Origin of the sequence: Pseudomonas sp. NFIX10 (assembly GCF_900111955.1) — a bacterium.
GTDB lineage: Bacteria > Pseudomonadota > Gammaproteobacteria > Pseudomonadales > Pseudomonadaceae > Aquipseudomonas > Aquipseudomonas fluorescens_AA.
On the sequence record NZ_FOKH01000008.1, the window covers coordinates 1 to 115343 of the forward strand.

Below are 115343 nucleotides of genomic sequence, written 5' to 3' on the forward strand. Positions count from 1 at the left end.
GAGCGACCTCACCTGTCTTTGAAATACAAAACGCCCGATGCGGTGCATCGGGCGTTAGGGTGAAACAGGTGTAAACCTATTTCAGGACTAGACAGGTGGTTCTGTGTTTGGCGTCGGTGCTGTTTTTGCGGTTGTGCGCAATGGTCGATTTGTCGCGAATGTGTTTCGTGATGATGCGCGGTATGCCCGTTGGTCTCCTTGTGGGGGCAGGGCGCTGTGCGACCGGACAAGCCGCCTCTATATATAGAAGCGCTGGCGCAGAGCCTTGGACTGAATCGACTGTATTTGCAATCCGGCTGGGGCATGACCGTTTGCCCCAGCCTAAATCCGGCGCCTGTTTCCAGCGCGTTTTCAGTAGGGTGACTTCTTGAGTTTGACCTACTAGAATGCATGCCCTTGATTCTGGGGTCGGAAACGCCCGGCCAACGTCTGTGCAACGAGGAATATCCATGCAAGTTTCTGTTGAAAATACTTCTGCTCTTGAGCGCCGCATGAGCATCACCGTGCCGGCTGAGCGCATCGAGACTCAGGTCAACAAGCGTCTGCAGCAGACTGCCCAAAAGGCCAAAATCCCAGGTTTCCGCCCAGGCAAAGTGCCAATGAGCGTGATCCGTCAGCGTTACGAAGCTGATGCGCGTCAGGAAGCCGTGGGCGACGTGATCCAGTCTTCGTTCTACGAAGCGGTCGTCGAGCAGAAGTTGAACCCCGCCGGCGCGCCGTCCGTCGAGCCTAAAGTGCTGGAAAAAGGCAAGGACCTGGAGTTCGTCGCCACGTTCGAAGTGTTCCCGGAGTTCACGGTTGCCGGTTTCGAATCCATCGCTGTCGAGCGCCTGAGCGCTGACGTGTCGGATGCCGACCTGGACAAGATGCTGGACATCCTGCGCAAGCAGAACACCCGTTTCGAAGTGACCGAGCGTGCGGCCCAGAACGAAGACCAACTGAACATCGATTTCGTCGGCAAGGTCGACGGTGAAGCGTTCGCTGGTGGTTCCGCCAAGGCCACCCAGCTGGTGCTGGGCTCCGGTCGCATGATTCCTGGTTTCGAAGACGGCCTGGTTGGCGCCAAGGCCGGTGAAGAGCGCGTTCTGAACGTGACCTTCCCCGAGGATTACCAGAACCTGGACCTGGCTGGCAAAGCCGCCGAGTTCACCGTGACCGTCAACAGCGTTTCCGAGCCGAAGCTGCCTGAGCTGAACGAAGAATTCTTCGCCCAGTTCGGCATCAAGGAAACCGGTCTGGAAGGTTTCCGCGCCGAAGTTCGCAAGAACATGGAGCGCGAGCTGCGCCAGGCCATCAAGTCCAAGGTCAAGAACCAGGTCATGGACGGTCTGCTGGCCTCCAACCCGATCGAAGTGCCAAAGGCCCTGCTGGACAACGAAGTGAACCGTCTGCGGGTGCAGGCTGTTCAACAGTTCGGCGGCAACATCAAGCCGGACCAACTGCCAGCAGAACTGTTCGAAGAGCAAGCCAAGCGCCGCGTCGTGCTGGGCCTGATCGTTGCCGAAGTGGTCAAGCAGTTCGAGCTCAAGCCTGACGAAGCCCGCGTTCGTGAGCTGATCCAGGAAATGGCCTCGGCCTATCAAGAGCCTGAGCAAGTCGTGTCCTGGTACTACAAGAACGACCAGCAGCTGAACGAAGTCCGTTCGGTTGTGCTGGAAGAACAAGTTGTGGATACTGTTCTGCAGAAAGCTAGCGTGACCGATAAAGCGGTCTCTTACGAAGAAGCGGTCAAGCCGGTGGAAGCTCCACAAGCCGATTGATGGTTCTGCGGTAAGAAATAAACACCCATAAGCCAGCCTTCGTGCTGGCTTATGCGTATTCAAGACATAACTATTTGGGAGTGACTGCGAGACATGTCCCGCAATTCTTTTTATCAGCAGAGCTCTGACATCCAGGCCGCAGGCGGCCTGGTCCCGATGGTTATCGAGCAGTCCGCCCGCGGCGAACGTGCCTATGACATCTACTCGCGTCTGCTCAAGGAACGCGTCATCTTCCTGATCGGCCCCGTTGAAGACTACATGGCCAACCTGGTCGCGGCGCAGCTGTTGTTCCTTGAAGCGGAAAACCCGGACAAGGATATCCATCTGTACATCAACTCACCTGGCGGTTCGGTGACTGCGGGCATGTCGATCTACGACACCATGCAGTTCATCAAGCCTGACGTCTCCACCATCTGCATCGGTCAGGCCTGCAGCATGGGTGCCTTCCTGCTCGCCGGTGGCGCAGCGGGCAAGCGTCACTGCCTGCCTAACTCGCGGATGATGATTCACCAGCCATTGGGTGGCTTCCAGGGCCAGGCGTCGGATATCGACATCCATGCCAAGGAAATCCTCCACATTCGTTCGCGCCTGAACTCGTTGCTGGCCCATCACACCGGCCAGAGCCTCGAAACCATTGAGCGCGACACCGAGCGTGACAACTTCATGAGCGCCGAGCGTGCAGCCGAATACGGCCTGATCGACTCTGTGATCAACAAGCGTCAAATGCCTGCCTAAGCCGCTCAAAATGCAGGTGGTTGGGATGACCGGCCGCCTGCGGGCTTGAAAAAGCCCGCAATTGCCTTCATCTTGTGTTGCAAGCCTATCGGATTTGGATCGATCGAATGACTGACACCCGCAACGGCGAGGACAACGGCAAACTGCTTTATTGCTCCTTCTGTGGCAAAAGCCAGCATGAAGTGCGCAAATTGATTGCCGGCCCCTCGGTCTTCATTTGCGACGAGTGCGTCGACCTGTGCAATGACATCATCCGCGAGGAGGTGCAGGAAGCCCAGGCCGAGAGCAGCGCGCATAAATTGCCTTCGCCTAAAGAAATCAGCGGCATCCTTGATCAGTATGTGATTGGTCAGGAACGTGCGAAAAAGGTACTGGCCGTAGCGGTATACAACCACTACAAGCGCCTGAACCAGCGTGACAAAAAGAATGACGAGGTCGAACTCGGCAAGAGCAACATCCTGCTGATCGGCCCGACAGGCTCGGGTAAGACCCTGCTTGCCGAAACCCTGGCTCGTTTGCTGAACGTTCCGTTCACCATCGCCGACGCAACCACCCTCACCGAGGCGGGTTATGTGGGTGAAGACGTCGAGAACATCATTCAGAAGTTGTTGCAGAAGTGCGACTACGATGTGGAAAAAGCCCAGATGGGTATTGTCTACATCGATGAAATCGACAAGATTTCCCGCAAGTCCGACAACCCGTCCATCACCCGGGATGTTTCCGGTGAAGGCGTGCAGCAGGCCTTGCTCAAGTTGATCGAAGGCACGGTCGCTTCCGTTCCACCCCAAGGTGGTCGCAAGCATCCGCAGCAGGAATTCCTGCAGGTCGACACCCGTAACATCCTGTTCATCTGCGGTGGTGCGTTCTCCGGCCTGGAAAAGGTTATTCAAAACCGTTCCACCCGTGGTGGCATCGGTTTCAACGCCGAAGTACGCAGCAAGGAAGAGGGCAAGAAGGTCGGTGAGTCCCTGCGTGAAGTCGAACCTGACGATTTGGTCAAGTTCGGTCTGATCCCGGAATTCGTCGGTCGTCTGCCAGTCCTGGCGACGTTGGATGAGTTGGATGAAGCGGCGTTGATGCAGATTCTGACCGAGCCGAAAAACGCCCTGACCAAGCAGTATGCCAAGCTGTTCGAAATGGAAGGTGTAGACCTGGAATTCCGTTCCGACGCGCTGAAATCGGTCGCCAAACGTGCCCTGGAGCGTAAGACCGGTGCCCGTGGGTTGCGCTCGATTCTCGAAGGCGTATTGCTCGACACGATGTATGAGATTCCCTCGCAGTCCGAGGTGAGTAAAGTCGTGATCGACGAAAGCGTTATAGAAGGCAAGTCCAAACCATTGTATATCTACGAAAACAATGAGAAGACTGCCAAGGCCGCACCGGACGCGTAAGCGTTCCGCTGCCGGAACAAAGAAGGGGCCTTCGGGCCCCTTTGCTTTTAGCGCGTTTTAGACGTGTCTTAACGCTTGTTTTTTTTCAAGGCTGCCCCCATCTTGGTTTCAAGCTTACTTCCATCTGTTTCCGGCCCTAGGGCCGCCGTAGAGGCGAAATCATGAAGACAACCATCGAATTGCCTCTCCTGCCATTGCGCGATGTCGTGGTGTATCCGCACATGGTTATCCCGCTGTTCGTGGGGCGCGAGAAGTCCATCGAAGCCCTCGAGGCTGCGATGACGGGTGACAAGCAGATTCTTCTGCTGGCTCAGAGGAATCCAGCCGACGATGATCCCGGCGAAGACGCACTGTATCGCGTAGGTACGATTGCAACGGTTCTGCAATTGCTCAAGTTGCCCGACGGTACCGTCAAGGTCCTGGTCGAAGGCGAGCAGCGCGGGACTGTCGAGCGTTTCAGCGAAGTGGACGGTCATTGCCGTGCCGAGGTGTCGCTGATCGAAGAAGTCGATGCGCCCGAGCGTGAATCAGAGGTGTTTGTCCGCAGCCTGTTGTCACAGTTCGAACAATACGTGCAACTGGGCAAGAAGGTGCCTGCAGAGGTCCTGTCGTCGCTCAACAGCATCGACGAGTCGGGGCGGCTGGTCGATACGATGGCGGCCCACATGGCCCTCAAGATCGAGCAGAAGCAGGAAATTCTCGAGATCATCGACCTGTCGGCCCGTGTCGAGCACGTGCTGGCATTGCTCGACGGCGAGATCGATCTGTTGCAGGTCGAGAAACGCATTCGCGGTCGCGTCAAGAAGCAGATGGAGCGCAGCCAGCGCGAGTACTACCTGAACGAGCAGATGAAGGCCATTCAGAAAGAGCTGGGCGATGGCGACGAAGGTCACAACGAAATCGAAGAGCTGAAAAAGCGCATCGATGCCGCCGGCTTGCCCAAGGATGCCTTGGCCAAGGCTCAGGCTGAGTTGAACAAGCTCAAGCAAATGTCGCCGATGTCTGCCGAAGCCACCGTGGTGCGCTCCTACATCGACTGGCTGGTCCAAGTGCCGTGGAAAGCCCAGAGCAAGGTGCGTCTGGACCTGGCGCGCGCTGAAGACATCCTCGACGCCGACCATTACGGTCTGGAAGAGGTCAAGGAGCGCATCCTTGAGTATCTCGCCGTACAGAAGCGCGTGAAAAAGATTCGCGGCCCGGTCCTGTGCCTGGTCGGCCCTCCCGGGGTCGGTAAAACCTCCCTCGCGGAGTCGATTGCCCACGCGACCAACCGCAAATTCGTACGCATGGCCCTGGGTGGCGTGCGTGACGAGGCGGAAATTCGTGGTCATCGCCGGACCTACATCGGTTCGATGCCAGGAAGATTGATTCAAAAAATGACAAAGGTCGGCGTGCGCAATCCGCTGTTCCTTTTGGACGAAATCGACAAGATGGGCAGCGACATGCGCGGCGATCCCGCCTCCGCGTTGCTCGAAGTGCTCGATCCTGAGCAGAATCACAACTTCAACGATCACTACCTCGAGGTCGACTACGACCTGTCGGACGTGATGTTCCTCTGCACCTCCAACTCCATGAACATTCCGCCGGCATTGCTGGACCGGATGGAGGTGATCCGTCTACCGGGCTACACCGAGGACGAGAAGATCAACATCGCCGTGAAGTACCTTTCGCCCAAGCAGATCCAGGCCAATGGCCTGAAAAAAGGCGAGCTGGAATTCGACGAGGAAGCGATTCGCGACATCATCCGCTACTACACCCGCGAAGCCGGCGTGCGCGGCCTGGAACGGCAGATTGCCAAGGTCTGCCGCAAGGCGGTCAAGGAACATGCGCTGGAAAAACGTTTCGCGGTCAAGGTCACTGCGGACCTGCTGGAGCATTTCCTGGGTGTGCGCAAGTTCCGCTACGGCCTGGCAGAGCAGCAGGACCAGATCGGCCAGGTGACTGGCCTGGCGTGGACTCAGGTCGGTGGCGAGTTGCTGACCATCGAAGCGGCCGTGGTACCGGGCAAGGGGCAGCTGATCAAGACCGGTTCCCTGGGCGACGTGATGGTCGAGTCGATCACCGCGGCGCTGACGGTGGTGCGCAGTCGTGCCCGGAGCCTGGGCATTCCCCTGGACTTCCATGAGAAGCGCGACACGCACATCCACATGCCTGAAGGGGCTACGCCCAAGGACGGCCCAAGCGCCGGCGTAGGCATGTGCACGGCCCTGGTCTCGGCATTGACCGGCATCCCGGTGCGCGCCGACGTCGCCATGACGGGTGAAATCACGCTGCGCGGCCAGGTCCTGGCGATTGGCGGCCTGAAGGAAAAACTGCTGGCGGCACACCGTGGCGGGATCAAGATCGTGATCATTCCCGAAGAGAATGTCCGCGATCTGAAGGAAATTCCTGACAACATTAAGCAAGATCTTCAGATCAAACCGGTTAAATGGATTGACGAGGTCCTGCAAATTGCGCTGCAATACGCGCCGGAGCCCTTGCCGGATGTGGCTCCAGAGATTGTCGCGAAGGAAGAAAAGCGGGAGTCTGACTCTAAGGAAAGAATTAGCACGCATTAACACGCATTTGCCTGGGGGGCCTTCCTTGACAGTTTTTTAGAGCCCTTGTTATAAAGCGGCTCTTAAGTGTCTGCAGGCCATTTAGCACTCGTTTTTGCTTTCACCAAAAAAAACTTAGAATCATCTCAAATAGATATAAGGGGACTTAGAGTGAACAAGTCGGAACTGATTGATGCTATCGCTGCATCCGCTGATATCCCGAAAGCTGCTGCTGGCCGTGCGCTGGACGCTGTAATCGAATCCGTCACTGGCGCTCTCAAGGCTGGCGACTCCGTTGTTCTGGTTGGTTTCGGCACCTTCTCCGTGACTGATCGCCCAGCTCGTACCGGTCGCAACCCGCAGACCGGCAAGACGCTGGAGATTCCTGCTGCCAAGAAGCCAGGTTTCAAAGCTGGTAAGGCACTGAAAGAAGCCGTTAACTAAGGTTTCGTTGAGTTTATCCGGGTCGGGGTCATGCCTGGCTTGGCAGCGGAGCGGTAATGCGACCGGTTGCTACCGGTTTGTGACGCCAGGGTTTGCAGGTTCGAACCCGGTCCGCTCCGCCAGTTACGAGAAGGCGCATCCTCGGATGCGCCTTTCTTCTATCCGGATTCTACCCACGCTCCACGGTTGCCTAAATTTGAAGTTCAACCGTTTCTGGGGGACGCATGCTGCAGAATATCAGGGACAATTCACAAGGCTGGATTGCCAAGACCATCATCGGGGTCATCGTCGCATTGATGGCGTTGACCGGTTTCGATGCCATTTTCAAAGCCACCACCAATAGTAACGACGCGGCCAAGGTCAACGGCGAAACTATCAGCCAGAACGAGCTGAGCCAGGCGGTCGACATGCAACGTCGCCAGCTCATGCAACAGCTGGGCAAGGATTTCGATGCCTCCCTGCTGGACGAAAAAATGCTGCGCGATTCGGCGCTCAAGGGCCTGATCGACCGTAAGTTGTTGCTGCAAGGCGCTCACGATGCGAAATTCGCTTTCTCGGAAGCTGCGCTCGATCAAGTCATCCTGCAAACGCCTGAGTTCCAGGTCGATGGCAAATTCAGCCCCGAGCGTTTCGATCAGGTGATCCGCCAGTTGGGTTACAGCCGTATGCAGTTCCGCCAGATGCTGGCCCAGGAAATGCTGATCGGTCAGTTGCGCGCCGGCCTGGCGGGCAGCGGTTTTGTCACTGATGCCCAAGTGTTGGCCTTCGCCCGCCTGGAAAAGCAGACCCGTGATTTCGCCACCTTGAACATCAAGGCCGATCCGGCGTCGGTGAAGCTGACCGATGATGAGGTCAAGGCTTACTACGACCAACACGCCAAGGAATTCATGACGCCTGACCAGGTGGTCATCGATTACCTCGAGCTGAAGAAAGCCTCTTTCTTCGATCAGGTCAGCGTCAAGGACGAAGACCTGCAAGCGGCCTATCAGAAAGAAATCGCCAACCTGTCCGAACAGCGTCGCGCTGCGCACATCCTGATCGAAGTGAACGACAAGGTGACCGAAGCCCAGGCCAAGGCGAAGATCGAAGAGATCCAGGCTCGCCTGGCCAAAGGCGAATCGTTTGAAGCCCTGGCGAAGGAGTTTTCCCAGGATCCGGGGTCGGCGAGCAACGGCGGCGATCTCGGCTATGCCGGCCCAGGCGTCTACGATCCGGAATTCGAAAAGGCCTTGTACGCCTTGAGCAAGGACCAGGTCTCGGCACCGGTCCGCACCGATTTCGGTCTGCACCTGATCAAGCTGCTGGGTGTCGAAGCGCCCGAAGTGCCGACCTTCGCCAGTCTCAAGGACAAACTGACCCGCGAGCTGAAGACTCAGCAGGTGGAGCAGCGTTTCGTGGAGGCGACCAAGCAACTGGAGGATGCCTCGTTCGAAGCGTCCGACCTGGCGCAGCCGGCTCAGGACTTGAAGCTGACCGTCCACACATCGGCCCCGTTCGGTCGTGAAGGCGGTGAAGGGATTGCGGCCAATCGCGCCGTGGTCACTGCGGCGTTCAGCCCGGAAGTGCTGGATGAAGGTGCCAACAGCACCGCCATCGAGCTGGACCCGGAAACCGTCGTGGTACTGCGTGCCAAGGAGCACCGCAAGCCAGAGCAACTGTCGCTGGACAAGGTGGCCGGGCCCATTCGTGCTCAACTGGCCAAGGAACACGCCAGCGCAGCGGCCAAGACCCGCGCCGACGAGCTGATCGCCAGCCTGCGCGACGGCAAGACGGCACTGGACAAACCGGTTGACGGCCAGGGCTGGAAAGCCATCGAGGCGGCCACCCGCAACCAGGAAGGCATCGACCCGGCGGTGCTGCAAGCACTGTTCCGCATGCCCAAGCCTGAGTCCAAGGACAAGCCGACGTTCAGCAGCGTGACCTTGCCTGACGGCAGCCTGGTGGTCGTGCGTCTGAACGGCGTGAACGAAGCCGCGGCACCGACTGACGAAGAGAAAGCGGAATATCGTCGCTACCTTGCGTCCCGTGTGGGTCAGCAGGACTTCGCGGCCTATCGCAAGCAGTTGGAGAGTCAGGCGGATATCAAGCGTTTCTAATCGCTTGATGCTTCTCCAAACCTGGCTGTGATGCTGCTCACTTGAAAAAACGGCGCTTCTTCAGAAATGGAAGCGCCGTTTTTTTTGGGATTTTTCCGGGGCAGGTGAGGGATATCCCTTTCTTCGGTAAGGCTCAAGTGAACGGTATCAGGCCAAAATGCCAGGTTTTTTTGTATCTGCTTGTTGCCCAAAAGTGCGTGTTCGTCGATCTGCCGGCTTGGCGTCTTTTTCCTGCAAACAACCGCCAGTAAACTTGTAACCCCATTGAAACAAGATTAGCCACGCTGCCAGGTCGCGTTCTGTTGCACAATACGCCCCGGACCGTTTTTCTCAGGATGTTCAATGTTCAAATCATTTCACATGCGCACCGTCGGGCTTGCATTGGTGCTGGCCGCCGCAGCCGGTTGCTCGTCGAAGAAAGCCGCCATCTACGAGCACGAGAACTTCGATGATTCCGGCACGTTCTCACGCACTTATCCAGTGAGCGACACGGTGACCTGCGAGGCCGGGCGCCGGGCGTTGCTCAGCCAGGGCTACATCATTACCAGCAGCGATCCGAAGCTCGTCAGTGGCCACAAGAGTTTCCAGCAGACCGGCGAGACCCACATGGAGATCAGTTTCAACCTGGTCTGTGCCGAGGACGGCGGTGCCGGACACCGTGCGACCATGTTCGCCAACGCCTTGCAGGACCGTTATGCCCTGAAGAAAACCAACAACTCCGCCAGCCTGGGTGTGGGCGTGCTGGGTTCGGTGTCGATGCCGATCGGCTCTTCGGACGATTCGATGGTCAAGGTCGCCAGCGAAACCGTGTCGGCTGCCAAGTTCTATGAGCGTTTCTTTGCCTTGGTGGAGCTGTTCCTGCCCCCCGAAGCGAAGAAAGCTGCCGAGAAGGCTGAGAATACCGATAAGCCAAAAACTGAGCTGGGTGTCCCGGAACCCAAGGCTGAACCGGCCGCCTTGATGCCGGCTCCGGCTCCAGTTGCAGCGCCTGCGTCGGCACCTGCAACCACGCCGGTAAACGAGGCCGCGCCGGCCCCCGTCGAAACCGCCCCTGCGGTGTCGGAGCCCGTCGCACCGCCGAGCGAGCCAGCGCCGATTGCGCCTGAGTCGTTCGAGTCTGCGCCGACGACGGAAACCGTGACACCGCCGCCACCACCGTCCAGTTCATTGCCGGCCCCGAGCGAGCCGATCCAGCCGCTTCCGGCTTCCTGAGATCCCGTGGCAGGGCGTTACGCCCTGTCACACTTCACGCGGTAATTTCCCGACCCTGTGCTACGTTTAATTCATGAAGCCTTTGCTTCATGTTTTGTTCATAAAGCAGCTTTATGCTGATGCCAGCGCCATCAGGCATTGGATTCAATGACAGGGGAAGGACACGTAATGGACGATTATCAGGAAGAGCTGCTGGAATACCAGGCCTATGAACTGGACCCGCTGGAACCCTCCGAAGATGCAACGGAGTTGTAAGAGAGCAAGCTAGCGCTTGAAGCTCAACGCCCTCTGTGACTACGACGAAATTCCCCAGGCGTCTGGTCGTTCCAGCGCTTGAAGGCTCGTTGAAAGGCCTCGGCTGAAGCAAACCCCAACAAGTAGGCGATTTCGCCGAACGCCAGTTCGGTATCGCGTATGTAGGTCATGGCCAGGTCGCGGCGGGTGTCGTTGAGGATGGCGCGAAATTGCGTGCCTTCCTCGGTCAGCTTGCGACGCAGGGTCCAGGTCGGCAGTTTCAGGCGGGCCGCCACTTCTTCCAGATCGGGTTCCCGGCCCCCGCTGAGCAACGGTCCCAGCAGTTGAATGATGCGCTCACGCAGGCTGCGGGTGCGGGTCAATTGGTCCAATTCCCGTTCACACAATTGGACCATATGGTGCCAGGTGCTGGGGCAATGCTGTGGGTTGCGCTGGGCGAGGCTGTCCAGGCCCAGTCGCAGTTGATTCTGTTCGGCGCCAAACTGGATCGGGCAGTCACCGAGCGTGCGGTAAGCCTCCAGGTACGCCGGTTCCTCGAATTCGATGTCGATGCGTTCGGGCCGCAGCGCGATGCCGCTGACGCTGGACAGTTGGGCCAGCCAGCCGGCGATGATCGAATCCACCACGAAGCGGTTGTAGGCGTTATACGGGCTGATGGAATAGAACCGTAGCCAGGCGCCGCGGGCATCCTCATGAAAACTCGATTGGCCGCGATAGTTGGAGCCATACAGCGGCTCGAAGCGGATCATGCAGCGGGCCGCCTCGCGCACGGTCGGCGCCTGGGCAGCGGTAATGCCCGCCAGCCCGGCCTGGCTCAAGCGCCCGAGCTGGCCCATGCGCAGGCCCAGGGCCGGGTCCTGGGTCTGTTGAATCGCGGCGTGGCCCAGGCGCATGTAGCGTGGGATCGACAGGCGTGCGCCGGGCTCGGCCAGGCGCGCGGCATCGAGGCCGTACTGCTCCAGCAAGGGCTTGGGGTCTTGGCCATGGCTGGCAATTGCGTCAGCCAGGCTGTGGACGAAGCCTACTGACAGGTCCCCCAGGCGCATCGGCTGCGGTTTCATGGTCACAACCACAGGTTGAGCAGGCGCGCGCCACGGGCTTCGCCATCGGGGAAGTGCTGGCCGTCGTGGCTGATGAAACTCTGGCCGGCGCTGCCGCTGTCCCAGAACTGGCCACGCAGGAATACGCTGACACCGCCCCGGGCCTGGCTAATGGGCAATTGGCCGGTCAGTGTCAGGCGATGCCAGGCTTGCCCCTCGCTCACTTCACCGGGCTTGAGGCTCACTTCGCTCGGTGTGGACAGGCCTTTATACCCGCTCCAGGGCTTGTCCCAGGCGCCGCGACCAATGACGAAGGCGGGCACCGCGATCAGTTGCGCGCCCTGTTCGTTGAGCTGCCGGTAGTGGAGCGGGTACCAGCTGTCGCTGCCGATCAGCACGCCCAGGCGCCCGGCGGGGGTGTCTATGACGAGGGGAGAGACCGGATGGTCGGCGCCCAGCACATCCCGCTGTTCGAATACCGGATGTCGTTGGCGTTGTGGCTGGCCGATCGGCCGGCCATCGCTGCTGAACACCAGGCTGCTGTTGTACAACGCGCCGCGGCCAATCTTCAGTTCGCCGTTGCTGACGCTGGGCTCGGGTAGCACGATGGAGCCGGCCACCAGGGTAATGCCGAACTCCTTGGCCAGCCCGCCGAACAGCGCTTGATAGTCGCGGGCCATGTTATTGGCCTTCATGCGCAGGTAGGCATCCTCCAGGCGGTTATCGCCTTGAGCGCTGACCAGCGCCTGGATAAACGCCAGCGGATTGCTGATCGCCAGCCAGTGCATGGCTTCCTTCAGGGTGGTGGCCTGGTACAACTCGTCTTTTTCGCCACCAACCATCAGCCAGGTGCCGATGTGCTCGGGCAGGACCACCACGGTCTTGGCGTTGAGAAAACCCTGGTCGCGAGCCGCTTGCAGGTAGGCCGCCAGTTTGCGGTGCAGGCGCTCGGGGCTCTGGTAGTCGGTGGGGAACAGTTCGGGCTGGATGCCCAGGAGGTTGCCGCGGTCGGCGGGCGTGCCCTGGTCGACCGCCAGGTTGATACGCAGGTCTGACAGGTAATGACCCGCCGGACGATCGGTCGTCCACAGTGCGTAGGTGACCAGGACGGCAATCAAGGCCAGTGAAAACAGCAGGTACAGAAATTTGCGCATGGGGGAACAGTCAGCGGCCGTGTGCAGGTTCGTGATTTTTCATCAGGAGCTACGGGGCAGGGTACGGGAAAACAAGGGATTAGCGAAGGGCGGGCGCTGATTTGTACGCACGGCAAGAACATGCAGAAGGCGTCCAAGGAATCACCTGAACGGCATTGATGAAGTGCTGGGGTGATCTTCGATCCCCCGACAGCTGATCGGCGCTCTGCGCATTTGGATCATTAAATTGTCAGTTACGGTCATTGAGCGCCCGCATCCGGACTCCTACGCTGTGGGTCATGACAGACGCAAGCCGCAGAGCCTGCGCTTTTTTCCGTGATCGCCCGTTGTGGAGTTACCGATGACCGCCTCCCATTACCCGCATCTGCTGGCCCCGCTGGATCTGGGTTTTACCACGTTGCGCAACCGTACCCTGATGGGCTCGATGCACACCGGCCTGGAAGAGAAACCCGGCGGCTTCGAACGCATGGCGGCGTATTTTGCCGAGCGCGCCCGGGGTGGCGTGGGCCTGATGGTCACCGGTGGGATCGGGCCGAACGACGAGGGCGGGGTCTACTCCGGCGCGGCCAAGCTGACCACGGAAGAAGAGGCGCTCAAGCACCGGATCGTGACCCGGGCCGTGCACGAGGCCGGTGGCAAGATCTGCATGCAGATTCTTCACGCCGGGCGCTATGCCTACAGCCCCAAGCAAGTGGCACCGAGCGCGATCCAGGCGCCGATCAACCCGTTCAAGCCCAAGGAACTGGACGAGGAGGGTATCGAGAAGCAGATCAGCGATTTCGTCACCTGTTCGGTCTTGGCCCAGAAGGCCGAATACGATGGCGTCGAGATCATGGGCTCGGAAGGTTATTTCATTAACCAGTTCCTGGCGGCCCACACCAACCACCGTACCGACCGTTGGGGTGGCAGCTATGAAAACCGCATGCGCCTGCCGGTGGAAATCGTCCGTCGGGTGCGCGAAGCGGTGGGCCCGAATTTCATCATCATTTTTCGCCTGTCGATGCTCGACCTGGTGGACGGCGGCAGCACCTGGGACGAAATCGTCCAGTTGGCCAAGGCCATCGAGCAGGCCGGCGCGACAATCATCAACACCGGTATCGGTTGGCACGAAGCACGAATTCCCACCATCGCCACCAAGGTTCCGCGAGCGGCGTTCAGCAAGGTCACGGCCAAGCTGCGCGGTTCGGTGAGCATCCCGCTGATCACCACCAACCGCATCAACACCCCGGAGGTGGCCGAGCGGATCCTGGCCGAAGGCGATGCCGACATGGTCTCCATGGCGCGGCCGTTCCTGGCCGATCCGGAGTTCGTCAACAAGGCCGCTGCCGGTCGCAGCGATGAAATCAACACCTGCATCGGCTGCAACCAGGCGTGCCTGGACCACACCTTTGGCGGCAAGCTCACCACTTGCCTGGTCAACCCACGGGCCTGCCATGAAACCGAGCTGAACTACCTGCCGGTGACCCAGGTGAAGAAAATCGCCGTGGTCGGTGCCGGTCCCGCCGGGTTGTCCGCGGCCACGGTGGCGGCCGAGCGTGGGCACCAGGTGACGCTGTTCGATTCGGCCAGTGAAATCGGTGGTCAGTTCAACATTGCCAAGCGCGTGCCGGGCAAGGAAGAGTTCTTCGAAACCCTGCGCTACTTCAAGCGCAAATTGCAGACCAGCCATGTCGAGCTGTGCCTCGACACCCGGGTGGATGTGGCGCAATTGGTGGCGGGCGGTTACGACGAGATCATCCTCGCCACCGGCATCGCCCCACGCGTGCCGGCGATTCCCGGGGTGGAGCATGCCAAGGTCTTGAGCTACCTGGACGTGATCCTCGAACGCAAGCCGGTGGGCCGCAGCGTCGCAGTGATCGGTGCCGGCGGTATTGGCTTCGACGTGTCGGAGTTCCTGGTTCACCAGGGCGTCGCCACCAGCCAGGACCGCGAGGCGTTCTGGAAGGAGTGGGGCATCGACACCCACCTCGAGGCCCGCGGCGGCGTGGCCGGGATCAAGGCTGAACCCCATGCACCGGCGCGCCAGGTGTTCCTGCTGCAACGCAAGACCTCGAAGGTCGGTGACGGTTTGGGCAAGACCACCGGCTGGATTCATCGCACGGGCCTGAAGAACAAGCAGGTGCAGATGCTCAACGGCGTCGAATACCTGAAGATCGACGATGACGGGCTGCACATTCGCATCGGCGAAACCGGCGAGCCGCAAGTGCTGGCCGTGGATAACATCGTGATCTGCGCCGGCCAGGATCCGCTGCGTGAGTTGCAGGAAGGCCTGGAAGCGGCGGGGCAGACCGTTCACCTCATTGGCGGTGCCGACGTGGCGGCGGAGCTGGATGCCAAGCGAGCGATCAACCAGGGGTCGCGGTTGGCGGCGCAGTTGTAAGGCTCAATCCCAGGAAAACCCTTGTGGGAGCGAGCTTGCTCGTGATTGCGGTGAGTCAGTTGCATGGATGTTGGCTGATCTGTCGCTATCGCGAGCAAGCTCGCTCCCACAGTGGGGAGGGGTGAACCTGAAGTCCCCCGCCAGCTGTTAAGATACCGGCCCGTTTTCCACCCGATCTGCCGCCATGCTGCTTCCCGCCCTCGACTGGCACCCCCAACCCCGACTCGAACCCCTTCACCTGGACTGGCTCGCCCGTGCCGGTGTCGAAGTGGCGGTGTTGCGCCTGGACCGGATCGATCCGCTGATCAGCGGCAACAAGTGGTTCAAGCTGGTCCCGCATCTGCGCGCCGCCCATGAGGTCGGTGCCGAGGGGGTCATGAGCCTGGGCGGTGCCTATTCCAACCATTTGCATGCGCTGGCGGCGGCCGGCAAGCGCTTCGGCTTTCCCACGGCCGGGCTGTTGCGCGGTCATCCCCAGGACACACCGACGGTGCGCGACCTGAAAGCGTTTGGCATGGACCTGCACTGGTTGGGGTATGGCGGATACCGGGAGCGGCACGCCGCGGATTTCTGGGAACCGTGGCAGATTCGCTATCCACATTTGCATCCGGTGCCCGAGGGCGGTTCGGGATTGCCTGGGGCGCAAGGTTGCATGACGTGGGTGGCCAGTGTCCGTGAACAATTGGTGGCGCTGGGCTGGGCGGATTATCACGGCTGGTGGTTGGCTTGCGGTACTGGAACATCGCTGGCCGGACTGGTGCTGGCCGAAGCGGGCGAGCGCCCGGTCTACGGCGTACTGGCCGTGCCCCCGGACCATGGCGTGGCCCGGCAGGTCGAGCGCATCGTGGGGGAAGCGGGGCTTTCCAGCCCGCGTCATGAGTTGTTCGACGGCAGCCGTGGCGGGTTCGCCCGGGTCGATGCCGAGCTCACGGCCTTCATCGAAACCACGACGGCCATCGAACTGGAGCCGTTGTACACCGGCAAGGCCTTGATGGTGCTCAAGGCGCGGGTCGAGGCGGGAGGCTTTGCCCCCGGCACGCGCCTGGTCTTTGTCCACACCGGCGGTTTGCAAGGCCGCCGAGGGTTCGATTGACGGGCGATCAGCCGCGTTTGGGCATCATCCGCAGCAGCGTGTTGTCCCGTACCACATAGTGGTGATACAGCCCCGCCAAGGCATGCAGGCCAATCAACCAATAGCCGATGGTGCCGCCCAGCACGTGCCAGCCCTCCAGTTGCTTGGCGAACGCCTTGTCTTGATTGATGAGCAACGGCAGATCGAAACCGTAGAACATCACCTGGTGCCCTTCGGAACTGGTGATCAGCCAGCCCAGCAGCGGCATGGCGATCATGAACAGGTACAGCGCCCAGTGCATCAGGCGGGCGAGGACGGTTTGCCAGGCAGGCGATGCCGGGAAAATCGCCGGTGCCTTGCCCATGCTGCGGGCGAACAGGCGCAGCCAGACCAGCACGAATACCGTCAGGCCGAGCATGAAATGCGCTTCCTTGATCAGTGTCCGGCCGCCGCTGCCCTTGGGAAAAATTCCCCGCAACTCAATGCAGGCATAAACCACGGCCAGCAGGACCAGCATCAGCCAATGCAAGGTTACCGTGACGGTACTGTAGCGGCTTTCCGAGTTTTTCCAGGGCATTGCGGTATCTCCAACAATCAGGGTCGAGCGCCGTCTAGCGCGGCGTGTCTTTACTGTAAGCCCGTTTCGCTGGGTTTGCATGAACCAGATCAGGGTTGCTGGCAAGAAGCCAAAAGGCAGGATCAGGGTGTGAAGTCTGGCGGGTTCAGCAGCCAGTCCAACAGCAGCCCGGCATCGTGATTGCCACGGGACGGTTTCGGTGGGGCGGCGGCGTGTCCTGCGCCGGTATCGACAGCCCCTGGGCACAGCACCGGTCGGTCGGGGTCGCCATCGAGAAAGCTCACCAGCACTTCGCTGCCGGCCATCAGGGGAGGGCTGTCGCCCAGCGTCAGTCGCGACACGGGCAGCGTGATGCCTTCCTGGTCCGGCGCCCAGAGGCTGACACTCACTTGGCCGTGTTCATCGAACGGGGCCGGCTGGCCGGTGCGGCCGAGCACGTGGGCCAGGTGATACCCGGGAATGCACGGTTTGGGATGCTTGAGGGCCGGCCTGAACACGGTGGACCAGGGAATGGCGGTGAAGCGGTTGCGGTAGTCACGGGCCGACGGTGTGCTGGGCAGGTCCGGTTCAAGGATCGAAAACTGCCGCCCGCGATGCTGGACCTCGGTGATCAGCCATTGATCGTTGAAGGTGGAAACCGGGTGTTCGCAGATCTGCACGATGTCGCCGCTGTGCAGGGCCGGTTGATCACTGTGGCCATGGATTTCCCGTTGCCGACAGCGCAACCGTTCCAGATGGCGGCGTCCGGCCTGGTAGCGGTGAGTCAGGGCCGGGTTGCCGTGCATGGCCTCATGGTCGATCTGCTCGAGGGGGTGATTCGCCGCCTGGGCCTCGGTTTCGGTCACCGCCCGGTCACGGAACCCGACAGGCACGCCAGGCACCATCGCGTGATGGCGCAAATACAAGCGCTTGATGGCCGGTATCGAGTTGTCGTTCGGGCGCAGGGGCAGCTCGACGGGGCGCGCGGGAAAACTCTTCGGGTCTTCGGCAAACACCAGGACGTGGCCCTGGGGAGTGTGTTCGAAGTGGTAATGAATGCCTTCTTCCTCACACAGCCGTTGCAGGAGGGCCAGGTCGCTTTCGTCGTACTGGATGCAGAATGGGCGACACGGATACTGCCCATGGGGCAGCTCGAAACGGTAACTGTCAGCGGGCAGAGCGTTGTCTTGCAGCAGGCGTTGCAGCAGTTGCACCACGGTGAGCCGATGGAAGACCCGGCGCCGCGGGCCTTGTTCCAATCGCAGCAGGTAGGGCACCAACGTCAAGCGGTAGCCGATGCGCTGCGGTGCCGAGGCACTCAGGCTGACGCTGTGGACAACCCCATGGATGCCCGACTCGCCGTCCAAGCGCAGGAATGCCGGGTGCCCCAATATCAGGTCGGGGTTTATCGGTGGGGCCAGGCCGATCAGTTCGAGGTCAAAGCGGTACGGCTGGTTGAGGGCTTCGCGGCCATTGAAGCGCAAGACTTGCAGCTGCAAGTCGTTTTGCGTGAGCGTCAGGCTGAAGGGACTTTCCGTGTCGTTGCGCATCGCGCCTCCTACTGGCAGGAACAGAGGCCCAGAGGGTACGAAACCATGGGGGGGAACGGTGCTTGCGAGCCGCTATTTCAGAAAAGCCCTACAACACACTGTGAAAATGTCGATCCGGCGGCATGAATTTTTGGTCGATCAGCCGGTTTAGGCCGTATAAACTTGCGCCACAGCGCCGGCCGGCAGATGTCTCGGCGCGTCAGACAAGAGAGTGAGTAATGGGCGCACAGTGGAAGGTTAAACACAAAGAAGCGGCTGCCAACGCCAAGGGCAAGATCTTCGGCAAACTGGTGAAGGAAATCACCATTGCCGCGCGCAACGGTGCCGATACCGCGACCAACGCGCACTTGCGCCTGGTGGTCGAGCAGGCGAAGAAGGCCTCGATGCCCCGCGAGACCCTGGAACGCGCGATCAAGAAAGGTTCTGGCCAGCTCGGTGAAACCGTGCAATACCATCGCGTCACCTACGAAGGGTTCGCGCCGCACCAGGTGCCGCTGATCGTTGAATGCGTGACCGATAACATCAACCGTACCGTCGCTGAAATTCGCGTCGCGTTCCGCAAGGGCCAACTGGGCGCCTCGGGCTCGGTGGCGTGGGACTTCAACCATGTCGGCATGATCGAAGCCGCGCCGGACAGCCCGGACGCCGATCCGGAAATGGCCGCCATCGAGGCCGGTGCCCAGGATTTCGAGCCGGGCGAAGATGGGGCGACGTTGTTCCTCACCGATCCTGCCGACCTCGATGCCGTGCAGAAGGCTTTGCCGGAGCAGGGTTTCACCGTGTTGTCGGCCAAGCTGGGCTACCAGCCGAAAAACCCGGTCAGCGGCTTGACCGACGAGCAGATGGCTGAAGTCGAAGCCTTCCTCGAAGGCCTCGACAACCATGATGACGTGCAGGACATGTTTGTCGGGTTGGCGGGTTAAGCATTACCCCCCTGTAGCGAGGGGATTTATCCTTGGGTGCGGTTCACTCTGTGGGAGCAAGGCTTGCCCGCGATGTGCAGATCTCGTTTTTTTCAGAGACCGCGTCGTCTTCATCGCGGGCAAGCCTTGCTCCCACAGATGAATCCCCTCGTCACAATAAGTAGTGTGTTTGTTAGTTTGGGATGTTGGTTTAGTCGATGTGTTTGAACTCGCTGAGCAACCTTTCAATCTCGTCAAAACCCGGCCGTGCCAGCACCTCCGGCTGACAGCAGCGCGCCTCCAAATCTAGCAGCCATGCAAGATCCTGCGCACTGGGCGTCGGTTCGATCCGCGCCAGCAATTCCCCCAGCAAAATCCCGAAGGCCCGTACCTCGATGCGTTGCAGTGCGCGAGTTTGCACGGTGTCTGCAGTGGCGTGGAACGACGCCGCGCCAAAGTCTCCCAACAGGCAATCGCCCTGGTCGTTGCACAGGATATTGTGCCCGTACAGATCCCCATGGGTGATGCCCTGACGGTGCAGGTGCGCCGCCACCGAGGCGATGCCGTGGGCGATGCGCAAGGCCACCGGGGCGCTCAGGCGCAGTTCATCGGCGTACACGTCGCGGGTGCATGACGCCAGGCTCGGCAGCCCGGCGAGGTTGCGATAGCGGGGCTCGATCAGTGCCATGACCAGCCCGGCCTGTTGCTCGGGGTGCCCGGCGACCTGGCCCAACACGTCAATCAGGTTCGGGTGTCGACCGGCCGTGATGCAGGCATGCATTTCATGCAGGGGTGAGCCGTCGCTGGTCATCTGGCCTTTGTACAGCTTCACCGCGACGTTTCGCGCCACCTGGCCGGGCGCCTGCCAGAGCGCTTGATGAATCACTCCGGAGGCGCCTTCACCCAGTGGTCGTTGCAGTGTCAGTTGCGACCAGTCGATGGGCGTCGTGGTGTTCAAGGCTGCGGCACCGGCCTGGGTTTCCAGTGGGTTGCCGGCGTAGGCCAGCCAACTGAGGCTCGGCAGCTCCAGCAACCATTGCGGCAGTTCGGTCAGTTGGTTGGCGGCGATGCGCAGCAGTTCCAGGCGATGACATTGGCCCAGGCTCGCCGGTAACTGCTGCAAACGGTTGCCGGCCAGCATCAGTTTTTGCAGGTGCGGGCGTTGACCCAGCTCATCCGGCAAGTGGCTGACGTCGTTGTCGGTCAGAATCAGCCAGCGTAGCCGTGGTGGCAGCGCGGCGCCCGTGACGCGAGTGATGCGGTTGGCCTTGAAACCGACCATGGTCAATGCGCTGCAACGGCCCAGGCATTCGGGCAGTTCAGTGAAGCGGTTGTCGGAACAGAACAGCACGCGCAGGCGAGTCAGCCGATGCAGGTCGTCGGGCAGCGTGCCCAACTGATTGCCGCTGAGGTTGAGGATCTCGAGGGAATCGGCCAGCTCGAAGATTTCCCGGGGAAACTCCGTCAAGCCGCAGGCCAGGTCCAGCCGGGTGATGCCCGAGAGCTGGCCGGCGCGTAGTTGGGCGAGGGTGTGCATGGTAGGGTTCGCTGTCGATCAAGGGGGGCTGGCGCCCGTAGCCAGACAGTTAACCAATAATCAGCTCAGTACAACACCCTGTGGCGAGGGGATTTATCTGTGGGAGCAAGGCTTGCCCGCGATGAAGACGACGCGGTCTTTGAGAAAACGAGGCGCCTGCATCGGGCAAGCCTTGCTCCCACAGCAGTTTTTCCACAAAAGTGCTGCTCCGCTGGCCGCCGTCAATCGGGCTAGCGCTCGATGCTGCGGTTCCAACGGGCGTTCCAGGCCGGGCGTTGTTCGTTGACCTGGTCCCAATCCACGGCAATCGCTGTTTCCAGGTATTGCTTCATCGCCTCCACCTGACCACGGGTCTTGTCGGTGGTCGGGGTGTTGGGGTTGGAAGGGATCTGGTCGCCTTCTTCCAGGGCAATGGCCTGGGCTTGCGGGGTCAGCAGGAAAGCGGCGAGCTTTTGCGCCAGTTCCGGCTGGGTGTTTTGCGCGATGGTGCATTCGGCGACGTTGAGGACCACGGCGCCTTCCTTCGGCTGGGCATATTCGACGGGCATGCCCTTGAGTTTCAGCGCGGTCACCTGGGTCGGTGTCAGCGGGAACAGCGCGGCTTCGTCGGTCTGTAGCATTTCGGATATCTTCGCCGAGCTCGGGATGTACTCCAGCACGTTGCGCCCCACCGTGTTCGGCCACGCCTTGAAACCTGGCTCGACGTCGGTTTCGCTGCCGCCCTGGATCCGGTTGAACATCAAAAAGCCGTGCAGGCCGAAGGTGGACGAGGCCATCGACTGGAACACCACTTTGTCCTTGAAGCGCGGATCGGCCAAGTCCATCCATGAAGTGGGCGTACTCCAGCCTTTTTCCTTGAACAGCCGGGTGTTGTAGGCCAGCCCCGTCACCCCGAGGCTGACGGCCACGGCCTGATCCTTGATACGCCCCTTGGCCGGGATCTGCGCCAGGGTCGGGCTGTCCTCGAGCTTGTCGCACAGCCCCATGGCGATGGCGCGGTACATGATGCCGTCATCGAGGAACATCACGTGCATCTGCGGGTTGCCTTTGCTGGCCTGGACTTTCGCCAGGATGTCGGCGGAGGTACCGGGCACGATGACCACTTTGACATTGTTGGCTTTCTCGAACGCCGGCAAGACTTTGTCGGCGTAGAGCCGCTCCATGGTGCCGCCGTTCATGCCCAGGTAAAGCGTCGGCTCGGCCAACGCCTGGGTGACCGGGAGCAGGGCGCCCAGGCAAGCGGAACCCAGCGAACAGAAACCGAACAGTGCACTGCGTTTGACGTTATTCATTGGCGCGACCTTCCTCTATCAAGCAACGGAGATGGAGTGAAACCGGGTGATGGAAAACGCATCCAGCGGCGTGGTCGAAGCCCCGCTGCAGATGATCTCGGTGAGTGCCTGGCCCACCGCCGGGCCGATCTGGAAGCCCGCGCCGGCAAAGCCGAACGCGTGCAATAGACCGGGCTGGGTGCTGCTGTGGCCGATCACCGGTTGGCGATCGGGCAGGTAACCTTCGGTGCCGCTCCAGGTACGAATCGCCTGGGCGCCTTCCAGAAACGGGTAGAGCTCGACGGCCTGGCGCAGGATTGCCAGCACGGCGTTCTGGCCGGGCCGGGCGCGAGCGGCATCCAGGGCAAAACCTTGGCCGCCTCCCAGCACGCAATTGCCGCGCGAGACCTGGCGGGCGTAAATACCGCCGCCCTCGACGCCGGTGCTGGCGTCCATGACCAGGGGCAAGGGTTCGGTGACCAGCATCGCCGGATGCCCGGCGTGCATCGGCACCGCTTCGCCGAATTGCGCGGCGAACTGGCTGGCCCAGGCTCCGGCGCAGTTCAGCAGCCAGGGCGCGTGGAACGTCAGGCCCGTTGCGGTGTGTACGACAAAGCGTTGGCCATCGTGCGCCACGGTGCTGACGGTGCATTGTTCATGGACTTGCGCACCCTGCCGGCGAGCGGCCTGGGCGAAGGCGGGGGATACCAGGCGCGGATTGGCATGGCCGTCATCCGGGCACAGAGACGCCCCCACCGCGACGGCGCCGACCCACGGAAAACGCGCGCGCAGGGCCGTGCGATCGAGCAATTGCAGATCCAGGCCGAAGCCTTGGCTGGCGACGGCGTAGTCGTGCAGCGCTTGCAGGTCTCCAGCGCTGCGGGCCAGCTTCAGATGACCGCTGCGCCGGTACTCGCCGTCGATGCCGATCAACTGGGGCAACTGGCGCCAGATTTCATGGGCCCGTTGCGACAGGGGCAGTTGCGACAGCGGTCGGCCCTGGCGGCGCACACCGCCGTAGTTCACGCCGCTGGAATGCGAGCCGCAGAAGTCGCGTTCCAGCAACGCCACCCGGCGTCCGGCCTGGCTCAGGAACAACGCGGCCGAGGCGCCGACGATACCGCCACCAATGATCACTGCATCCACTTCGATCATGGCTCGACCTCCAGGCCGAACGGCACGGGCTTAATCGGTGCCTGGGCCCGCAAGCGGCCGAGGCTGGCGACGGCGCGGCCACTTTCGCAGGCAATGATTTCCGCGGCAGCGGCGCCGCACATCCGCCCCTGGCAGCGACCCATGCCGACCCGGCAATGGGCCTTGACCCGGTTGATCTCCCAATGGCCTTCGCCCACCACCCGGCGGATATCGCCAGCGCTGACTTCTTCGCAGCGGCAGATCATCAGGTGATCGGCAGCGTCGGCGGCCCAGTGTTCAGGAAAGGCAAAGGCGCGCTCCAGGCCTTCCCGGAATCGGCCGATGCGCTCAAGGGCTTCTTCCAGTTGCGTGCAACGCTGCGGGTCGGTCGAGTAGCCGAGGTCTTCGAGCAAGGCCAGGGCCGCCCGTTCACCGGCCATTTCCGCCGCGTCGGCGCCCATGATCCCGGCACCGTCACCGGCCAGGTAAATCCCCGGCACGCTGCTGCGCCCGGCGTGGTCTCGTTGGGGCAGCCAGGCGCGGTTGAGAGCGTTCCAGGTAAACGCGCAACCCAGCAGGTCGGCCAGTTGGGTTTCGCTGCGCAAGCCATGGGCGAAGGCCACTGCGTCACAATCGAGGGTGTGCTCGCCGCTTGCGTTGCGCCATTGCAGCGACTGCACTCGCCGTTCTCCGTCGAGACGCGTCAGGCTTGCGCCTTGATGCACGGCGATGCCGCGGGTGGCCAGCCAGGCGCGGTAGTACAGGCCTTTGGCGAGGGTGGCTGGTTGGACCAGCAGGCCGGGCAGGGCGCGGACTTGGGCGCTGAAGGGCGAACTGTCGAGCACGGCGACCACATTGGCGCCGGCCCGGGCGTATTGATAGGCCACCAGATACAACAAGGGACCGCTGCCCGCGAACACGACCCGTTCGCCGATGGCGCAGCCCTGGAACTTCAGGGCAATCTGCGCCGCGCCCAGGCTGTAGACCCCGGGCAGGGTCCACCCCGGCACGGGCAGGATCCGGTCGGTGGCGCCGGTTGCGACGATCACGCTGGCGTACTCGAGGCGGTCGGCGCGGCCTTCATGCAGGGTATCGAGCAGGCCGGCCTCGGCGTTCCACACCAAGGTGTCGGGGCGGTAATCGAGTTGTTCGCGCAATGCGTCGAGCGTCTGGTGGATGGCGTTGGCCTTGTGCGCTTCGAAGCCATAGAGCTTGCCAGGCGAGCGCTTGAAATTGGCCGGTTGGCGCCGATAGATCTGTCCGCCACCGCGAGCGGCTTCGTCCAGCAGGACCGGGTACAGGCCATGGGCGACCAGGGTCTGCGCGGCGCGGATACCGGCCGGGCCGGCGCCGATGATGGCGATCGGTTTCATCGCCACCTCACGGGCAGGGCCGGGGGATTTGTGGGGGTGTCGGAGCCGTCATCGCGAGCAAGCTCGCTCCCACAATAGATCGGTTGTGGCGTCTGGTTTTGTGCACGCCACGGTCCCCCTGTGGGAGCGGGCTTGCTCGCGATGACGGCGGCACATCCAACGACGGTTTCGGCAGATAGACCGCTTTCGCGAGCAAGCCCGCTCCCACATTTGATTTGGGGTGATGCTTTATCTTGTGCACGCCACAAATCCCCTGTGGGAGCGAGCTTGCTCGCGATGAGGCCATGCCTGTCGACAATGTTCATACCTGGCGCCCCGGTTCGCGGCTGATGTGCTGCCCGGCTTCCAGCAGGGTCGAGCAGGCGCGGACGCGGCGGCCGTCGCCCAGGCGCACCCAGCAGTCCTGGCAGGCGCCCATCAGGCAGAAGCCGGCCCGAGGCTCGGCGCTGAAGTCACTGCCGCGCAGGTGTTCGCCGCAGGTCAGCACGGCGGTCAGCAGCGTGTCCCCCAGCAACCCGGTGACGGGCTGGCCGTCGAGGATGAAGTCCAGGGCCGGGCGGTCGCCTTCGGCCAGTCGTTTCAGCAGTGCCATGACACCCTCATTGTTTGCCTACCAGGACCCGATCCAGGCCATAGACCCGGTCGAGCAGAATCATGGTCAGCGCGGTGAGCCCGATGACCAGCGCCGACACCGCCGCCATCATCGGATCGATGGATTCGGTGGCGTACACGTACATGCGCACCGGCAAGGTTTGCGTGGCCGGCGAGGTGACGAAGATCGACAGCGTGACCTCATCGAAACTGTTGATGAACGCCAGCAGCCAGCCCCCGGCGACCCCCGGCAGGATCATTGGTAAGGTGATTTGCCGGAACAGCGTGAAGCGCCCGGCCCCCAACGATTGCGCGGCCTGTTCGGCGCTGCGGTCCAGGCCGATGGCCGAGGCCAGCACCAGGCGCAGCACATACGGCGTGATCACCAGCACATGGGCGAAGATCAACCAGGCGAAACTGCCGTTCACGCCCATCAGCGCAAACAGACGTAGCAAGGCGACCCCCAGCACCAAGTGCGGAATGATGATCGGCGACAGGAACAGGCCGTTGAAGAAATCCCGGCCCGGGAACTCGAGCCGGGTGATCGCCAGGGCCGCCGGCACCGCAATCAACGTCGCCAGGGAGGCCGCGCAGAACGCCAGGACCAGGCTGTTGTAGAACGCGTCGACAAAATCCGCGCGCTCGAACACCGCGCGAAACCAGCGCAGGGAAAACTCGGTGGTCGGCAGGCTCAGGGTATTTTCCGGGGTGAAGGCGACGAGGCAGACCACCACCAGCGGCGCGAGCATGAAGACCACCACCAAGGCGTGGAACAGCAGCGCGAAAGGACCGTTTCTGGACATGACGAATTATCCCAATGACTTCTTGTAGCGGCCTTCGATCATCCGGTTCCACGACAGCATGATCAGCAGGTTGAGCAGCAGCAGCGCGACGGCGATGGCCGCGCCCATCGGCCAGTTCAGCTCCGACAGGTACTGGTCGTAGATCAACGTGGCGACCATCTTCAAGCGCCGTCCGCCGAGCAGGCCGGGAATCGCGAAGGAGCTGGCGGCGAGGCCGAACACAATGAGGGTGCCGGACAGCACGCCGGGCATGATTTGCGGCAGCACTACTTTGCGGATCACCGTGAACGGGCTCGCCCCCAGGGACAGCGCGGCCTGTTCGGCGGCCGGGTCGAGTTTCTGCAACGAGGTCCAGACTGGAATGATCATGAACGGCAACATCACGTGGACCAGGGCGATGACCACGGCGAACGGTGTATAGAGCAGCTTCACCGGCGCACCGCCGAAGGCTTGCAGGGCCTGGTTGACCAGGCCGTCGGCGCCGAGCAACAGGCTCCAGCCGAAGGCCCGCACCACCACCGAAATCAGCAGCGGCGTGAGAATCAGGATCAGGAAAGTCGAGCGCCACGGCGCGCCCATGCGGCTGAGGATGTACGCCTCAGGCACGCCGATCAGCACGCACAAAACAGTGGTCAGGGCGCTGATCCAGAATGTGCGCAAAAAGATCTCGTAGAAGTACGGATCACCCAGCAGGCTGGTGTAGTGCGCGAGGGTGTAGGCGTCGCCGTCGATGCCCGAGCTGTAGTCGAAGACGTTGAACGACAGGACCACGGTCAAGCCCAAGGGAATCACCAGCAAGCCCAGGTACAAGGCCAGGGCCGGCGCGGACATCAGGTAGCCTTGCCGACCACGGCGCATCGCATCGATCAGCTTCATGCCGGTACCTCGTCCACGCTCAGCACCCGCAGCAGTGCCGGATCCCAGTCCAGGCCCACCGCCGTGCCTTCGGCCAAGGGCGCCGAGCCGTCGTTGCGGCGCACCACGCAGAGTTCACCCAGGCCGGTGGACACGCCGTACAGCCATTGGCTGCCCAGGAAGAAACGGCTGACGAGGGTGCCTTGCAGTCGCCCTGAACCGGCTTCGCACAGGTCGATTTTTTCCGGGCGCAGGCTCAGGGTCAGCTCGCCATCGGCCTGGCCGCAGGCTTGAACGACGCCCGCACTGTCCCGCATGCCGGGCAGCAGGTTGGCTTTGCCGACGAAGCTGGAAATGAACTCGGTGCGCGGGTGCTCGTAAAGGGTGTACGGCGCGTCGATCTGGGTGATGCGCCCGGCCTGCATCACCACGACCCGGTCACTGATCGACAGGGCTTCGGACTGGTCGTGGGTCACCATCAGTGTGGTGATTCCGACTTCGCGCTGGATGCGGCGAATTTCGTATTGCATCTCTTCGCGCAAGTTGGCGTCGAGGTTGGACAGCGGCTCGTCGAGCAACAGCACCGGCGGTTCGATCACCAAAGCCCGGGCCAGTGCCACGCGTTGGCGCTGACCGCCCGAGAGTTCTCGTGGGTAGCGGTCGGCGTGGCGGTCCAGGCGGACCAGTTTCAACACCCGGTCCACCCGTTGTTGCAGTTCGGCGTAGGCCACTTTGCGCATGCGCAGACCGAAGGCGACGTTGTCCCTGACGGTCATGTGGGGGAACAGCGCGTAGCTCTGGAACACCACCCCCAGACCACGGCTGGCGGGCTTGGCGTGGGTAATGTCGCGACCGTCCAGCAGGATGCGCCCGCTGCTGACTTCGACGAAGCCGGCAATCATTTGCAGGGTCGTGGTCTTGCCGCAGCCGGAAGGCCCCAGTAGCGAGACAAACTCGCCTTTTTCCACCGACAGGTTGGTGGCGACCACGGCGTCGATGTCGCCGTAGCGTTTGCCAAGTCCTTCAAGTTGCACAAAAGCCATCGCTGCGCTCCACCTGGGATTGTTATGCGTCGCCGCAAGGGCGCGCTTTTTTATGGGCAGATACGAAAGGGTGCTGCTGGGGTGCGTTGGCGCTCGACTTTGAGTCGGCTGCCGCTGTTGTTCGAATCGCCCCTGTCTGGACGAAGAGTAGGACGAAGAATAGGATGGGCTCAATGGACTATTTCACTGAGATGAAGACTATTTTCAGTTTCATTCAGTGAGTAAATTTAATAATGAGAAATTGCATGGTTAATTCCATTAATCGGAATACTGACAAGAGCGAAGTGGGGGTCGGAGCGGTCTCCAGGCTGTTTGCCGTGTTGCGCAGCTTGGGTGACACCGCCGAGGGCGGTGAGCGAGTGACGCAATTGGCCCAGCGCATCGGCCTGTCCCAGCCCACCACGCATCGCTTGCTGCGCAGCCTGATGGACGAGGGCATGGTCGAGCAGGATGTCCGCAGCAAACGCTATCGCCTGAGCCTGGAGTTCTTCGCCCTGGCGGCCCGCGCCGGCAATACCGGCAACCTGCGCGACCTGGTACGCCCGGCCATGCTGCGGTTGTCGGCGTCCTTGGGGGACTCGCTGTTTTTGCTTGCCCGCAGCGGCTTCGATGCCATCTGCCTGGACCGCAGCGAGGGGCCGTTTCCGATCCGCACGTTCACTGGTGATATTGGAGGCCGCGTGGCGTTGGGCGTGGGGCAGGGCAGCCTGGCGATCCTGGCGTTCCTGCCGCAAGAGGAGCGCGACACGGTGATTCAATACAACCTGCCACGGCTTAAGGATTTCCATCTGTACGACGAAGTCTTCCTGCGTTCGGAGGTGGAGAACGTGCGCGCGCTGGGCTACGCCGGGCGCAACACCGGCGTATTGCAAGGCATGGCCGGGGTAGCCGTGCCGATCCTGGACCGTGATGGCCGGGCCGTGGCCGCCTTGAGCGTGGCAACCGTGAGCGACCGGTTGGGGCCCGATCGGCTGCCGACGGTGGTGGACATGCTCAAGCGCGAGGCGGCTCTGATCGGGCCGCGGATCAACCCGTTCGACCCGTTGCTGCGCAGGCCTTCGCAGGTGTTTGGGCAGGGGTGAACACTGCCTCAAGACCACCACTGATCCCCTTGTGGGAGCGAGCTTGCTCGCGATGGCGGTCGTTCAGTTAGCAATGATGTTGACTGACACACCGCTATCGCGAGCAAGCTCGCTCCCACAGGGATCTGCGCGGATCAGAAGTCCAATGTCTGCTTGAGTCTTTGCACCGTCGGCGTGTCACTCGGTATGACCATCGCGTAGTTGTAGCCCGGCCCGGACCAGTACTCGGCTTGCAACTCGCCGTCGCGGCGACTGCCCCGGGGCAGCAGGAAGTTTTTCGGGCCGGGCGGGCGCACGTAGAAACTGATTTTCTGACCGCTGGGGTCCTGATAGACCACCATCGCCGCCGCGCCTTGCTCGGTGCTGAGCAAACGCCCGCTGACCGGTTTGAAGCCGGCGCTGGACAGGTCGGGCAGCCGGTCGGCCTGGGTGAAGTAGCGGTCGAGCCAATCTTGCATGTGCTGCTCGTCGCCGGTCTGGTAATCGGCTGGAAGGATGCCCTGCTGGGCAATCAACCGGTACGCCTGGAGGGCATCGGCCATGGGCGCTGCGGTGCCGAGCAGGGTCATTTGCCGCGCCTGCCAGCCACCGAAGCCACCCACGCTGACCGCCAGCAACAACACCGCCGCGCTGGCCAGGTGGCGATGGGCGCGGTGTTTCAGACGCTGGCGAATCATGGCCGGGTCGAGGTCCGGGTTGGGCGGTTGTTGCAAGGTTCCGCTCAGGGCCGTGCGCAGGTGCTGCGCATCCTGTTGCCAGGCCCGGACGCGGGCGGCGACGTCGGGCTGGTTGGCCAGGTAGGTCTCGACCAGACGCCGGTCGGCCTCGCTCAGTTGGCGATCGACGTAGGCGTGCAGGTCGCTGTCGCTGGGGGGCATGCTGATCATTTGAGTATCCGCAGGGTGGGGCGGGTGATTTCGCCATCGCTGAGTTGGCGCAGGGCCTGGCGGGCGCGGGACAGGCGGGACATCACCGTGCCGGTCGGCACGCCGAGGATGTCGGCGACTTGCTGGTAACTCAAGCCTTCCACCGACACCCACAACAACAGCGCACGCTGTTCCGTGGTGAGCTGATCGAAGGCCTGCAAAGACGACTGGGCGATCACGCTGCGTTCGGCCGAAGGGTGGGCATCATCGCGGCCGGTGAAAAACTCCAGCATCCGCGCGTACCGACGGGAGCGGCGATGGCCGTCGAGAAACTGCCGATACAGGATCGAAAACAGCCAGGCCCGCAGATCGCCGTCCGGGCGCTTGTCGTGCCATTTGGACAACGCCCGTTCCAGGCACATTTGCACCAAGTCGTCGGCGTTGCTCGGGTTGCGCGTCAGCGACACGGCAAAGCGCCGTAGCCTGGGGATGAGTTCGCGCAACTGTTCGTCGAGTGCATTCATGGAAGGTGGTTTCTGTAGGCAGTCACTGCGCCGGGACTGGAAAGACGATCCGCGAACGAGATTATTCCAGTGCAGGAAAAATAAATACGAGGCGTGGGAATAAACCTGCCGGGCTTTCGTCTGACGTGTCCTTTCCAACAAATGGCCTCGAGCCCTGGAGCTTTCTCATGGTTGATCCTTCACCCTCGGCGAGCCGGCCGCCCTTGAGTGGCGCCGCCCTGACACTGCGCCTGAGCGGCATTGCCGTGATTGTTGCGGCGCTGGCCGGGCTGTTTGCCTACGTCAATGGCAGCCTTGACCCACAGCGCCTGACACCGGAAGCGCTGGTCAATGTCTTGGAAAAAAACAACGGCGTTCACCCGGGCTTTCGACGCAACCACTCGAAAGGAGTCTGCGTCGCGGGTTATTTCCAAAGCTCGGGCGAGGCCAGTGCCTATTCCAGCGCCCAGGTGTTCTCGCTGCCGCAAACGCCCGTGGTTGGGCGTTTCGCCTTGCCCAGCGGCAACCCTTATGCACCGGACGGCAGTGTGCCGATTCGCAGCCTGGCGCTGCGTTTTACCCAGGCCAACGGCCAGCAATGGCGCACCGGCATGAACAGCATGCCCGTGTTTCCGGTGGGCACCCCCGAAGCCTTCTACCAACTCCAGCAAGCCCAGTCGCCGGACCCTGCCACAGGGAAACCGAATCCCGCGGCCGTACCGGCGTTCTTTGCCGCGCATCCCGAAGCCGTGCCGTTCCTGCAATGGATCAAGACCGCCAAACCGTCGGCCAGCTATGCCACCGAAACCTACAACGGCATCAACGCCTTCTATCTGGTCAACCCCGCCGGGCAGCGCCAGGCCGTGCGCTGGGGCGTGGTACCGCTGAGCCAGGACGCTACCGATGCGACGCCACCCCAGGGCGCCGACTTTCTCGAGCAAGACTTGGCGAAGCGTCTCGCCGCCGGGCCGTTGCGCTGGCAACTGAACATCACCTTGGCCAACCCGGGGGACCCGGTGAACGACGCCAGCAAGGCCTGGCCCGCTGACCGCAAGGTACTCAACGCCGGCACGCTGGTGCTGGAGCGCACCCAGGCGCAGGACAACGGCGAATGCCGCGACATCAACTATGACCCGCTGATCCTGCCCCAAGGGATCGAAGGGTCTGACGATCCGCTGTTGGTCGCGCGTTCCGCTGCTTATGCCAGTTCCTATCTGCGCCGTACCAGCGAAGTGAGCCAATTGCCCGCCACCCAGGAGTCCCGCCCATGAGCGCCCCTCGTCACTTCGCACCGCTGGCTCGGCTGCTGCACTGGCTGATGGCATTGATGATCATCGCCATGCTGTTTATCGGCGCCGGCATGGTCGCTTCGGTGTCCGCACGCCATGAATGGCTGCTGCAGTTGCACAAACCATTGGGCATCGCGATTTTGCTGTTGGTGATCGTGCGCCTGGTGGTGCGTTTTACGACCCGCCAACCGCCGTTGCCGGCCGATCTGCCGGGCTGGCAGGTGCTGGCGGCAAACGCCTCCCACGTGCTGTTGTACGCCTTGATGCTGGTCCTGCCGCTGTTGGGCTGGGGCATGATTTCGGCGGCGGGGGATCCGGTGATGCTCGGTAACTGGCTGCAACTGCCCTCGATCCTGCCCGCCCACGCCCAGACATTCGCACTGCTGCGCAAAGCCCATGGGTACCTGGCTTACTTGTTGTTCCTGACGGTGCTGGTGCATCTGGCGGCGGCGCTGTTTCACGCGTGGGTGCGCCGGGATGAGGTGTTGGACAGTATGTTGCGCGGCAAGGGCTGAAGTTGGTGAACGACTCAAAATACTGTGGGAGCGAGCTTGCTCGCGATGACGGCAGCACAGCCAACATCTCTGCAAGCTGACCCGCCGCTATCGCGAGCGAGCTCGCTCCCACAGGGATTCAGGGGACTTAGATGAGGGTGGGAGCAAAGCTTGCTCCCACCCAGCGTGTTCACTTTGGATAGGGTTGATCAGGTCGTTGGATCAGCGCAATTCGTCAACCATGGCTTCGATGGTGCTCAACACATCCTTGCCCAGTTGCATCGAGCGTTTGCCGGACCAGCCGGTGATCGGGTTCGGGTGGTCGTCATGGTCCTTGAATGGCATTTCCAGGGTCAGGGACAGGCAGTCATATTTCTGCCCGACCGCGTTGCAGGCCAGGGTCATGTTGGCCTGGCCCGGTTCGTCGCGGGTGTAGCCGTGAGCGGTCTGGAAGTCTTTGGTCTGGTGCTTGAGATGGCTGCGAAAGCGCTCTTCGAGTTCGGCGATGCGCGGCGTGTAGCCCGGGTTGCCTTCGCAACCGGCGGTGAAGACATGGGGAATCTTCTCATCGCCGTGAGCGTCGAGGAACAGATCGACGCCGTACTTTTCCATTTGCTGCTGTACGAAAAAGACTTCGGGGCTGATTTCCGGACTGGCGTTCTGCCAGGCGCGGTTGAGGTCCTGGCCCATGGCGTTGGTCCGCAGATGACCGTGGAACGCGCCGTCCGGGTTCATGTTCGGCACCAGGTACAGGTCGGCCTTGGCGAGTAACCGGTTCAGTTGCCCATCGTCATGCTGCTGGAGGCGTTCGATCACGCCTTCCATGAACCACTCGGCCATGTGCTCGCCGGGGTGCTGTTGGGCGATGATCCAGATTTTGCGCCGGCCTTCGGCACCGCTGCCCTTGCGCAGCAATTGAATGTCACGGCCTTCCACGCTTTTGCCAACGGCCAATAGCTCGGTGCCGGCCTTGTGCTGCGCTTGTTCGATCAGCCAGTCATGACGGCCACGGCTGTAGGGTTCGAAGTAGGCGAACCAGGCGTGGGGTTGTTCGGCTTCCAGATGAAAGCGCAGGGCGTCGCCTTCAAACTGGGTCGGAATGCGGAACCAATTGACGTGATCGTAGGAGGCGACGGTCTGGTAGCCCGTCCAGGCCTTGTTGTAAGACGATTGACTGGCGTTGAGCAGGCGGAAGGAATGCTCCTGGCCGACGTGCAAGCCGCTGGCCTTGAAGTGGAACCACTGGAAATGGGCGCTGCGGGTATCGGGCCTGATCTTGAGCAACGACTGCAACGGGTTGCTGATGTCGACGACTTCGATGTTGCCGCTGTCGAAATTGGCGCTGATATCAAAGGAAGATTTAGCCACGGTCACGATTCCTGGAAAGGATTTTCATGGCCGTTACTTTACACGCAAGAAAGGGGAAGCCGGGACGATTTACGTCACGTAAACGAGGGGGCGTCCTCCCTGGACGCCGAGTCAGCTTAGAGAGTCTGCAATTGATTCTCAAGTGCTGGTCGTCGATAGTTTTCGCCCGTGTGGCGGGGGGACGCTTGTAAACGGATATTCATTTGCTATCATCGCCGCCACCGAATTGGCAGCATCCCGAAAGACTTCATTAGCCTGAAGACATAAGCCGAAAAATCGGCAAAAAAAGACCCGGCAAAAAGCCGGGTCAAAAACCGTGATTAGCCTGATGAGGAGATATTCCAGAAGTCCGACCTAAGGTCTTCTGGCCTATCGACTGATCTCGCGACCAGCTGATGCAATAATAATCATTATCATTTGCAAGTCAAATGGTTTTATCGCATCGATTGGAAAAAATTTCTCGTCCTCTGCGTTCGCGACGACATTCCCAAGGGTTACCGCTAGCGAGTAGGGTAGCCATCCAGGGATCGGTCAAGCATTACCTTGACCAGATCGATCATGTGCACCACCGAAAATGCCAGGTCACGGCTCGAACCATTTAACTGGTTGGCCGACTCATGGGCGGTCGCCGCTGCACAGCGCAGCAGGTCGCACGCATGGACAAGGGCTTCTTCCGCGCTGACGCTGTGGCTGACCTCGAAAAAGCGATGTTCTGCCTGGGCTGGCGAAACACTTGGTTTCAAGTAGTAATCGAGGGCGCGTTTGGCCGCGGGGCAATCCTGCAATGAAGAGAACGTGCCGTCGAAAGGGCTGCTGGGCTGGTCTGTATTGGGTGTGTCCATGGTGATGAAAATCTCCGTGTGAGGGGCTGAAGACCTGAATCCAGAATAGTACTTATCGTAATTGTGACGATAATTTAAATACTACAATTTGTGTTTTGCGGGTCGGAGCCACCCACGTATCGTGCCGCACATGGATAAATGGATAGAGTTGGTCAAGGCCAAGATGAAGGAGCTGCGCATCACGCAAGTGGTGCTCGCAGAGCGGTTGGGAATGTCCCAGGGCGGCGTCGGCCATTGGCTGACCAAGCGCCGGCAGCCCAGTGTCGACGACATGAACCGGGTCCTGCGGGAGCTGGGGCTGGAGTTTCTGGAAGTGGCCATGGTGATCCGCGAGCCGGACACCTCCACCGAAGAAGGCATGGCCCTGGCGCAGAAGTACAACCCGTACTTCCGTTACCCGGTCAGTGAGTGGCACGAGGTTGGCGAGGTTCGCGAAGGCGATCCCGGCGCCTACAGCCAGGCGCGCTACGAACTGACGGACTACCACGCCCGGGGCGATGCATTCTGGCTGGTGGTGGTGGGCGATGCGATGACCGCACCCAATGGGTTGAGCATTCCCGAGGGCATGTCGATCCTGGTGGATCCGGCCATCGAAGCGGTGCCCGGCAAACTGGTGGTCGCCTGCCTGCCCGGCAGCAGTGACGCGACCTTTCGCAAATTGATCGAAGAGAGCGGGCAGCGTTACCTGGTTCCGCTCAATCCGACTTACCCGAAAAACCTGTACACCGAGCAATGCCGCATCATCGGTGTGGTGGTGCAGGCCACCATCAGGTTCTGACTGGATCGGCCCTGGGAGCGGGCCGATTCCTATTCTTCGAACGCCACCAGGGCACTGCCCTCGCTGACCATGTCGCCTTCCTGGCAATACAGCGCCTTGATCACACCGGCCTTGGGCGCACGAATGCTGTGCTCCATTTTCATGGCCTCCAGTACCACCAGTTGAGCCCCGGCTTCCACTGTCTGGCCGACACTCACCAAGACCCGCACGATGCTGCCGTTCATGGGCGCGGCCAGGCCGCCTTGATGGCTGTGGCTGGCTTCGGCGGCGGCCAGCGGGTCGTACAGGTCGATCCGATGGAAGTCACCTTCCCACTGCAGATACAGGCTGTCGACCTGGCGAATGGCCCGATGGCTGCGGCGCACACCGTGATGCTCGATCGTCAGTCGTTCACCCTTGAGTTCCGCGCAATGGGCTGTGACGTCCAGCGTCAGCGCACGATCCTGACCTTCACAGCTCAGGTGCAAGGTGGTTTCCCTCGGCAACCCCAGGCGCATCCCGGTGGTGCTGGCCCACGGTGAACTGGTGTCATCGCCGCGTACGTGCGGTGCCAGGCTCAAGGCGACCCCTTGGGCGGCGGCGAACCAGAACGCGTCATCCAATTCACCGGGCTCTGGCAGTAATTGCGTCTGGTAACGTGGGATAAATCCGGTGTCCAGCTCTGCCGCCGCGAAGGCGGGATGGGCGACGATTCGGCGCAGAAAACCGATATTGGTTTTCAGCCCGCCAATGGCAAATTCATCGAGCATGCTCAACAGCCGCAGGCGCGCCTGCTCGCGGTCTTCACCCCAGGCAATCAGCTTGCCGAGCATCGGGTCGTAGAACGGCGAGATTTCATCGCCTTCTTCGACCCCGCTGTCGACCCGCCGACCCGGCCCCTCGGCCGACTCGCGATACAACGCCAGGCGTCCGGTGGCCGGCAGGAAATCGTTGACCGGGTCTTCGGCATACAGCCGCACTTCGATGGCGTGACCGAGCAACGGCACTTGCGCTTGAGTGATGGGCAATGGCTCGCCTTGAGCGACGCGGATCTGCCAAGCCACCAGGTCGAGCCCGGTGATCGCCTCGGTGACTGGATGCTCGACCTGCAACCGAGTGTTCATTTCCATGAAGAAAAATTCGCCCCGGGCATCCAGCAGGAACTCCACCGTACCGGCCCCGACATAACCGATCGCCTGGGCCGCGCGCACGGCGGCTTCCCCCATCGCCCGGCGCAGTTGCGGGGTCAGGCCGGGGGCGGGGGCTTCCTCCACGACTTTCTGGTGGCGGCGTTGGATCGAGCAATCGCGCTCGTTGAGGTACAGGCAGTTGCCGTGTTGATCGGCAAAGACCTGGATCTCCACATGGCGGGGTTTGAGCAGGTATTTTTCCACCAGCATCCGCGAATCGCCGAACGAGGACTGTGCTTCGCGCTGGGCCGAGGCCAGGGCTTCGGCCAGTTGGCTGACGTCCTCGACGACTTTCATGCCCTTGCCGCCACCGCCGGCAGTGGCCTTGAGCAATACCGGGTAGCCGATGCGCGCGGCGGCGTCGCGAAAGGTCTCCAGGTCCTGGGCTTCGCCGTGATAACCGGGCACCAGGGGCACGCCGGCGGTTTCCATCAGCGTCTTGGCCGCCGATTTGCTGCCCATGGCGTCGATGGCCGAAGCCGGCGGACCGAGGAAGATCAGCCCGGCATTTTCAATCGCCCGGGCGAATCCGGCGTTCTCGGACAGAAAGCCATAACCGGGGTGGATGGCTTGGGCGCCGCTGGCTTTCGCCGCGGCGATCAGTTTGTCGATTTGCAGGTAACTGTCGGCGGCCTTGCTGCCGCCCAGGTCGACGCGAATGTCGGCTTCACGGCTATGGCGGGCATCACGGTCGGTGGCGCTGTGTACGGCAACGGTGGTCAGGCCCATGGCCTTGGCGGTGCGCATGACGCGGCAGGCGATTTCGCCACGGTTGGCCACCAGCAATGTGGTGAGGGCAGGGGCGCTCATCGACGCGGCTCCTTGTTATTATTCGACTCGGCTTGCCAGTTCGGCGCACGTTTTTGCAGGAAGGCGCGCAGGCCTTCCTGGCCCTCCGGGCTGACGCGGATGCGGGCGATGGCGTTTTCGGTGTAGCGCCGCAGCGCCGGGGTAATGGCGCCGTTGCCGACTTCACGCAGCAGTTCCTTGCTGGCGCGCATGGCGGCCGGACTGTTGAGCAACAGGTTGTCGATCCACTGTTCGACCCGCTGGTCCAGGGTCTCGGCTGGGTAACTTTCCGACAGTAAACCGATCTCTTTCGCACGTTGCCCGTCGAAGCGTTCAGCCGTCAGGGCATAACGACGCGCCGCCCGTTCGCCGATGGCTTGCACCACGAACGGGCTGATCACCGCCGGTGCCAGGCCAATGCGCACTTCCGACAGGCAGAACTGTGCTTCATCGGCGCCAATGGCCATGTCGCAAGCACTGATCAGCCCCAGCGCGCCACCGAACGCCGCACCCTGGACGACGGCCAGCGTAGGAATTTTCAGTTTGGCGAGGTTGTACATCAGCTCTGCCAGTTCCCGGGCGTCATCGAGGTTGGTGTGGTAGTCGAGCTCGGCCGATTGCTGCATCCAGGCCAGGTCGGCACCGGCGCTGAAATGCTTGCCGCGACCGCGGATCAGCAGGAAGCGCAGGTTGGGATCGCTGCTGACGTGGTCCAGGGCGAGGATCAGTTCGCGGATCATTTCGGCGTTGAACGCGTTGTTTTTCGACTCGCGGCTGAGCCACAGGGTGGCAACGCCCCGTGGGTCGCTGTGCAGTTCGAGGGTATTGAAATTATCCATGGGCATTCCTCGTTTACATCCGGAACACGCCGAAGCGGCTCGGTTCGATAGGCGCGTTCAGTGACGCGGACAAGGCCAGGCCCAGTACATCGCGGGTCTGGGCCGGGTCGATGACGCCGTCGTCCCACAGCCGTGCGCTGGAATAGTAGGGGTGCCCCTGTTCTTCGTACTGATCGAGGATCGGTTGCTTGATCTCGGCTTCCTGCTCGGCGCTGAAGGGATGGCCGCTGCGTTCGACCTGTTCACGCTTGACCTGCACGAGCACGCCGGCCGCCTGCTCCGCACCCATCACGCCAATCCGCGCGTTTGGCCACATCCACAGGAATCGCGGGTCATAGGCGCGACCGCACATGCCGTAGTTGCCCGCGCCAAAGCTGCCGCCGATGATGACCGTGAATTTCGGCACTCGCGCGCAAGCCACGGCGGTGACCAGTTTGGCGCCGTGCTTGGCGATGCCGCCGGCTTCGTATTTCTGGCCGACCATGAAGCCGGTGATGTTCTGCAGGAACAGCAGCGGGATACCGCGTTGGCAGGCCAGCTCGATGAAATGCGCGCCTTTCTGCGCGGCCTCGGCGAAGAGAATGCCATTGTTGGCCAGGATCGCGACCGGGTAGCCATGCAAATGAGCGAAACCACACACCAGGGTCGTGCCGAACAGCGCCTTGAACTCATCGAACACCGAACCGTCCACCAGGCGCGCGATCACCTCCCGCACATCGAACGGCTGCTTGGCATCGGCCGACACCACACCGTACAGCTCGTCACACGAATACAGCGGGGCGATGGGCTGGCGTTGCTGCAGCTCACCGAGTTTGCGCCAGTTGAGGTTGGCCACGCTGCGTCGGGCCAGCGCCAGGGCATGTTCGTCGCTGTCGGCATAGTGATCCGCCACGCCGGAGATCTTGCAGTGCACATCGGCACCGCCCAGGTCTTCGGCACTGACCACCTCGCCGGTGGCGGCTTTCACCAACGGTGGGCCGGCGAGGAAAATTGTCGCCTGCTGGCGGACCATGATCGCCTCGTCCGCCATGGCCGGCACATAGGCACCGCCAGCGGTGCAGGAACCCATGACCACGGCGATCTGCGGGATGCCCTGGGCACTCATGTTGGCCTGGTTGAAGAAGATCCGGCCGAAGTGCTCGCGGTCCGGGAACACTTCATCCTGGCGCGGCAGGTTGGCGCCGCCGGAATCCACCAGGTAAATGCACGGCAGGCGATTCTGCTGGGCAATGGTCTGGGCGCGCAGGTGTTTTTTCACCGTCAGTGGATAGTAGGAGCCACCTTTGACCGTGGCGTCGTTGGCGACAATCATGCATTCGACGCCTTCCACGCGGCCGATGCCGGCAATCACGCCGGCCGCCGGCACGTCTTCGCCATAGACTTCGTGGGCCGCCAATGGGCTGATTTCCAAAAACGGCGAGCCCGGATCCAGCAGCCGGTTGATGCGTTCACGGGGGAGCAACTTGCCCCGAGAGGTGTGCCGCTCCTGGGCCTTGAGGCCGCCGCCCTGGCGGATTTGCGCGAACAGGGCGCGCAGGGCCTCGACGTGCCCGAGCATCGCCTCGCGGTTGGCGATGAACTCCGGCGAACGCGGGTTGAGCTGAGTGTGCAGCGTGGCCATGGTCAGCTCCGTTAGCGGGTTTCGTTGAACAGTTCGCGGCCGATCAACATCCGACGAATCTCACTGGTGCCGGCACCGATTTCGTACAGCTTGGCGTCACGCAGCAGACGACCGGCGGGGAATTCATTGATGTAGCCATTGCCCCCCAGGATCTGGATGGCGTCGAGGGCCATTTGCGTGGCGCGTTCGGCGCTGTAGAGGATCACCCCGGCGGCGTCCTTGCGGGTGGTTTCACCGCGCTCGCAAGCCTGGGCCACCGCATACAGGTAGGCGCGGCTGGCGTTGAGCTGGGTGTACATGTCCGCGACCTTGCCCTGGATCAGCTGGAATTCGCCGATGCTCTGGCCGAACTGTTTGCGGTCATGGATGTAGGGCACGATCAGGTCCATGCAGGCCTGCATGATCCCGGTCGGGCCGCCGGACAGCACCACGCGCTCATAGTCGAGGCCGCTCATCAGGACTTTCACGCCACCGTTGAGCGCGCCGAGGATGTTTTCTTCCGGCACTTCGACGTCATCGAAAAACAGCTCGCACGTGTTGGAGCCACGCATGCCGAGCTTGTCGAATTTGTTGCTGCGGCTGAAGCCTTTCCAGTCGCGCTCGACGATGAAGGCGGTGATGCCGTGAGGACCCTTTTCCAGGTCGGTCTTGGCATAGATCACGTAGGTGTTGGCATCGGGACCGTTGGTGATCCAGGTCTTGCTGCCGTTGAGCACGTAACGGTCGCCACGCTTGTCGGCTCGCAGTTTCATCGAAACCACGTCGGAGCCGGCGTTTGGTTCGCTCATCGCCAGGGCGCCGACGTGTTCGCCGCTGATCAGCTTGGGCAGGTACTTGGTTTTCTGTTCGTGATTGCCGTTGCGGTTGATCTGGTTCACGCAAAGGTTGGAATGGGCACCGTAGGAGAGGGCGACCGAGGCCGAGCCGCGGCTGATTTCTTCCATCGCCACCACATGGGCCAGATAGCCCAGGCCAGCGCCGCCGTATTCTTCCGGTACGGTGATGCCCAGCAGGCCCATGTCACCGAACTTGCGCCACATGTCGGCGGGAAACAGGTTGTCGATATCGATCTGCGCTGCGCGGGGTGCCAGTTCGGCCTTGACGAAGGCCTGCACCTGGTCGCGCAGCATGTCGATGGTTTCGCCGAGGGCAAAGTTCAGGGATGGGTAGCTCATGGGACACCTTTGGCTTTTTTATCGGGTGCGGAGAACGGGGAGTGGCTCTCACCTTTACGTTAACGTAAGCCTGCGGCGAGAAGCTGTCAATCGTCCTTTACGTTAACGTCAACTTGGGCCAGAGTTAGTGCCCAGAAAGGTATGTTGTTGCATCAGGTTACCGCCACACCCACTAATAAAGACAAGAGGGGGCGTTATGGATCAACCCGGTTCGCGTTCGCAGCTCAGCTACACCCGTGGTTCCTCGGCCAAGGCCTTGCTGGCCCAAACCATCGGCGAGGTTTTCGACCAGACGGTGGCCCTTTATCCGGAGGGTGAGGCGTTGGTGGTTCGCCATCAATCGCTGCGCTATACCTGGCGACAACTGGCCGAGGCCGTCGATCTGCATGCCCGAGCCCTGTTGGCGCTAGGCTTGAAAACCGGTGATCGCCTCGGTGTATGGGCGCCCAATTGCGCCCAGTGGTGTATCAGCCAGTTCGCCAGTGCGAAGCTCGGTGTGATTCTGGTCAACATCAATCCGGCCTATCGCGTTTCCGAACTCGAATACGTGCTCAAACAATCCGGATGCCAATGGCTGGTGTGCGCCGGCGCGTTCAAGGCCTCGGATTATCACGCCATGCTGCAAGCGCTGGCACCGGAGCTGGCGGAGCAATCGATCGGCCATCTGCAAAGCGAGCGCCTGCCGGGGTTGCGCGGTGTGATCAGCCTCGACTCCCAGCCACCGACAGGCTTCCTGCCCTGGTCGCAACTGGCCGCCCTGGGCGCGGCGGTGACGCCTGGACAACTGGCCGAGCGCCAATCCAGCCTGCGGTTCGATCAGCCGGTGAATATCCAGTACACCTCCGGCACCACGGGCTTTCCCAAAGGCGCAACCCTCAGCCATCACAACATTCTCAACAACGGTTACATGGTTGGCGAGAGCCTGGGCCTGACGGCTGGCGACCGGCTGGTGATCCCGGTGCCGCTCTACCATTGTTTCGGCATGGTCATGGGTAACCTGGGCTGCATGACCCATGGCAGCACCATGATCTACCCCAACGATGCCTTCGACCCATTGCTGACCCTCAAGGCCGTGGCCGAGGAAAAAGCCACTGCGTTGTATGGCGTGCCCACGATGTTCATTGCCCTGCTGGACCAGCCGCAGCGGGACGACTTCGACCTGTCCAGCCTGCGCACGGGCATCATGGCCGGGGCCACCTGTCCCATCGAAGTGATGCGACGGGTCATCAACGAAATGCACATGGCCGAAGTGCAGATTGCCTACGGCATGACGGAAACCAGCCCGGTGTCGTTGCAGACCGGTCCTTCAGACGAACTGGAGCTGCGTGTAACCACCGTCGGCCGCACCCAGCCGCAGCTGGAAAGCAAGATTATCGATGAGGCGGGCAATCTCGTCCCGCGTGGCGCTGTCGGCGAATTGTGTACCCGTGGCTACAGCGTGATGCTCGGCTACTGGAACAACCCCAAGGGCACCGCCGATGCCATCGACACGGATGGCTGGATGCACACCGGCGACTTGGCGACCATGGATAAGCAGGGCTACGTCTGCATTGTCGGGCGCAACAAGGACATGATCATCCGTGGCGGGGAGAATATTTACCCCCGTGAGCTGGAGGAGTTCTTCTTCACCCACCCGGCGGTGGCGGACGTGCAAGTGATCGGCATCCCGTGTTCACGCTATGGCGAAGAAATCGTGGCGTGGATCAAGCTCCATCCTGGCCACAGCGTCAGTGAGCAAGAGCTGCAAGACTGGTGCAAGGAGCGCATCGCCCATTTCAAGACGCCGCGTCATTTCAAATTCGTCGAAGAATTTCCCATGACAGTCACCGGCAAGGTCCAGAAATTTCGCATGCGCGAGATCAGTATCGAAGAACTGCGCGATAGCGACGGCTGAGGTACATCTGTGGGAGCGGGCTTGCTCGCGAAGACGGTGGCATGGTCAACATTTATGTCGCTTGGTACACCGCTTTCGCGAGCAAGCCCGCTCCCACAAGAAAAATCCAAACGGCAGAAGCACAAAGGGGAGCCGAAGCTCCCCTTTAATTTTGTCGTCGCGTGCTCTTTTTTATTATTGAGGGGCGGCCTGTTGTTGTTTTTGGTAGCCGTGGCCCTTTACCGCTGTTTTTGGCGATCCCCATCCGGGATCAAGAGCAAACGTATTTTTTTGAGCGCTGACCTGCTTTTTCGCCTGGCGATCCAACCGATTCGGGAGCTACCTGAAGGTAGTTTTATTGTTCTCTGCCCGGTTGCGGGTTGCTCCTGGAAGCACCCTGAAAAGCACATCTTCTCCAAAAAAATCTGTTAGCTGCGTCTCTGCCGTGTTGTTTTTGTTATATCAGAGTCGTTTCGTCTTGTTTTTATTGGGTTTGCTGCGTTTTTTTATTCTTGTTATGCAAGAGATATAGCAGGTGGCGTGCCAACTTTTAAAAAACCATATAAATCAAACAGTTATGATTTTTTCCTGAAAAGCCTGACCGGCCAAACCTGACAAATTGTTTCCGTGTTACTCGTTTCGCCCCTGTTACAAAGCTGGCGGTAACACTCAGTGTGCGTTGCGGGCCTTGGCCACGCGCGAACCCGTCGGGCGGCCGAGCACATCACAAATCTGCCGACCCGCGGCGATCAGTGCGTCCAGGTCGACACCGGTTTCGATACCCAACCCATCGAGCAGGTACAGCACGTCTTCGGTGGCGACGTTACCGCTGGCGCCCTTGGCATACGGGCAACCACCAAGGCCGGCGATGGAGCTGTCGAACACCGCGATGCCTTCCAGCAGGCTGGCGTAGACATTGGCCATGGCCTGGCCGTAGGTATCGTGGAAGTGTCCAGCGAGTTTGTCCCGGGGCACCTCGGCGCCTACCACTTCGAAGAGCCTGCGCGTGGCGCCAGCGGTACCTGTGCCGATGGTGTCGCCCAGGGAGACCTCGTAGCAGCCCATCGCATGCAGCTCCCGGGCGACCCACGCCACTTGCTCAGGCTTGACCGCCCCTTCATAGGGGCAACCCAGCACGCAGGACACGTAGCCGCGCACACTGACACCGTGCTGTTTTGCGGCCGCCATGATCGGCGCGAAGCGCTCCAGGCTGTCCTTGATGGAGCAGTTGATGTTGCGCTGGGAAAACGCTTCGGACGCGGCGGCGAACACCGCCACCTCTTTCACGCCCGCCGCCAGCGCATCTTCAAACCCCCGCAGGTTCGGCGCCAGGGCGCCATAGGTCACACCGGGCTTGCGCTGGATCTGCGCGAACACCTCGGCGGACCCGGCCATTTGCGGCACCCACTTGGGCGAGACGAAACTGCCGACCTCTATATAGCCCAGGCCGGCGGCGCTCAGGGCATCCACCAGGCGCACCTTGTCGGCGACGCTGATGGGTTGTGCTTCGTTCTGCAGTCCGTCGCGGGGACCGACTTCGATCAAGCGTACAAAGGAGGGGAGGGACATGGGGATTGACCTGTAGTGAGTTGCCAATATGTCGAGCGCAATGATGAACCCATTGTGGGAGAGTGTTACTGGACGATTTCCTCGCCCTCGATCGTCTGCTCCAACGCCTGGATACAGCGTTCTTCGGCGGTGTCGAGTTCCAGCTTCATCTGTTCGATGTCCAGCAATTGCTGTTCGAGCTGTTCCCGGCGCTCGGCGATTTTCGCCAGCATGCTGTGCAGCTGCTTCTGATTGCCGCTGGAGGGGTCGTAGAGTTCGATCAACTCGCGGCACTCGGCCAGGGAAAAGCCAATGCGCTTGCCGCGCAGGATCAGCTTCAGGCTGACCTTGTCCCGCGGCGAATAAATGCGCTCCTGGCCCCGTCGCTCCGGGCTCAACAGGCCTTGTTCCTCATAGAAACGGATGGCCCGGGTGGTGATATCCAATTCGCGGGCGAGGTCGGAGATGCTGTAGGTCTGGCTGCTCATGGAAGCGCTCGAAACGAAAGGGGCTGGCGCTAAACTAAAGGCAGGTTGACGTTCGCGTCAAGCAGTGAGGTTCTGCACACAAAACCTGTGGGAGCGAGCCTGCTCACGATGGCGTCGGATCAGTCGCCCTGGATATTGGCCGGTCTACCGCTATCGCGAGCAAGCTCGCTCCCACCGTTCCGATCCTTTAAACCTTATCGAGCTTCTTCTCATGGGCCGTCACCTGTTGGCACAGCTCGATCATCTGCTCGCGCATCCAGCGGTTGGCCGGGTCCTGGTCGGTGCTTTCGTGCCAGTAGAGATGGGTCTCCACCGGTGGCACGTCGTTGACCGGCAGCAGGAAGGCATGCAAATCGTGACGCCGTGCAAAGCGCTCGGGGACGGTCATGACCATGTCGGTCTGCTGCAGCACTTGGGAAGCCATCAGGTAATGCTGGGAACGCAGGGCGATCTTGCGCTGGATGCCCATCTTGCCGAGGGCCAAGTCGACGTAACCCAGCCCGTTGCGGCGGCTGGAAATGTGCACGTGGGTCTGGGCCAGGTAATCATCGAGGGTGAGCTTTTCCTTGCCCGCCAGCGGGTGGCCCTTGCGCAGGGCGCACACGTAGCGATCTTCCATCAACTTGACGTGGCGCACCTGTGGGTCGGTGTTGAGCGGCGCGTCCACGGCGAAGTCGAGGCGGCCGGCGGCCAGTTCCTTGGTGGTTTCACGACGCTTGGACAGGAAGCTCTCGATCGCCACGGTCGGAGCCAGGCGGCGCAAGCGCTGGAACAGCAGCGGCAGGATCACGCCTTCGGTGAGGTCGGTCATGCTGATGCGGTAGGTCTTGACGGCCTGCAACGGGTTGAAGATCCGGCTTTCCTGCACCGACACTCGCAGTAGCGACAAGGCATTGCGCACCGGGCCGATGATGTTCTGGGCCATGGGCGTCGGCACCATCCCTTGGGCGGTGCGCACGAAGAGCGGGTCGTTGAAGGTCTCGCGCAGACGCGCCAGGGCATTGGACACGGCTGGCTGAGTGATGCCGACGATCTGCCCGGCGCGGGTCAGGTTGGCTTCGGTGTAGATCGCATCGAAGACAATGAAAAGGTTGAGGTCGACCTTGCTCAGATTCATGGCGCTGCACTCTTGTTCTTGGGCTTGTTGTGAGGTGCCGGGTGGCGATGCGAATCAGTGAAACATATATCGGTGATGAATGTTAATACACGCCGAGAATAGGTTAGGTAAATTTTCGTAGCTGAACTAGCATCGATTTCATGACCTAAAACAACCTCTGCCAAGAAGGTGCTGCTCATGGATTTTGCCTATTCCCCCAAGGTTCAGGAACTGCGTGAACGCGTCACGGCGTTCATGGACGCCTACGTCTACCCGGCTGAAGCGGTGTTCGAACGACAAGTGGCCGAGGGCGACCGCTGGCAACCCACGGCCATCATGGAAGAGCTCAAGGCCAAGGCCAAGGCAGAAGGCCTTTGGAACCTGTTTCTGCCGGAATCCGAGCTGGGCGCCGGCCTGACCAACCTGGAATATGCGCCGCTGGCAGAGATCATGGGGCGCTCGCTGCTGGGGCCGGAGCCGTTCAACTGCTCGGCCCCGGACACCGGCAACATGGAAGTGCTGGTGCGCTACGCCAACGAAGAACAGAAGCAACGCTGGCTCGAGCCGCTGCTGCGCGGCGAGATTCGTTCGGCCTTTGCCATGACCGAGCCGGACGTGGCCTCTTCGGACGCCACCAACATGGCTGCCCGCGCCGAGCGTGACGGCGACCAGTGGGTGATCAACGGCAAGAAATGGTGGACCTCGGGGGCCTGCGACCCGCGCTGCAAGATCCTGATCTTCATGGGCCTGAGCAACCCCGATGCGCCGCGCCATGCCCAGCACTCGATGATCCTGGTCCCGGTGGACACCCCCGGGGTCAAGATCGTCCGGCCGTTGCCGGTGTTTGGCTATGACGATGCGCCTCACGGGCATGCCGAAGTGCTGTTCGACAACGTGCGGGTGCCGTACGAAAACGTCCTGCTGGGCGAAGGCCGCGGTTTTGAAATAGCCCAGGGTCGACTCGGCCCAGGCCGGATTCACCACTGCATGCGTTCCATCGGCATGGCCGAACGCGCCTTGGAATTGATGTGCAAACGCGCCGTCAGCCGCACCGCTTTCGGCCAGCCGTTGGCGCGCCTGGGCGGTAACATCGATAAGATCGCCGACTCGCGGATGGAGATCGACATGGCACGCCTGCTGACGTTGAAGGCGGCGTACATGATGGACACGGTGGGCAATAAGGTGGCGAAAAGTGAAATCGCCCAGATCAAGGTCGTCGCGCCGAACGTGGCCTTGAAAGTTATCGACCGGGCGATCCAGATCCACGGTGGTGCCGGGGTTTCCAACGATTTTCCGCTGGCCTACATGTACGCCATGCAACGCACCCTGCGCCTGGCCGACGGCCCGGATGAAGTCCACCGCGCCGCCATCGGCAAGTTCGAGATCGGCAAGTACGTGCCCAAGGAGCTGTTGCGTAGCGGCCGCTGAAAGGCTGTTTCATCCTGGCAACGCCATCGCACTCACCACACATCCCCTGTGGGAGCGAGCCTGCTCGCGATGGCGGCTTCCAGGACAGTGAGCCTTCTTACTCCTTGACGCTCATGTACTCCTCGGCCCAACGGATGTAGTCCTCGGGCTGGGTGTAGGTGTGGGTCAGTTCGGTGGCGCTGAGGTCCGAGGCCTGGGTGAAGATCTGCCGCTGTTCGCGAAGGCTGTCGTAGGTGGCCTTGATCGAAGCGAAGTAGGCGCCGTGGCCATCGATGGTCACGCGTACGCCCAGGTCCGCCAGGCGCTTGTCGTCGCGCAGCAGCGGATTGCCGTAGGTGACAAGCATCAACGGCACCGTCAGGTTTTCACTGATTTTTTCCAGATGATCGAAGTCTTGCACGCCCACCATGCAAATCCCGTCGGCCCCGGCACGCTCATATTGCTGGGTCCGGCTGATGATTTCCTGGACCGGCAAGATTCCGGCGTTGGTCCGGGCGATGATCGCCATTTCCGGATCGACGCGTGCCTCCAGCGCTGCCCGAATCTTGCCGACGCCCTCGGCGACACCGATCAGGTCGGTGGATTTACGCCCGAACTGGGCCGGCAGCAAGGTGTCTTCGATGGTCAGCGCCGCGACGCCGGCCCGTTCCAGTTCGATGATGGTGCGCATCACGTTCAGGGCATTGCCGTAGCCATGATCGGCGTCGGCAATGACCGGCAACTGGGCCACGCGACCGATACGGGTAGCCTGTTCGGCAAACTCGCTGAGGGTGATCAGGGCGAAGTCCGGCGCGCCCAGTACTTGCAACGACGCGACCGAGCCTCCCAGGATGCCTACTTCAAAACCCAGGTCGGCGGCGATGCGTGCCGACATCGGGTCAAACACCGAGGCGGTGTGGTAGCAGGTCTTGGAAGCCAGCAGTTGACGAAAGTTACGACGCAAATCTTGATGGGAAAGCCTGGACATATGAGTTCCACCAATGGAATGGAAAGGCTTGAGCAAAAGTGTCAACGCCGAAAGATCCAAAGGCTATCACGTGGCAAGCGCAAAGATGATGACGAATATGCATGGGCGATGTTTTCGCTGCATGGGAAAGGCCGCAAACCCGGTCAGTCTGCGGCTGGCGAAAGCGTCCTTGGTGTGTCGCTCAGTCCGAGGTTGGCACGCTCCACAGTTGCTTGATCTCGTGGATGTTTGCAACGTTGAAGCGAGTGGGAAACCCGGGGATTGTGCAGTGGGTTTCGTTGATCAACTGCGTTGCGGTGTCGATCACCTGGGCGCTGGCTCGCAACAAGGGTGTTTCATCCCAGTCTTGCATCAGGTCATTCATGATTTTCTCCTTCTTTTAAATGCCGGATAACGGAACGACTATCCGGCGTTGAGCAATGACAATGTGTCTGTGAATAGCGCGATTTCTTGCGTCGCTACACCCGGATGAAGCGGTCGGTAGTTTTTATCGAAACACCAGGCTTCATCGAGTTTGAGCCAATGTTGCGGATGAACGAGCAGGCTCAATGACGCCGACATTGACATCGGCGGGATCTGTCTATGGATTTCTTTGAGTGCTGGCATGTACAGCACTTGGCCGGGTGCAAGTTTTAGTCGTCGCGCTTTACCCAGGCGCGGTCTCTTATTCTTTTGCAGCGGTAGGTCGTCGAGTATCTCGCGGGTGATAGTGGTATAGCCGTCACCGCTGTAGCCGACGGCATAAATCTCGAAGTCGTGACTGTGGTTCAGGTTATAGATGAACGTTTCTTTTTCATCAGCCGTTCCTGCCGGTGCCCAGAAATTCAAGCGAAGGCTGAACGAGTCATTGCGGTGTAGAACAAACCCATAGGCGTTATAGAGGCGGCTGCGTGTATCAAAGCCGTCTCGTTGGATCGTGGCATACAGATGATCGCTCAACAAAGCGCGATTCTTGGCCAACTGCCGCAGGTCTTCGATAATCCGGGATTTATCTCGCCGCAGGTCATGGGTTTTCAATCGCTCGACAAAGGCTTCCAGTTTCATGCCGCCTGCTCGAACGGTTGGAGCAAGTTTTCCAGGCGCGAATCCTGGTGTTTTTTCAGTAATGGGATGTAGCTCAAGGCGTCCTGGGGATTGGCCCGATAGAGCATCTGGAAGGCTTTCCACGCCACGGCCGGGTGATAGTGGTAGATCAGCTCCCCGGCGACGCGGCTGCGTTCGGGGTCTTGAACCGTTTCGAGCAGCTCCAGGCTTACCAGGTAGCGGGCGGCGCTGTCGTCATGGGGCAGCCAGGCAACCTTGCGTAACGAGGCACGATCGAATACACCGATGTCTGCGCTCCTGTCCGGCAGGTTGATCCTGCCCATCAGCCCCGTGTTCGTTTGCGCTGGGCGGCAGTAGTCAAAGAGTGCCTGGCGGCCGTCGATCACCAGCGGGTTGTTTTTATCTATGTGTACGGTGTCGGCCTTTTCAAGCCGAGGCCCCTTGAGGGTATATCGCTGTACGTCGAAGGGTCGATCAACGGCGAACAGAATACTTTGGCCGGGTATTGAATACAGTTGCGAAGAGTCACCGATGGATGTCATTGCCTTGATGCTGATATTGCCAATGTTCGTGCAATGCAACGTGATGGTGGCCGTGTGCAAGTTGGTAATATTCATGATGGCTGCACGTCGAGAACGGGCAGTGGCGAAGGTTGGCTGGTTGTTCAGCTCGGCAATTAATTGATTGATTTGCGTGGTCATGTCCAAGGTTTTTATTTGTTCTGCGATCTCTTCAGGCGGCAGGTGCGTGGAAATCAGAGTCTTGATCATGAGCGGGTTCGGTAAAGTAGGGCGATGGGCACAAGTATGGTTTTGGGAGGGGGTGGAGGCAATTATGGAATTGTGGGGAAGTATTGCCGATGAACAATACTTGAGTTGTTAAAGAGGCAGCACGGGGCAACTCGGTAACGCTGCGCTTTTGGCAGGACGATAAGACCGGCCGCCGGGGCGGCGGTGATCGGACATTGGTGGACGAGGCGCGAGAAAGGTTATGCCGCCACTGCCTGCTGCCCCTGCCTGAGCAGCGCCACGGCGCGCACCGTGTCACCCGGTTGCACTTGCAGGCGTTTGGCGGTGAGGCGATCGACGAGCAGGCTGTGGCCATGCAGGTGCGCGCGGGCGCTGGTGACGCGGCAGTTTTCCAGGCGCCGGTTATGGATCAGCCACACCGGCGCCCGTTCGTCCGGAGTGCCAATGGCCAGGGTCAGCGCCTGGCTGTCGCGTACGCTGCGGATTTTCGACACCGGCGCTTCGATCACCGGGCCGCCGTCGAAAATGTCGATGTAGCCCCTATGGCTGAAACCTTCGGCACTGAGGATCTTCAGGGCCGGTTCGGTGTTCGGGTGGGCCTTGCCGATCACCGCCTGGGCCTGTTTGGTGAGCAGGCAGGTGTACAGCGGCTGGCGCGGCATCAGCTCGGCGATGAACGACTTGTTGCCCATCCCGGACAACTGGTCGGCGTAGCTGAAATCCTTCTGGAAAAAATGTCGTCCCAGGCTGTCCCAGAACGGCGAACAGCCTTGTTCGTCGGCATGCCCCCGCAGCTCGGCAATGAGTTTTTCGCCGAACAGCTGGGAAAACTCGGCCACGAACAGCAGGCGCGCCAGGGACAGCAGGCGCCCGTTGTGCCCGTGACGTTGTTCGGGGTGCAGGAACAACGAGCAGATTTCCGATTGCCCGGACATCTCGTTGTTGAGAAACAGCGTAGGGATCTGCCGCTGGATTCCCAATTCCGGCGCCGAGCTGACCGTGACCCCGACCCGATAGTTGTACCAGGGCTCACGCAGCCCCACCGCCCCGGTCAGGGCGCTGATGCCCACCACCTGCCGGTCATCGTCTTCGAGCACGAACAGGTAGTCGGCGTCGGCACGTTCGACTTGGCCGGCGAAGGTCCGCTGGGCCCAGCGAACGCGGTGGGCCAGGCGCTCTTCGTTGGCCGGCAGGCTGGTAAACCCCGGGCCCGCGCAACGGGCCAGGTCCAGCAAGGCAGGCAGATCGGTGATGGCCACCGGACGGACAATCATGATGCAGCTCCTTCATCGTGTCGGTCCAAACGTCGGTGCAGGCCATGGGATCGAGTGGGGTTCATAGGGCGATCACCCGGATCCGTGCGCCATCCTCGATGTCCAGGGCCGTCAGCATGGCGGGCGACAGGGCCACAGGGCCGTCGGCGCCGACGTCCAGCTCGGCGACGATGGCCCGGTAGTTGCCAAGGTGCTCGTTGCTCACCAGGTACAGGCCCCGTGCGTCAATCTGCGGGCTCTGCCTGGCCGTAGTGGTGCGACTTTGCGTGATGGAACGGATATTGGCGATACGGGCATGCAAGGTCGGCCCACCGTCGAAGAGGTCGACGTAGCTGTTGGTCTCGAAACCCTCGCGCTCGAGGATGTCGAAGGCTTCCTGGCCGTCGGGATGCACCCGGCCGATGCAGGCCTGGGCTGCGGGCGGCAGCATGGGCACGTAGATCGGGTACTGCGGCATCAGCTCGGCGAGAAAGGTCCGGCTTTGCAAGCCACACAACCGTTCGGCTTCGACGTAGGGCAGGTCGAAGAAGTGCTGGCCGATGGCGTCCCAGAAGGGCGACTGGCCGTCTTCGCTGCTGAAACCGACGATTTCGGTGATGACCGATTCGGCGAAACGCTGGGGGTGGGCGGCGATGAACAACAGCCGGGCCCGGGACAGCAGCTCTGATTCCGGCGTGCGCACCCGTTCGGCGTCGATGTGGAAGCCACGCAGCAGTGTTTGCCCGTTGAGGTCCTGGCACAGCGACAACGCAGGTACGCCATGCTGAATGTTCAACTCCCGGGATTCGCTGGAAAACGGCCGGTTGCGCAGGCTGTAGAACGGTTCGTTGCAACCGGTGCTGGAGAGGATTTCCGAACAACCGACCAGGCGCCCGGTTTCCAGGTCCTGCAAGACGAAAAAGTAATTCTCTGCCCCCGGCCCTTGCGCATCGGCTGCGAACGAGGCGCACGAGTCGAGGATTTTTTCCTCCAGCCGCCGGGTATCGTCCGGCAGCGACGTGACGCCCACCAGGCTGTCACGGGCCAGTCGTTGCAGTTGCGGCAGATCGGCTAATTGAACTGGACGTAAGGCCAGCATGGATTGCACTCCTGTTCCCAGAGAACCCGGTGACCGGCACCGGGCTTGACGATCACTGTCGATGTCCACGCGTTACAACCATGGCTGGCCGAACCCTTCGACCGCCGTTTCTCATTGACCCGCCGGATCGGGCAGGGCCGTGCGACTGCCGAATTTGTTGAGCAGGCACAGATAGACCACACCCGCGGCGATCCAGATCAGGCCGAGTTTCTGCGCAGCCACGCCCATGTTGTACATGATGGCCGCGACGATCACGAAGCCGACCAGTGGGCAGATCAAGTGACGAATCAATTGGCCGGACCGCTGGCGGCGCCAGTAATGGTTGATGACGGTGATGTGCAGCAACATGAAGCCGCTCAGGGCGCCGAAGTTGACCAGGGAGGTCAGGGTGTCCACGGCGTTGATGAACAGGTAGCAGATCAGCAACGACAGCACCGCCACCAGATAGATGCTCATGTAGGGGGTGTTGTGTTTCGGATGGACCTTGGCCAGCACCTTGGGTAACTGGCCGTCCCGGGCCATGCCGAACAACAGGCGCGACACCGCTGCCTGGGAGGTGATCGCCACTGCCACGCCCCAGGCCAGGGCGGTGGCCACCGCGGTCAAGGTGGCCAGCCAACTGCCGGCCGCCAATTCGGCGATTTCATAGAAGGCGGTATCGGCGGACTTGAAGCCCATGCCGGCTGCCAGATCGGTGGCGATCCAGGTCTGCACCACGAAAATCGCCCCCATCACCAGCAAGGTCACCAAGGCGGCCTTGCCGACGCTGCGACCCGGGTCGCCCTTGATTTCTTCGGCCAGGGTGGAAATGGCGTCGAAGCCCAGGAACGACAGTACCGCGATGGACACGGCTTGCATCAGCAGGGCGAAGTTGAAGTGTTCCGGGCTGTACAGCGGCGCCAGGGTCAGTTGGCCATGGCCGGCCCCGCCGTGCAGGGCATTCCAGGCGTAGAACAGGAAAATCCCGAGCACCACCAGCTGTGCCAGCAGGAAAAGGATGTTCATCCGTGCGGTGAACGTGATACCCCGCAGGTTGACGAAGGTCGCGCTCACCAGGAATGCCAGGATGAAACCGACCTTGGGAATGTCCGGGTACAAATGGTTCAGCGCCATGGCGGCGTAGACATAGAGCAGCGGCGGGATCAGCAGGTAGTCCAGCAGCATCAGCCAGCCCGCGATGAACCCGACGTGTGGGTTAAGGCCTCGTTGCGCGTAGGAATAGACCGAACCTGCCACCGGAAAGGCCCGGGCCATGCTGCCGTAGCTCAAGGCGGTAAACAGCATCGCCACCATGCCGATGATGTACGCCAGCGGCACCATCCCTGGGGCTTCGGCGTTGACGTAGCCATACACGCCGAACGGTGCGATGGGGATCATGAAAATCATCCCGTATACCACCAGGTCTGTCAGCGACAGGCCGCGTTTCAATTCCTGCTTGTAGCCAAATGCCTCAATGCTCATGAGCCGTTTTCCTTTTCAGCTGTGTGGGTTGCGCTTGCTTGCTGTCTGTCGCTGGTAACTTGCCGCTGCCGCTACAGCAGGGGCGCCAGGTAGGCGCTCCAGGTCCGTACCCCCTCGGGGCTGCGCAACTGGTCGTTGCGCACTTCGATCAGCACCGAATCCAGGCCGCGGCCATCGCCGTGCACCGGGACAGTCATGTCGGTCAGGGGGTTGATCTTGTAGGGCTGGTTGCCCGCTGCCCGCAGCGAATGCCGGCTCAGTCCGTCGACGATGCGCTGGGCGTACTCCTTGGCTTCGCCGAACAGCACGCCGGCTTCCAGGGCGCGTGGCTGGCCATAGAACACCGGGGTGAAACTGTGGATGCCCACCACGCGTACCGGCCGGTTGGCGGCCAGGCGTCGGTCGATCAGCGCCCGCAAGCGATCATGAAAGGGATGGAACAGGCACTGCTGGCGATATTCGCGCGTGGCCTCGTCCAGGTCGTGGTTGCCCGGGACCTGGTAGATCTCGCTCTGGGCCGGAATGCTGTCCGGCACGTGCAACGGGCGGTTGAGGTCGATCAACAGCCGTGAGTAATTGGCCGACAGCAAGGTCGCACCGAGGGTTTCGGACAGGCGTTCGGCCAGCAGCAGTGCGCCGATGTCCCAGGCGATGTGCTCCTGGGACGCGGTTTCATCCAGGCCCAGGTCGTTCAGCGCCACGGGAATGAACCGGCTGGCGTGTTCGCACACCAGCAGCACCGGGTGGTCGGATTCCTCCCGGATCAGTCGATAGGCCGGCCTGGTGTAGAGGCCTGATTCAGCACATTCAATAGATTCGCGCATAGTGCTCGCAACGCTCGGCAGGTGAGAGCGCCTGGGTCAAGGCCTGCTCCTGGGCCTTCAAGGCGAAATAGGTTTCGACCAGCGGGCCGGGCAGGGCCTCGAGCAGCGCCCCGCTGTGGCGCAGGCAGTCCAATGCCTGGGCCAGGGTTGTCGGCAGGGCGATAATGCCACGGGCGCGACGTTGTGTTTCATCCAGCTCATCGGGTATTTCATCGGTGACAGCGTTCAATGCCAATCGGTGCTGGATGCCCAGCCGCCCGGCAATCAACAGCGCGGCCATCGCCAGATGCGGTGAGGCGGTGGCGTCCATGGCGCGAAACTCCAGGTTGTACTGGTTCGCCAGCGGCTTGCCTCCCAGGCTCACGGTCGGGCAGATGCGCAGCGCCGCTTCGCGGTTGCGCTGTCCCAGGCACGCATAGGATGCGCTCCAATGATGAGGTTGCAGGCGCGTGTAGGACAACGGCGTCGGTGCGGTCAGCGCGCACAGCGCCGGCAGATAATGAAGCACTCCTGCGGCCCAATGCTGGCCGAGGCTGGACAAGCCATTGCTGCTGGCGGCGTGATACAGCACCGGGTCTGCGTTCAGGTCTTGCAGGCTCAGGTGCAGATGCACGCCGTTGCACACGGCATTTTCCGAGGTCTTGGGGGCGAAGCTCACGTCCAGGCCCATCTGCCGGGCGATCTCGCGGGTGATTTCCCGAACGTTCACCGCCCGATCGGCAGCGGCCACGCCCAGGGTCGGGCGGCAGGTGATCTCGTATTGCTGCTTGCCGTATTCCGGCAGGAACATTTCCGGCTCGACGCCGCCGGCCCGCAGGGCACTGAGCAGCCACCCGGCGAACCCGGCCTGCTGGCGCTGGGCCTGGAGGCTGAAGGCCAGGCGATCAGGCTGCGCAGGCGTGGTAGCCAGGTTGAATTCATGCTCGAACGCGGCGAAAACCTGCAGGCCCAGTTCGCTGCGATAACGCTCCACTTCGTCCTGCAGCAGTGTGCGCGGGCAGGCGCTCCAGGGCCGGCCGTCGGTCTCCCGGATATCGCAATGGATGAAGTCCAGGGCCGGCGCCTGGGCGTCGGGGCCATTGTTGACGGTCACCCGGCTGGACAGGTCCGGTACCAGCCGCAGGTCGCCATAGGCGCCCCAGGGGTTGGTCGAGGCGATGACATCCTGGGGCGTCAACGCGCTGTTGGCCGGCACCCAGCCGCAACCGGCGGTGACGTAGTGGGGCAATTCATCGCTGGGGAACGAGCGCCCGCGGGTCACGCCGATCAGGTCGGTGGTCACCAGGGTCGTGACCGGCAGCGGTGCGAGGAGGGCAGTGGCATCGAGACGGCTCATGGCTGCATCTCCTGCAAACGAGCGAGTACGGTGTCGGTGTCGGTGATCCAGCAATAGCCCTTGATCGCGTTCAGGCACGCCAGGTGCCGTTGTTCGGTATAGGTCGCGCAAGCGTCTTCCACCAGCGTGACCAGGTAGCCGCGGTCGGCGGCGTCACGCACGGCCATGTCGACGCACTGGTCGGTGACGATTCCGGCGACGATCAGGTGCCGGGTCTGCAGGTTGCGCAGCACGTAATCGATGTTGGTGGAATTGAACACCCCGGAGGAGGTCTTGGGCAGCACGATTTCGTTTTCCTGCGGCGCCAGTTCGGCAATGATTTGCGCCTCGGGGCTGCCCTTGGGCAGGTGCATGTCCGACAGCTTGTGGTCCAGGGAGCGGTCGCGGCCATCGGCGGTGAGGCTTTCGATGTGGGTGTGCAACACGTTGTGCTGCGCCGCGCGCATCGCCTCGAGCAAGCGCTGCTGATTGGGAATGACCTGCTGGCGGGCCCGCTGGAGGAAATACTCGGCCTCGGGGCTGTGCAGGTGGGCATCGAATTGCGGTTCCAGCCAGGCGCGTTGCATGTCCACCAACAGCAGGGCCGTGTGCTGGCGGGTGAACGGCAAATCCCGGGGCGAGCGGTGGGGGAGCGAGAACATCCTTATTTTTCCTCCAGCAGGTGCGTGTTGAACTCCGTGCGCAGGGCGTCGATGCCTTCCAGGCGTTCGGCCAGCTCGGGGCATTGCAGGGTCAGGCAGGCGATCAGGGCCTCGACCTGGGCCAGCGCCGGCACCAGGCTGTCGAAGGCCGAAGCCGATTCCACCGGGGCGCTGATGATCAGGTCGGCCAGCTCGCGCAACGGCGAAGCATAGACGTCGCTGAACAGGACGACCCGGGCGTGCCGCGCCTTGGCCGCGCTGGCCACGCGCAGGGCCTGGGCCTGGTAGCGACGGTAATCGAAAATCAGCACCACGTCCTGGCGCTGTACGTCGAACAGGCGGTCAGGCAGTTGGGCGTTGTCTTCCAGGGCAAAGCAGCCGGCGCGCAGCAATCGCAAATGGTTGAGCAGGTAGTGGGCCAGGAAGCTGCTGAAGCGCCCGCCGAAACAATGCACCTGGTGGCGGCTGTCGAGCAACCACTGCACGAGAATGCGCACGTCTTCGGGTTGGGTCAGGGCCTGGGTGTCGACGAGGTTGCGTTGGCTGGCGGCCAGGTACTGGCTCCAGGTATCGCCTTGCTGCAATTTGGCCCGCGGTTGCAACAGCGTGCGAGGGGAGCGCAGGCGATGGTCCATGTCACTGAGCAGCGCATCCTGGAATTCGGCATAACCGCCAAACCCGAGTTTTTTCACCAGCCGTACGATGGTCGGGTCGCTGACGCCGGCATGGTCTGCCAGGCGTGACATCGGACCGAGGCCGTTGCGTGGGTAGTGATCGAGCAGGGCACGGACGACCTTGCGTTCCGACGGCGTCAACACCAGGCCGGGATCGGTGATCAGGTCTCTGAGGGGCGGCATCCGTGCTCCTTGCCTGGATGTAATGTTGAATTTCTTTCATAACTCCTGAAAACAGTATTTATGTAGCTGGTGCTACATGTCCAGTGGTTTTTACGTTCCGTTTAAAATGCTCCAAAGTCGTGCGAAAACCCTGTAGGAGTTGGTCTCGTCCAAGTGGAATGAGTATGTCAGCCGTTGCATCTTGGACATGTCGGATATAACGCCTTTTTGTCTCACTTATTTGATTTCGTATAAGGTGCTGTACAACTAAACCCGGGAATATCCCCGTCCATGCGACCCGTTCGATTACCGAGAATCCAGTGTGCAAGCCACTCGCCTGACGTTGATCTGCCACGCCCGCACCATTGCCCAGAAACAGGCGCGCTTCAGCGTGGACGAAGCGCTGGACGCCGACTGGCTGAGGCGACGCGGGCAGGTCGAGCATGGCTATCGGAACGTCCGGCAACTGCTGTGCGGGCCGGAACTGCGCACTCGCCAGACGGCCGCGCTGTTCGGCGACGAGTTCCTGGTGGATCCGGCCCTGGCCGATTGCGATCTGGGACGCTGGCGCGGGTTGTCCATCGATGAATTGCTCGAGGTGGAACCGCAGGCCCTGCAAACCTGGCTCGACGATGCCGAGGCGGCCCCCCATGGCGGTGAATCCGTCGCCCGATTGTGTCGCCGTGTCGGGGATTGGCTGGTCAGCCTGGAAACCCGACCGGGGCATCTGCTGGCCGTCACCCACCCCTTCGTGATCCGCGCCGCCTTGATGAACGTCCTGGGCTGCCCGGCCGCCACATTCAACCGAATCGACATTGAACCGTTGTCCACCCTGGAATTGCGTTTCAACGGCGTATGGCGCTTGCGCACCCAGGAACCTGGCCAGGAGTCGCCGCGATGAAGAGGTTGTCAGTCATTGGCATTGGGGCCGGCGATCCGGATCACCTGACGATGCAGGCCGTGAAAGCCTTGAACCGTTTGGACGTGGTCTTCCTCATGGACAAGGGCCCGGCCAAGGACAAACTGTTGGACCTGCGGCGCGAAATCTGTCGACGCTACATCGTGGATCGCACCTGCCGTTTCGTCGAAACCTACAGCCCGGAACGCCAGCGCGGCGACCTGGGCTACAAGGACAGCGTCGAAGCGCTGAACCGTGCGAAACAGGCCACCTTCGAACGGTTGATCGATGAAGAACTGTCCGACGGGCAGCGGGGCGGTTTTCTGGTGTGGGGCGATCCGGCGTTGTACGACAGTACCGTGCGCATCCTGCAGGCTATTCTCGACGGGGGTCGTTGCGCCTTCGAGTTCGAGGTGATCCCCGGCATCACCAGTGTCCAGGCCCTGGCCGCCCGGCACAAAGTGCCGTTGAACAGCATGGGTGGTGCACTGGAAATCACCACCGGACGCCGCTTGGCGGCGGGGCAGGTGGGCGACGCGGCGAGCGTGGTGGTGATGCTCGATGCCGAGGATGCCTATCGCCAGGTGAGCGATCCCGATACGCAGATTTACTGGGGCGCCTATGTGGGGACGCCTGATGAAATCCTGATCGCCGGCCGGCTGGGGGATGTGGCCGATGACATCGAACGCACCCGCAAGGCCGCGCGAAAAGCCAATGGGTGGATCATGGATACGTATTTGTTGCGTAAGCCTCAATGATGCCGCACATCAACCTGTGGCGAGAGGTATGTGGGAGCAAGGCTTGCCCGCGATACAGGCGATGTAAGTCTTCCAGAAATCGAGGCGCTCATATCGCGAGCAAGCTTTGCTCCCACCTGTATTTCCTCGCCCTGACGGCGTTCGACAGCTTCATCGCCAGCAGGCTATTTACCCCCTTCCAAACCGCTCCCGGTACACCGACGGCGCCAACCCCACGACGCTGCGAAACGCCACGCGAAAGCTTTCCACCGAACGGTAGCCACACAGTTGCGCGATAATGTCGGTGTTGTCGCCGGTGCTTTCCAGCAGCTCGCGGGCCCGGGCCAGGCGTTCGTGTTGCAGCCAGGCCTTGGGCGACATGCCGCAGGCCTGGGTGAAGTGGCGCAGGAAGGTGCGTTCGCTCATGGCCGCCTGGCTGGCCAGTTCGCGCACACCGAGGGGGGCGTGCAGGCGCTCGCGGGCCCATTGCATGACGCTCGACAGGTCGCCGCGTGGCGTACGGCTGACCGGCGAGGGAATGAACTGCGCCTGGCCGCCCGTACGTTGTGGTGACATCACCAACCGGCGCGCCACGGTGTTGGCGACCTGGAGGCCATAATCCCGTGCCACCAGGTGCAGGCAGGCATCGATGCCGGCGGCGCTACCCGCCGAAGTGATGACCTGTCCTGAGTCCACGTACAGCACATCCGGGTCGACCCGGACGGCGGGAAAACTCTCGGCCAGTTCGTCGGTGTAGCGCCAGTGAGTCGTGGCGCCCAGGCCATCGAGCAGCCCGGCGGCGGCCAGGACGAAGGCCCCGGAGCAGATCGACAGCAGACGCGCGCCACGGGCGTGGGCCCGGCGTAGTGCATCGAGCAACGCCTCGGAAGGTGGCTCGCTGCGGCTGCGCCAGCCTGGCACGACAATGGTCCGGGCGGTTTCGAGCAGTTCCATGCCGCCATCGGCCAATACCTGGAAGCCGCCCATGGCGCGCATCGGGCCGTCATCGACCGCGACGATCCGATGCTCGTACCAGGGGAAATCGAATTCCGGCCGCTCCAATCCGAAGATCTCGACGGCAACGCCGAATTCAAAGGTGCATAGGCCGTCGTAGGCGAGGATCGCGACCAGACCTGGGAGAGGCTGCATTTGTCGGAAAATTCCCACAGAGTGTCTTGTACGCCACTGTAGCCGCAAGCCTCGGGGGGATAAAGTCTCTTCACGCCTTTATCTACCCCTGGAGTACACCCCCATGACCAGCCTGGTTCGCGAAGTGCCTGCCGCCCCTTCCGATATCGCCCTACAGCATTTCAGCCGTCGCCTGTCATTCGAAACGGATTGTTCCGATGTTCACGCCAGCCAACAGGCCGGCAATGTCGACTTCGTGCTGGTGGATGTACGCGGACCGCTGGCTTACGAACGCGGCCACGTACCCGGGGCGATCAACCTGCCGACCCGCACGCTCACCGCCCAGGCATTGGCCGCCTATGCCAAGACCACCCTGTTCGTGGTGTATTGCGCCGGCCCCCATTGCAATGGCGCGAACAAGGCGGCGGTGCGCCTGGCAACCTTGGGTTACCCGGTGAAGGAGATGATTGGCGGGGTTATGGGGTGGCTCGATGAAGGCTTTCGCCTGACCGGCTCGGTGGAGCGCGTGGCGGACGAGGTGATCCGCTGCGACTGCTGACTTTTTGCCCTGCGCGGCTATCCCGGCATTCATGCCGGGATGCCCGCTGCGCAAATGCCTGCGATCGGCCAGCGTGGTTTAACGGGACGCCCCCGATCAAAATCAAACGCGAGGCGGCCTTATAGCCGGCCTGGTTCTGGGGGAACGTGTTTCCCTTGTGGGAGCGAGCTTGCTCGCGAAGGCGATTTCACTGTCGATGAGGATATTGAGCAAGCTCGCTTTTCAGGGAAGCTTTATTGCCCTTCGAGCCCGCGCTGTTCTATCACCCCAAAAACATCCGCCACATCCTGGACCATGATCCGGGCGATGTTGGTGACGGTATTGATGTCGGTCTCGGCTGAGTCGCGCAGGGTCGTACAGGCCATAAGCGTCAGGTAGTCGAGGGTGGCGTGCAGGCGTTCGCTGACGCAGGCGTGGAGTTCGGGCAATGGGGCGGTGCGGTCGATGAACAGGATGGGATGGGTGGTAGCGATGGGGGTTAGCGGGGTAAAGCGGTTAGATGATTGATTTGTCGTCATAAGGTTGGGCTCTATCAAGGAAAATGAATTGCCACCTTGTTTGCTGCGAATCAAACGGGTGGCAGTTGCGCGCGGGTTCGCAGACCGAGGAAGAGACCAAACCCGGCAGACCCGAAGGTCTCCCACGCGCAACCGCCATAAAATGAACGCGGGCAAGTTTGCCTGAGTTTTCATTCGACGGTGCAAAGTCTCATCCGTTGTTAGGGCTGCGAAACCCTCCCCACTGACCAAAGCCAGCAGGTGAGCCGAACTATAGAAGGGGATTTTTGAGGCAACAACCGACCTGTAGGACGCCCACAAACCCCGTGGCGAGGGAGCTTGCTCCCGCTCGGTGGCGCAGCCGCCGTAAACCCTGGGCATGGGGTTGGTCTGACGAAAAGAGGGGGCTGCTTCGCAGCCCAGCGGGGATAAATCCCCTCGCCACAAAAGGGGGGATTCCTACGAGATTTTCAGAAGGCCAGGGGGAGCAATTGATTTCAGAAACGGACGCGGAGCGTCAAAAACTTGTGGGAGCGAGCTTGCTCGCGATGACGTAGGCACAGCCAACATCACCGCAAGCTGGCCCTCCGCTTTCGCGAGCAAGCTCGCTCCCACAGTTGGATCGGAGTACAACAAAAGAGACAGGTCGGCTATAAGGCCGCCTCGCTTTGGCCTTTTACAAACCAAGCTATTTTTATAACTATTTGTCGCCTCCACACAATTCCCCTCCTGAGCACCCCTCTAGACTCCCGCCCACTTCGGTTCCTCACTGACCGAACGCCGCCTACGAATCTGCCAATAATGACCAATAAAACCCCTGCACACTCAGGAGCGAAAATGAAGAAGCTAGCCATGTTCGGTGCCCTGGCACTGTCCGTGTTGTCCCTGTCGGCCATGGCCGAAGACGCCAAGCCGATCCGCCTCGGGATCGAAGCCGGTTACCCGCCTTTTTCGATGAAAACCCCCGACGGCAAGCTGGCTGGCTTCGATGTCGATATCGGCGATGCGTTGTGTGAACAGATGAAGGTCAAGTGCGTCTGGGTCGAGCAGGAGTTCGATGGCCTGATCCCTGCGCTGAAAGTGAAGAAAATCGACGCGATCCTGTCGTCCATGACCATCACCGACGACCGCAAGAAAAATGTCGATTTCACCATCAAGTACTATCACACCCCAGCGCGCTTCGTGATGAAGGAAGGCGCCAACGTCAAGGACCCGCTGACCGAACTCAAGGGCAAGAAAGTCGGTGTACTGCGCGCCAGCACCCATGACCGTTTCGCCACCGAAGTGCTGGTGCCCGCCGGTATCGACCTGGTGCGCTACAGCTCCCAACAGGAAGCCAACCTGGACATGGTCGCCGGCCGCCTCGACGCCATGCTGGCCGACTCGGTGAACCTCGACGAAGGCTTCCTGAAAACCGACGCCGGTAAAGGTTTCGCCTTCGTTGGCCCGACCTATGAAGATGCGAAATACTTCGGCGGCGGTGCCGGCATTGCGGTGCGCAAGGGTGATAAGGCCCTGGCCGATCAATTCAACGCGGCCATCACCGAAATCCGCGCCAACGGCACGTACAAGAAAGTGCAGGACAAATACTTCGCCTTTGACGTCTACGGGCATTAATCGGTAGGCGCTGCCGAAGGCTGCGATTTCGCTTGAGATTCATGTGTCTGGGGAAAGATCGCAGCCTCGTTGCACTCGACAGCTCCTGCACCTAGTCATTCGGAGATTTCATGCAACGTATCGACCATACCCTGCCATGGAGCCACCTGGGCACCGAGCGCCGGCTCAGTGTGTTTCGCTACGGCCATGGGCCGCGCAAGGCCTACATCCAGGCCAGCCTGCACGCCGATGAACTGCCGGGCATGCGCACCGCCTGGGAGCTGAAGCAGCGGCTCAACGATCTTGAGGCCCAGGGTTTGCTCAAGGGTGTGATCGAACTGGTGCCGGTGGCCAACCCCATCGGCCTGGATCAACACCTGCAAAGCGCCCACATGGGGCGTTTCGAACTGGGCAGTGGCAAGAATTTCAACCGCTCCTTCGTGGAGCTCAGTGCACCGGTGGCGCAACGCATCGGTGATCGCCTTGGGGACGACCCAGCCGCCAATATCACCTTGATCCGCCAGACCATGGCCGAGGTCCTCGATGACTTGCCGCCACCCCCTTCGCAACTCGAAGCGCTGCATCGCCTGCTGCTGCGCCATGCCTGCGACGCCGACATCACCTTGGACCTGCATTGCGATTTCGAGGCGGCGATCCATTTGTATGCCTTGCCACAGCAGTGGCCGCAGTGGCGTTCTCTGGCCGCACGCTTGAAAGCCGGTGTGGCGTTGCTGTGCGAAGATTCGGGCGGCAGTTCGTTTGATGAGTCCTGCTCCTCGCCCTGGTTGCGCCTGGCCAAGGCCTTTCCTGCGGCGGCGATCCCAGCGGCGAACCTGGCGACGACGCTGGAGTTGGGCAGCATGGGCGATACCCAGGTGGAGCAGGCCCAGGCCAATTGTGAAGCCATCCTCGGGTTTCTCGCCGAGCAGGGACTTATCGCTGGGGACTGGCCGCCCGCCCTCAGCGAGTGCTGCGAGGGCTTTCCGTTCGAAGGCACGCAATACCTGTTCGCGCCGCACCATGGCGTGGTGAGTTTCCTGCGGGAGGCTGGCGAATGGGTGGAGCGGGGCGATCCGCTGTTCGAAGTGGTCGATCCGCTGAATGATCGGGTCACCACCGTGCGGGCCGGCACCAGTGGCGTGCTGTTTGCCCTGGACCGCGGGCGCTACACGCAGCCGGGGATCTGGCAGGCAAAAGTCGCTGGGCGTGAACCGATTCGTACGGGGAAATTGATCAACGACTGATAACTGCTGTCTACCTCACCGCACGCGCCTCGCCGTGCGGCTATCGAAACGATGGAGGAAGATCGATGTTCAAAGCGCTCGCCCTGTTCCTGCTGCTGGTTTCGTCCGGGTTGCAGGCCCAACCTTCGCTGCACACCGACTTGCCGCTCAACTACCTGGCCCAAGTCGATGAGCAGGTTCGGAACCGACCGCTGGTGATCTTCCTGCACGGTTCCGGCAGTAACGAGCAGGACCTGTTCGCACTCAAGGACGAGTTGCCGCAGGATTACAACTACCTCTCGGTGCGCGCGCCCAAGAGCATGGAGCAGGACCGTTACCAATGGTTCGCCAAAAAGGGCGAGGGCGCCTACGACGGTGACCCCTCCGACCTGAAGGCCAGCGGCCAGATGCTGCTGGAGTTCATCGACAAGGCCCGGGCCAAGTATTCGACCGACGCGAGCAAGGTCTACCTGGTGGGTTTCAGCCAGGGCGCGATGATGAGCTACGAAGTGGCCTTGCGACACCCCGAAGCCGTCGGCGGTATTGCCGCGATGGGCGGGCGGGTCCTGTCGGTGCTGCAGGCGGAACTGACCCCCGACGAATCACGACGGACGCTGGCGGTGTTCATCGGCCACGGCACGGCCGACCCGATCATTCCCTACCACGATGGCACCGAGGCCAACACCTTCCTCAAGACCCTGGCGCTGGAACCGGAATTCCATGCCTACCCCGGCGTCGGCCACAGCATCAGTGCCCTGGAGGTGCAGGACCTGCGGGCCTGGCTGGAGCGGCTCAATCCCCGATCACTGTAAATCCCTGTAGGAGCGAGCTTGCTCGCTCCCACACTGCTCCTGCGCTGAATGCAAAGCTCACGAACATCCACAATCCCTGTGGGAGCAAGCTCTCTCGTCACAGGTTATCGAACGCCTCAAGGGCAACAGCATGACCTGTTGAATGGGAAAGTGGCCCTGACCCTCAAATCAAGGCCATGACTTCAAATGTCCTTGACCAGCCGCAGCGCATCGTAGATAGCCGCATGGGTATTACGCGCCGACACCGCGTCGCCAATTCGGAACAGTTGGAAACGGCCCTCCGGGTTGGTCACGATATTTTGGGTTTTCCCGGCGATCAGATTGTGCTGTTCCACCGCGCCGTTATTGCTCGAGTGCGGGCGCAGTTCGAAGTACAAATCGTCCAGGGGCAGGGTGCCGTGGTTGACCACCACCTGATCGACCACGCGCTGCTTGTGCACCTGACCATAATCGCTGCCGAAGTGGGCCACCAATTGACCGTCGCGCTTCTCCACGGAATCGACCCGATAGGTGACCGTGAAGGTGACGTTCAGGTCTTGCAGACTGCGCATGTAAGGCACCAGGTTCATCGCCATCACCTCCGGCGCAAACGACCGGTCCGGCGTGACGATCTCCAGTTTCGCACCGCTGTTGGCGATGACCTCGGCCGCTTGCAGCGCCGCGTGGTCGCCCGCGTCGTCGAAGATCAGCACGTTCTGGCCGGGCTTGACGTCGCCGGAAATGATGTCCCAGGTCGACACCACCAGTTCATTGCCGTGCTTGAGCACCTCGGTATGGGGCAAGCCGCCCGTGGCGACGATCACCACGTCCGGCGCCTCGGCCATGACGGTCTCGGCTTCGGCCCAGGTGTTGAATTGGAACTTCACCCCCAGCCGTTCGCATTGCGCCATGCGCCAATCGATGATGCTGATCATCTCGCGCCGCCGCTCGTTCTGCGCCGTCAGGCGGATCTGCCCACCGGGCTGATCCGCCACTTCGAACACCGTGACGTCGTGGCCACGTTCGCCGGCTACCCGTGCCGCTTCCAGGCCCGCCGGGCCGGTGCCGATCACCACCACCTTGCGCTTGACCGACGCCTTGGGAATTTCGTGGGGCATGGTGGTTTCGCGGCCGGTGGCGGCGTTGTGGATGCAGTACGCGGCGCCGCCCTGATAGATGCGGTCCAGGCAATAGTTGGCACCGACGCAGGGGCGGATCTCTTCTTCACGCTTCTCGATGATCTTGCGCACGATGTGCGGATCGGTCATGTGCGCCCGGGTCATGCCGATCATGTCCACCTTGCCGGAGGCGATGGCGTGTCGCGCCGTGGCGACGTCCGGAATCTTGGCCGCATGGAACGTCGGGAAACCGGTGGCCGAGCGGATCTCGCCGGCAAAATCCAGGTGCGGCGAGTTGCGCATGCCCTGGATGGGGATCACGTCGGTGAGGCCGGCATCGGTGTCGATGTGCCCGCGCACGACGTTGAGGAAATCCACCAGCCCACTGTCCTTGAGCATGTGGGAAATCTGGAGACCGTCGCTGGCACCGAAGCCGCCGGGCAGGTCCTCATCGCCGGTGTAGCGCACCCCGAGCAGGAAGTCCTCGCCACAGCGCTGGCGAATGCCACGTAACACATCAAAAGTGAAGCGCATCCGGTTTTCCAGCGAACCACCGTAGGGCCCGTCGAGATCGTTGGTCAACGGCGACCAGAACTGATCCATGAGGTGTCCGTAGGCCTGCAGTTCCAGGCCATCGAGACCGGCGGCCTTCATGCGTTCGGCGGCGTCCACGTAATCCTTGATGATCCGGTCGATGTCCCAGTCTTCCAGTTTTTTCGGGAAGGACCGGTGGGACGCTTCGCGGCGATGGGAAGGTGATACCACTGGCAGCCAATCAGCCTTGTCCCAGCGCGTGCGCCGCCCCAGGTGGGTCAGTTGAATCATCACTGCGGCGCCATGTTCGTGGCACTCGTCGGTGATGTCCTTCATCCATTTGACCACTTCGTCCTTGTACGCCAGCACGTTGTTGAACACCGGTGGGCTGTCGCGGGAAACGGCGGCGGAGCCCGCCGTCATGGTCAGCGCCACGCCGGCCTTGGCGCGTTCGACGTGATAGGCGCGGTACAGATCCTTTGGCATGCCGTCGACAGGATAAGCGGGCTCATGGGAGGTGGTCATGATCCGGTTTTTGAGGGTCAGGTGTTTGATCTTATAGGGCTGCAGCAGAGGATCGCTGGACATGGTGTTGCGCTCCGGGAACAGGACATCAGGCTTGGTTTGACATGACGGTATGTCGAATGTTCATGTGTGTCAACGATTGGGACACAGGTGTACATTTTCCTTGCGTGGCGTAAAAACCAGGATTACCATCCAGTCGAAACAGGGGTGGTCCGGCTCGTGCGGCCGGCCATCGCGCATCGATCCAAAGTGCAAGGGGGCTGTGCGAAGCGCCATGCCAGGAACCGCTTTACATCGCGTCGAATATCAGTGGCGCCATTCAACATTTGGCGGGCATGAGCGGTTCAAAGGTCATCGTTGCGATCGACCAGGACGCTGAAGCGCCGATTGCCCAGGTGGCGGATTAGATGTGGGTGGCGGATCTGTTCGAGGCCTTGCCGGCGCTCGAAAAAGCATTGTGAATGCTGACATTCATAAGTTCCGCCAAAGGGCGGAGGAGGGCCGAGCGACCTGGATACATGAAAGGTTTTCGCATAATTAGAACTTATCCATGCACACCATAAAATCCCTTGAGGAGCGTAATAGCACTCCTGCTTTGATGAGGGAACGTGAATTCTTCTGCTGCCCTGCCAATAACTATTAATACAGTACGCGGAGATGCATCATGATGAAGTTTTCCAGTAAAACTTGTATCGGCTGGCTTGCCGGCCTGACGATAGCCGCTGGCAGCCTGATGGCCCATGCCGAGGAACCCACGCCTATTCGTATCGGTTGGGTGAATTGGTCGGATACGGAAATCGCTGTAAAGCTGGCGGATACCGCATTGCGCGACCACTTGAAGCAACCGGTCAAATTGGTGCTCGCCGACATTGGCATTCAGTTCCAGGCCTTGGCCAACGGCAATATCGACCTGATTCCGATGGTCTGGCTGCCGAACACTCACAAGGCGTTCTATGACAAATACCAGGACAAGCTCGAAGACCTCGGTGTGCTGTATGAGGGTCGGATCGGCATGGCCGTGCCAACATCCATTCCCATCAGCGAACTCGCCACTGTCGAGGACCTCAACAAGCCTGAAGTGCGGCAAAAGCTCGACGGCAAGATCCTGACTTCGGAAGTGGGCAACGGCCAATACAAACTCACGGAAAAGGCCATCAAGGAATACAAGCTCGAAGGCTACAAGATGGTCGCCTCTTCAGAATCTGGGATGTTGAGCGAGCTGGATCGCAACCTCAAACGTGACAAATGGGCATTGATCAACGCCTGGAGCCCACACTGGATGTTCGCCAAGTGGCCGCTGCGCTACCTGGATGATCCGAAGCAGATTTTCGGCGGCGCCGAGCAGATTCACGCGATTGCCCGCAAAGGCTTTAGCGCCGAACATCCCGATGTCGCCCGATTCTTCGCCAACTTCAAGATTCCCAAGGCCGACCTTGAGAAGCTGATGGCGACCGCCCGTGACAGTTCGGCAGACAAGGTCGTTGCCGAGTACTACGCCGCCAACAAACCTCGCTTCGAGGCCATGTTTGGCAGTCAGACCGCCTCGGCGACCGTCAGCCAGTAATCGCCGCCGTTGCTTGATAGGTGTTTGCAGTTCGGTGCCCTTGACGCAAAGTGAAGGGCGTCGGCTGTCAGCGATACCGTTCGGGCTACCCTTGGGACATGCCGGGACCGGCCTCCAGTACCGCTGGGATACGTTGAGCAGCCTGTCATCTTCTTCTGCGTCTGACTCAGGAATGGGGTTGAAAACGATGATCACCCGCTGCGAGCCTTTGTCGTTGGATCCGTCTGTCGCCCGCAGCGCGCAGAGGCTCCGGCGATCGCTGCATGAAATCCTCTCGAACCATTTGGGAGACGGTACATCCGCGACGACACAGGCCTGTGCCGCCGCCCTGGGCCCGACCGAGTGGACCCTCAAGAAGCCGCCGGCAACACCCCGCACGTTACCGGCAGTCCTGGCGCCCTATTTGGCCCAGGCATTCGACGCTGCGCCAAGCGTCCCCGAACACCTGGCAGGGGTATTGGAGGCGTTGAAGGCGCTGGTGCCCCATGTTCCCTGGATCCATCGTCAGGCCCAGGCCGGCCAGGACGATCGGTTCGTGGAGCGGCATCGCCATGGCATGGTCACCGGTCCAGGGGGATTGTTCGACTGTCCTGGCATGACCCTGGGGTTGGCCCTCATGGCGCCTGAAACCTGTTATCCGTTCCACCAGCATCCTCCGGCTGAGTTCTATCTGGTGTTGTCCCCAGGCGACTGGTATCGCGAGAACGCAGGCTGGTGGACGCCCGGGGCAGGGGGCATTGTCATAAACCCTCCGTCCTGCACCCATGCGATGAGATCAACCCAAGTGCCACTCCTGGCGCTGTGGGGATTGCTCCATGAGCCCTGCGCTTGAGCCGGCCACGGGCGATGCACGCCGTGGGTGATGCCCCACGGCCTCACCTTGGAATCCTCTTGTGCCTGCTTTCCATGCTGCTCTTTGCAAGCCAGGACGGGATCACCAAAGTGTTGGTCAAGGACCTTCCCGTCGCCCAGCTTGTCATGGTGCGTTACTGGGTATTCCTGGCCTTCGCTGTCGGCTATAGCCTTTATCGCGGCCACCTGGGAGCGGCGTGTCGAAGCCATCATCCTGTCTTGCAGGTCATTCGTGCCTTGCTGGGGGTGGGAGAAAGCGCGTTGTTCGGATTGGGGCTGCGTTACCTTGGCATGGCTGAGATGCACGCCCTGTATGCGGTGTTTCCGCTGATGACCCTGGCCTTGGCAGGTGCGTTCCTGGGTGAGTTCATCGGCGTCCGCCGCTGGATCGCTGCGGCCATAGGGTTCTTGGGGACGCTGGTGATCCTCCGTCCGGGAACCGGCGTCTTCGAGTTGGCGGCGCTGATTCCGCTGTTGTCTGCCCTGGGATTCGCGGTCTTCAGTGTGCTGACACGTCGGATCAGCCGGGATGATTCATTCGCCACGAACATGCTCTACATGGGCTTTTTCGGCGCCCTGGCCATCACGTTCTCTGGCTTGCCAGGGTGGGTTTCGCCGAACCCGACACAGTGGGGCCTGATCGCCGTGCTGTCGACGATCGGCATGGTGGCGCAGTTGCTACTCCTCCAGGCGCTCAAGTACGCAACGGCAGGTACGCTTCAACCGTTCAACTACACGCTGTTGGTGTTTGCCACATTCATCGGCCTGTTCGTCTTCGGCGAACTGCCCGACCCATGGACTGTCGTGGGGGCGTGCATGGTGATTGCCGGTGGGCTGTATGCGATCAAGGCGAAAGGGTAGGGAATCTGTTTAATTTTATTCGATTCGGGAATAAGCATAATAGAATATATTCCTTGATCGAATTAGTTGGCATGCTAAGTTGACGCTACCGGACCGCCGGATATGTTCAATCCTACTCTATGGTACGACTATGTCCGGCGCCCGAATCTTCCAAATCAGCCTTGAGGCTCTGTCGCATGACGGGGCCCATGCAGTGATTTCTCAGTCCGGCACTCTACGCATGAGTTCTTGTGCCGCCATTGCCGTTCCATTCGTGACCGGCAAACCTCTCCCCTGTCAGGCCAACAGTGAGGCCTGCAGTGCAATCAGCGAAGGCTTGGCATTTCTGCTCTACGCCATGTGACGCACCGCTGTCGGCATTTCCATACCGTAACGTCAGTCAGTCAGTCATCTCCAGGTATACCCCGGTCCCGGGTGGTAGCTTGAAGTGTGAGTGAGTGGGCGTCTGTTCAGCGCAGCCTATCGCGACTTACCACCATGCCCAATTATTTGGATGAAGCTCATCGAGCCGAAATCGTTAAGCTCAGCAGGACCTTGACCAGCCAGACCGAGTGGCCCACCTGGCTTTTACTGGTCGGCTTTTATCTGGCCTGGGCTCTTATCGTTTTTCATGGGCAGGCACTTGGCCAACTCATCAGCATTGTCCTGTTGGTTCCACTGGTCGTGCTCTGGATGTCGATTCAACATGAGCTTATTCACGGTCACCCAACGCGTTGGCCTGCCATAAATAAAGCCCTGGGGTTTCTGCCGTTTGCCGTGTGGTATCCCTACGACATCTACCGGGACACGCATCTCGCCCATCACAACGATGAAGTGCTGACTGTGCCCGGACAAGATCCGGAAAGTCGTTATGTCACCAGCCGTTCCTGGGTGCAATCACCCCGTTATATGAAGACCTTGTTGTGGGTGAATAAGACCTTGGGCGGGCGCTTGATCATCGGCGCGCCGTTGGCGTTGATGACCCTTGTAAGTACCGCGCTCGGTGGGTTGTTGCATTCAGAACGAAGCAGTTGGCGGATGTGGCTCATTCATCTCTTGAGCGTTGGGGTGTTGCTGGGATTGGTTGAACAATACAGCGCCATCAGCGCTGTGCAGTACGTATTTTTAGTTTCGCTGCCGGCCTTGTCCATTTCAATGATCAGGTCGTTTTACGAGCATCGGCCGTCAACGCTGCCAGAACACCGCACGGTGATCAATGAATCCTCAGGGCTTTTGAGTTGGCTCTTTCTTAACCTCAATCTTCACTTGGTTCATCACGATCTTCCCGGTTTGCCCTGGTTTTACTTGCCCCAGGTGTACAGAGCCAGGCGTGAACAATGGATCGCGCGAAACAATGGCTATGTCATTCATGGCTACTTCCAGTTATTGCAGAGACATCTGATCAATCCCGTGGATTGTCCTCGCCATCCTGCCAGGCACTGAAAATACTCAAGCTAATCTGGGCGTCGGAAAATGATACGTTTTGAAGCCATCAAGAAAACTCATAAAGGCAGCCCGCGAATGGCCGTGAGCGATTTAACGCTTCATGTCCGGGAGGGGGAGATCTGCGTATTTGTCGGGCCAAGTGGGTGTGGCAAAACGACCATTTTGCGAATGATCAATAGATTGGACACCCAGGACAGTGGTCGCATCTGTGTCAATGGGGTGGCGACCGATGAGCTCGACGTCGTGACGCTTCGCCGTGGCATCGGTTTCATGATGCAAAGCTCAGCCTTATTTCCTCATCAAACCGTCGCGGAAAATATTGGCGCTGTTCCGCGGCTCTTGGGTTGGAGCAAGCACAGGATCCGCCAGCGCGTGAGCGAACTCATTTCCCTGGTCGGACTTCAGCCGGAATTTCTGGACAGGTACCCTAATCAACTGTCGGGCGGGCAGCAAAGTCGTGTTGCCTTGGCGAGGGCATTGGCCTCGGACCCACCGGTCGTATTGATGGACGAACCCTTTGCCGCGCTTGATCCGGTGATCCGCGAGCGACTGCAGGACGAACTGGTTGCGCTGCAGAGGCGTTTGCATAAAACCATCATCCTGGTGACCCATGACATGGAAGAGGCCATCAAGATTGGTGATCGGATTGCCATCTTCGAGGGCGAAGGAAAGCTGGCTCAGTTCGATACACCTCACAATATCCTTGCCCATCCTGCCAGCGAGTTTGTGAAGAACTTCATCGGCAAGGATCCGCTGTTAAAAAGACTGTCGCTGATGAAGGTTTCTGATCTTCCTGTGGATGAAGTCAATTGCGAATTCAAACTTCTGCTGGACGATAAGTCCAATCCGCTGAAGTGGGTCAGTGAATCGGACTTGCCTGTTCCTGAACTTACCACGGTGTCGAATAATGACTCGTTGCATCACGCACTGGTTAAAATGCTAACGGCTCCGTTCGGTGTGGTTGTTCGAGTGGACGAGGCGGGCGGTTACGAAGGTTGCCTGTCGATTACCAGCTTTCACAGCGCACTCAATGAGCGCCGCTTTGGAAGTGCACAATGATTGACTGGTCCTGGATCGTTGAAAACTGGCAGCAGATTGGCCAGCTTTTATTTGATCATATTCAACTGGTGACCTTGGGCCTGTGTATAGGCATGTTGTTGGCGGGCGCAATGGTGCTTTTGACGTTGTGGAAGCCAGGATTGGCGCAGCCCATGATTTACGTCAGCGGAATACTTTTTACCATTCCGTCCCTGGCACTGTTCATTTTGATAATGCCCTTTACCGGTTTGTCCAAGACGACGGCGGTGATCGGTTTGAGCCTGTATGCCTTGCTTATCGTGTTACAGAACACTTTGGCGGGCCTTGCGAGTAACCCCCCGGACGTGCTGGAAGAAGCCCGTGCGCTAGGGTACACGCGTATGCAGAGATTCCTGGGAGTTGAACTTCCCCTGGCGCTGCCTTCGTTATTGGCAGGGCTGCGAACGACCGCGGTGACATTGGTCGGGCTGGTGACGGTTACTGCGTTAATTGGTCAAGGTGGATTGGGGCAGTTGTTCATTACCGGGTTGGCTCAAAGTTTCACTACGCCTGTGGCGGTCAGTTTGGTCCTGACGGTGATGTTGGCGTTATGTTTTGATTTTCTGTTTTATTCAATCAATAAATGGCTGGTCCCTTGGGTGCGCTAATGGACAGGATTGCAGATGTCTATCTCTGGTTTTCTCTTCCTGAAAACTGGTTGGGCGAAGACGGGATACTGACTCGACTGGCGGAGCATATTTATTATGTGTCTTTGAGCCTGGCTATTGCTTGTGCAATAGCGTTGCCGCTCGGCGTACTCATGGCCAACTACCGCAAAGGCGCGCAGGTGGCGATCGGGCTGTTCAATATTGGGCGAGCATTGCCTTCCCTGGGTATTGTGATACTCGCAATCATGGTCATTGGCTATGAAACCAGTACCGTGATTATCGCCTTGGTCACCATGAGCATCCCGCCGATATTGACCAATACCTATGTTGGCATCGATCAGGTGGATTCGTCTTTGAAACATGCTGCCAAATCGATGGGGATGCGCAGATGGCAGATGTTTATCCAGCTGGAATTACCGTTGGCTTTTCCGCTGATCTTTTCTGGATTTCGATCAGCCCTGGTGCAACTTATTGCCACGGCCACCATCGCTGCCTATGCAGGGTTCGGCGGGTTGGGCAGGTTTCTCATTGATGGGCTGGGTCGAAATGACACCCCTCAAATCATTGGCGGCGCACTGGTGGTGTCGGCACTTGCGATTGTCAGCGAGTGGGTTTGTTCAATGATCGAAACACTCATGGTTCGAAAATGGCGAGTGGGGAATGTTGAACTGAGCGCTCCATGAGCATGGGCATTTGAAAGTGCGTATTAATTCTGCAGAGGTGCAAATCCAAATGAAAAACAAACAACGTTCGAAGACTCGTTCAGCGCACTCGGTTTCATTGTTGCTGGGGTTAGGCTTGCTGGTGGGCAGCGCATTTGCCAGTGCCCAGTCCATCACTATAGGCGGGGCCAATTTTTCCGAGCAGACGATTCTCGCGAATATCTATGCGTCAGCTTTGAAGAATGAAGGGATTGACGTCAAGACCCGGCTCAATCTCGGGAACCGCCAGATCATCGCCAAGGCGCTGGAAAACGGGGATATCGACGTTGTACCCGAGTACATAGGATCACTGTTGAGTTTCTATGACGACAAGAGCGCCCTGACCAGCCAAAAGGAGATCGTCAGCGCCTTGCAACAGAAGTTGCCGGCGGGCCTCCAGTTGCTTGAGCCTTCGGCCGCGGGCTCTATTACCGCTTGGGCCGTCACCCGGAAAACCGCAGAAAAGTACAACCTGCACACCTTGTCCGACCTGGCGCGCGTCTCAGGTGAACTCACGCTGGGTGGGCCTCCCGAAGTCACCACTGCCGCCTTAGGCCTGCCCGGGTTGAAGGCGGTCTACGGCATCAACTTCAAGAGCGTCAAATCGCTGGACATGGGCGGGCCCTTGTCGCGGCTGGCGCTGAACTCAGGCGCGATCGACGTCGCCACGGTGGTTTCCACGCAAGGCATCCTGGCAAAAGAACCTTGGGTTGTGCTCAAGGATGACAAGCACCAACAGCCCCTGCAAAACATTACGCCACTGGGACGCAAGGCGTTGCTAACCCCAGCAGTCACCCAAGTGCTCAACGAGGTCTCTGCCAAACTGACCGATGACGACCTCAAGCAACTCAATCGCCTGGTTGATATCGATCACAAGGATCCGGCAAAAGTCGCGGCGCAGTGGGTCGCTGAAAATACCGTCAAGGCGGCCAACTGAACATGAATGCGATGTGGGTAAGGTCGCGGAGGCGTTATGTCCAATAAAAGCATGATTTTGAATTTGTTCTTTTTTAATCCACAAGGGGATCATCGTTTTTCCTGGCGCCACCCGCTGTCGCCGACCAAGGAAATATTGACCCTGGGTTACTACGTAAAACTGGTGCAGGCGGCCGAGGCGGCGAAGTTCGATGCGGTGTTTGTCGCGGATCACGTCGCGGTCTGGGACTCCGTCGCCAGTGGGTTGAGGCACTATGCCAACGCCCGCCTCGAACCGATTACGCTCTTGTCCGCATTGGCGGCTGTCACCGAACACATCGGGCTGATGGGCACCGCTTCAACGTCCTATAACGAGCCCTTCAACATTGCGCGATATTTTGCTTCGCTGGACTACCTCAGCGCAGGGCGAGCCAGCTGGAATATCGTGACCTCCTGGTTGGAAGAGGAGGCTTCGAATTTCGGACTGTCAGGCGTGACGAAACACGGCGATCGTTATCGGCGGGCCGAGGAGTTCATTCATGTCGTCAAGCAACTTTGGGACTCCTGGGAGGAGGGGGCGCTTGAGTTTGACAAGGACAGCGGCGATTTTGCCGACCCGTCTAAAATTCACCCGATCCATCACAAAGGCGCACATTTCAACGTGCGAGGGCCGCTTAACGTGCCGCGTCCACCGCAAGGACATCCGGTCCTTGCCCAGGCGGGGTCTTCTGAAGCGGGCAAGGATCTGGCCGCCGCCCATGCGGACGTGCATTTCTGTTTCATCGATACGGTCGAAGAGGGGCTGGCGTACAGGGCCGATTTGAATCGCCGTCTCGAGTTGAAGGGCCGGCATTCCAGTGATCTGAAAATCATTACCGGGGTGCTTCCGGTGGTTCTGGAGAATGAGACCGAGGAGGCGCGACGTCGGCAACTGGAGGACAGCCTCATTATTGATGCCGTGGCGATTGATCTGGTCTCCAGCTACACCCGTCTTGATCTGACGGGGCTGTCGCCGGACAGCCCGCTACCTGCATTGCCGGATGAGTCTGAGTTCGATGGCATTCGAACCGAGCTGGCCCTGCTCAAGAAGTACGACACGACCTTGTCCATTCGTGAAATAGGGCGTCGGTTGGTCAAGAGCGCCAGTACCTGGCTGCTGATCGGAACGGCGGAGCATATTGCCGATAAGCTTTCAGCGTTGTACGAGTCGAATGCCGTCGATGGCTACAACCTCATGTTTCCGTTTTTGCCCACTGACTTCGAAGCATTCACCCGTGGCGTGGTGCCTTTGCTGCAAGCCAGAGGGGTTTTCCGCAAGGAATATGAACCCGGGACCCTGAGGGATCGCTTGGGTTTGAAGACGCCTGCCAACCGCTTCCTGCTGTGATCAGCGTCACTCACAATCCTCTGGATGGCTTTCATATGACCAGCGATCTATCCATGTACCTCGCCCCCGCCAGGGTTTTACAGGCACAGGACGCCTGGCTCCAGCGCATCCTGGAAATTCTGGGTGAGCGCCACGAGCGAAAGCCGATCGTCGATCCCGTGTCCCATTGGCTTTCCCCTGATCTGTTGTTATCCCAGACCTGCGGTTATCCATTCGTCACGTCACTGCGGGGGAAGGTGAGGCTGATAGGGCGTCCGAGCTATGAGCTTGCCCATGGCTCGGGGGGTGACCATTGCAGTTTGCTGCTGTGTAGAGCTGATTCGCCCGTGACTGATCTGGCGGATTTGCAGGGCAGCCATGGGCTGATCAACGCCCGGGATTCCAACTCTGGAATGAATTTATTGCGCCACACGTTGGCGGGGATCGGCGACCGTGGTTTTTTCTCGAAACTCACCTTCACCGGATCCCACAGGGAGAGCATGCGAAGACTGAAAAAGGGCGAGGGCGATTTGGCTTCCATCGACAGCGTCACCTACGACTATCTGGCGAGAGACCACAGTGAGGAGATCGACGGCCTCAGGGTCCTGGCGCGAAGTGTGCGCAGTCCCTGCCTGCCTTACATAACGTCGATTCGTCGAACGGCGCCGCAGGCAGAGTCTATCCGGCGCGCAATGAACGAAGCCTTGAGCCAGCTTCCCGAGATTTCCCGTGACTTGGCGATCAGGGAGGTCCTGCCGGCCAGTGAGGCTGATTATGAGTGTCTTTTGGAGTATGAGCGCAGTGCGGTCAATCGCGGCTTTTCATTCGTATCATCCTGAGCGGCGAGCCGTCCCTGGCTCGCCACCTCGAACACGCTAGAACCTGAAGCGCCCAACCAAGCCCTTGAGCTGCCCGGAAATATCCGTCAAACGCCCCGAGCCGGTCTGTGCCGAGTGAGCGAACTCCTCGACCAACTGGGCATCGGCATGAATCTGCGCGATGTGCCGGTTGATGTCTTCGGCCACCTGGTGCTGCTCCTCTGCCGCCGTGGCGATCTGGGTGTTCTGGTCGCGAATCGAGTCCACCGAATTGCGGATCTTGTCGAAGCTGTCACGGGCCTGTTGAATGCGCTCGACGCTGGTGTGCGACACCTGCAGGCTGCTTTGCATCTGCTGGGTGACTTCCTGGGTGCGCCGGGCGAGGTTGCCCAGCAGGCTGTCGATCTCGCCGGTGGAGTCGGCGGTGCGCCGTGCCAGGGCCCGCACCTCGTCGGCCACCACGGCGAACCCACGACCTTGATCGCCAGCCCGTGCGGCTTCGATCGCGGCGTTGAGGGCCAACAGGTTGGTCTGTTCGGCAATCGAGCGAATGGTGTCGAGGATGGTGTTGATGTTCTTGCTGTCCTGCTCCAACGCCTGCATGGTCTGGGTCGATTTTTGCAGGTCTTCGCTCAGTTTCAGCACGCTGCCGGTGGCTTCGCCGATGTGATGCTGGCCGTCGTGCACATCGCGGTAGCCTTCGTCCGCACTGGAGGCGGCCTGGCTGCAAGAACGGGCCACTTCGTTGGCGGTGGCAACCATTTCGTTGAACGCGGTGCTCACCAATTCCACGGCCTGGCGCTGGCGCCCGGCGGCATCGTTCATGTTCTGGGCCACATGGCTGGTATCGGCCGCGGCGGTTTGCAGGTCGGAAGAGGCGCTGCCGATGCGTTGCATCAGTTGCGCGATCATGCCCAGGAACTGGTTGAACCAGCCCGCCAGGGTGGCCGTTTCGTCCTTGCCTTGCACGATGAGTTTGCGGGTGAGGTCGCCTTCACCTTCGGCGATTTCCTGCAGGCCATTGGCAACGCCGCGAATCGGCCGCACGATCACGCTGGCGAAACTGGCGCCCACCACGGCGAAGACCACGGCCAGCGCGGCGGCGATGGCGGCGATCAGCCAAGTCAGGCTCGCGGCCTCGGCCATCACTTCATCGCGCTTGATCAGGCCGATGAAACGCCAGCCCAACCCTTTGGAGCTGACCACGTTGGCCATGTAGGGCACGCCGTCGATCTCGATCTGAGTCACGCCATCGCTGCTTTTGGCCAGCTCGGCATAGTTGGGGCCAAGGTCGGCCAGCGGCTTGAAGTTGTGCTTGGCATCGGCGGCGTCCACCAGGACGTTGCCGTTGGCTTCCACCAGCATCAGGTAGCCGCTGTCGCCCAGCTTGATGTTCTTGACCAGTTCGGTGAGCTGCTTGAGCGACACGTCCAGGCCTACCACCCCCACCAGTTTGCCGGCGGCGTCTGAAACCGTATGTACGATGCCGATCAATGAGACATCATCTGGCGCCCAATAATAGGCATCCGTACGTACGGTGGTACCCGGCGCGGCGATGGCGGCCTTGTACCATGGGCGCACCCGCGGGTCGTAGTTGGATATCTTGGGATCGTCAGGCCAACTGGCATAGCCGCCGTCGGCCAGGCCCAGGGAAAGATAGGCGGTGGTCGGGTGGCTCTTGGCGAATCTGTCGAAGATCTCCAAAAGCTGTTTGTTGATCTCGGGGAGAGGAATTTGTGCGGCGTCGGCACCGGAGTAGTTTTTCAGATCCTTGGCTGCGACGATCCGTGGATCCTTGGCGAAGAATTCGACGTTCTGGCTGATGCCATCGAAGAACTGTTTCATGCCGTTGTCGATCTGGCGGATTTCACGGCCGCTGCTATCCAGGAAGTTGGCCTTCGCGGCGTCGCGCAGGTTCATTACGACAAGCACCGCCACCAGGATAACCGGGAGGCAGGCGATGGCCGCGAACGCCCATGTCAGCTTCTGTTTGATATTCATGACTTCTCCCGCGGAATTTTTTAAGTGTTGGAACGGCAGAAACAGCAGTGATTGGCGTTGCGAGTCTCTGGAAGGGAAAAGCGCCTATGCCTACTGCCAGTGTATCGACCAAAGTCGTAGGCACTTGAGGCTTGCCATTTTTGGCGCGGGACGATCGGTGGAGGGCGTAGGCGCGATTGCAGCTGACTTGACTAGCCTGGAAGATAACGTGGTTTGCTTTGCGCCTTCGCCCTGCGGCTCGGGCACTTACGTGCAGTAAATCCTCATTGTCTTTAATGTATTAACGAGGCCCTATGCCAAGCGCATTCGAGAGCGTACTCAAAAACAAGAACATGGCTTATCGACCGCTCGGAGCGGCGCCCGCCAGCCAGGCACCGATCCGTGTCGCGTTTGTCTTGATGGACAACTTCTCGATGATGTCCTTCACCGGTGCGGTGGACGCGCTGGTGACCGCCAACCTGATGAGCGACATGCCCCTCTACGAGGTACTGACGGTGGGGGTTTCAGGTGGGCAGGTGACGAGCGACCTGGGCATTGTCATCTCGACGGATGTCGAACTGGCGCAGATGCCGGAAAACCAGGACGTGCTGATTGTCGCCGGGGGCTTTCGCGTGAAGTTGCAAGGCCATCCCTTGCTGCGCCGCAAGCTGCGCGCCAATGCGGCGTCCGGGGCGATCCTGGGTGGCTTGTGGAACGGTGTTTTTTTCGTCGCCGATGCCAATCTGTTGGATGGTTTCGAATGTGCTGTCCACCCGGAAAGCCGTGCCATGATGGTGGAGGTGTTTCCCCATGTGAAGGTGTCCAGCCGGGCCTATGTGGTGGATCGGGAGCGGGTCAGTTGCGCGGGCGCCAACAGTTCGCTGCGCATGATGCTCCAATTGATTCGCCAGACGGGCGGAGCGGCGCTGGTGGGGGCCATCGAGGAAATTCTGCGTTGTGATGAGTCCGGCGACGATGCGACGGACTTGCCACCGGTTTTCGTCGAGACCGACCCGACGCTGCCGGAAAGTCTCAAGTTGGCGTTGGAGCTGATGTGGCAGAACGTAGAGGAGCCCTTGACCATCGATGAGCTGGCGGCGTGCGTGAAGATTTCCAAGCGCCAGTTGGAGCGACGGTTCTGCAGTTTTCTCGGCGCGACCCCAACGCGTTATTACCTGGAGCTGCGCCTGACACGTGCTCGCCAGCTCATTCAGCAAACCAATCGGTCCGTGACCGAAATCGCCGTGGCGACAGGCTTTGTCAGCTCCCCGCACTTCCAGCGTCGTTTCCGGGATTTCTTTGGTGTGCCGCCTGGCAGTTACCGTTCGAAATCGGAGCGCAAGCAAGCCTTGCGCTGACGTTTTTCGTCTGAGCTGCATCGATAATCACGGTTTCAGGATTTTCGAGCTTTTTTCTGCGCCGAAAGGGAAATCGAGCATCAATGCAAAAAGAATCGCCCCGGCGGAGATCAGGAAAAGCAATCCGTGGTGTCCGCCACTGGCATTGAACAGGGCCGAGTAGGCAAACCCGGCCAGTGCCTGGAAGGTGGCGAACGAAACAGTGGCCCGGCTCCAGGCCAGTTGTTGACGATGATGGTCCGGGAGCAGTTCATGCACTCGGGCCAGGGCCAAGGGCACGATGCCCGGCGGAAACGAACCGATGATCACGGCTAACAGCGCCAGTGCCATGAAGGTGTGTGAAACCGCCAGCAAGCCGAGAGCAATCGCTTGCACGGCCAGGACCAGTCGGATGCTCTTGCGCGCGCCGAGGTGATCGGCGAGAAAACCATAGCTCACCGGCCCGATGATCGCCCCAAGGCCATACATTACCCAGACCATTGCCCCGACATGTGCCCCGGCCCCGAGGCCACGCGCCACGTAGTCGACCAAAAAGACCATCGCAGGCACGAGCCCCGCGGCCATGAACGCATACTGGGCGAACAATTGGAAAACCACAGGGGGCATGGGCTCGTCGGGCGCAGCGCTGGCTGTTACCTGCATCGTGTCCCGGGGCCAGCCAAACCAGCTCAACCCGGTCAATGCCAGCGACAGGGCGCCAAGCCCCAGCCAGGTGGCCGGCAGGCCCAGGCTCAACAGCGGCGGCACAATCGTGCCTGAACCGGCGATGCCAAGGCCGATGCCAAGGAAAATCGCGCCACTGGCCAAGCCTTTGCGTGCCGCCGGTACATGGGGCAATACAGTCGCCGCCACCAGCACCATGATCGCGCCGCCGGCGATCCCCGACAGTAGTCGCCAGGCGAAATACCAGGTCACCGACACCGGGAAGGCACAGGCGAAAAATGCGCCGGTCACGACGATCATCATCAGCCGCAACGCGTTCCGGTTGGTCAGTCGGTGGGCCATGGGACGGCCGAGCAGGGCGCCGATCAGGTAACCGACCAGGTTCGCCGCCCCCAGGTAGACCACGTCGTTGGCGGAAAACCAACGGGCCTCGATCAATGCCGGAATCAGTGGCGTATAGGCGAAACGCGCCAGGCCGATGCTGACGAGGCTGGCGCAGAGGCCGGCGAAAATGGGCAGCCAGATGCTTGTGGGAGGTGATTCGAGCGTAGCGGATGAGGAAGACATGACGGCGTTTCCTGTGAAAGGTTTATAGCCTCCAGCATATCGGCTATCGTCGCTGCGTTTGCGCAGCGATTTAGCGTCAGAGTGATGCATATGTGCATCGGAGGAGGGCGAGTGAATTGGGATGATGCACGGGTGTTTCTGGCCGTCTGCCGAGCGTCGACCTTGCGCGGTGCCGCGCGGGTATTGGGGGTGGATCAGGCGACTGTGGGGCGGCGCGTTACGGCGTTGGAGAAGTCCTTGGATGCCGCGTTGTTCCTGCGTACTTCAGACGGTTACGCACTGACGGCCGTCGGCGAGGCTGCGCTCAAGGCGGTGGAGAAGATGGAGCATTCGGCGCTTGAGTTGGAGCGCCGGATTCAGGGCCTGGATGATCGCCTGCTCGGCAATGTCCGGGTCGCCACCACCGACTCATTGGCCATCGACTTCTTGATTCCGGCCATTGCCAGCCTGCATGGGCGCCATCCCGATGTGCGCGTGCAACTGGACGCGTCCACGCAGATCCTCAGCCTGGTCAAGCGCGAAGCGGACATCGCCGTGCGCAACACCCGGCCCGACAACCCTGACCTGATCGCTCGGCGAATCGCCCGTTGGCCGGTAGGATTGTTTGCGTCCCAAGCCTATGTCGAAGCCCGTGGCGTACCGTCGCCCGGCAGCGAGTTCGAGGGGCATGACTTGGTGGTTTATCAGCCGTACTGGCAGGGCAGCAAGGATTTCACCCTGGTCTCGGAGCCGATCAATCGCGGACGGATCGTGGCCAGCCTGAGTTCGAGCCTGTTGGTGCGCCGGTCGATTGCCGCAGGCCTGGGTGTCGGAGAAATTCCGCTGTACATGGGCGCGCGTGACGGGTTGCTGAGGATCTGGCCGGAGCGCACGCGTGCGCTGCCTTACGAGGTCTGGCTGGTCACCCACGCGGACCTGCGCCATACCGCACGGGTGCGGGCGGTGATCGATGAGATTGTCGAGGTGTTTGCACAGGAGAATGATTGAAGCGTCGGGGGAATGTGGAGGCTCCATTACGAAACACCCTGTAGACCCTGTGGGAGCGAGCTTGCTCGCGATGGCGTCAGGTCAGCCGATCCTCATGTGGCTGACACTCCGCCATCGCGAGCAAGCTCGCTCCCACAATGGGTGTTTCATAGCCTCCGTGACAATTTCTCCTACAGGGCCTAAAGGGTGTTTCATGGCATCTGTGGCAGTTCCTGTGGCCGCAGATCGAACACGAGCACCTCGGCATCCTGGCCATGACTCAAGGTCAGGACCTGCTCCTCGCGCACCCGCACACCATCACCTTCCTGTAATTGCACGCCATTGAGCTCGACAGCGCCTCGGGCCATATGCACGTAGGCATAGCGATCCGGGGCCAGGGTCAGGGTGGCGCTTTGTTCGCCATCGAACAGCCCGGCGTAGACCCGTGCATCCTGGCGCACCTGGAGCGAGCCGCCGGCGCCGTCCGGGGAGATGATCAATTGCAGGCGACCGCGTTTCTGCTCGCGGCTGAAGTGCTCCTGTTGATAGCGTGGCGTGGCGCCACTGACGTTGGGCACGATCCAGATTTGCAGGAAATGCACCGGCTCGTTCGCACTGTGGTTGAACTCGCTGTGGGCCACGCCGCTGCCGGCGCTCATCAACTGCACGTCACCGGGGCGAATGACCGAGCCCGTGCCCAGGGTGTCCTTGTGTTCCAGCGCCCCTTCAAGCACGTAGGAAAAGATCTCCATGTCCCGGTGGGGATGCTGGCCGAAACCCTTGGCCGCGGCGACCCGGTCGTCGTTGATGACCAGCAGGTCGGAGAAGCCCTGTTCGTTGAGGTTGCGGTAGCTGGCGAACGAGAAGGTGTGGAACGAGGTCAGCCAGCCGTGGCGGGCAATGCCGCGGTCCGAAGCTTTGCGAAGGGTCAGCATGATGATTCTCCTGATGTCTGTGGGCGGCGGCTGGGGCCGTTCGCCGGGTTCAGAAGAAGGTTAATGGTTATGCTGAAGTTCAATAAGCAGGCGGAAAACGAAAGACTGTCCGTTATTAGTGGACAATCGAGAATGCCTACCGGCGGATGCCTGGCTTCGCCATAATGCTGACGAGAAACCCTGTGGGAGCGAGCTTGCTCGCGAAGCGTCGGATCAGTTGGAATTGATGTAACTGACACACCGCTATCGCGAGCAAGCTCGCTCCCACAGGGGGCATTCATAGTTTCTGGATTTTTTGGCGTCTTTCTTGATGAAAACCGTTGCAATGGTGCTGTTCCCGGATTTTTTGCTGCTCGACATGGCCGGGCCTCTGGAAGTGTTTTCCATCGCCAATCGTTACCTCCAAGGGGACCTGCGTTATCAACTGTTGACCCTGGGGACCGAGCGCGGGCCGTTGCGAGCGTCCAACGGCGTGGCGGTGCAGGCCGATATCCATATCGACCAGGCATGGGCGGCGTATGACGTGTTGCTGGTACCGGGCGGGCCGGGGGCCTATAACGACCGGCATCCGGGGCTGCACACCTGGCTGCGGGCCGCGGCGCAACGGGCTACGCGCTACGGCTCCATCTGCACCGGTGCCTTCGTGCTCGGTGAGGCGGGCTTGCTCGACGGTTATCGCGTCACTACCCACTGGCATTACACCGAACGCCTGATACAACGTTTCCCCAAGGCCCAGGTGGAAACCGACAAGATCTTCCTGCAGGACCGCCGCCTGATCACCTCGGGCGGTGTCACCGCCGGGATCGACCTGGCCTTGTCCATCGTGGCCCAGGACCACGGCCGCAAAGTCGCGTTGGACGTGGCCAAGGTGTTGCTGGTGGTGATGAAGCGCCAGGGCGGCCAGGCACAGTTCAGCCCCTCGGTGGCGGCGGTGTCGACGCAGGAATCGGCCATTACCCGGGTGCAGAATCATGTGATGGAGCACCTGGAAGAACCCTTCACCATCGAGCGCATGGCCGCCCTGGCCTCCATGAGCGCACGGCATTTCGCCCGGGTCTTTGCCCGTGAGGTGAAGATGACGCCCATGGAGTTCCTGCAGGGCGCGCGCATCGACCGGGCGCGTCAGCTGCTGGAAACCACGGACCTGCCGCTCAAGACCGTGGCGTTTCGCAGCGGCTTCGGCAGTGTGCGGCACATGCGCTTTTTGTTCGGTGAAAAGCTCGGCCTGACCCCGGTGCAATATCGTCAGCAGTTCAGTTGAGGCGTCGTGTCCGTCCAGGGCACCGTGATGTCCGTGACGCTCCCAGTGCCAGCATTGTCCTGAGACCTGCGCCTGCCAAGATTACGGCGAGCCCTTTGAAAAGGATGCGCAGGAGCCCGGAGCAGACGTGTTCGGTGATCCGTACGCTGATGCCTGCACCGGTTATCCCGCGCTGGATCGCCCATGAACAGTTTCGTCAAACCCGATAGCGAGCCGGCGGTGGGCTTCGGTCCGTTCGCCTTCTACCGGCAGCAACGGCTGGTCACCCGTGACGGCCAGCCCCTCGCGCTGGGTGGCCGGGCCCTGGATGTTCTGCAGGTACTGGTGGAACACGCCGGCCATTACGTCAGCAAGCAAACCCTCATCGCCCACGTCTGGCCTGACAGCGTCGTGGAAGCCATCAACCTGCGGGTGCACATCGCGGCGCTGCGGCGGGCCTTCGGCGACGGGCGGGATGGTGCTCGCTATATCCTCAACCATCCGCGACAAGGCTATTGCCTGGCAATGCCCCTGGTGGTGCCAGAAGGCGTTGAGTCGCCTTTGAGTCCCAGGGCCGAGCGACACAACCTGCCCACGCGCTTGAGCCCGGTAATCGGCCGCGACAGAGTCCTGGGGCGGCTGCTGGCGCAAGTGCCCCGTCAAGCCCTGACCACCGTGAGCGGCCCGGGTGGAGTCGGCAAGACCACCGTGGTGTTGCGGGTGGCGGAGCTGCTCCTTGAGCACTTTGACGACGGGGCCTGGTTCGTTGACCTGGCGGACGTCAGCGATTCTTCACAGGTGAGGGCGCGGGTGGCCGGCACGCTGGGCCTGGCGCCCGGTTCTTTGGGCCGGGGCCTTGAGTCCCGCCGCCTGTTGCTGGTGCTCGACGGTTGCGAGCACGTGCTCGATGCCTGTCGGGAATTGGCCCAGGCACTGGCTACGACGGCGCCCGGGGTGTCGTTGTTGTGCAGCAGTCGCGAGCCCCTGGCCCTGCCGGGCGAAAAAATCGTGCCGCTGCCGGGCCTGGCCGTGGCGTCGCCCCTGGAACCCGAGCACCAGATCGTGGCGTGCCCGGCGGTGCAGTTGCTCATCGAGCGGGTGGGCGCCCGGCAACAGGGTTTCCAGCCCGTTGGCCGCGATGGGGTGATCCTGGCCCGGATCTGCCAGCGCCTGGACGGCTTGCCGCTGGCGTTGGAACTGGCGGCGGCCCAGGTCGACGCCTTGGGGCTGGCCGGGGTCCTCGAACAATTGGATTACGGCTTGTCACTCTTGAGCCTCGGGCGGCGTACGGCGGTGGCCCGGCATCGAAGCCTGGAGGCCGTGCTGGATTCGAGTGTCGAGCGTTTGAGTGCTGACGAACAAACCGTGTTTCAGCGCCTGGCGGTGTTCGAGGGGCCGTTTACGCTCAGGGCGGCGCTGGCAGTGATCAGTTGCGCTGAGCTGAGTGTCGGGCGATTGCCTTCGTTGCTATTGCGCCTGGCGAGCGTGTCATTGCTGATGGTCGAGCCGCTGGCCGATGGAGGGTGTTTTCGACTGCTGCACACCACGCGCGCCTATGCCCTGGACAAATTGCGGCGCAGTGGTCAGTGGCCCGTGTTTCATCGGCGTTATGTGCTGCAAGGCGCTTGGGGCGTGCGCCATTCAAGACCCCAACCGGCGAGTCAGCCCCTGGAGCAGCGCGCCGGCTTCCAATAGGTCGGGAGTGTTGAACCCTTCGCTGAAGCGCCGGTAGACCGGCCCGAGCAGTTCCTGCGCGGCTTGGACTTGCCCGCGGCGTTGCCACAAGCGGGCCAGGGACGTGGCGCAGCGCAATTCCCACGCCAGGGCATGATGACGACGGGCGACGGCCAGGGCGGCCAGCAGTTGCGTTTCGGCGGGGCCTTCCAAGGAGGGCTCGTTCCGCGCCAGCCAGGTCTCGGCGCCGGCCCGCAGGAGCTCCGCCGAACACCAGCCCGCGGCACCACTGCGGGCGCGTTCCAGTTGCGTCGGGCTGACAACGCCAGGGCGCAGGGTGACGGCGATGTCCTGGATCAGTCCGTTTGTCGGGCTCGTCTCCAGGGGTTGGTCGTTGAATACGCTGTCGTAATGACAGGCCCAGTCATGGAACAGCATCACCGAATGTTTCTTGGCCTGCTGCTTCAACAGGTCGAGCCTTTCCCGGGCAGTCGGATGATCGCCGGCGTAGTGGGCGATCACGCAACCGGCCAGCGCCAAGGTGTAGCAGATCGAAATGCCATGATTGATCTGCAAGGCGATCTGCAGCGCCAGGTTGGCGGTACGCTGGGCTTTCTCGGCAAAACCTTGCAGCCAGAGGATGCGCGCCAGAATCGTCAGCGCGGCCACGCTCTGGTCGTATTGCACGCCGAAGCCGTGGCTGAAGCGGCTGAGGCGGCCGCTCTGGGCCAGGCGCTGGATCACCTGTTCGGCCTCACGCCGCGCCGCGCCCTGGTCGCCGGTGAAATGCAGCGCCAGCACCCGCAGGCGTTGGGTGCTCAAGGACAGGATCGGGTCGCCCTGCAAACCGAGCCGGTCGAAATCCAGGCTGTGTGCCAGGGCCTGTGGGTAGTTGCCGCAGCTGAGGTCCACGGTCATTTGCCCGGACACGGCCCGCAGTTCGCTGGCCAGGTCCTGGCATTGCCGGGCCAGTTGCCGGGCGGTGGCGAAGGCACGGACCGTGGCCGGCGTGCCGCCCTCGGTGTGGTAGTTGAAACTGGCGTGGGCCAGCTCCAGGGCCAGGGTCAGGCGTGGGCATGGTGTGGGGCTGGCCCGCAACAATTGCAGCGCCTTGTTGACGTAGAGGCCGTGCTCCTTGAGCAGCGACAGCTCTTGCCAGAGGGGCAGGGTGCGGGCAGTCAGGCGGATCGCCACGGCGTGTGAACCCTGTGGGCCCAAGCCGCGGTCGAGCGCCGCGCGGATGTCGTCGCGATAGTCGGCGTAGCGGGCGATCCACAGTCGGGTAGGGGTGTTCTCCCAATCGTTTTCCGCTTGCCCCATGAGCGCCAGGCAGCGTTCGGCATGGCGCTCATGGCTGGCCGCCAGTTCCCCGGCTTCGGTCAGTTTTTCCAAGGCATAACGGCGGGTGGTGTCCAGCAGGCGATAGCGCACTTCTTCATCGCCGATCTCGACGTTGAGCAACGACTTGGCGACCAACTGGCTGACCGACACCAGCACCTGGTCGGGTGTGACATGCTGGCCGACGATCACCGCCGCGGCCGAGGCCAGGTTGAAACTGCCCATGAACACCGCCAGCCGCCGCAGGCAGGTCTGCTCGCAAGCCGTGAGCAGCGCGAAGCTCCAGTCCAGCGTGGCGCGCAGAGTTTGCTGGCGCGGTGCGGCGCCGGTGTCGTTGTGGAGCAGGGCGACGTTGTCTTGCAATTGCCGGTGCAGTGTTTCGAGGCTGAAGCGGCCGAGTTGTCCGGCGGCCAGCTCGATAGCCAGGGGAATCCCGTCCAGCCGCTGGCAGATGTCGACGATCAACGGCACCTCGCGGTCGGTCAGTTCGAAGTCGTCACGGCTGGCCATCGCACGTTCGGCAAACAGTTGCAGCGCCGGGTACTTCAGGGCGGGATAACCCTCGATGGGCGTTTCCCGGGGCGGGCATGCCAGGGCATCCAGGCGCTGCACGTATTCGCCTTCGGCGCGCAAGCCTTCGCGGCTGGTGGCCAGGATGTGCAGGTGAGGGGCACCGCGCAGCAAGGTTTCGCTGAGCTTGGCGATGGCATCGATCAGATGCTCGCAGTTGTCGATCACCAGCAGCAGATGCCGCTCTTTGAGCTGTCGGGCGACAGTGTCCAGCGAATCACCGTCCTGCAGCGGCAGGTCGAGCAATGCGCACAGGTTGGGGACGATCATGGCCGCATCGTTGAGCGATGCCAGGTCCAGCAGATGGGTGCCGTCACGGTAGTGGCCGATCAGCCGTTCAGCGACCCGCAGGGCGACGGTGGTCTTGCCGATGCCGCCGGTGCCGACCAGGGTAATGAAACGCTTTCGGGGCAACTGGGTCACCAGGTTTTCCACCAGGGCCTGGCGTCCGATCAGGCGCGTGCGCTGCAGCGGCAGGTTGCGCGCCAAGGACGGATGAGGAATGCGCGCCAATGGGTCGAGGGATCCGAATGACACCGGCGCGACAAAGCTGTAGCCGCGCTGCGCCACGGTGACGATGTAGCGCTGCCCGGCCTGGCCGTCCCCGAGGGCCTTGCGCAGTGCCGCGACGTGTACGCGCAGGTTGGTGTCTTCCACCACGCTCCTGGGCCAGACCCGGGCGATCAGTTGCTGCTTGCTCACCACTTCGCCTGCATGTTCGAGCAACACCAGCAGGATCTCCACGGCCCGCCGTCCCAGGCGCAACGGTTGCTCGCCCTCCAGTACCAGGCGCTGGCGCGGATGGACCCGATAAGGGCCGAAATGCACCGTCTGTTCGACGGGCAGGCTGAGGTATTGGCTCATGGTGCTCTCAATGTTCTGGGCCCGATGCCTGGGCTTTACCCGAGCATATTCCTCAGGTTTGGTTTCAAGCGCAACGGCGCGGGCTTCCCTGCCAGGCACAGATCCCTGTGGCGAGGGGATTTATCCCCGTTGGGCTGCGAAGCGGCCCCCACAACCCAAACTCCAGTCAGCCTGACACACCGATATGTCGCTTTTGGGGCTGCTGCGCAGCCCAGCGGGGATAAATCCCCTCGCCACAAAAGCAGTCTTAATCCGGGTTTTTAACACTTCAGTCCCGAAAAAATTAACAACGTTTAACTCACGCCCATGCCCCCTCTGACCAGACCATAAAGCGATCCACCCATCCCAAGGAGTCATGTCATGAGCACCTTCATCACCCGCGACGGCACCGAGATTTACTACAAGGATTGGGGCAGTGGTCAACCGGTGGTCTTCAGCCACGGCTGGCCGTTGAACTCGGACAGTTGGGAGGGGCAGATGATGTTCCTGGCGTCCAACGGGTATCGGGTGATCGCCCATGACCGCCGTGGACACGGGCGTTCCAGCCAGCCCTGGGACGGCAACGACATGGACACCTACGCCGATGACCTGGCCGAGCTGATCGAACGCCTGGACTTGAAGAACGCGGTGCTGCTCGGCTTCTCCACTGGCGGTGGGGAAGTGGCGCGCTACATCGGTCGCCATGGTGCCGCCCGGGTCGCCAAGCTCGGCCTGATCTCGGCGGTGACGCCGCTGATGGTCAGGACCGCGGCCAATCCTGGCGGCTTGCCCATCGAAGTCTTCGACGGTTTCCGCCAGGCCTCCCTGGCCGATCGTTCTCAGCTATACAAAGATGTGGCCAGCGCGTTTTTCGGCGCCAACCGGCCGGGCGCCAAAGTCTCCCAAGGCATGATCGACTGGTTCTGGATGCAGGGCATGCTCGCCGGCCACAAGAACACCTACGACTGCATCAAGGCGTTCTCGGAGACCGATCTTTCCGAAGACCTGCGCAACATCGACGTGCCGACCCTGGTGGTCCATGGCGATGACGACCAGATGGTCCCCATCGAGACCGCCGGCATCGCCGCCGCCAAGTTGCTGAAGAACTCGCAGTTGCTGGTGTACCCGGGCGCGCCCCATGGCCTGACCGATACCCACAAGGATCGGCTGAACGCGGACCTGCTGGCGTTTATCCAGGGCTGAGGGGGGGGCGGGGCTTGCCCTGGTGCTATGAGGCAAGCACAGCGTTCATGTGGGAGCGGGCTTGCTCGCGAAAGCGGTGTGTCAGTCGACGAAGATGTTGAATGTCGGTGCGCCTTCGCGAGCAAGCCCGCTCCCACAGGGACTCCACCAACCCTTGGCATTCAACAGGACCAAAAACCGATGAACCGCAACGATTTACGCCGTCTCGACATGAACCTGCTGGTGATCTTCGAGGCGCTGATGTTCGAGAAAAACCTGACCCGCGTCGCCGAAAAGCTGTTCATGGGCCAGCCGGCGGTGAGCGCGGCGCTGGGGCGGCTGCGGGATCTGTTCGATGACCCGTTGCTGATCCGTCACGGTCGTGGCATGGAACCGACCCCGCGAGCCCTGGCGATCCTGCGAGAGCTGCAACCGGCCATGGACACCATCTCCGGCGCGGTCAGCCGGGCCAAGGCGTTCGACCCGTCCACCAGTTGCGATGTGTTTCGCATCGGGCTGTCCGACGATGCTGAGTTCGGCCTGTTTCCGCCATTGCTGAGCCAACTGCGCGAAGAGGCGCCGGGGATCATCGTGGTGGTGCGCCGGGCCAATTTCCTGCTGATGTCATCGCTGCTGGCCAGCGGTGAAATCAGCGTCGGCGTGAGCTACACCACCGATCTGCCGGCCAATGCCAAACGTAAGAAACTGCGGGACATTCCTTGCAAGGTCTTGCGTGGCGACAAGCGCCCGGGGCCGCTGACCCTGGACGAGTACTGCTCGCGGCCCCACGCCATGGTTTCGTTTTCGGGCGACTTGAGCGGCAACATCGACCTGGACCTGGCCCGCATCGGCCGGACCCGCAAAGTGGTGCTGGCGGTGCCGCAATTCAGCGGGCTGCGAGCCTTGCTGGCGGGTACCGAGCTGATCGCCACCGTGCCTGACTATGCCGCCTGCGCGCTGGTGGAAGGCTGCGCGCTGCGTGCCGAGGACCCGCCATTCGAGATCAATGCGGCTGAACTGTCGATGGTCTGGAGCGGCGTGCATGACAACGACCCGGCCGAGCGCTGGCTGCGCTCGCGCATTGCCAGCCACATGTCCCAACCATTGCCGGCCGCTGCCTCGGCCGCTCCGGACGGAGCCCACCGATGAACATGACCGATGAGCGCCCGTGGCAGGACCTGGGTTTGTTGTTCCTGCGCCTGAGCGGCGGGTTGTTCCTGCTGTGGGTCCATGGGCTGCCGAAGCTGTTGCACTACAGCGTCGAGCTGACCCGCATCGAAGACCCCTTTCACCTGGGGGCGGCGCCAACCCTGATCCTGGCGATTTTCGCCGAGGTGCTGTGTCCGCTGCTGATCATGGCCGGTGTGCTGGTGCGCCTGGCGTGCTTGCCCATCCTGTTTCTGCTGGCGGTGGCGCTGCTGGTGGTGCATCCGCAATGGAGCCTGGAAGAAGGGCAGTTCGGTTGGTTGCTGTTGATCATATTTACCAGCGTATTGATCGCCGGGCCCGGGCGCCTGGCGCTGAACGCGCGTTTTGTTGGAGTGCTTCGCCATGTCTGAATCTCAAACCATCGACTCTCCTGGGAGCCCGGCCAAACCCGGCCTCGATGAAATCGTGACCCTGGTGGTCAAGCACCGGATCAAGGCCGGCCAGGACGCGGCCTACGAGGCCTGGCTGCGCCGCATCGTGGGCCTGGCCGGTCAGTGGCCCGGCCACCTGGGCGTGGATGTGGTGCGGGGCAAGCAGGGCGGGTTGTCGCTGTTCACCTGCGTGCTGCGTTTTTGCTCCACCGAGACCATGCAACGCTGGCTGGACTCCCCCGAACGCCGTGAGCTGGTCGCGCAAGCCACTCCCATGCTGGCCGACGGCGACCAGACCGAAGTCGGGTCGCACAAGGAATTCTGGTTCGCCCCGCTGGCCGACGCCGCCATGCCGCCGCCGCGCTGGAAACAGGCCGTGGTGACGCTGCTGGTGATCCTGCCCCACACGCTGCTGGTGCCGCTGATCTGGGGGCCGGTGCTGCAACTCGATGCCTTCCTTTCCAACTACGTGGTGGCCACGTTCCTGATCACCCTGACCATCGTGCTCTCGGTGGTCTACGTGTGCATGCCTTTGGCGACACGCCTGTTCGCGCCTTGGCTGCAACCCAGGACCCATGAGCACCTGGAGCCCGAGCATCGCTGAGCGGTTATGACAAACATAGTTGTGGCGAGGGAGCTTGCTCCCGCTGGGCTGCGAAGCGGCCCCTGGCTTTTTGCGGCTGCTACGCAGCCGAGCGGGAGCAAGCTCCCTCGCCACGGACCGTATTCACTCTTATCGTCAAAGGTAACCCTATGAACGCCGATCTGATTCTATTCAACGGTCAATTCCATACCGTCGACCGCGAGAAACCTCGGGCCAGCGCAGTCGCCATCAGCCAGGGCCGCTTCGTCGCGGTAGGCACCGATGCCGAGGCCATGGCCCTGCGGGGCAGCGGCACCCAGGTCATCGACCTCAAGGGCCGTACCGTTATCCCCGGCCTCAACGACTCGCACTTGCACCTGATCCGTGGCGGTCTGAACTACAACCTGGAACTGCGCTGGGAAGGCGTGCCGTCCCTGGCCGATGCCTTGCGCATGCTCAAGGACCAGGCCGACCGCACGCCAACGCCACAATGGGTGCGCGTGGTGGGCGGCTGGAACGAATTCCAGTTCGCCGAAAAGCGCATGCCGACCCTGGAAGAACTCAACCAGGCGGCCCCCGATACGCCGGTATTCGTGTTGCACCTGTATGACCGCGCCTTGCTCAACCGCGCCGCGCTGCGGGTCGCCGGCTACACCCGTGACACGCCGAACCCGCCGGGTGGCGAGATCGTGCGTGACAGCAAGGGCGAGCCCACCGGCATGCTGGTGGCGCGGCCCAACGCGATGATCCTTTACTCGACGCTGGCGAAAGGGCCGAAGCTGCCGCTGGAATACCAGGTCAACTCCACTCGCCAGTTCATGCGGGAACTCAATCGCCTGGGCCTGACCAGCGCCATCGATGCCGGCGGCGGTTTCCAGAACTACCCGGACGACTACGCGGTGATCGAGCAGTTGGCCCGCGAGCAGCAGTTGACGGTGCGCATCGCCTACAACCTGTTCACACAGAAGCCCAAGGAAGAACTCAGCGACTTCAAGAACTGGACCGGCAGCGTCAAGCTGCACCAGGGCGACGATTTCCTGCGGCACAACGGCGCCGGGGAAATGCTGGTGTTCTCGGCGGCGGATTTCGAGGACTTCCTGGAGCCGCGTCCGGACCTGCCGCCGGGCATGGAGCAGGACCTGGAACCGGTGGTCCGGCACCTGGTGGAGCAACGCTGGCCATTCCGCTTGCACGCCACGTATGACGAGTCCATCAGCCGCATGCTCGATGTGTTCGAGAAGGTCAACCGCGATATTCCGTTCAACGGCCTGCCATGGTTCTTCGACCACGCCGAGACCATCACGCCGAAGAACATCGAACGTGTGCGGGCACTGGGCGGCGGCATTGCGATCCAGGATCGCATGGCCTTCCAGGGCGAATACTTCGTCGACCGCTACGGTGCCAAGGCCGCCGAAGCCACGCCGCCGATCAAGCGCATGTTGGCCGAAGGCGTACCGGTGGGCGCCGGCACCGATGCCACCCGCGTCTCCAGCTACAACCCCTGGACGTCGTTGTACTGGATGGTCAGCGGCCGCACGGTCGGCGGTCTTTCGTTGCACGAAGAGGGTCTGCCGCGCCTGACCGCGTTGGAACTGTTTACCCATGGCAGCGCCTGGTTCTCCTCGGAGCAGGGCAAGAAGGGCCAGATCAAGGTCGGCCAACTGGCGGACCTGGCGGCCCTGAGCGCTGACTTCTTCAGCGTCGAGGAAGAGGCCATCAAGTGGATCGAGTCGGTGCTGACGGTGGTCGACGGCAAGGTGGTGTACGCCGCCGGTGACTTCGAAAAACTCGGCCCGGCCAGCGTTCCGGTGCTGCCCGATTGGTCGCCGGTGGTCAAGGTGCCGGGCCATTGGCGCCCGACTTCACCGTTGCAGGCTCAGGTCCACCAGTGCAGCGGCCCGTGCACGGTGCACGCCCACAGCCATGAACGCGCACGACTGTCGAACGTCCCGGTCAGCGATTTCCAAGGCTTCTGGGGCGCGTTTGGCTGTTCCTGCTTTGCCTTTTAACTGATCCATCAAGCCCTTTGTGGGAGCGAGCTTGCTCGCGATAGCGGTTGAACATTCAGCACTGCCGTCGCCTGACACTCCGCCATCGCGAGCAAGCTCGCTCCCACAGGTTCCCTATTTTTCATCCCAAAGGAGTCATCCCATGAGCAACGTTCCCGCCTACAACCGTCTGAACAAAGACGACGCGGTGGTCCTGCTGGTCGATCACCAAACCGGCCTGATTTCCCTGGTCCAGGACTTCTCGCCCAACGAGTTCAAGAACAACGTGCTGGCCTTGGCCGACCTGGCGAAGTTCTTCGAACTGCCGACCATCCTGACCACCAGCTTCGAACAAGGCCCCAACGGCCCGATCGTGCCAGAGCTCAAGGAAATGTTCCCGGACGCGCCCTACATCCCGCGTCCAGGCCAGATCAATGCCTGGGACAACGAAGATTTCGTCAAGGCGATCAAGGCCACCGGCCGCAAGCAACTGATCATTGCCGGCGTGGTGACCGATGTCTGCGTGGCATTCCCGACCCTGTCGGCGCTGGCGGAAGGTTTCGACGTGTTCGTCGTGACCGATGCCTCGGGTACGTTCAACGAGACCGTGCAACAGGCCGCCTGGGTCCGCATGACCGCCGCCGGTGCGCAGATGATGAACTGGTTCTCGGTGGCCTGTGAGCTGCATCGCGACTGGCGCAACGACATCGAAGGCCTGGGCAACCTGCTGTCCCAGCGCATTCCGAACTACCGCAACCTGATGAACAGCTACTCGGCGTTGACGGCCAAGTAAGCGGTTCATGCTCAATGACGCCCGCCTTTGTGCGGGCGTTTTTGTGGCTGGTATCAGGGTCTTGCGAGCGGATCCGCCGCTATCGCGAGCAAGCTCGCTCCCACAGGGTTTGGGGTGTATTCAGGCTCTGTAATCACTGGGAACCCATGTGGGAGCGAGCTTGCTCGCGATAGCGTCAGCCCATCCAACATCTTTCCAACCTGCCTTGCTCCATCCACAATGCCCAACTCATCCCCCTGACTGTCCACCCCAGGAATGACAATGAACCCCTTCGAAGAAATGCGCATCTTTGCCCAGGTCATGGAGTCAGGCAGTTTCACCGCTGCGGCGGACAAGCTGGGGCTGTCCAAGCAGTTCGTCAGCCGCAAGCTCATGGCATTGGAACAGCGCCTGGGCGTACGCCTGCTCAATCGCTCGACCCGCCGGCTGGACGTCACCCCGTTGGGCCAGCGCTATTACGAAGCGTCGCTGCGCCTGCTCAATGACGTCGAACAGGTGGAGCAGGGGATCAGCGGCCAGAACACTGAGCCCCGTGGCACGATTCGGCTCAGCGCACCGCTGTCCTTTGCCATGGCGCATCTGGGCAGCCTGTTGCCGCAGTTCCTGCAGCGCCATCCGGGCGTCAGCGTCGAAGTGGACCTGAGCGACCGTTCGGTGGACCTGCTGGGGGAGGGCTATGACCTGGCGCTGCGCATCGGCGTGCTGGAGGACTCGACGCTGATTGCCCGGCGCATCGCGACCATTGAGCGGGTGTACTGCGCCAGTCCCGCCTACTTGGCGCAGAAAGGCACACCCACGCGACCGGAAGACCTGCGCCATCATGACTGTCTGCCCTATGGGCACAGCCGCCAGGTGCAGTGGCGTTTTGCGGGGGCCGGCAAACCGTTGACCCTGGAGGTCACGGGGCGCATGCGCGCCAACAACGGCGATGTGCTCAGGGACGCGGCCATCGCCGCCATGGGGGTCACCTACTTGCCTACCTTCATCCTCGGCGATGCCTTGAAGGATGGTCGGTTGATCAAGGTGTTGGAGGGGTTCGAAACCGAGCCCCTGGCGCTGTCGGCGGTCTACCCGCAACACCGCCAGGGCTCACGCCCGGTACAGGCGCTGGTGGAGTTTCTGCGCGAACAGATGCAGTAAAACGCCGCAATGCATTCAGCCGTCACGGACGGGCTAAAGCATTACGGCGTTGAGAGTCAGGCGGCGAGGTTGGCGCTGCTCAGCTCTTTTTTGTACTGCGCTTTCATGGTTTCCATTTCCTCACCCAGGGCATCGAGTTTGGCTTTGCCCAGCAGCTTTTTCGCTTGAGGGAACATCTCTTTCTCTTCTTCTTCGATGTGGTGCTCAAGCAGTTCCTTGACCACTTTCACGCGACCGGCAAATTCTGGCTGGGTTGGGTCGGTGGTTTTCAAGTCCGGCAGCACCAGTGAATCGACGGTGCGGTGTTCTTCCTTGGCTTCGTAATACATTTCCGCCTCATCCTTGCCGCCCGCCTGCTTGAAAGCCGGATAGAGAATCTCTTCTTCCAGACGGGTATGGATGGAAATTTCCATTTCCAGTTTCGCCAACAGGTCGGTGCGTTTTTTCACGGCGCGTTCGGTCGACTCGCTCAGTTGAGTCAGGATGGCTTTGACGCGTTCATGGTCGGCTTTCAACAGATCGATGGCGTTCATAAGTAGCTCCAGGCAATTCACGGTTACGGGCCGGCTTCAAGCGCCAACGCCGCGTATGAAATGAATTGCATCAGCCGTGCCAGCCGAAGCGTCTTAAAAAAACGTTTAAAAACAATTGGTTGTATTAAGGTGGTTTTTCATGTTCGTGCAAGCTGCAAGAGGGCGGGAGAAAGGGTCTTGCACTTTGACTGGCAGGCGCGCTGAGTGTCTGTGGGAGCGGGCTTGCTCGCGAAAGCGGTAGGTCAGCTTGCATCGATGTTGAAGGTGCCGCTGTCATCGCGACCAGGCTGGCCGAGTCGAGGTTATCGTTCCTCACGTGTGTGCCACAGGCGCAGCAGGTACAGGGTGGAACCTACTATTTCGTAACGCATCTCGTAGTGGCCGACCTGAATTCTGCGCACATCCCGAGGTTCGAACTCTTCCAGACGTTCACCCATGCGCGGGTTGACCAGCAATGAGGTCGGTGCAGTCGTGAGCTGTTGTACTGTTCGTGCGGCGGCGGGTTGGTTCACCGATGCCAGAAACTCGTAGAGTCGGGCTATGTCGGACAGTGCCTTACTGGTCCACTTCAACTCCATCAGCGCGGGACCGGTAACGGAGTGTCGGTGTTGAGACTATCGGCCCAAGCCTGGACCGCCTGGTGATCAATTACACGGCCAGCGTCAACATCGGCCAGGGCCTCGTGGGTCAGACGACTGCGCTCCTCTTCCTGATCTATCCAAGCAGATAGAGCCTGTTTGACGATCCAGTTCCTGGAGCGCTCAAGGCGCTCAGCCATCAGGTCGACTTTTTCGGCCAGTTGCACTGGGACGTGGGCGGTGACAGAGCGAGTTTTCGTGGTGGTAGCCATGATGGATGACCCCTTATCAATGGGCGGGAATAGCCAGCCTTCTCAAACAACCGCTTCCAGGCCGATGATTAGCGATTTATTTTGTATCGTTGTACAGCAATCTGATTCAAAGTTAATCATATTGAATAAGGTGGCAGCGTCAAGGACCTGAATCAGTCCGCGCTTATCTCGTATCATTCTTCGCGAACGAGAGCCAAAAAAAATGCCCGTATCTCGCGATACGGGCATTTTCAGTGGTTACGACGCTTAGACGATCAACCCGTCAAGCCCGCCTGCTGGACCAAAGTCAGCAACGGCTGCGGGTACACGCCAAGGAAGAACGCCAACACGGCGATGGCCAGCAGCATCACGCCGCCTGCCTTCTGTTCCCAGTGCAGCTCGGCATCGTGACGACGCAGGTTCGGTTCCATCAGGTACAGGGTGACCATCACGCGCAGGTAGTAGAACACGCCGATGGCACTGCCCAGCACCAGGGAGCCGACCAGCCACCATTGGTGAGCCTCGACGCCGGTGGCGATGATGTAGAACTTGCCGATGAAGCCGGCGGTCAGCGGGATGCCGGCCAGGGACAGCATCATCACGGTCAGCACGGCGGTCAGGTACGGACGGCGCCAGAACAGGCCGCGGTATTCGTACAGGGCGTCGGCGTCGCGACCGTTGTACGGCGAGGACATCAGGGTGATCACGCCGAAGGCGCCGAGGCTGGTGATGACGTAGGTGACCAGGTACACGCCGATGGCTTCCACGGCCAGGCCCTTGCTGGCGATCAGGGCGATCAGCAGGTAGCCGAAGTGGGCGATGGACGAGTAACCCAGCAGACGCTTGAGGTTGCTCTGGGTCAGTGCCAGCAGGTTACCGAACAGGATCGACGCGATGGCGATGATGGTCAGCACGTTGCTCAGTACACCGCTGCTAGCCACGGGCGAGATCTGGAACAGCCGCACCATGACCGCGAACACCGCCACTTTCGACGCGGTGGCCAGGAACGCCGCCACTGGCGCCGGGGCGCCTTCGTAGACGTCCGGGGTCCAGAGGTGGAACGGTACCAGCGACAGCTTGAACGCCAGGCCGATCAGCATCATGCCCAGGCCCAGTTGTGCGATCGGGCTAGGCAGGCCGGTGGCCGCCAGGGCCTGGCCGATGCCGACGAAGCTCAGGGTGCCGGCTTCGGCGTAGAGCAGGGCCATGCCGAACAACAGGAACGCGGAACCGGCCGCCGACAGCACCATGTACTTGATGCCGGCTTCCAGGGAACGCTTGTTGAAGAAGGCGTAGGCCACCAGGCCGTAGACCGGTACCGACAGCAGCTCCAGGCCGATGAACAGGCTGGCCAGGTGCTGCGCGCTGACCAGCACCAGGCCACCGGCGGCGGCCATCAGGATCAGCAGGTACAGTTCTTCGCGGTTGCCCGGGTAACCCGAGCCGCCATCGCCGAGGTAGGCGTGGGCGAGGGTGACGCAGGCCAGGGTGGCGACCAAGATCAACGCCATGTAGAGGCAGGCGAAGCTGTCGATCTGTATCAATGGCGTGACCGCCAGTGGCGCGACTTTCAGGGCCGGCAAAATCGACAGCAAGGCCAGGTTCAGCCCCGCCACCGACAGCAGGAAGGTCTGCGAGTGATTGCGCCGCCAGGCGATCGCCAGCATCACCACGATGATCGTGGCGCTGGTGATCAACAGCGGCGCAAGCGCGATAAAGTGTTGAATCGTGAATTCCATAGCGCTCTTACCGGGCCGAAGCGAGTTGAGAGAAGGCGGTGCCGAGCCACTGCTGCACGCCATGCATCGTGGCGGCAGAGGTGTCGAGGAACGGTTGCGGATACACACCGAGGTAAACCAGCAGCACCGCAAGGCCGAGCACCATGGTCAGTTCGCGACCGTCCATGCCACGCAACACTTCGTCCGACTTGGCCGGACCGAAGTAGGCGCGGTGGATCATGATCAGCGAGTAGACCGAACCGAACACCAGGCCAGAGGTGGCAATCGCCGTGATCCAAGGCGCACTGACGAACGAGCCGATCAGGATCAGGAACTCGCCGACGAAGTTGCCGGTGCCCGGCAGGCCCAGGGACGCGGCCGCGAAGAACAGGCTGATGGCCGGCAGGTAGGCGATGCGCGACCAGACGCCACCCATCTCACGCATGTCCCGGGTGTGCAGGCGTTCGTACAACTGACCGCTGAGGATAAACAGTGCGGCGGCCGACAGACCGTGGGCGAGCATCTGGATCACCGCGCCTTGCAGGGCCAGTTGGCTGCCGGAATAGATCCCGATCAGCACGAAGCCCATGTGCGAAACGCTGGAGAACGCGATCAGGCGCTTGATGTCGGTCTGGGCGAACGCCAGGAACGCACCGTAGAAAATCCCGATCAGGCCCAGGGTCATGGCAATCGGCGCGAACTCCGCCGAGGCATTGGGGAACAGCGGCAAGGCAAAGCGCAGCAGGCCGTAGGCCGCGGTCTTCAGCAGGATACCCGCCAGGTCCACGGAACCGGCGGTCGGCGCCTGGGCGTGGGCGTCCGGCAGCCAGGAGTGAAACGGCACCACCGGCAGCTTCACCGCGAACGCGATGAAGAAGCCCAGCATCAGCACGTACTCGGTGGTGCGCGACATCTGCACTTTCAACAGGTCGGCGTAGTTGAAGGTAATCACGCCGGTGTTGTTGAAGTTGACCAGCACCAGGCCAAGGATCGCCACCAACATGATCAGGCCGGAAGCCTGGGTGAAGATGAAGAACTTGGTCGCCGCGTAGATCCGGGTTTTCTTGCCGTCCGAAGAACTGTGACCCCAGAGCGCGATGAGGAAGTACATCGGCACCAGCATCATTTCCCAGAAGAAGAAGAACATGAACAGGTCCAGCGCCAGGAACACGCCGACGACACCGCCCAGGATCCACATCAGGTTCAGGTGGAAGAAACCGACGTGACGCTGGATCTCTTTCCAGGAGCAGAGGACCGAGAGAATACCCAACAGGCCGGTCAGCAGGATCATCAGCAACGACAGGCCGTCGAGGGCCAGGTGCACGCTGATGCCGAAGCGCGCGATCCAGGCGTGCTTGAACTCAAGTGCCCAGGTCGGATCGGCGCCAGGGGCCGGAGCGAATGAATAGTCGCCGGTCGCCCACAGCCAGAGGCCGAGCGCGAGTTCCAGGGACATGGTCAGCAGCGCAATCCAGCGCGGGAGCGTGGAGCTGGAACGCTCCGCGATCCAGCACAGCAGGCCGCCGATGAAGGGGATCAGGATTAGCCAGGGCAGAATCATGACGGGCTCGTTTCCTTTCGCAAGTTCGCAAGGTTCATATCAGACCGCTACCAGCACGATGGCGCCGATAACCAGCACGGCGCCAGCCGCCATGGAAGCCGCATACCAACGCAATTGACCGGTCTCGGTACGGCTCAGGGCGGTGTGGCCGCCCTTGGCCATGCGCGGGATCAGGCCGATGGTCTGGTCGAGCGGGTCTTTGCGCAGAATGTGGCTGATCGCAAGGTATGGCTTGACGAACAGTTTGTCGTAGATCCAGTCGAAGCCCCAGGCGGCGAACCACCAGGTCGAAAGGAGTCGCCCGATGCCGCTGTTGGCGACCGCCGTGACGAAACGACGCTTGCCCAGGAACAGCAGGGCGGCCAGCAGGATACCGGCCAGGGCGATGGCGCCGGAGGCGATTTCCAGGCTGTGCTTGGCTTCGCCGCCGGCATGGCCGACGCTTTGTGGCAGCACATCGGCCAGGGGTGGGGTGATCAGGGCGCCGACGAAGGTCGACAGCACGATCAGCACCGACAGTGGCAGCCAGTGGGCAATGCCGTGGCCGGCGTGGGCTTCGGTCTTGGCTTCACCGTGGAACGCGATGAAGATCAGGCGGAAGGTGTACAGCGAGGTCATGAACGCACCCACCAGGCCGGCATAGAGCAGGCCCTGGTTACCGCTGGCGAACGCTTCCCAGAGGATCTCGTCCTTGGAGTAGAAACCGGCGGTCACCAGTGGCAGGGCCGCCAGGGCCGCGCCGCCGACGATGAAACTGGCGTAGGCCAGCGGCAGCTTCTTCCACAGGCCGCCCATCTTGAAGATGTTCTGCTCGTGGTGGCAGGCCACGATCACCGCACCGGACGCCAGGAACAGCAGGGCCTTGAAGAAGGCGTGGGTCATCAGGTGGAAGATCGCGCCTTCCCAGGCACCGACGCCCAGGGCCAGGAACATGTAGCCGATCTGGCTCATGGTCGAGTAGGCGAGGATGCGCTTGATGTCGGTCTGCACCAGGGCGGCAAAACCGGCTAGCACCAGGGTCACACCGCCGACAATGCCCACCAGGTGCAGGATGTCCGGCGCCAGGGCGAACAGGCCGTGGGTACGGGCGATCAGGTAGACACCGGCGGTCACCATGGTCGCGGCGTGGATCAGGGCCGAGACCGGGGTAGGGCCGGCCATCGCATCCGCCAGCCAGGTCTGCAGCGGCAGTTGCGCGGATTTACCGACGGCACCACCCAGCAGCATCAGGGTCGCCAGAACGATCCAGAAGTCACCGACCTTGAAGTGCTCGGGTGCCTTGACCAGCAGTTCCTGGATGTTCAGCGTGCCCAGTTGCTGGAACAGGATGAACAGGCCGATGGCCATGAACACGTCGCCGATCCGGGTCACGATGAACGCCTTGAGTGCGGCGTTGCCGTTGTTGCGGTTGCTGTAGTAGAAACCGATCAACAGGTACGAGCACAGGCCCACGCCTTCCCAGCCGAAGTACAGGAACAACAGGTTATCGCCGAGGACCAGGAACAGCATGCTGGCGATGAACAGGTTGGTGTAGGCGAAGAAGCGCGAATAACCGGCTTCACCGCGCATGTACCAGGACGCGAACAGGTGGATCAGGAAACCCACGCCGACCACCACGCCGAGCATGGTGACCGACAGGCCGTCCAGGTACAGGGCGAAGTTCGGCGTGAAGCCTTCCACCGCCATCCACTGCCACAGCACTTGCACGTAACGGCCACCTTCCGGCGGGGCGACGTTGAATTGCCAGATCACGTAGGCCGTGACGATGGCAGACAGGCCGATGGAGCCCACGCCAACCAGCGCCGACAGGTTTTCCGACCAGCGTCCACGGGAGAACGACAGCAGCAGGAAACCGACAAGAGGAAATATGAAAGTCAGGAAGAGAAGGTTCATCCGCGCATCTCGCTGGCAGCGTCAATATCGAGAGTGTGGAAGCGGCGATACAGCTGCAACAGGATCGCCAGGCCGATACTGGCCTCGGCGGCTGCCAGGCTGATCACCAGGATGAACATGATCTGTCCATCCGGCTGCGCCCAGCGAGCGCCCGCGACGATGAAGGCCAGGGCGGAGGCATTCATCATGACCTCCAGGCTCATCAACACGAACAGGATGTTGCGGCGGACCATCAGGCCGACCAGACCGAGACAGAACAGGATGCCGGCAACCGCCAGGCCATGTTCGAGAGGGATAGCAGGCATGTGATTACTCCTTCGCCTCGTTACGGCCCAAATGGAACGCCGTGACGGCTGCGGCAAGCAGCAGCATCGAGGCGAGTTCGACCACCAGCAGGTACGGACCGAACAGGCTGATGCCCACGGCCTTGGCGCCTACGGTGGTGTGGCCGATGGCCTGGCCGCTCTGGTGAGCGAACAGCACATACAGCAGTTCACCCAGCAGCAGGGCGGACAGGATCACAGGTCCCGCCCAGATGCCGGGCTTGAGCCAGGAGCGTTCCTGCTGGACCGCGGCCGGGCCGAGGTTGAGCATCATCACCACGAACACGAACAGCACCATGATGGCGCCGGCGTAGGCGATCACTTCCAGGGCACCGGCGAACGGCGCGCCGAGGGCGAAGAAGGTCATGGCCACGGCGATCAGCGAAATGATCAGGTAGAGCAGGGCGTGCACGGGGTTGGTGTTGGTGACCACACGAAGCGTGGACACCACCGCGATACCCGATGCGAAATAGAAAGCGAATTCCATCTTTCTTCCTTAAGGCAGCAAGCTCTTCACGTTGATCGGTTCGGCTTCGTTCTGCGCGGCGCCCTTTGGCTTACCGGCAATGGCCATACCTGCAACACGATAGAAGTTGTAATCAGGGTTTTTACCGGGACCGGAAATCAGCAGATCTTCTTTCTCGTACACCAGGTCCTGACGTTTGAACTCGGCCATTTCGAAATCCGGCGTGAGCTGGATCGCGGTGGTCGGGCAGGCTTCCTCGCAGAGGCCGCAGAAAATGCAGCGCGAGAAGTTGATGCGGAAGAAGTCCGGGTACCAGCGACCGTCTTCGGTTTCAGCTTTCTGCAGCGAGATGCAACCCACCGGGCACGCCACGGCGCACAGGTTGCAGGCCACGCAGCGCTCTTCGCCGTCGGGGTCGCGGGTCAGGACGATGCGGCCACGGTAGCGGGGGGCCAGGTAGACCGGTTCTTCCGGGTATTGCAGGGTGTCGCGCTTGCGAAAGCCATGGCCGAAGATCATGACCAGGCTTCGCAGTTGGGTACCGGTACCCTTAACGATGTCGCCAATATATTTGAACATGGGTCAAATCCTCACTGAACCGCGGCCGCGGGCGCGTTCATCAAAACGATCGCAGCGGTCACCAGCATGTTGATCAGGGTCAGCGGCAGGCAGAATTTCCAGCTGAAATCCATCACCTGGTCGTAGCGTGGGCGCGGGATCGAGGCGCGCAGCAGGACGAACAGCATGATGAAGAACGCGGTCTTCAGGGCGAACCAGACGAAGGACAGTTGCGGCAGGATGCCGAACGGACCGTGCCAGCCACCGAAGAACAGCGTCACCAGCAGTGCCGAGATCAGGATGATGCCGATGTATTCACCGACGAAGAACATGCCCCATTTCATGCCGGCATATTCAATGTGGTAACCGTCGGCCAGTTCCTGCTCCGCTTCCGGCTGGTCGAAGGGGTGACGGTGAGTCACGGCCACGCCAGCGATGAAGAAGGTACAGAAACCGAAGAACTGCGGAATGATGAACCACAGGTTCTGGGCCTGGTACTCGACGATGTCGCGCATGTTGAACGAGCCGGCCTGGATCACGATGCCCATGAGCGCCAGGCCCATGAACACTTCGTAGGACACGGTCTGGGCCGAGGCCCGCAGGCTGCCCAGCAGGGCGAACTTGTTGTTGCTCGACCAGCCGGCGAACAGCACCGCGTACACCGACAGGCCGGCCATGGCGAAGAAGAACAGCAGGCCGATGTTCAGGTCCGCCACGCCCCAGGTCGGGGTGATCGGGATGATCGCGAAGGCGATCAACAAGGCGCTCATGGCCACGACCGGGGCCAGGGTGAAGATCACCTTGTCGGCGAACGGTGGCGTCCAGTCTTCCTTGAAGAACATTTTCACCATGTCGGCGGCGATCTGGAACATGCCGAACGGGCCGACGCGGTTCGGACCGTAGCGGTCCTGCCACCAGCCCAGCAGGCGACGTTCGACGAAGCTCAGCAGTGCCCCGCAGACCACCACGGCCAGCAGGATCACGATGGCCTTGAGGACCGTCAGGATCACATCGATCACTTCAGGGGTGAACCAGCTCATTGCGCTGCCTCCTGCAGACCGTCGACGGTTTTGCCGAATATCGCCGGTGGAATACCCGCCAGGCCGGCCGGCAGGGCCACCAGGCCGGCGCCCAGTTCTTCATTGATGCGCAGCGGCAGACGCAAGGTCTGGCCAGCCACGTTCAGGCTCAGCAGGGCGCCGTCATTGACGCCCAGGCGGTCGGCTTCGGACTTGGCCAGCGCCACGTAGGCGGCCGGGATGCGTTCCTGCACCGGTGCGGCCTTGGAAGAGTTCTCTTCGCTGCCGAACAGGTGATGGAACGGCACGACCTGCCAGGTGCCCGGTGCCGGGTTGAAGGCGCGTGGCACGCTGGCGAACCAGCTCAGGCCATCGCCCTGGCTTTCGATCAGGCGGGTGCCCGGGTCGCCAGCACGCAGGTGACCACCGACTTCGTCCTGGAACTTGTTCCAGGCTTGCGGCGAGTTCCAGCCCGGCGACCAGGCGAACGGCACTTGCGAGCGCGGTTCGGCGGAGCCCGAGTAACCTTCCATGGAGAACGCGAATGCGGTGTCCTTATCCTGGGAGGTGCGTGGCTCGTGGACGCTGATGTTGGCGCGCATGGCGGTGCGACCGGAGTAGCGCAGCGGTTCGCGCGCCAGTTTCAGGCCCTTGATGCGGAACGAAGCCGATGGCGCGGCATCGACGATGCGAGCCAGTTGCGGGCTGCTCGAGGCGACGGCGGCGGTGACGTGGTCCAGTTGCGTCCAGTCCACCGGCTGGTTCAGCAGGGTGGCGCGCAGGGCATGCAGCCAGCGCCAGCCTTCGTGGACCAGGATGCTGGCGTCCAGGTAAGTCGGGTCGAACACCTGGAAGAAGCGCTGGGCGCGGCCTTCCTGGCTGACCAGCGTACCGTCGCCTTCGGCGAAGCTCGCCGCCGGCAGCACCAGGTGGGCGCGGTCGGTGGTGGCGGTTTTCTGGTGGTCGGCGACGATCACCACTTTCGCGGCGTTCAGGGCGGCGTCCACCCGGGCTTTGTCGGTGCGGGTGTAGAGGTCGTTTTCCAGCACGACGATGGCGTCGGCACTGCCGTCGATCACCGCTTGCAGGGCTGCGTCCACCGATTCGCCACCGAGCATGGCCAGGCCGAGGCTGTTGGCTTCCGGCACGATCAGGCTGATGGAACCGTTCTTCTCGCGTAGCTTCAAGGCCTTGGCGATGTTGGCGGCGGCTTCGATCAAGGCCTTGGAGCCCAGGGAGGTGCCGGCGATGATCAATGGGCGCTTGGCCGCCAGCAGGGCGTCGGCGATGCGCTGGGCCAGGGCGGCCGCTTCGCTGTCCAGGCCGTCGACGGCCGGGGCGCTGGCGTCCAGGGCGTGGGCCACGGCGAAACCGATGCGGGCCAGGTCGTCCGGAGCGGCGTGGACGCATTCTTCGGCGACGTCGTCGAGCTTGGTTTCAGCGAGGCTGGCGATGAACAGCGGGTTCAGCGCGTGCTGGCCGATGTTCTTCACGGCGGCGTCGAGCCATGGCTGCACGCGCATGGCGTCGGCCATGTCCTCGGCCTTGCCCTTGACCGATTGGCGCAGGGCCAAGGCCATGCGGGCGGCGGTCTGGGTCAGGTCTTCACCCAGGACGAACACCGCGTCGTGGTCTTCGATGTCGCGCATCGTCGGCACCGGCAGCGGGCTGTCCTTGAGCACTTGCAGCACCAGGCGGATGCGTTCCAGCTCGCCGGCTTCGATGCCGCTGTAGAAGTGCTCGGCGCCGACCAGTTCACGCAGGGCGTAGTTGCTTTCCAGGCTGGCCCGTGGCGAACCGATGCCGACGATGTTGCGCCCGCGCAGCAGTTCGGCGGCTTTGTCCAGCGCTTCGTCCAGGCTCAGCTTGGCGCCGTCCGCCAGTTGCGGTTGGCGTGGGCGATCCTTGCGGTTGACGTAGCCATAACCGAAACGGCCACGGTCACACAGGAAGTACTGGTTGACCGAGCCGTTGAAGCGGTTTTCGATGCGCCGCAGTTCACCGTAGCGCTCGCCCGGGGAAATGTTGCAGCCGCTGGAGCAGCCATGGCAGATGCTCGGCGAGAACTGCATGTCCCACTTGCGGTTGTAGCGCTCGGAGTGAGTCTTGTCGGTGAACACACCGGTCGGGCAGACCTCGGTGAGGTTGCCGGAGAACTCGCTTTCCAGGGTGCCGTCTTCGACGCGACCGAAGTACACGTTGTCGTGGGCACCGAACACGCCCAGGTCGGTGCCGCCGGCGTAGTCCTTGTAGAAACGCACGCAACGGTAGCAGGCGATGCAGCGGTTCATCTCGTGGGAGATGAACGGGCCGAGGTCCTGGTTCTGGTGGGTGCGCTTGGTGAAGCGATAGCGGCGCTCGTTGTGGCCGGTCATCACGGTCATGTCTTGCAGGTGGCAGTGGCCGCCTTCCTCACAGACCGGGCAGTCGTGAGGGTGGTTGGTCATCAGCCATTCGACGACGCTGGCGCGAAACACTTTCGCTTCTTCGTCGTCGATGGAGATCCAGCTGCCGTCGGTGGCGGGGGTCATGCAGGACATGACGATCCGACCACGCTTGTCGTTCTCGTCGGTGTACTGCTTGACCGCGCACTGGCGACAAGCGCCAACGCTGCCAAGGGCGGGGTGCCAGCAGAAATAAGGAATGTCGAGGCCCAGGGACAGACATGCCTGTAACAGGTTGTCTGCGCCATCGACTTCGAGCTCTTTGCCGTCTACGTGGATAGTGGCCATGGTTCAAAGTTCTTCGTTGGCCCGGTGTCAGCGGGCGTGGCTAATGGAATCTTGTTGTTCGTCCGAATCCAAACAGCCTGGGTGAAAGGCGTCATCGGACGAAAGGCGAAGGGCACGGACCCTTCGCCTTTTAAAGCGTCGTTACGCGCCGACCATGGTCGGCGTGACCACCTGATTGAGGTCCCCGGCGCGCGTTGGCGCGATGCCGGCCTCGAATTCAGGGCGGAAGTATTTGATCGCGCTGCCCAACGGCTCCACGGCACCCGGTGCGTGAGCACAGAAGGTCTTGCCTGGGCCGAGGAAACCCACCAGACCCAGCAGGGTCTCGATGTCGCCGGCCTGGCCTTCGCCGTTTTCAATGGCTCGCAGCAGTTTGACGCTCCACGGCAGGCCGTCGCGGCAAGGGGTGCAGAAACCGCAGGACTCACGGGAGAAGAACTCTTCCATGTTGCGCAGCAACGACACCATGTTGACGCTGTTGTCCACCGCCATGGCCAGGCCGGTACCCATGCGGGTGCCCACTTTGGCGATGCCGCCGGCGTACATTTGTGCGTCCAGGTGTTCCGGCAACAGGAAACCGGTACCGGCGCCACCGGGCTGCCAGCACTTGAGCGTGTAGCCGTCGCGCATGCCGCCGGCGTAGTCTTCGAACAGCTCGCGGCCGGTGATGCCGAACGGCAGTTCCCACAGGCCAGGGTTCTTGACCTTGCCGGAGAAGCCCATGAGCTTGGTGCCCATGTCTTCGCTGCCGTCGCGGGCCAGGGATTTGTACCAGTCCACGCCGTCGGCGATGATCGCCGGCACGTTGCACAGGGTCTCGACGTTGTTCACGCAGGTCGGCTTGCCCCACACGCCCACGGCGGCAGGGAAGGGCGGCTTGGAGCGCGGGTTGGCGCGGCGGCCTTCCAGGGAGTTGATCAGCGCGGTTTCTTCACCGCAGATGTAGCGCCCGGCACCGGTGTGGACGAACAGCTCGAAATCGAAGCCGCTGCCCAGGATGTTCTTGCCCAGCAGGCCCGCGGCCTTGGCTTCTTCCACGGCACGGTTCAGGTGCTTGGCGGCGGTGGTGTATTCGCCACGCAGGAAGATGTAGCCACGGTAGGTCTTCAGCGCACGGGCGCTGATCAGCATGCCTTCGATCAGCAGATGGGGCAGTTGCTCCATCAACATGCGGTCTTTCCAGGTGTTGGGTTCCATTTCATCCGCGTTGCACAGCAGGTAACGGATGTTGATGGATTCGTCCTTGGGCATCAGGCCCCACTTCACGCCCGTGGGGAAGCCCGCGCCGCCACGGCCCTTGAGGCCGGAGTCTTTCACGGTCTGGACGATGTCGTCGCTGGCCATGTCGGCGAACGCTTTGCGCGCGGCGGCGTAGCCGTTCTTGGCCTGGTACTCGTCCAGCCACACCGCTTCGCCGTCGTCACGCAGACGCCAGGTCAGGGGATGGGTTTCGGCCGAACGCTGGATGCGGTTGGCGGGCCCGAAGGAAGTCAGGGTCATACGTAGCCCTCCAGCAGTTTGGCGACGCCATCTGGTTTGACGTCACCGAAGGTGTCGTCGTCGATCATCAGCGCCGGCGCCTTGTCGCAGTTGCCCAGGCAGCACACCGGCAGCAGGGTGAAGCGGCCGTCGGCGGTGGTCTGGCCCAGGCCGATGCCCAGCTTGCTCTGGAGCTCGCCGACCACCGATTCGTGGCCGCCGATGTAGCAGACCATGCTGTCGCAGACGCGAATGATGTGACGGCCGACTGGCTGGCGGAAAATCTGGCTATAGAAGGTGGCGACGCCTTCGACGTCGCTGGCCGGGATGCCGAGGATCTCGCCGATGGCGTAGAGCGCGCCGTCGGGCACCCAGCCACGTTCCTTCTGGACGATCTTCAGGGCTTCGATCGACGCCGCGCGCGGGTCTTCGTAGTGATGCAGCTCGTGCTCGATGGCCGAGCGCTCGGTTTCGCTCAGGGCGAAACGGTCAGTCTGGATAAGCGTGCTGTTCATGCTTAGCGGTCCACGTCGGCCATAACGAAATCGATACTACCCAGGTACGCGATCAAGTCCGCGACCATGCTGCCCTTGATCACGGAAGGGATCTGCTGCAGGTGCGGGTAGCTTGGGGTGCGAATCCGGGTGCGGTAGCTCATGGTGCCGCCGTCGCTCGTCAGGTAATAACTGTTGATGCCCTTGGTCGCTTCGATCATCTGGAAGGATTCGTTGGCCGGCATGACCGGGCCCCACGAAACCTGCAGGAAGTGCGTGATCAGGGTCTCGATGTGCTGCAGCGTGCGCTCTTTGGGCGGCGGCGTGGTCAGCGGGTGATCCGCCTTGTACGGACCTTCCGGCATGTTGCGCAGGCATTGGTCGATGATCTTGATGCTCTGGCGCATTTCCTCGACGCGAACCATGCAGCGGTCATAGGCGTCACCGTTGGCCGCCAGCGGTACTTCGAACTCGAAGTTTTCGTAGCCGGAGTAGGGGCGCGCCTTGCGCAGGTCGAAGTCGCAACCGGTGGAACGCAGGCCGGCACCGGTGACGCCCCATTCCAGGGCCTCCTTGGTGTTGTAGGCGGCGACCCCGATGGTACGACCCTTGAGGATGCTGTTCTGCAGGGCGGCCTTGGTGTATTCGTCCAGGCGCTTGGGCATCCACTCGACGAAGTCCTTGACCAGCTTTTCCCAGCCGCGCGGCAGGTCGTGGGCCACGCCGCCGATGCGGTACCAGGCCGGGTGCAGGCGGAAACCGGTGATGGCTTCGATCACCGTGTAGGCCTTCTGGCGGTCGGTGAAGGTGAAGAACACCGGCGTCATCGCCCCCACGTCCTGGATATAGGTACCCAGGAACAGCAGGTGGCTGGTGATGCGGAAGAACTCGGCCATCATGATGCGGATGACGTCGACCTTCTCCGGGACCTTGATCCCGGCCAGTTTCTCCACCGACAGTACGTACGGCAGGTTGTTCATCACGCCGCCGAGGTAGTCGATACGGTCGGTGTACGGGATGAAGCTGTGCCAGGACTGGCGCTCGGCCATTTTCTCGGCGCCACGGTGGTGGTAGCCGATGTCCGGCACGCAGTCGACGATCTCTTCGCCGTCCAGTTGCAGGATGATGCGGAACGCACCGTGGGCCGAAGGGTGGTTCGGACCCAGGTTGAGGAACATGTAGTCCTCGTTGGCGCCCGAACGCTTCATGCCCCAGTCTTCAGGCTTGAAGCGCGCGGCTTCCTCCTCGAGCTGTTGCTTGGCCAGGGACAGGCTGAACGGGTCGAACTCGGTGGCACGGGCCGGGAAGTCCTTGCGCAGCGGGTGACCTTCCCAGGTCGGTGGCATCATGATGCGCGACAGGTGCGGGTGGCCGGGGAAATCGATCCCGAACATGTCCCACACTTCACGCTCGTACCAGTTGGCGTTCGGCCAGATGCCGGTCACGGTCGGCACGCTGAGGTCGCTCTCGGACAAGGCGACCTTGATCATTACGTCACTATTACGCTCGATCGACATCAAGTGATAGAACACGGTGAAATCGACGCCGTCGGGCAGCCCTTGACGCTTGGTGCGCAGGCGCTCATCCACGCCGTGCAGGTCATAGAGCATGACGTACGGCTTGGGCAGGTTGCGCAGGAAAGTCAGGACTTCGACGAGTTTGGCGCGGGCGACCCAAAGCACCGGCATGCCGGTACGGGTCGGCTGGGCGGTGAACGCCTCGGGGCCAAAACGGTTGTTCAGTTCGACGACCACATCCTGATCGTCTGCCTTGTAAGGCGGGATGTACAGAGCACTGCCTGTAGTCATGGTTATTTATCGCTTTCGGTCAACGTAAAGAATGAAGCCAGGTTCTCGTTTCTTGTACAGAGCAGAGCTGGATCAGACTTCGTCGGGGCTGCGCAGGTTGGTGACTGCGATACGCTGTTCGCGGCGCTGTTCCTTTTGCGACGGCATCTCGGCGCGATAGACGCCTTGATCGCCAACGACCCAGGACAGTGGGCGACGCTCCTGGCCAATCGACTCCTGCAACAGCATCAAGCCTTGCAGGAAAGCTTCAGGGCGAGGCGGGCAGCCGGGCACGTAGACGTCCACGGGCAGGAACTTGTCCACCCCTTGAACGACAGAGTAGATGTCGTACATGCCACCGGAGTTGGCGCACGAACCCATGGAGATGACCCACTTGGGCTCGAGCATTTGCTCGTAGAGACGCTGGATGATCGGCGCCATCTTGATGAAGCAGGTACCGGCGATAACCATGAAATCCGCCTGGCGTGGCGATGCCCGGATCACCTCGGCGCCAAAGCGCGCGATGTCGTGGGGCGCCGTGAAGGCGGTGGTCATTTCCACGTAGCAGCACGAAAGGCCGAAGTTGTACGGCCACAGGGAGTTCTTGCGACCCCAGTTGACCGTGCTGTTCAGCACGTCTTCGAGCTTGCCCATGAAGATGTTCTTGTGGACTTGATCTTCTAACGGATCGGCGACGGTTTCCCGCTTGCCAATCGGATACTGCTCGTTAGGAGCATCGGGGTCGATCCTGGTGAGATTGTATTGCATTGCCAAAGCCTCATTGTTTCAGCTTCGCTTGCCGCTTGCGCCGAGCTTCCGGAGCCCAATCAAGTGCCCCCACCCGGTAAAGGTAGACAAGACCTGCCAACAGAATTGCTATGAAAACGAGCGCTTCGACGAATCCGGTCCAGCCGCTTTCGCGGACGGACACAGACCATGCAAAGAGAAAGAGGGCTTCGATATCGAAGATCACGAACAGCATCGCGACCAGATAGAATTTGGCTGAGAGCCGCAAGCGGGCGCCACCGGTAGGCAGCATGCCGGACTCGAACGGTTCATTTTTGCTGCGGCCCCAGGCTTTTGACCCAAGCAGGCTCGACACACCGAGCATGAAAGCACACAGGCCAACAACGCCCAGAAGGAAAATGGCAAAGCCCCAATTGTGGGCCATGAGTCCTGTCGCTTCGGACATGCTGGAAATCCTTAACAGAGAGCAAAGGTCTCTGAGCTTGAATGAAATAAAGCAGTGACGATATGTCGCAGCAATCAATCGCGGTGATTTTATGGCTAAACACCGGGCAAGTAAAATTCCTATAGCGAAATTATTTATTGGAATAAGGACATAGCTTGCCTCCGGAACCCTGCGGCCCCGGCCCCGTGGGCGTTGGCCGGCTATTGATCAATAATATTTCGTGCGGAATGTAACAATGATAACGACTTCCAAATGATAATTATTATTATCTGTATCGGCCTTTTCCACAGTGCACTTAGTGTCCTGCCTGAAAGGCTGTCTTACATCGTCGCTACTGCAATTGTCAGCGTCGGACGTTTTACTCCTTTTCGGACTGTCCAATGCTGCGTTCGATCAATTTTTCTATCGGCGCGCCGAAGGGAAGGGCTCGGCGAGGTTGGATCTGCATGAGGGACTGCTCCCACAGGTGCAGGCTTGCTCTTGCAGCGTAGGGGGCTTCAGAGAAAACGGGTAGAAAAACCTCGGCCATCAGATCGAGGTCGCTCGGCCCAGCCCCTCCAGCAATTGCGCCTGGGACACTGGAGCGTTAAGCGAAACCGCTTTTCCAGCAAACAATCGGTAAGAGCTTGGCCTAGAGCCTTGAAGGATTGATGGCAAATAGCTATCTTTGCCGCTCTCCCACCTAATCATCTATATCAATATTGATTAGACAATCGCCCCCTTCATAGATAGCTGCGTCAGTTCCCATCGTTCGCGGCTGATTACCAAAGGAATGTCATGAATTCTTGGTTCGCGAATATGAGCGTCATGCTCAAGTTGGCTTTGGGCTTTGCCGTTGTGCTGCTTCTGACCGCTATCCTTGCCGCGACCGGCTGGTTCAGCCTGGAAAAAATAGTCGAGCGCACTGATCGAATGACCAGCATTACCGAGCTCGGCGACCTACTTGATCACCTGCGCAGGGCTCGCTTGCAATACCAGTTGGACAAGGGCGATGAACAAAAGGGGGCATTGATCCAGGCGTCGCTGGAGCAGTTTGTCGCCAAGCAGAAAAGCCTTGCGAACGAGTTGAGAAAACCCGAAAACCTGAAAAAACTTGCGCTGATCGAGCAGGCCAGCAAGCAGTATCAAGTGGCACTGAATACGATGCGCGAGGCGTATCGCAATGACGCAGCCATGCGCAAGGAGATGGGTGTCAATGCGGTCAAGGGCGCCGGGTTGATTGCCAAGGTCATCGATGACGTAGAAGCGATGCCTGCCTCGGATGAGCGCCGTTTCGAGTTGTACAGGATCATTCTCAAGGCCAAGGAGGACGTGGCGCTGGTGCGTTATGAAGTGCGTGGCTACACCGGCAACCCCAACAGCACCACCGAACAAGCCGCCACCCGTCAGCTCGAAAATGCGCTCAAGGGCATCGAAACCCTCAACAACGCTTTCGGCCCGACCTATGCCGACACCATCAAGCAGCTGGAAACCGCACTGATTGCTTACCGCCGTTCGGTGCAGGACTTCACCGCCAGTAACCAGGCCATTGGCAAGGCCGTTCAGGACACCATCGATTTGGGTGACACTATCAGCCGCCTGTCTGACGAAATGTATGCCAGCCAACTGGTCTCCCGTGACGAAGACAGCGCCCAGGCCCGCATCCTGCAACTGAGCTGCACGGCCTTGGCGATGTTGTTGGGGATTCTTGCGGCCATGATCATCACTCGCCAGATTACGCGGCCATTGCAGGACACATTGGCGGTGGTCAATCGCATTGCGGCAGGCGATCTCACCCAAGACATGGTCGTGACCCGTGGTGATGAACTGGGTGTCCTGCAGCAAGGTATCCAGCGCATGGGCACCACGTTGCGCGACCTGATCGGTGGCATCCGCGATGGCGTCACCCAAATCGCCAGCGCCGCCGAAGAGTTATCGGCCGTCACCGAGCAGACCAGCGCCGGGGTCAATAGCCAGAAGACCGAGACCGACCAGGTGGCCACCGCCATGCAGGAAATGTCGGCCACCGTGCATGAAGTCGCGCGTAATGCCGAACAGGCTTGCACTGCCGCATCGGAGGCCGATGCACAGGCCCGTATCGGCGACCAAGTGGTCGCGCAGGCCATCGTTCAGATCGAGCGTTTGGCCGGCGAAGTCGGGCGCTCCGTCGAAGCCATGGATGAGTTGGAACATGAAAGCGCGCGCATCGGCAAGATCATGGACGTGATCAAGGCGGTGGCTGAGCAGACCAACTTGTTGGCCCTTAATGCCGCCATCGAGGCCGCCCGCGCGGGGGACGCCGGACGCGGTTTTGCTGTGGTCGCCGACGAAGTACGTGGGCTGGCCCAGCGTACCCAGCATTCCACTGAAGAGATTGAGAGCCTGGTGGCGGGCTTGCAGAACGGCACACGCCAGGTGTCGAGTATCATGCGAAACAG

The 115343-nt window shown here is 61.3% G+C and carries 102 protein-coding genes and 3 pseudogenes (1 of these 105 running past the window's edge); 47 read left to right on the forward strand and 58 right to left on the reverse strand.

All coding sequences use genetic code 11. The features are described 5' to 3' along the window. Positions 1–449: 449 nt before the first annotated feature. The 7 genes from tig (at position 450) to BM321_RS09375 (ending at position 10175) form a co-directional block, all read left to right on the forward strand. The gene (tig, locus tag BM321_RS09340) at positions 450–1760 is read left to right on the forward strand and encodes a trigger factor (protein WP_092326852.1); all 1311 of its coding nucleotides are present in this window, start codon (positions 450–452) and stop codon (positions 1758–1760) included. Positions 1761–1853: 93 nt separating this feature from the next. Beyond that, positions 1854–2495, forward strand: coding sequence for an ATP-dependent Clp endopeptidase proteolytic subunit ClpP (clpP, locus tag BM321_RS09345; RefSeq protein ID WP_003183177.1), 642 nt, complete (start codon positions 1854–1856; stop codon positions 2493–2495). Positions 2496–2602: 107 nt separating this feature from the next. Then, complete coding sequence (gene clpX / locus BM321_RS09350) at positions 2603–3886, forward strand: ATP-dependent Clp protease ATP-binding subunit ClpX (RefSeq protein WP_092256669.1); 1284 nt, start codon at positions 2603–2605, stop codon at positions 3884–3886. Between the two features lie 161 nt (positions 3887–4047). Further along, positions 4048–6444: an endopeptidase La gene (gene lon, locus BM321_RS09355; protein WP_092442292.1), complete on the forward strand. Its 2397-nt coding sequence runs from the start codon at positions 4048–4050 to the stop codon at positions 6442–6444. Between the two features lie 150 nt (positions 6445–6594). After that, positions 6595–6867: an HU family DNA-binding protein gene (locus BM321_RS09360; RefSeq protein WP_003183171.1), complete on the forward strand. Its 273-nt coding sequence runs from the start codon at positions 6595–6597 to the stop codon at positions 6865–6867. Between the two features lie 224 nt (positions 6868–7091). Next, a complete protein-coding gene (locus BM321_RS09370; protein ID WP_092442293.1) occupies positions 7092–8963 on the forward strand; it encodes a SurA N-terminal domain-containing protein in 1872 nt (623 codons plus the stop codon). Between the two features lie 342 nt (positions 8964–9305). Beyond that, positions 9306–10175 carry a DUF2242 domain-containing protein gene (locus tag BM321_RS09375; RefSeq protein ID WP_092442294.1) on the forward strand — a complete coding sequence of 290 codons (870 nt, stop codon included), beginning with the start codon at positions 9306–9308 and terminating at the stop codon, positions 10173–10175. Positions 10176–10453: 278 nt separating this feature from the next. Here the strand turns inward: BM321_RS09375 and BM321_RS09380 are convergent, their stop codons facing one another. Further along, positions 10454–11491: an AraC family transcriptional regulator gene (locus tag BM321_RS09380; RefSeq protein ID WP_092442295.1), complete on the reverse strand. Its 1038-nt coding sequence runs from the start codon at positions 11489–11491 to the stop codon at positions 10454–10456. Between the two features lie 2 nt (positions 11492–11493). After that, a complete protein-coding gene (locus BM321_RS09385) occupies positions 11494–12624 on the reverse strand; it encodes a nitrilase-related carbon-nitrogen hydrolase (protein ID WP_092442296.1) in 1131 nt (376 codons plus the stop codon). A 340-nt stretch (positions 12625–12964) separates the two neighbouring features. Between BM321_RS09385 and BM321_RS09390 the strand changes: the two genes are divergently transcribed. Together BM321_RS09390 and BM321_RS09395 are read left to right on the forward strand one after the other, a co-directional pair. Further along, positions 12965–15004: an oxidoreductase gene (locus tag BM321_RS09390; RefSeq protein ID WP_092442297.1), complete on the forward strand. Its 2040-nt coding sequence runs from the start codon at positions 12965–12967 to the stop codon at positions 15002–15004. Between the two features lie 184 nt (positions 15005–15188). Further along, the gene (locus BM321_RS09395; protein ID WP_092442298.1) at positions 15189–16097 is read left to right on the forward strand and encodes a 1-aminocyclopropane-1-carboxylate deaminase/D-cysteine desulfhydrase; all 909 of its coding nucleotides are present in this window, start codon (positions 15189–15191) and stop codon (positions 16095–16097) included. Positions 16098–16104: 7 nt separating this feature from the next. On the opposite strand, the gene BM321_RS09400 is transcribed toward BM321_RS09395, so the two are convergent. Both BM321_RS09400 and BM321_RS09405 read right to left on the reverse strand, forming a co-directional pair. Then, a complete protein-coding gene (locus BM321_RS09400; RefSeq protein WP_092326840.1) occupies positions 16105–16653 on the reverse strand; it encodes a cytochrome b in 549 nt (182 codons plus the stop codon). Positions 16654–16775: 122 nt separating this feature from the next. Continuing rightward, positions 16776–18182, reverse strand: a complete 1407-nt coding sequence (locus BM321_RS09405) for a type VI secretion system Vgr family protein (protein WP_092442299.1) — start codon at positions 18180–18182, stop codon at positions 16776–16778. A gap of 218 nt (positions 18183–18400) precedes the next feature. On the opposite strand from BM321_RS09405, the gene BM321_RS09410 reads away from it, so the two are divergent. Then, positions 18401–19105: a YebC/PmpR family DNA-binding transcriptional regulator gene (locus tag BM321_RS09410; RefSeq protein WP_003183149.1), complete on the forward strand. Its 705-nt coding sequence runs from the start codon at positions 18401–18403 to the stop codon at positions 19103–19105. A gap of 190 nt (positions 19106–19295) precedes the next feature. Here the strand turns inward: BM321_RS09410 and BM321_RS09415 are convergent, their stop codons facing one another. From BM321_RS09415 to BM321_RS09450, 8 genes are all read right to left on the reverse strand, one after another. Further along, positions 19296–20621: a leucine-rich repeat-containing protein kinase family protein gene (locus tag BM321_RS09415; RefSeq protein ID WP_092442300.1), complete on the reverse strand. Its 1326-nt coding sequence runs from the start codon at positions 20619–20621 to the stop codon at positions 19296–19298. 230 nt (positions 20622–20851) lie between these two features. Then, a complete protein-coding gene (locus BM321_RS09420) occupies positions 20852–21913 on the reverse strand; it encodes an ABC transporter substrate-binding protein (RefSeq protein WP_092442301.1) in 1062 nt (353 codons plus the stop codon). 18 nt (positions 21914–21931) lie between these two features. Then, a complete protein-coding gene (locus BM321_RS09425) occupies positions 21932–23047 on the reverse strand; it encodes an NAD(P)/FAD-dependent oxidoreductase (protein ID WP_092326835.1) in 1116 nt (371 codons plus the stop codon). Next, a complete protein-coding gene (locus tag BM321_RS09430; RefSeq protein WP_092442302.1) occupies positions 23044–24399 on the reverse strand; it encodes an FAD/NAD(P)-dependent oxidoreductase in 1356 nt (451 codons plus the stop codon). Before BM321_RS09430 ends, BM321_RS09425 begins: the two co-directional genes overlap by 4 nt. A 301-nt stretch (positions 24400–24700) precedes the next feature. Continuing rightward, the gene (locus BM321_RS09435; RefSeq protein ID WP_092442303.1) at positions 24701–24991 is read right to left on the reverse strand and encodes a (2Fe-2S)-binding protein; all 291 of its coding nucleotides are present in this window, start codon (positions 24989–24991) and stop codon (positions 24701–24703) included. 7 nt (positions 24992–24998) lie between these two features. After that, on the reverse strand, positions 24999–25793 hold the full coding sequence (locus tag BM321_RS09440) for an ABC transporter permease (RefSeq protein ID WP_072405341.1): 795 nt from the start codon (positions 25791–25793) through the stop codon (positions 24999–25001). Positions 25794–25799: 6 nt separating this feature from the next. After that, entirely contained in the window at positions 25800–26669 is an 870-nt protein-coding gene (locus tag BM321_RS09445) for an ABC transporter permease (RefSeq protein WP_092442304.1), read from the reverse strand. Beyond that, positions 26666–27691: an ABC transporter ATP-binding protein gene (locus BM321_RS09450; RefSeq protein ID WP_092442305.1), complete on the reverse strand. Its 1026-nt coding sequence runs from the start codon at positions 27689–27691 to the stop codon at positions 26666–26668. Before BM321_RS09450 ends, BM321_RS09445 begins: the two co-directional genes overlap by 4 nt. A gap of 245 nt (positions 27692–27936) precedes the next feature. On the opposite strand from BM321_RS09450, the gene BM321_RS09455 reads away from it, so the two are divergent. After that, entirely contained in the window at positions 27937–28773 is an 837-nt protein-coding gene (locus BM321_RS09455; RefSeq protein ID WP_092442306.1) for an IclR family transcriptional regulator, read from the forward strand. 134 nt (positions 28774–28907) lie between these two features. On the opposite strand, the gene BM321_RS09460 is transcribed toward BM321_RS09455, so the two are convergent. Further along, positions 28908–29660 (reverse strand): anti-sigma factor family protein, encoded by a 753-nt coding sequence (locus BM321_RS09460; protein WP_092442307.1) that lies wholly within the window; start codon positions 29658–29660, stop codon positions 28908–28910. Beyond that, entirely contained in the window at positions 29657–30163 is a 507-nt protein-coding gene (locus BM321_RS09465; RefSeq protein WP_092197171.1) for a sigma-70 family RNA polymerase sigma factor, read from the reverse strand. Before BM321_RS09465 ends, BM321_RS09460 begins: the two co-directional genes overlap by 4 nt. Before the next feature lie 167 nt (positions 30164–30330). Between BM321_RS09465 and BM321_RS09470 the strand changes: the two genes are divergently transcribed. Together BM321_RS09470 and BM321_RS09475 are read left to right on the forward strand one after the other, a co-directional pair. Further along, positions 30331–31413 (forward strand): catalase family peroxidase, encoded by a 1083-nt coding sequence (locus tag BM321_RS09470; protein WP_092442308.1) that lies wholly within the window; start codon positions 30331–30333, stop codon positions 31411–31413. After that, positions 31410–31946 carry a cytochrome b gene (locus tag BM321_RS09475; RefSeq protein WP_092442309.1) on the forward strand — a complete coding sequence of 179 codons (537 nt, stop codon included), beginning with the start codon at positions 31410–31412 and terminating at the stop codon, positions 31944–31946. The genes BM321_RS09470 and BM321_RS09475 overlap by 4 nt, the downstream gene beginning before the upstream one ends. Before the next feature lie 201 nt (positions 31947–32147). Here the strand turns inward: BM321_RS09475 and BM321_RS09480 are convergent, their stop codons facing one another. Both BM321_RS09480 and BM321_RS09485 read right to left on the reverse strand, forming a co-directional pair. Beyond that, positions 32148–33299 carry a M14 family metallopeptidase gene (locus BM321_RS09480; RefSeq protein WP_092326822.1) on the reverse strand — a complete coding sequence of 384 codons (1152 nt, stop codon included), beginning with the start codon at positions 33297–33299 and terminating at the stop codon, positions 32148–32150. 494 nt (positions 33300–33793) lie between these two features. Beyond that, on the reverse strand, positions 33794–34135 hold the full coding sequence (locus BM321_RS09485) for a DUF6124 family protein (protein WP_092326820.1): 342 nt from the start codon (positions 34133–34135) through the stop codon (positions 33794–33796). 130 nt (positions 34136–34265) lie between these two features. Here BM321_RS09485 and BM321_RS09490 point away from each other — a divergent pair, with 130 nt between their 5' ends. Then, entirely contained in the window at positions 34266–34913 is a 648-nt protein-coding gene (locus BM321_RS09490) for a LexA family protein (RefSeq protein ID WP_092326818.1), read from the forward strand. A gap of 29 nt (positions 34914–34942) precedes the next feature. On the opposite strand, the gene BM321_RS09495 is transcribed toward BM321_RS09490, so the two are convergent. Genes BM321_RS09495 through BM321_RS09510 form a run of 4 tightly spaced genes read right to left on the reverse strand, consistent with a single transcriptional unit; the run spans position 34943 to position 40506 of the window. After that, positions 34943–36892, reverse strand: coding sequence for an acetyl/propionyl/methylcrotonyl-CoA carboxylase subunit alpha (locus BM321_RS09495; RefSeq protein ID WP_092442310.1), 1950 nt, complete (start codon positions 36890–36892; stop codon positions 34943–34945). Further along, on the reverse strand, positions 36889–37710 hold the full coding sequence (locus tag BM321_RS09500; RefSeq protein WP_092442311.1) for a gamma-carboxygeranoyl-CoA hydratase: 822 nt from the start codon (positions 37708–37710) through the stop codon (positions 36889–36891). The genes BM321_RS09495 and BM321_RS09500 overlap by 4 nt, the downstream gene beginning before the upstream one ends. A gap of 13 nt (positions 37711–37723) precedes the next feature. Further along, positions 37724–39331 carry a carboxyl transferase domain-containing protein gene (locus BM321_RS09505; RefSeq protein ID WP_092442312.1) on the reverse strand — a complete coding sequence of 536 codons (1608 nt, stop codon included), beginning with the start codon at positions 39329–39331 and terminating at the stop codon, positions 37724–37726. Between the two features lie 11 nt (positions 39332–39342). Next, positions 39343–40506, reverse strand: a complete 1164-nt coding sequence (locus BM321_RS09510; RefSeq protein WP_092442313.1) for an isovaleryl-CoA dehydrogenase — start codon at positions 40504–40506, stop codon at positions 39343–39345. A gap of 196 nt (positions 40507–40702) precedes the next feature. Between BM321_RS09510 and BM321_RS09515 the strand changes: the two genes are divergently transcribed. Then, complete coding sequence (locus tag BM321_RS09515) at positions 40703–42400, forward strand: AMP-binding protein (RefSeq protein WP_092442314.1); 1698 nt, start codon at positions 40703–40705, stop codon at positions 42398–42400. 21 nt (positions 42401–42421) lie between these two features. Next, positions 42422–42811 carry a hypothetical protein gene (locus BM321_RS29680; protein ID WP_139230478.1) on the forward strand — a complete coding sequence of 130 codons (390 nt, stop codon included), beginning with the start codon at positions 42422–42424 and terminating at the stop codon, positions 42809–42811. A 237-nt stretch (positions 42812–43048) separates the two neighbouring features. On the opposite strand, the gene BM321_RS09520 is transcribed toward BM321_RS29680, so the two are convergent. The 3 genes from BM321_RS09520 to BM321_RS09530 form a co-directional block, all read right to left on the reverse strand. Then, positions 43049–43948, reverse strand: coding sequence for a hydroxymethylglutaryl-CoA lyase (locus BM321_RS09520; RefSeq protein WP_092442315.1), 900 nt, complete (start codon positions 43946–43948; stop codon positions 43049–43051). A 65-nt stretch (positions 43949–44013) separates the two neighbouring features. After that, positions 44014–44415: a MerR family transcriptional regulator gene (locus BM321_RS09525; RefSeq protein ID WP_072405324.1), complete on the reverse strand. Its 402-nt coding sequence runs from the start codon at positions 44413–44415 to the stop codon at positions 44014–44016. A gap of 187 nt (positions 44416–44602) precedes the next feature. Next, entirely contained in the window at positions 44603–45532 is a 930-nt protein-coding gene (locus tag BM321_RS09530; RefSeq protein ID WP_092442316.1) for a LysR family transcriptional regulator, read from the reverse strand. A 177-nt stretch (positions 45533–45709) separates the two neighbouring features. Between BM321_RS09530 and BM321_RS09535 the strand changes: the two genes are divergently transcribed. Continuing rightward, positions 45710–46939, forward strand: coding sequence for an acyl-CoA dehydrogenase (locus BM321_RS09535; RefSeq protein WP_092175058.1), 1230 nt, complete (start codon positions 45710–45712; stop codon positions 46937–46939). A 97-nt stretch (positions 46940–47036) separates the two neighbouring features. On the opposite strand, the gene BM321_RS09540 is transcribed toward BM321_RS09535, so the two are convergent. From BM321_RS09540 to BM321_RS09590, 11 genes are all read right to left on the reverse strand, one after another. Continuing rightward, positions 47037–47906 carry an isocitrate lyase/PEP mutase family protein gene (locus BM321_RS09540; RefSeq protein ID WP_092442317.1) on the reverse strand — a complete coding sequence of 290 codons (870 nt, stop codon included), beginning with the start codon at positions 47904–47906 and terminating at the stop codon, positions 47037–47039. 181 nt (positions 47907–48087) lie between these two features. Further along, the gene (locus tag BM321_RS09545) at positions 48088–48270 is read right to left on the reverse strand and encodes a hypothetical protein (RefSeq protein WP_092442318.1); all 183 of its coding nucleotides are present in this window, start codon (positions 48268–48270) and stop codon (positions 48088–48090) included. 38 nt (positions 48271–48308) lie between these two features. Continuing rightward, positions 48309–48950: a transposase gene (locus BM321_RS09550; protein ID WP_092442319.1), complete on the reverse strand. Its 642-nt coding sequence runs from the start codon at positions 48948–48950 to the stop codon at positions 48309–48311. Further along, positions 48947–49720 carry a hypothetical protein gene (locus BM321_RS09555; protein ID WP_256573399.1) on the reverse strand — a complete coding sequence of 258 codons (774 nt, stop codon included), beginning with the start codon at positions 49718–49720 and terminating at the stop codon, positions 48947–48949. Before BM321_RS09555 ends, BM321_RS09550 begins: the two co-directional genes overlap by 4 nt. 218 nt (positions 49721–49938) lie before the next feature. Further along, the gene (gene astA / locus BM321_RS09560; protein WP_092442320.1) at positions 49939–50973 is read right to left on the reverse strand and encodes an arginine N-succinyltransferase; all 1035 of its coding nucleotides are present in this window, start codon (positions 50971–50973) and stop codon (positions 49939–49941) included. Positions 50974–51034: 61 nt separating this feature from the next. After that, complete coding sequence (locus tag BM321_RS09565; protein ID WP_092442321.1) at positions 51035–52051, reverse strand: arginine N-succinyltransferase; 1017 nt, start codon at positions 52049–52051, stop codon at positions 51035–51037. A gap of 111 nt (positions 52052–52162) precedes the next feature. Next, positions 52163–53512 (reverse strand): APC family permease, encoded by a 1350-nt coding sequence (locus BM321_RS09570; protein WP_092442322.1) that lies wholly within the window; start codon positions 53510–53512, stop codon positions 52163–52165. 71 nt (positions 53513–53583) lie between these two features. Beyond that, positions 53584–54336 (reverse strand): N-formylglutamate amidohydrolase, encoded by a 753-nt coding sequence (locus tag BM321_RS09575; RefSeq protein WP_092197118.1) that lies wholly within the window; start codon positions 54334–54336, stop codon positions 53584–53586. Continuing rightward, on the reverse strand, positions 54320–55672 hold the full coding sequence (locus tag BM321_RS09580; protein ID WP_092442323.1) for a type I glutamate--ammonia ligase: 1353 nt from the start codon (positions 55670–55672) through the stop codon (positions 54320–54322). The genes BM321_RS09575 and BM321_RS09580 overlap by 17 nt, the downstream gene beginning before the upstream one ends. Further along, positions 55669–56313, reverse strand: coding sequence for a cysteine hydrolase family protein (locus BM321_RS09585; RefSeq protein ID WP_092442324.1), 645 nt, complete (start codon positions 56311–56313; stop codon positions 55669–55671). Before BM321_RS09585 ends, BM321_RS09580 begins: the two co-directional genes overlap by 4 nt. A 2-nt stretch (positions 56314–56315) precedes the next feature. Then, entirely contained in the window at positions 56316–57170 is an 855-nt protein-coding gene (locus BM321_RS09590) for a MurR/RpiR family transcriptional regulator (RefSeq protein WP_060738282.1), read from the reverse strand. Positions 57171–57471: 301 nt separating this feature from the next. On the opposite strand from BM321_RS09590, the gene BM321_RS09595 reads away from it, so the two are divergent. Continuing rightward, positions 57472–58050, forward strand: a complete 579-nt coding sequence (locus BM321_RS09595) for a histidine phosphatase family protein (protein ID WP_092442325.1) — start codon at positions 57472–57474, stop codon at positions 58048–58050. Continuing rightward, positions 58047–58805: a precorrin-6A synthase (deacetylating) gene (gene cobF, locus BM321_RS09600; protein WP_092442326.1), complete on the forward strand. Its 759-nt coding sequence runs from the start codon at positions 58047–58049 to the stop codon at positions 58803–58805. The genes BM321_RS09595 and cobF overlap by 4 nt, the downstream gene beginning before the upstream one ends. Positions 58806–58973: 168 nt before the next feature. Here cobF and ftrA read toward each other — a convergent pair whose 3' ends face one another. After that, entirely contained in the window at positions 58974–59933 is a 960-nt protein-coding gene (gene ftrA, locus BM321_RS09605) for a transcriptional regulator FtrA (protein WP_092442327.1), read from the reverse strand. Positions 59934–60036: 103 nt separating this feature from the next. Here ftrA and BM321_RS09610 point away from each other — a divergent pair, with 103 nt between their 5' ends. Further along, the gene (locus tag BM321_RS09610; RefSeq protein ID WP_092442328.1) at positions 60037–60471 is read left to right on the forward strand and encodes a rhodanese-like domain-containing protein; all 435 of its coding nucleotides are present in this window, start codon (positions 60037–60039) and stop codon (positions 60469–60471) included. Between the two features lie 233 nt (positions 60472–60704). Here the strand turns inward: BM321_RS09610 and BM321_RS09615 are convergent, their stop codons facing one another. Further along, positions 60705–60989 carry a fructose-bisphosphate aldolase gene (locus tag BM321_RS09615; protein WP_092442329.1) on the reverse strand — a complete coding sequence of 95 codons (285 nt, stop codon included), beginning with the start codon at positions 60987–60989 and terminating at the stop codon, positions 60705–60707. An 816-nt stretch (positions 60990–61805) separates the two neighbouring features. Here BM321_RS09615 and BM321_RS09620 point away from each other — a divergent pair. The 3 genes from BM321_RS09620 to BM321_RS09630 all read left to right on the forward strand — a co-directional run bounded on the left by BM321_RS09620 (position 61806) and on the right by BM321_RS09630 (position 64599). After that, the gene (locus tag BM321_RS09620; protein WP_092326786.1) at positions 61806–62585 is read left to right on the forward strand and encodes an ABC transporter substrate-binding protein; all 780 of its coding nucleotides are present in this window, start codon (positions 61806–61808) and stop codon (positions 62583–62585) included. 110 nt (positions 62586–62695) lie between these two features. Then, the gene (locus tag BM321_RS09625; RefSeq protein ID WP_092442330.1) at positions 62696–63808 is read left to right on the forward strand and encodes a M14 family metallopeptidase; all 1113 of its coding nucleotides are present in this window, start codon (positions 62696–62698) and stop codon (positions 63806–63808) included. A 65-nt stretch (positions 63809–63873) separates the two neighbouring features. Further along, positions 63874–64599, forward strand: a complete 726-nt coding sequence (locus tag BM321_RS09630; RefSeq protein ID WP_092442331.1) for an alpha/beta hydrolase — start codon at positions 63874–63876, stop codon at positions 64597–64599. A gap of 182 nt (positions 64600–64781) precedes the next feature. Here BM321_RS09630 and BM321_RS09635 read toward each other — a convergent pair whose 3' ends face one another. After that, the gene (locus BM321_RS09635; protein WP_092442332.1) at positions 64782–66818 is read right to left on the reverse strand and encodes an NADH:flavin oxidoreductase; all 2037 of its coding nucleotides are present in this window, start codon (positions 66816–66818) and stop codon (positions 64782–64784) included. A gap of 224 nt (positions 66819–67042) precedes the next feature. On the opposite strand from BM321_RS09635, the pseudogene BM321_RS29690 reads away from it, so the two are divergent. The 11 genes and pseudogenes from BM321_RS29690 to BM321_RS09690 form a co-directional block, all read left to right on the forward strand. Continuing rightward, positions 67043–67162, forward strand: a pseudogene (locus BM321_RS29690) (electron transfer flavoprotein subunit alpha/FixB family protein); the annotation flags it as partial. Positions 67163–67419: 257 nt separating this feature from the next. Further along, positions 67420–68319 carry a glycine betaine ABC transporter substrate-binding protein gene (locus tag BM321_RS09640; protein ID WP_092442333.1) on the forward strand — a complete coding sequence of 300 codons (900 nt, stop codon included), beginning with the start codon at positions 67420–67422 and terminating at the stop codon, positions 68317–68319. Between the two features lie 172 nt (positions 68320–68491). Beyond that, positions 68492–69151: a dimethylsulfonioproprionate lyase family protein gene (locus BM321_RS09645; RefSeq protein ID WP_092442334.1), complete on the forward strand. Its 660-nt coding sequence runs from the start codon at positions 68492–68494 to the stop codon at positions 69149–69151. A gap of 14 nt (positions 69152–69165) precedes the next feature. Next, entirely contained in the window at positions 69166–70032 is an 867-nt protein-coding gene (locus tag BM321_RS09650; protein ID WP_092442335.1) for a DMT family transporter, read from the forward strand. Positions 70033–70509: 477 nt separating this feature from the next. Beyond that, positions 70510–71454, forward strand: a complete 945-nt coding sequence (locus BM321_RS09660; protein ID WP_092442337.1) for a fatty acid desaturase — start codon at positions 70510–70512, stop codon at positions 71452–71454. 30 nt (positions 71455–71484) lie between these two features. Continuing rightward, the gene (locus BM321_RS09665) at positions 71485–72516 is read left to right on the forward strand and encodes an ABC transporter ATP-binding protein (RefSeq protein ID WP_092442338.1); all 1032 of its coding nucleotides are present in this window, start codon (positions 71485–71487) and stop codon (positions 72514–72516) included. Further along, entirely contained in the window at positions 72513–73142 is a 630-nt protein-coding gene (locus tag BM321_RS09670) for an ABC transporter permease (protein WP_092326770.1), read from the forward strand. The genes BM321_RS09665 and BM321_RS09670 overlap by 4 nt, the downstream gene beginning before the upstream one ends. After that, complete coding sequence (locus tag BM321_RS09675) at positions 73142–73825, forward strand: ABC transporter permease (protein WP_092442339.1); 684 nt, start codon at positions 73142–73144, stop codon at positions 73823–73825. Before BM321_RS09670 ends, BM321_RS09675 begins: the two co-directional genes overlap by 1 nt. A 49-nt stretch (positions 73826–73874) precedes the next feature. Beyond that, entirely contained in the window at positions 73875–74780 is a 906-nt protein-coding gene (locus tag BM321_RS09680; protein WP_092442340.1) for an ABC transporter substrate-binding protein, read from the forward strand. Between the two features lie 36 nt (positions 74781–74816). Continuing rightward, a complete protein-coding gene (locus BM321_RS09685) occupies positions 74817–76145 on the forward strand; it encodes an LLM class flavin-dependent oxidoreductase (protein ID WP_092442341.1) in 1329 nt (442 codons plus the stop codon). A 35-nt stretch (positions 76146–76180) separates the two neighbouring features. After that, positions 76181–76963 carry a phosphate/phosphite/phosphonate ABC transporter substrate-binding protein gene (locus tag BM321_RS09690; protein WP_092442342.1) on the forward strand — a complete coding sequence of 261 codons (783 nt, stop codon included), beginning with the start codon at positions 76181–76183 and terminating at the stop codon, positions 76961–76963. 36 nt (positions 76964–76999) lie between these two features. Here the strand turns inward: BM321_RS09690 and BM321_RS31245 are convergent, their stop codons facing one another. Together BM321_RS31245 and BM321_RS31250 are read right to left on the reverse strand one after the other, a co-directional pair. After that, complete coding sequence (locus BM321_RS31245; protein ID WP_371856615.1) at positions 77000–77854, reverse strand: methyl-accepting chemotaxis protein; 855 nt, start codon at positions 77852–77854, stop codon at positions 77000–77002. Positions 77855–77860: 6 nt separating this feature from the next. Next, a pseudogene (locus BM321_RS31250) lies at positions 77861–78943 on the reverse strand (cache domain-containing protein); the annotation flags it as partial. Between the two features lie 293 nt (positions 78944–79236). Between BM321_RS31250 and BM321_RS09700 the strand changes: the two are divergent. Next, a complete protein-coding gene (locus BM321_RS09700; RefSeq protein ID WP_092253902.1) occupies positions 79237–80280 on the forward strand; it encodes a GlxA family transcriptional regulator in 1044 nt (347 codons plus the stop codon). Positions 80281–80307: 27 nt separating this feature from the next. Here the strand turns inward: BM321_RS09700 and BM321_RS09705 are convergent, their stop codons facing one another. Continuing rightward, positions 80308–81510 carry a YbfB/YjiJ family MFS transporter gene (locus BM321_RS09705; protein WP_092442344.1) on the reverse strand — a complete coding sequence of 401 codons (1203 nt, stop codon included), beginning with the start codon at positions 81508–81510 and terminating at the stop codon, positions 80308–80310. 111 nt (positions 81511–81621) lie between these two features. Here BM321_RS09705 and BM321_RS09710 point away from each other — a divergent pair, with 111 nt between their 5' ends. Further along, positions 81622–82497, forward strand: coding sequence for a LysR family transcriptional regulator (locus tag BM321_RS09710; RefSeq protein WP_092442345.1), 876 nt, complete (start codon positions 81622–81624; stop codon positions 82495–82497). A gap of 191 nt (positions 82498–82688) precedes the next feature. Here the strand turns inward: BM321_RS09710 and BM321_RS09715 are convergent, their stop codons facing one another. Continuing rightward, the gene (locus tag BM321_RS09715) at positions 82689–83411 is read right to left on the reverse strand and encodes a pirin family protein (RefSeq protein WP_092442346.1); all 723 of its coding nucleotides are present in this window, start codon (positions 83409–83411) and stop codon (positions 82689–82691) included. A gap of 310 nt (positions 83412–83721) precedes the next feature. Between BM321_RS09715 and BM321_RS09720 the strand changes: the two genes are divergently transcribed. Beyond that, positions 83722–84672: a GlxA family transcriptional regulator gene (locus tag BM321_RS09720; protein WP_092442347.1), complete on the forward strand. Its 951-nt coding sequence runs from the start codon at positions 83722–83724 to the stop codon at positions 84670–84672. 183 nt (positions 84673–84855) lie between these two features. After that, positions 84856–86346: an ATP-binding protein gene (locus BM321_RS09725; RefSeq protein ID WP_092442348.1), complete on the forward strand. Its 1491-nt coding sequence runs from the start codon at positions 84856–84858 to the stop codon at positions 86344–86346. On the opposite strand, the gene BM321_RS09730 is transcribed toward BM321_RS09725, so the two are convergent. Then, positions 86293–89097 (reverse strand): ATP-binding protein, encoded by a 2805-nt coding sequence (locus tag BM321_RS09730; RefSeq protein WP_092442349.1) that lies wholly within the window; start codon positions 89095–89097, stop codon positions 86293–86295. The two genes, BM321_RS09725 and BM321_RS09730, sit on opposite strands and share 54 nt — an antisense overlap. 360 nt (positions 89098–89457) lie before the next feature. Here BM321_RS09730 and BM321_RS09735 point away from each other — a divergent pair, with 360 nt between their 5' ends. The 7 genes from BM321_RS09735 to BM321_RS09765 all read left to right on the forward strand — a co-directional run bounded on the left by BM321_RS09735 (position 89458) and on the right by BM321_RS09765 (position 96342). Continuing rightward, complete coding sequence (locus BM321_RS09735) at positions 89458–90279, forward strand: alpha/beta fold hydrolase (protein ID WP_092442350.1); 822 nt, start codon at positions 89458–89460, stop codon at positions 90277–90279. A gap of 180 nt (positions 90280–90459) precedes the next feature. Further along, the gene (locus BM321_RS09740) at positions 90460–91407 is read left to right on the forward strand and encodes a LysR family transcriptional regulator (RefSeq protein ID WP_060741535.1); all 948 of its coding nucleotides are present in this window, start codon (positions 90460–90462) and stop codon (positions 91405–91407) included. Then, complete coding sequence (locus BM321_RS09745) at positions 91404–91817, forward strand: DoxX family protein (RefSeq protein WP_092326749.1); 414 nt, start codon at positions 91404–91406, stop codon at positions 91815–91817. The genes BM321_RS09740 and BM321_RS09745 overlap by 4 nt, the downstream gene beginning before the upstream one ends. After that, positions 91810–92442, forward strand: coding sequence for an antibiotic biosynthesis monooxygenase (locus BM321_RS09750; protein ID WP_092442351.1), 633 nt, complete (start codon positions 91810–91812; stop codon positions 92440–92442). Before BM321_RS09745 ends, BM321_RS09750 begins: the two co-directional genes overlap by 8 nt. Positions 92443–92591: 149 nt before the next feature. Continuing rightward, positions 92592–94430, forward strand: a complete 1839-nt coding sequence (locus tag BM321_RS09755) for an amidohydrolase (protein ID WP_024617381.1) — start codon at positions 92592–92594, stop codon at positions 94428–94430. 142 nt (positions 94431–94572) lie between these two features. Further along, positions 94573–95202, forward strand: a complete 630-nt coding sequence (gene ycaC / locus BM321_RS09760; RefSeq protein WP_014337664.1) for an isochorismate family cysteine hydrolase YcaC — start codon at positions 94573–94575, stop codon at positions 95200–95202. 261 nt (positions 95203–95463) lie between these two features. Beyond that, positions 95464–96342 carry a LysR family transcriptional regulator gene (locus tag BM321_RS09765; protein WP_092442352.1) on the forward strand — a complete coding sequence of 293 codons (879 nt, stop codon included), beginning with the start codon at positions 95464–95466 and terminating at the stop codon, positions 96340–96342. Positions 96343–96398: 56 nt separating this feature from the next. On the opposite strand, the gene BM321_RS09770 is transcribed toward BM321_RS09765, so the two are convergent. The 16 genes from BM321_RS09770 to BM321_RS09845 form a co-directional block, all read right to left on the reverse strand. Beyond that, a complete protein-coding gene (locus BM321_RS09770; protein WP_072406835.1) occupies positions 96399–96875 on the reverse strand; it encodes a hemerythrin domain-containing protein in 477 nt (158 codons plus the stop codon). Positions 96876–97177: 302 nt separating this feature from the next. Next, positions 97178–97453 (reverse strand): type II toxin-antitoxin system RelE/ParE family toxin, encoded by a 276-nt coding sequence (locus BM321_RS09775; RefSeq protein ID WP_092442353.1) that lies wholly within the window; start codon positions 97451–97453, stop codon positions 97178–97180. Beyond that, positions 97453–97725 (reverse strand): CopG family ribbon-helix-helix protein, encoded by a 273-nt coding sequence (locus BM321_RS09780; RefSeq protein ID WP_092326742.1) that lies wholly within the window; start codon positions 97723–97725, stop codon positions 97453–97455. Before BM321_RS09780 ends, BM321_RS09775 begins: the two co-directional genes overlap by 1 nt. A gap of 254 nt (positions 97726–97979) precedes the next feature. After that, positions 97980–99443, reverse strand: coding sequence for an NADH-quinone oxidoreductase subunit NuoN (gene nuoN, locus BM321_RS09785; RefSeq protein ID WP_003203388.1), 1464 nt, complete (start codon positions 99441–99443; stop codon positions 97980–97982). 7 nt (positions 99444–99450) lie between these two features. Further along, the gene (gene nuoM, locus BM321_RS09790; protein ID WP_092442354.1) at positions 99451–100983 is read right to left on the reverse strand and encodes an NADH-quinone oxidoreductase subunit M; all 1533 of its coding nucleotides are present in this window, start codon (positions 100981–100983) and stop codon (positions 99451–99453) included. A gap of 39 nt (positions 100984–101022) precedes the next feature. After that, positions 101023–102876, reverse strand: coding sequence for an NADH-quinone oxidoreductase subunit L (gene nuoL, locus BM321_RS09795; protein WP_092442355.1), 1854 nt, complete (start codon positions 102874–102876; stop codon positions 101023–101025). Further along, positions 102873–103181 carry an NADH-quinone oxidoreductase subunit NuoK gene (gene nuoK / locus BM321_RS09800; RefSeq protein WP_003180046.1) on the reverse strand — a complete coding sequence of 103 codons (309 nt, stop codon included), beginning with the start codon at positions 103179–103181 and terminating at the stop codon, positions 102873–102875. Before nuoK ends, nuoL begins: the two co-directional genes overlap by 4 nt. 4 nt (positions 103182–103185) lie before the next feature. Beyond that, positions 103186–103686, reverse strand: a complete 501-nt coding sequence (gene nuoJ / locus BM321_RS09805) for an NADH-quinone oxidoreductase subunit J (RefSeq protein WP_003180049.1) — start codon at positions 103684–103686, stop codon at positions 103186–103188. Between the two features lie 9 nt (positions 103687–103695). Continuing rightward, positions 103696–104244: an NADH-quinone oxidoreductase subunit NuoI gene (gene nuoI / locus BM321_RS09810; RefSeq protein WP_003180051.1), complete on the reverse strand. Its 549-nt coding sequence runs from the start codon at positions 104242–104244 to the stop codon at positions 103696–103698. Between the two features lie 11 nt (positions 104245–104255). Beyond that, positions 104256–105263, reverse strand: a complete 1008-nt coding sequence (nuoH, locus tag BM321_RS09815; protein WP_092442356.1) for an NADH-quinone oxidoreductase subunit NuoH — start codon at positions 105261–105263, stop codon at positions 104256–104258. Then, a complete protein-coding gene (nuoG, locus tag BM321_RS09820) occupies positions 105260–107974 on the reverse strand; it encodes an NADH-quinone oxidoreductase subunit NuoG (RefSeq protein WP_092442357.1) in 2715 nt (904 codons plus the stop codon). The genes nuoH and nuoG overlap by 4 nt, the downstream gene beginning before the upstream one ends. A 141-nt stretch (positions 107975–108115) precedes the next feature. Then, on the reverse strand, positions 108116–109474 hold the full coding sequence (gene nuoF / locus BM321_RS09825; RefSeq protein WP_092326736.1) for an NADH-quinone oxidoreductase subunit NuoF: 1359 nt from the start codon (positions 109472–109474) through the stop codon (positions 108116–108118). After that, the gene (nuoE, locus tag BM321_RS09830; protein ID WP_092196990.1) at positions 109471–109968 is read right to left on the reverse strand and encodes an NADH-quinone oxidoreductase subunit NuoE; all 498 of its coding nucleotides are present in this window, start codon (positions 109966–109968) and stop codon (positions 109471–109473) included. Before nuoE ends, nuoF begins: the two co-directional genes overlap by 4 nt. Before the next feature lie 2 nt (positions 109969–109970). Next, a complete protein-coding gene (nuoC, locus tag BM321_RS09835) occupies positions 109971–111755 on the reverse strand; it encodes an NADH-quinone oxidoreductase subunit C/D (protein ID WP_092196987.1) in 1785 nt (594 codons plus the stop codon). A 72-nt stretch (positions 111756–111827) separates the two neighbouring features. Continuing rightward, positions 111828–112502 (reverse strand): NuoB/complex I 20 kDa subunit family protein, encoded by a 675-nt coding sequence (locus BM321_RS09840; protein WP_030141322.1) that lies wholly within the window; start codon positions 112500–112502, stop codon positions 111828–111830. 10 nt (positions 112503–112512) lie between these two features. Beyond that, complete coding sequence (locus BM321_RS09845) at positions 112513–112926, reverse strand: NADH-quinone oxidoreductase subunit A (RefSeq protein ID WP_003203367.1); 414 nt, start codon at positions 112924–112926, stop codon at positions 112513–112515. Positions 112927–113838: 912 nt separating this feature from the next. Here BM321_RS09845 and BM321_RS31255 point away from each other — a divergent pair. Further along, positions 113839–114723, forward strand: a pseudogene (locus BM321_RS31255) (methyl-accepting chemotaxis protein); the annotation flags it as partial. A 198-nt stretch (positions 114724–114921) separates the two neighbouring features. Beyond that, on the forward strand, positions 114922–115343 hold the 5' portion of the coding sequence (locus tag BM321_RS31260) for a methyl-accepting chemotaxis protein (protein WP_371856616.1). It continues 283 nt past the right edge of the window; only the first 422 of its 705 coding nucleotides appear in the window; the start codon lies at positions 114922–114924; the stop codon falls past the right edge of the window.

Coding starts and splice junctions, on each gene's coding strand:
- BM321_RS09765 (WP_092442352.1), top strand. CDS start 95,464: ATGAACCCCTTCGAAGAAATGCGCATCTTTGCCCAGGTCATGGAGTCA.
- BM321_RS09635 (WP_092442332.1), bottom strand. CDS start 66,818: ATGTCCAGCGATCCTCTGCTGCAGCCCTATAAGATCAAACACCTGACC.
- BM321_RS09780 (WP_092326742.1), bottom strand. CDS start 97,725: ATGGCTACCACCACGAAAACTCGCTCTGTCACCGCCCACGTCCCAGTG.
- BM321_RS09535 (WP_092175058.1), top strand. CDS start 45,710: ATGGATTTTGCCTATTCCCCCAAGGTTCAGGAACTGCGTGAACGCGTC.
- BM321_RS09620 (WP_092326786.1), top strand. CDS start 61,806: ATGAAGAAGCTAGCCATGTTCGGTGCCCTGGCACTGTCCGTGTTGTCC.
- nuoI (WP_003180051.1), bottom strand. CDS start 104,244: ATGTTCAAATATATTGGCGACATCGTTAAGGGTACCGGTACCCAACTG.
- BM321_RS09705 (WP_092442344.1), bottom strand. CDS start 81,510: ATGTCTTCCTCATCCGCTACGCTCGAATCACCTCCCACAAGCATCTGG.
- BM321_RS09755 (WP_024617381.1), top strand. CDS start 92,592: ATGAACGCCGATCTGATTCTATTCAACGGTCAATTCCATACCGTCGAC.
- BM321_RS09390 (WP_092442297.1), top strand. CDS start 12,965: ATGACCGCCTCCCATTACCCGCATCTGCTGGCCCCGCTGGATCTGGGT.
- BM321_RS09735 (WP_092442350.1), top strand. CDS start 89,458: ATGAGCACCTTCATCACCCGCGACGGCACCGAGATTTACTACAAGGAT.
- BM321_RS09665 (WP_092442338.1), top strand. CDS start 71,485: ATGATACGTTTTGAAGCCATCAAGAAAACTCATAAAGGCAGCCCGCGA.
- BM321_RS09385 (WP_092442296.1), bottom strand. CDS start 12,624: ATGCGCAAATTTCTGTACCTGCTGTTTTCACTGGCCTTGATTGCCGTC.
- BM321_RS09420 (WP_092442301.1), bottom strand. CDS start 21,913: ATGAATAACGTCAAACGCAGTGCACTGTTCGGTTTCTGTTCGCTGGGT.
- BM321_RS09685 (WP_092442341.1), top strand. CDS start 74,817: ATGTCCAATAAAAGCATGATTTTGAATTTGTTCTTTTTTAATCCACAA.
- BM321_RS09630 (WP_092442331.1), top strand. CDS start 63,874: ATGTTCAAAGCGCTCGCCCTGTTCCTGCTGCTGGTTTCGTCCGGGTTG.
- BM321_RS09440 (WP_072405341.1), bottom strand. CDS start 25,793: ATGTCCAGAAACGGTCCTTTCGCGCTGCTGTTCCACGCCTTGGTGGTG.
- BM321_RS09565 (WP_092442321.1), bottom strand. CDS start 52,051: ATGCTGGCCTTACGTCCAGTTCAATTAGCCGATCTGCCGCAACTGCAA.
- nuoK (WP_003180046.1), bottom strand. CDS start 103,181: ATGCCTGCTATCCCTCTCGAACATGGCCTGGCGGTTGCCGGCATCCTG.
- nuoC (WP_092196987.1), bottom strand. CDS start 111,755: ATGACTACAGGCAGTGCTCTGTACATCCCGCCTTACAAGGCAGACGAT.
- astA (WP_092442320.1), bottom strand. CDS start 50,973: ATGATTGTCCGTCCGGTGGCCATCACCGATCTGCCTGCCTTGCTGGAC.
- BM321_RS09775 (WP_092442353.1), bottom strand. CDS start 97,453: ATGGAGTTGAAGTGGACCAGTAAGGCACTGTCCGACATAGCCCGACTC.
- BM321_RS09485 (WP_092326820.1), bottom strand. CDS start 34,135: ATGGACACACCCAATACAGACCAGCCCAGCAGCCCTTTCGACGGCACG.
- BM321_RS09625 (WP_092442330.1), top strand. CDS start 62,696: ATGCAACGTATCGACCATACCCTGCCATGGAGCCACCTGGGCACCGAG.
- BM321_RS09575 (WP_092197118.1), bottom strand. CDS start 54,336: ATGCGCGAATCTATTGAATGTGCTGAATCAGGCCTCTACACCAGGCCG.
- BM321_RS09715 (WP_092442346.1), bottom strand. CDS start 83,411: ATGCTGACCCTTCGCAAAGCTTCGGACCGCGGCATTGCCCGCCACGGC.
- nuoF (WP_092326736.1), bottom strand. CDS start 109,474: ATGACCCTGACTTCCTTCGGGCCCGCCAACCGCATCCAGCGTTCGGCC.
- BM321_RS09740 (WP_060741535.1), top strand. CDS start 90,460: ATGAACCGCAACGATTTACGCCGTCTCGACATGAACCTGCTGGTGATC.
- nuoJ (WP_003180049.1), bottom strand. CDS start 103,686: ATGGAATTCGCTTTCTATTTCGCATCGGGTATCGCGGTGGTGTCCACG.
- BM321_RS09675 (WP_092442339.1), top strand. CDS start 73,142: ATGGACAGGATTGCAGATGTCTATCTCTGGTTTTCTCTTCCTGAAAAC.
- BM321_RS09520 (WP_092442315.1), bottom strand. CDS start 43,948: ATGTCCCTCCCCTCCTTTGTACGCTTGATCGAAGTCGGTCCCCGCGAC.
- BM321_RS09615 (WP_092442329.1), bottom strand. CDS start 60,989: ATGACGACAAATCAATCATCTAACCGCTTTACCCCGCTAACCCCCATC.
- BM321_RS09370 (WP_092442293.1), top strand. CDS start 7,092: ATGCTGCAGAATATCAGGGACAATTCACAAGGCTGGATTGCCAAGACC.
- clpP (WP_003183177.1), top strand. CDS start 1,854: ATGTCCCGCAATTCTTTTTATCAGCAGAGCTCTGACATCCAGGCCGCA.
- BM321_RS09425 (WP_092326835.1), bottom strand. CDS start 23,047: ATGATCGAAGTGGATGCAGTGATCATTGGTGGCGGTATCGTCGGCGCC.
- BM321_RS09515 (WP_092442314.1), top strand. CDS start 40,703: ATGGATCAACCCGGTTCGCGTTCGCAGCTCAGCTACACCCGTGGTTCC.
- BM321_RS09505 (WP_092442312.1), bottom strand. CDS start 39,331: ATGGCCACGCTGCACACTCAGCTCAACCCGCGTTCGCCGGAGTTCATC.
- BM321_RS09395 (WP_092442298.1), top strand. CDS start 15,189: ATGCTGCTTCCCGCCCTCGACTGGCACCCCCAACCCCGACTCGAACCC.
- BM321_RS09375 (WP_092442294.1), top strand. CDS start 9,306: ATGTTCAAATCATTTCACATGCGCACCGTCGGGCTTGCATTGGTGCTG.
- BM321_RS09660 (WP_092442337.1), top strand. CDS start 70,510: ATGCCCAATTATTTGGATGAAGCTCATCGAGCCGAAATCGTTAAGCTC.
- BM321_RS09670 (WP_092326770.1), top strand. CDS start 72,513: ATGATTGACTGGTCCTGGATCGTTGAAAACTGGCAGCAGATTGGCCAG.
- BM321_RS09610 (WP_092442328.1), top strand. CDS start 60,037: ATGACCAGCCTGGTTCGCGAAGTGCCTGCCGCCCCTTCCGATATCGCC.
- BM321_RS09450 (WP_092442305.1), bottom strand. CDS start 27,691: ATGGCTTTTGTGCAACTTGAAGGACTTGGCAAACGCTACGGCGACATC.
- BM321_RS09725 (WP_092442348.1), top strand. CDS start 84,856: ATGAACAGTTTCGTCAAACCCGATAGCGAGCCGGCGGTGGGCTTCGGT.
- cobF (WP_092442326.1), top strand. CDS start 58,047: ATGAAGAGGTTGTCAGTCATTGGCATTGGGGCCGGCGATCCGGATCAC.
- BM321_RS09745 (WP_092326749.1), top strand. CDS start 91,404: ATGAACATGACCGATGAGCGCCCGTGGCAGGACCTGGGTTTGTTGTTC.
- BM321_RS09445 (WP_092442304.1), bottom strand. CDS start 26,669: ATGAAGCTGATCGATGCGATGCGCCGTGGTCGGCAAGGCTACCTGATG.
- BM321_RS09400 (WP_092326840.1), bottom strand. CDS start 16,653: ATGCCCTGGAAAAACTCGGAAAGCCGCTACAGTACCGTCACGGTAACC.
- BM321_RS09590 (WP_060738282.1), bottom strand. CDS start 57,170: ATGCCGCCCCTCAGAGACCTGATCACCGATCCCGGCCTGGTGTTGACG.
- BM321_RS09405 (WP_092442299.1), bottom strand. CDS start 18,182: ATGCGCAACGACACGGAAAGTCCCTTCAGCCTGACGCTCACGCAAAAC.
- nuoE (WP_092196990.1), bottom strand. CDS start 109,968: ATGAACAGCACGCTTATCCAGACTGACCGTTTCGCCCTGAGCGAAACC.
- BM321_RS09540 (WP_092442317.1), bottom strand. CDS start 47,906: ATGTCCAGGCTTTCCCATCAAGATTTGCGTCGTAACTTTCGTCAACTG.
- BM321_RS09570 (WP_092442322.1), bottom strand. CDS start 53,512: ATGAGCATTGAGGCATTTGGCTACAAGCAGGAATTGAAACGCGGCCTG.
- nuoN (WP_003203388.1), bottom strand. CDS start 99,443: ATGGAATTCACGATTCAACACTTTATCGCGCTTGCGCCGCTGTTGATC.
- BM321_RS09750 (WP_092442351.1), top strand. CDS start 91,810: ATGTCTGAATCTCAAACCATCGACTCTCCTGGGAGCCCGGCCAAACCC.
- BM321_RS09845 (WP_003203367.1), bottom strand. CDS start 112,926: ATGTCCGAAGCGACAGGACTCATGGCCCACAATTGGGGCTTTGCCATT.
- BM321_RS09650 (WP_092442335.1), top strand. CDS start 69,166: ATGCACGCCGTGGGTGATGCCCCACGGCCTCACCTTGGAATCCTCTTG.
- BM321_RS09840 (WP_030141322.1), bottom strand. CDS start 112,502: ATGCAATACAATCTCACCAGGATCGACCCCGATGCTCCTAACGAGCAG.
- clpX (WP_092256669.1), top strand. CDS start 2,603: ATGACTGACACCCGCAACGGCGAGGACAACGGCAAACTGCTTTATTGC.
- BM321_RS09730 (WP_092442349.1), bottom strand. CDS start 89,097: ATGAGCCAATACCTCAGCCTGCCCGTCGAACAGACGGTGCATTTCGGC.
- BM321_RS09690 (WP_092442342.1), top strand. CDS start 76,181: ATGACCAGCGATCTATCCATGTACCTCGCCCCCGCCAGGGTTTTACAG.
- BM321_RS09430 (WP_092442302.1), bottom strand. CDS start 24,399: ATGAAACCGATCGCCATCATCGGCGCCGGCCCGGCCGGTATCCGCGCC.
- BM321_RS09530 (WP_092442316.1), bottom strand. CDS start 45,532: ATGAATCTGAGCAAGGTCGACCTCAACCTTTTCATTGTCTTCGATGCG.
- BM321_RS09525 (WP_072405324.1), bottom strand. CDS start 44,415: ATGAGCAGCCAGACCTACAGCATCTCCGACCTCGCCCGCGAATTGGAT.
- BM321_RS09720 (WP_092442347.1), top strand. CDS start 83,722: ATGAAAACCGTTGCAATGGTGCTGTTCCCGGATTTTTTGCTGCTCGAC.
- BM321_RS09645 (WP_092442334.1), top strand. CDS start 68,492: ATGGGGTTGAAAACGATGATCACCCGCTGCGAGCCTTTGTCGTTGGAT.
- BM321_RS09770 (WP_072406835.1), bottom strand. CDS start 96,875: ATGAACGCCATCGATCTGTTGAAAGCCGACCATGAACGCGTCAAAGCC.
- BM321_RS09475 (WP_092442309.1), top strand. CDS start 31,410: ATGAGCGCCCCTCGTCACTTCGCACCGCTGGCTCGGCTGCTGCACTGG.
- BM321_RS09545 (WP_092442318.1), bottom strand. CDS start 48,270: ATGAATGACCTGATGCAAGACTGGGATGAAACACCCTTGTTGCGAGCC.
- BM321_RS09640 (WP_092442333.1), top strand. CDS start 67,420: ATGATGAAGTTTTCCAGTAAAACTTGTATCGGCTGGCTTGCCGGCCTG.
- BM321_RS09555 (WP_256573399.1), bottom strand. CDS start 49,720: ATGATCAAGACTCTGATTTCCACGCACCTGCCGCCTGAAGAGATCGCA.
- nuoH (WP_092442356.1), bottom strand. CDS start 105,263: ATGAGCTGGTTCACCCCTGAAGTGATCGATGTGATCCTGACGGTCCTC.
- BM321_RS09470 (WP_092442308.1), top strand. CDS start 30,331: ATGGTTGATCCTTCACCCTCGGCGAGCCGGCCGCCCTTGAGTGGCGCC.
- BM321_RS09680 (WP_092442340.1), top strand. CDS start 73,875: ATGAAAAACAAACAACGTTCGAAGACTCGTTCAGCGCACTCGGTTTCA.
- BM321_RS09500 (WP_092442311.1), bottom strand. CDS start 37,710: ATGGATAATTTCAATACCCTCGAACTGCACAGCGACCCACGGGGCGTT.
- BM321_RS09495 (WP_092442310.1), bottom strand. CDS start 36,892: ATGAGCGCCCCTGCCCTCACCACATTGCTGGTGGCCAACCGTGGCGAA.
- BM321_RS09700 (WP_092253902.1), top strand. CDS start 79,237: ATGCCAAGCGCATTCGAGAGCGTACTCAAAAACAAGAACATGGCTTAT.
- BM321_RS09550 (WP_092442319.1), bottom strand. CDS start 48,950: ATGAAACTGGAAGCCTTTGTCGAGCGATTGAAAACCCATGACCTGCGG.
- BM321_RS09380 (WP_092442295.1), bottom strand. CDS start 11,491: ATGAAACCGCAGCCGATGCGCCTGGGGGACCTGTCAGTAGGCTTCGTC.
- BM321_RS09410 (WP_003183149.1), top strand. CDS start 18,401: ATGGGCGCACAGTGGAAGGTTAAACACAAAGAAGCGGCTGCCAACGCC.
- BM321_RS09490 (WP_092326818.1), top strand. CDS start 34,266: ATGGATAAATGGATAGAGTTGGTCAAGGCCAAGATGAAGGAGCTGCGC.
- BM321_RS09435 (WP_092442303.1), bottom strand. CDS start 24,991: ATGGCACTGCTGAAACGACTGGCCGAAGGCGACCGCCCGGCCCTGGAC.
- BM321_RS09510 (WP_092442313.1), bottom strand. CDS start 40,506: ATGAGCTACCCATCCCTGAACTTTGCCCTCGGCGAAACCATCGACATG.
- BM321_RS31245 (WP_371856615.1), bottom strand. CDS start 77,854: ATGATCGCGCAACTGATGCAACGCATCGGCAGCGCCTCTTCCGACCTG.
- ftrA (WP_092442327.1), bottom strand. CDS start 59,933: ATGCAGCCTCTCCCAGGTCTGGTCGCGATCCTCGCCTACGACGGCCTA.
- BM321_RS09460 (WP_092442307.1), bottom strand. CDS start 29,660: ATGATCAGCATGCCCCCCAGCGACAGCGACCTGCACGCCTACGTCGAT.
- BM321_RS09415 (WP_092442300.1), bottom strand. CDS start 20,621: ATGCACACCCTCGCCCAACTACGCGCCGGCCAGCTCTCGGGCATCACC.
- nuoL (WP_092442355.1), bottom strand. CDS start 102,876: ATGAACCTTCTCTTCCTGACTTTCATATTTCCTCTTGTCGGTTTCCTG.
- nuoM (WP_092442354.1), bottom strand. CDS start 100,983: ATGATTCTGCCCTGGCTAATCCTGATCCCCTTCATCGGCGGCCTGCTG.
- lon (WP_092442292.1), top strand. CDS start 4,048: ATGAAGACAACCATCGAATTGCCTCTCCTGCCATTGCGCGATGTCGTG.
- tig (WP_092326852.1), top strand. CDS start 450: ATGCAAGTTTCTGTTGAAAATACTTCTGCTCTTGAGCGCCGCATGAGC.
- BM321_RS09580 (WP_092442323.1), bottom strand. CDS start 55,672: ATGAGCCGTCTCGATGCCACTGCCCTCCTCGCACCGCTGCCGGTCACG.
- ycaC (WP_014337664.1), top strand. CDS start 94,573: ATGAGCAACGTTCCCGCCTACAACCGTCTGAACAAAGACGACGCGGTG.
- BM321_RS09465 (WP_092197171.1), bottom strand. CDS start 30,163: ATGAATGCACTCGACGAACAGTTGCGCGAACTCATCCCCAGGCTACGG.
- BM321_RS09455 (WP_092442306.1), top strand. CDS start 27,937: ATGGTTAATTCCATTAATCGGAATACTGACAAGAGCGAAGTGGGGGTC.
- nuoG (WP_092442357.1), bottom strand. CDS start 107,974: ATGGCCACTATCCACGTAGACGGCAAAGAGCTCGAAGTCGATGGCGCA.
- BM321_RS09585 (WP_092442324.1), bottom strand. CDS start 56,313: ATGTTCTCGCTCCCCCACCGCTCGCCCCGGGATTTGCCGTTCACCCGC.